Raw genomic sequence first — 115,343 nt, 5'->3', positions numbered from 1 at the left:
TGAAGATGCACAATTCTTCGCACAACCAGTACGCCTTGGTAAGAACGGTGTTGAAGAGCTTCTTTCTTACGGCGAGCTAAGCGCGTTTGAGCAAAAAGCAAAAGACGACATGCTGGCAACTCTGAACAAAGACATCCAAGAAGGTGTCGACTTCATGAATAAATAAGCTAACGCCTTTGGGCAGTTAGTCGCATCCCTTGCGTATTACTCGCGGATGCACAAGCCTCTACACATTTGCTGTAGGGGCTTTTTTTGTGCCTTGTAACATATAATTAACTGGTTTGACCATTTTTTACCGAGCGAAAATTACTTTCATTTTTGTCCATATCTTACATACTGAAGTGAATAAAAATGGCGGTGTATAGCAGCAATTTTGACAGCCTAAGGGGAATCTGATACCTTATCCGCACAATTTGGTATGACCAATTTACCCGAAGCTAAAGATAACCATGTCATTAAAAGTCAAAGCAGCGAAACTTTCGGATGTGATCCTGGCGCAACTTGAGAACATGATTCTTGAGGGCTCGTTAGCACCGGGTGAAAAATTACCGCCGGAGCGTGAGCTTGCCAAGCAGTTTGAAGTCTCTCGTCCGTCGCTGCGCGAAGCAATTCAAAAACTCGAAGCCAAAGGCTTAGTCACTCGTCGTCAAGGCGGTGGCACCTTTGTTAAAAACCAGTTGGAGGAAGGGTTAAGCGATCCGCTTTTTGAGCTGATCAGCAAGCACCCGGAATCACAATTTGATTTACTTGAGTTTCGTCATGCCCTTGAAGGAATTGCGGCGTATTATGCAGCCTTGCGTGGTACCCAGACTGATTTTGACAAGGTTAAAGAAAGCTTCGAAAAAATCGCTCAGGCAAGTGATGATCTGGCGGCGAAGGCCAAAGCCATTAATGCCTTTCATTTTTGCATCGCTGAAGCGTCTCACAATGTAGTTTTGCTGCATTTGGTGCGCGGCATGCAAGCCTTGCTAGAGCAAAATGTCCTGCAAAACCTGCAGGTACTGATGAAGAAAACCGAGGTGTCACAGCAACTAGCTAAGCACCGCCAAGTGTTAATGGGAGCCGTTATTGAAGGGCACCCAGAGCAGGCACGTCTAGCCAGTAATGCCCACTTAGCCTTTATCGAAGAAGCATTATTGGAAGCAACCAAAGAGCACTCACGTATCGAGCGCTCATTGCGACGTACCCGCACACAATAAAATTCGCTATTAAGCCCCCTGTGGAGCCTTGCTCGCACGGGGGCTTTTTAGCATTTTAAATTCGTATTTTAAACATAAGGAAAACTCCATATGTCTGAAGTCAATAAAGTTGACGTAGACGCATTAGAAACCCAAGAGTGGTTACAAGCCCTTGAGTCTGTAGTGCGTGAAGAGGGTGTTGAGCGAGCACAATTCATTCTTGAGCAAGTGCTAGAGCAAGCGCGTTTAGACGGTGTTGATATGCCAACCGGCACCACCACTAACTACGTTAATACCATCCCTGCAGACCAAGAGCCTGCATACCCGGGTGATGTAAATATCGAGCGCCGTATCCGCTCTATCATCCGTTGGAATGCAATCATGATTGTTCTACGTGCGTCTAAGAAGGAACTTGACTTAGGTGGACACATGGCGTCTTTCCAGTCGTCAGCAGCCTTCTACGAAGTGTGTTTTAACCATTTCTTCCGTGCCCCTAACGAGCAAGATGGTGGCGACCTGGTTTATTACCAAGGTCACATTTCACCGGGTATTTATGCCCGTGCCTTTGTTGAAGGTCGTTTGACTGCAGATCAGCTTGATAACTTCCGTCAGGAAGTGGATGGCCAGGGTCTTCCTTCATACCCACACCCGAAGTTAATGCCTGAGTTCTGGCAGTTCCCAACCGTATCCATGGGTCTGGGTCCAATTGCGTCAATCTATCAAGCGCGTTTCCTTAAGTACCTTGACGGTCGTGGTCTTAAAGACACATCTAACCAGCGCGTATACGCTTTCCTTGGCGACGGTGAGATGGATGAGCCGGAATCACGTGGTGCGATTTCATTCGCTGCTCGTGAAGGCCTAGACAACCTATGTTACCTGGTTAACTGTAACCTGCAGCGTCTGGACGGCCCAGTAATGGGTAACGGTAAGATCATCCAAGAGCTTGAAGGTCTATTCAAGGGTGCAGGCTGGAACGTAATCAAGGTTGTGTGGGGCAGTGGTTGGGACAAACTACTGGCTAAAGACACAACAGGTAAGCTGCTGCAACTGATGAATGAAACGGTTGACGGTGACTACCAAACTTATAAATCCAAAGACGGTGCCTATGTACGTGAGCACTTCTTCGGTCGCTACCCTGAAACAGCAGCCCTTGTTGCCGATATGACCGACGAAGAGATCTTCGCGCTGAAGCGTGGTGGTCATGAGCCGTCGAAGCTATTCGCAGCATTTAAAGCAGCACAAGAAACCAAAGGTCGTCCTACTGTAATTCTTGCGAAAACCGTTAAAGGTTATGGCATGGGTGAGGCGGCTGAAGGTAAGAACATCGCGCACCAGGTTAAGAAAATGGACATGACGCACGTAGCTCACCTACGCAGTCGTCTAGGTCTGGATGACTTGGTATCTGAAGATGATTTACCAAATCTTCCTTACCTGACGTTGGAAGAAGGTTCGAAAGAGTACGAATACCTGCACGCCCGTCGAAATGCACTGCACGGTTATACGCCACAGCGTCTTCCTAACTTCAGCGAAGAGTTGGCATTACCTCAGTTAGATGCGTTTAAGCCATTGCTTGAAGAGCAAAAGCGTGAAGTTTCAACCACTATGTCTTTCGTACGTACCTTAAACGTACTGCTTAAAGACAAGGGCATTGGTAAAAACATAGTGCCAATTATCGCCGATGAAGCTCGTACTTTCGGTATGGAAGGTCTGTTCCGTCAAATTGGTATTTATAACCCGCGTGGCCAGAACTATAACCCGGAAGACCGTGATATCGTTTCTTACTACAAAGAAGATCAGGGCGGTCAGGTACTGCAAGAAGGTATCAACGAGCTAGGTGCAATGTCATCTTGGGTTGCTGCGGCGACTTCATACAGCACCAATGATCTACCTATGATCCCATTCTATATCTACTACTCAATGTTTGGTTTCCAACGTGTAGGCGATATGGCGTGGATGGCCGGTGACCAACAAGCACGTGGTTTCCTACTAGGTGCTACGGCTGGTCGTACAACCCTTAACGGTGAAGGTCTGCAGCACGAAGATGGTCACAGCCATATTCTTGCAAACACGGTTCCTAACTGTATTTCTTACGACCCAACATTCGGTTACGAAGTAGCAGTGATCATCGAAGACGGTATCCGTCGCATGTACGGTGAGAACCAAGAGAACGTTTTCTACTACCTGACTCTGATGAATGAAAACTACCATCAGCCGGCCATGCCACAAGGCGCCGAAGAAGGTATTCGTAAGGGTATCTACAAGCTAGAAAGCCACAAAGGCAGCAAAGGCCAGGTACAGCTTCTAAGCTCAGGTACTATCATGAATGAAGTACGCAAAGCAGCGCAGATCCTTAGCGATGACTATGGCATTGCCTCTGACGTATTCTCGGTAACCTCATTCAATGAGATCACCCGTGATGCGCAAGACGCAGACCGTTACAACATGCTACACCCAGAAGCAGAGGAAAAAGTGCCTTATGTAACTTCTGTACTAGGTGATGCACCTGCGATTGCCGCGACCGACTACATGAAGAACTATGCCGAGCAAATTCGTGCCTTTATCCCGGCTGAGTCTTACCGCGTACTAGGTACCGACGGTTACGGTCGCTCGGATAGCCGTGAAAACCTACGTCGTCACTTCGAAGTGAACGCAGGTTACGTGGTAGTTGCCGCACTGACTGAGTTGGCTAAACGTGGTGATGTTGAGAAGTCTGTAATTGCCGAAGCAATTAAGAAATTCAACATCGACGCAGACAAGATTAACCCGCTGTACGCTTAAGAGGTTAGCAATGACTATTGAAATTAAAGTTCCAGATATCGGCGGTGATGAGGTTGAAGTTACTGAGATTCTTGTTGCCGTTGGCGACAAGGTTGAAGTTGAGCAATCGCTTATTACCGTAGAAGGCGACAAAGCCTCTATGGAAGTGCCTGCAAGCGAAGCGGGTGTGGTTAAAGAGATTAAAATTGCTGAAGGCGACACGGTTTCAACCGGCACCTTGATCATGATTTTCGAAGGTGAGTCGGCGATAGCCGAAGCAGCGCCAGCGCAAGAAAGTGCACCTGCCGCCCCAGCGGGTGCCAGCGAAAGCGTTGATATTAACGTACCTGATATCGGTGACGACGAAGTTGAAGTGACTGAAATCATGGTTAGCGTCGGTGACACGGTAGAAGAAGAGCAATCAATCCTTAGCGTTGAAGGCGACAAGGCTTCTATGGAAGTACCAGCACCACAAGCGGGTGTGGTTAAAGAAATTAAAGTCAACGTCGGCGATAAGGTGAAAACCGGCTCGCTAGTGTTTGTTTTTGAAACTGCCGGCTCAGCACTTGCTGCAGCGCCAGCCGCTCCAGCAGCAGCGCCAGAGCAAACAGGTGGCGTTGAAATTAAAGAAGTGGTTGTGCCAGATATCGGCGGTGACGAAGTTGAAGTGACCGAAGTTATGGTCAGCGCCGGTGACAGCGTATCAGAAGAGCAATCAATTCTGAGCGTTGAAGGCGACAAGGCCTCTATGGAAGTGCCTGCTCCTTTCGCCGGTAAGGTGAGAGAAGTAAAAGTGAATGTGGGCGACAAGGTGAGCACTGGCTCTCTTATCTTCACTTTCGAAGTGCAAGGCTCAGCACCAGCAGCTGCTCCAGCTCCAGCAAGTGCACCAGCCGCTGCGGCTGTGGCACCAGCTCCTGCTCAAAAAGCAGGTGGCCCAGCGCCAGCTAAGCGTGAAGACTTCGTTGAAAACAGTGACTATGCACACGCATCTCCTGTAGTTCGTCGCTTAGCGCGCGAGTTCGGCATCAACCTTGCGAAAGTAAAAGGTACTGGCCGTAAGAACCGCGTTGTGAAAGAAGACGTGCAGAACTATGTAAAAGAGCTAGTGAAGCAGGTTGAGTCTGGCAATGCCGGTAAAGGTGGTAATGGTACGGGTGTAGATCTGATCCCATGGCCAAAAGTGGACTTCAGCAAGTTTGGTGATGTGGAAGAGAAGAAACTTTCACGTATCCAGAAACTATCTGGCGCCAACCTACACCGTAACTGGGTTCATATCCCTCACGTAACTCAATACGATGAAGCGGATATTACCAGCCTGGAAGTTTTCCGTAAGGAGCAAAATGCCCTTGCCGAGAAGAAGAAGCTAGGCGTGAAGATCACTCCACTTGTGTTCGTAATGAAGGCAGCGGCGAAAGCGTTGGAAGAGTTCCCAACCTTTAACTCATCGCTATCAGAAGACGGTGAAAGCCTGATCCTGAAGAAATACGTGCACATAGGTATCGCTGTAGATACACCAAATGGTCTGGTTGTGCCGGTAGTGCGTGATGTAAACAAAAAAGGCATCATCGAACTATCACGTGAGCTGATGGAAATTTCTGCCAAGGCGCGCGATGGCAAGCTGACATCTGCAGATATGCAGGGCGGCTGTTTCACCATCTCAAGCCTAGGTGGCATCGGCGGTACGGCATTTACGCCAATCGTCAATGCGCCAGAAGTAGCTATCTTGGGTGTGTCTAAATCTGACTTCAAACCTAAGTGGAATGGTAAAGAGTTTGAGCCGCGCCTAATGGTGCCGCTAAGCTGCTCATACGACCACCGTGTAATTGACGGTGCCTTGGCAGCGCGCTTTACTGTGACCCTGGCAAATTACCTAAGCGATATTCGCAACCTGGTAATGTAAGCTAAATAGATAGAACTTTAATCCCAGTAAACGGTTTTTACTGGGATTTTTTTACTTTGCAATGATACAATCTTTGCACAATTTTTGTGAGTAATGGCGGGTAAATGATATTATTCGTCATTGCTTCCCGTTCGGACAAAATAAGGTAATAGCATGAGCAACGAAATCAAAACTCAAGTCGTTGTACTAGGCGGTGGTCCTGGTGGTTATTCTGCAGCTTTCCGTGCCGCAGACTTAGGTTTAGAAGTAACTCTAGTTGAGTCACGCAGCACCCTGGGTGGCGTGTGCTTGAACGTAGGTTGTATTCCATCTAAAGCACTACTTCACGTTGCTAAAGTTATTGATGACGCAAGCGAAATGGCGTCTCACGGTGTTTCTTTCGGCAAGCCTGAAATCGACCTGGACAAGATCCGTGATTGGAAAGACTCAGTAATCGGTCAGCTTACTGGTGGTCTAGACGGCATGGCGAAAATGCGTAAAGTGAAGGTAGTTAGCGGCTACGGTAAATTCACTGGCAGCAACACTCTTGACGTTGATGGCACTACTATCACTTTCGACAATGCTATTATCGCTGCGGGCTCTCAGCCTGTTAACCTACCTTTCATCCCAGAAGATGATCGCGTAATCGACTCAACCGGTGCCCTTGAGCTTAAAGACGTTCCTGAGAAACTACTTGTACTAGGTGGCGGTATCATTGGTCTTGAGATGGGTACTGTTTACCGCGCACTAGGTTCACAAATCGACGTTGTTGAATTTGCTGATCAACTAGTTCCTGCGGCTGATAAAGATATTATCAAGATTTACACGCGCTACGTAAAAGACAAGTTCAACGTAATGCTTTCTACTAAGGTAGTTGCTGTTGAAGCGAAAGACGATGGTCTTTACGTATCGTTCGAAGGTAAGAATGCACCGGCTGAGCCAGTACGTTACGACAAGGTACTAGTTGCTGTTGGTCGTACACCTAACGGTAAACTTCTTGATGCTGACAAAGCGGGCGTTAACGTAGACGAGCGCGGCTTTATCAATACCGACAAGCAAATGAAGACCAATGTTGATCACATCTATGCAATCGGTGACATTGTAGGTCAGCCTATGCTTGCGCACAAAGCGGTTCACGAAGGTCACGTTGCTGCCGAGGTTATTTCTGGTCAGAAGCACTTCTTCGATCCTAAGTGTATTCCTTCAATCGCTTACACAGATCCAGAAATCGCTTGGGTAGGTGTAACTGAGAAAGAAGCGAAAGAGCAAGGCCTTAACATTGAAACTGCGGTATTCCCGTGGGCAGCATCTGGTCGTGCTATCGCTTCTGCACGTACCGAAGGTCAAACTAAGCTTATCTTCGATAAAGACAATGGCCGCATCATTGGTGGTGCCATGGTTGGTATCAACGCTGGTGAAATGCTGGGCGAAATCGGCCTAGCGGTTGAGATGGGTGCAGATGGTGAAGACCTGGCGCTAACTATCCATGCTCACCCGACTCTTAACGAGTCTATCGGTCTAGCTGCAGAAATCTTTGAAGGTTCAATCACTGACCTACCAAACAAAAAAGCAGTTAAGAAGAAGTAAGCGCTTTTTCTAAGCTCTTTTGCTAAGTAATAAAAAAACCCGGCCTGAGCCGGGTTTTTTGTTTTTATGCTTCGCTATAATTGCGAATTAAATTGCTAGTTCACATGCTCGGCTCTGGCCAACTGCCTTTTTGGCAGAGATAAACCAGTTGCTGGCATGCTTGAACAAAATCACGGCCGTTACGCTCTGCAAGCATGGCATTCGTGAGTTGTTCACGCGAGAGTTTTGGCGTTACTTCTTGCAGCGCTTCAAAGGTGTCTAACACCCTTTCCGCTAGCCCTTTGCGGTATTGCTCAGTATTAGCGAGCCATACCGGCATATATTCGTGTCGTACCTTGGCACCATCTAGTGCGCCAATTGGTTGTTGCCCCTGACCTTCTACTAAGCTGCAGCTCAGTGCCATAAAGCTATTTATTTTATCCATCTGCTCACCATACCTGTGCAATACCAATTCACTTAAATAGCTAATCATTTATCCAGCGCTATCTCTGATCACATACTCAACAGAATTGGTATCAGCTCTCAAACTAGAGATTACAAAATATAGCCGTATTTTTGACAGCCTGACATTACATCTGATTACAAAATGAACTACTAGTGTTTTTTTACCTGGGTTAGAGTGGGGCTCAAAGCCGCAATTATTTGGCTATGGTTTTGATATTTTTCGGCTTTCGCTTAATGAAATAGCGCCGGATAAGGCTAAAAGAAAATGTGTATTTTTTCGTAACTATTTTTGTCAGTGGCACTTAACGTGCCGTCATTTCATAGTAGAGTACATCCCAGTCGCCCATGGGGTCGTGATGGGTATAGCTGCGAATATACTCCATACCCAGTTTTTTCATAATGGCTATCGAGCCTAGGTTATCTTGCTCGGCAATGGCGCAAAAGTGGCTTATATCATTTTGCTCGCGCAGCGCTTGTACCACGGCCGCCGCAGCTTCACTGGCATAACCCTTGCCCCAGCTAATTTGTTTAAAGCGCCAGCCAAGTTCCAGGTTATGCCATTGGGGCTGCTCGCTAAAAAACTGGTAGGGACGTACCAACACCCAGCCCAAAAAGCGCTGCTCGGCTTTTTCTGTGATCTGCCAAAGACCCCAGCCTTTTTCCGGGTTCAGATATTTGGCCAGGCGCGGCAGGGCGATGTTATCTATGTCTTCGCGGGTGCTGGGTTTGCCGCCATTTATGTATTTCATCACCGCCGGGTCTTGGTCGAGCTCGTAAAACAGATCGCCATCGTCAAGGGTCATAAGACGGTAGCTGAGACGTTCGCTGTCGGGGATGGTGATCATGTTATTTACTCCGTGTTTGCTCTACAATACGCGCCCGAATCAAACCAAGGCAACTCCAAGGCGGAACCAGGTGACCAATTCTGTATTAAAACTGCGGACCCAACAAATAGCAATGGCAAAGCGCGAGTTTAAGGCGCGTGGCAGCAAGTTGAGCCGCTGCGAGTCCTGCCTATTGGCCGAGCCTCTATGTATTTGTGCCGGGGTTGAGCCTGTGCCCTGTGGTGTTGCGGTTTGCATGTTGATGTACCATAACGAAAGCTTTAAGCCCTCCAATACCGGGCGCTTAATCGCCGATATAGTCCCGGACAACCATGCCTTTCGTTGGGACAGAACCGATCCGGATCCTGCCTTGTTGGCGCTTATCAAGGATCCCCAATATCAGGCTTATGTGGTGTTCCCGAGTGAAGGCATGGCTTTGGAGCGAGTTTGTACTCAGGTGCAGCACCAAGGGGATAAAAAACCCTTGTTTATCTTTTTGGATGGCACCTGGCGCGAGGCCAAAAAGATGGTGCGCAAGTCGCCTTATCTGGATGCTTTGCCCATTCTTTCCATCACCCCGGAAAAGTTATCAGACTATCGTTTGCGCGTTGCCCCCCATGCACACCAGCTTGGCACCGCCGAGGTGGCGATCATGGTGTTGCAACTGGCCGGTGAGGCTGAGGCCGCAGAGAAGTTAGAGCAGCATTTTATCGCCTTTCGTGGCGCCTACCTAAAGGGCAAACGCTCCAAGCTGGCTGAGTAGCCTTAAGGTCAGCCGAGCTGTGATTTTTAAGCTCGGCTTAAGTCTCTAAGCTGTTCATTTAATGGCTTGATTTTGCTAGACTCGGTGTTCCATTTTTAATCCAGTAGGGATGCTTCCCCAGCATGAATGCACGTTTATGTTTATTAGCCTGTGCGGTCGCTCAAAGCCTAAGTTTTAGCGCCTTTGCAGATGACAGTGAAATTGAACGAATTATTGTTACCGGCGACTTTAAAAGCGAGTCGATTCAAGAGCTAAGCGCCAGCGCCAGCCTATTTTCCGATGTTGAAATTGCCGCTCGTGACGCCAAGAATCTGGATGAGCTGCTAAACCAGGCGGCCAACGTTAACTTTACCGCTGGGGCATCGCGTGGTCGTTTTGTGCAAGTGCGTGGCATAGGCCTGCGCTCGCAATTTGTTGACCCCATTAACCCTTCCGTGGGTATGGTGATAGACGGTATTAACTATTCTGGCTTGGGCGGCGCGGCCATGCTGTTCGATATCGACCAGGTGGAAATCTACCGTGGCCCTCAGGGCACGCGCTTTGGCGCCGATGCCATGGCCGGGATGATACATATGGAAAGTGCCGATCCGACCCTGGCACCAAGCCTTAAGGTTAAGGTGGGAGCGGGTAACTATAACGCCTGGGATGCAGGTATCGCCGCGGCCACTGGCTTTGGTGAGAAAAGCAGTGTGCGCGCCAGCTTCTATCAAAATAAATCCGATGGCTATGTGAAAAATGCCTATTTGGGTCGTGATGATACCCAGAATATCGACGAGCAGGTCGGACGCATCAAGTTGCACTCGCAACTTACCGAGAATTGGCGTGCCGAGTTTGTCGCTCATTTTATGGACATAGATAACGGCTATGATGCCTTTACTCTGGATAACAGCCGTATCAGTGTGGCGGATCAGCCGGGTAAAGATACCCAGGAAAGTAACGCCTTTGGCCTGAGTAATATCTACACAGGTTTTGATTTTGCCGATATCGCCCTGAATCTGACCGCCTTAGATGCGGACATGCTTTATAGCTTTGATGAAGACTGGGTGTGTAATGATCCGCAAGAGCCAGCGCTGTGTAAAGCGGGCTTGCACCCATGGGGTTACAGCTCAATCGACAGCTACGAGCGTGAGCGTCAAGATCACAGTGCCGAGCTGCGCTTTACCTCTAAATCAGGTAACTGGGTAGGTGGCCTGTATTATCAGTCGCGCGAGGTTGACTTGCTGCGTTTGTATACCTGGAATGATGGCGATTTCACCTCCAACTATGATAGCGACAACCTGGCTATCTATGGTCAAGTTGAGACTCCAATCAGTGATAAAACCCGCTTAGTTACCGGCTTGCGCATTGAGCGCAACGAAGGCGACTATATGGATGTCCACGGCGTAAGCGAAACGGTAGACGATACCATGGTCGGCGCTAAGGTCGCCCTGGAATACCAAGTGGTGCCACGCACCATGATCTACACCAGTCTCAGCCGCGGCTATAAAGCCGGTGGTATCAATGCAGAGGCCATCGCCAAAGCCAATGATGAAGGCTTAAGCCAGGATGCGGAATTTTTCCTTAACCACCGTACCTTCGACCCGGAATACCTGTGGAATGCCGAGTTCGGTGTAAAGGGTAGCTCAGCCGATCAACGTTTGAATGTACGTATTACTGCGTTTTATATGCATCGCGATAATATTCAGCTTAAAGCCTGGAAAACCGAAGATCAACAATTTGCCGGTTACTTCGACAATGGTAACAGCGGCGAAAACTATGGCCTTGAAATTGAAGGCGAATACGCTTATTCACCGCGTCTAACCCTAAGCGGTAGCCTGGGCTTGCTGGAAAGCGAAATCGATGGTTTTGTGACCGCCGATGGCATAGATCAAACCGATAGGGATCAGGCGCAGGCGCCTAATTATCAATATGCCATCAACGCTCGCTTTAACATTACCGATGCCTTGTTTGTGAATGTGGGCATGGAAGGAAAGGACGAGTATTACTTCTCTAACAGCCATGACTCACAAGCACCTCATGTGAACCTGCTAAACGCCAGCATTGGCTATCAGGCGGATTACTGGGATTTAAATTTCTGGGTGCGTAATGCCCTGGATGAAGATACCTATACTCGCGGTTTTGAGTTTGGTAATAACCCAGTAAATGAATACGCAACGCAAACCTATGTGCAATATGGTGAGCCGCGTGTAGCGGGCGTGAGTTTTACGTACGAGCTGTAGCTGCTTTGTGGTTTGTAGGTCGGTGCTTTGCGCCGACAAGGTGAGATTGGCGCATAATTTGTCGGGATAAAATCCCGACCTACAGGGCAATATGCTCCTGCATTGCATTGGTCACTTGTAGGTCGGTGCTCTGCGCCGACAAGGTGAGATTGGCGCATAATTTGTCGGGATAAAATCCCGACCTACAACCATGGCGGCAAAATCCCGATCCTCACAGCAAAAGCTGGGTTACAAATAAACACCAATGTATCAGCCCAATCGCGACGTTTTAAACGCCTTAGAGAAACGTTAATTTTTTTATCAATGTCGTAACAATGAGTTGACATCCCCCCCGTTTACCTGAAAATGGAACGGTTGTTAAATAATTTACTATGGAATGGTAAATGCCGTTATTTAGAAAGGAAGCAGTCTCTCACCAAAGTGAGCGTTTAACCGGGGCGATCACCCTTGCTCAGCCCTTGTCTATTAAGCTAACAGTCGTAATCTTAGTTGCTATTGCCATCGCAATTATCGCTTTTTTATTTACTGCCGAATATTCTCGCAAAGAAACCGTTCGTGGCTTTTTAATGCCCAATAAAGGGGTTATCAAAAGTTTTGCCACTCAAGGTGGCACGATAGACAGCCTATTCGTAAAAGAAGGCGATGTTGTTAAAAAAGGTCAAGCCTTGGCGACTGTGATCATCCATCAAAATAGTGCCGATGGTTTAAGCTTAAGTAGCCAGTTACAAAAGCAACTAACCTCACAGCTAACGTTACTTGATGAAGAGATAAACCAATACCAGTCTATTCAAGCAAAAGAAAAGCAAAACTTAGAAAACAAAGCCTCAGCGTTAAAGAGTGAAAAAATAGCCCTAGAGAGCCAACTTACGCTTGCGAACGAAAAACTGAAATTATTATTGGCTCAACAAAAAGATGTTGAACTGTTAAATAGCAACGGCTTTATTTCAAAATTTGAGAAAGAAAGCCAGCAACAAGCGCTGTTAGAAGCACAGCAAGAAAAACAAAATATTGCGCGTTTGCTGCTGCAGCAAAACAACCAAATCAATCAAACTGCTTTTGATACAGCGAACTTACCTCAACAATATACACTGCGCATTAATAGCTTATTGCGTGAAAAAGCGGATATTGAAAACCAACTAGCGCAAGTTCAAAACAGCCATAGTTACAGGGTAACAGCCAGTCATGCTGGCACAGTGACTGGCATTCAAGTAGTTGAAGGTGAAACACTTTCCCCTTCAAAAGCACAATCAAAACCGTTATTACACATTTTGCCTGAGGGTTCTGAATTAGTTGCAGAGCTGCTGTTACCGACTCGCAGCGCCGGCTTTATCGCCAAAGGGCAAGTCTCTCGGCTACGTTTTGATGCCTTTCCTTATCAGCGTTTCGGGTTTATCGAGAGTGAAATTACCCGAATAGATCGAGCGCTTATCGCCCCAAATGAAGTGCAACTGCCAATTGCCTTACAAGAGCCCGTTTATCGCTTACGAGCCAAATTGACCAAACAGCAAATGCAAGCTTATGGTCAAGCATTTGAACTAAAAAGCGGCATGTTATTCGAGGCCGATATTATGCTTGAGCAACGTACGCTGATTGAGTGGTTATTAGAGCCAATTTACAGCCTAAAAGGGCGTGTGAGTTAGCGTTAGTCCAGTTAAAAAGAGTTTTGATTACGGGTGTTGTCACCCGTGAACAAAAAGGAGGCCAACGTTAGTCAACTTTAGCCGGAAAACTAACGTTAGCTAATTAACAGCTCACATGTTGTGAGCATATTAATCACCCATAAACTTTTAACAGAATATGGGCACAAGGAGTATAACAAAATGCGTGAACTAAACGTAAATGAAATTGAAGAAGTAAATGGCGGTAATCCCGCCGCTGTCGTTATTGCCGTCTGCGGGGCAATTTCTGCTGCCGAAATGGTTTTTGATTTTATGGCTGGTGTTGATGAAGGTCTGCGAGGAGACGCATAATGAGAGAATTAAGTTTACTAGAGATTAACTCTGTAGAGGGTGGAAGTATTGCCAGAGAAGCAGGGCAAGCCGTAGGTGGGGCAATTCGAGATCTTGGGGAAGCACTTGCTGATGCGGCGGAGAGTGTTATTGAATGGTGGCTACCAATAGCTCAGGAAATTAACGAACATACAAGGTAATAGTATATAGGTGGCGAAAGCCACCTATATGTTGGAGTTTTTATGGTTAAACTGGTTTTAGAAAGTTTGTTTGTCGTTTTTTTATCTTTCCTTGGTGTCTTTGTTGTTTATTTATTAAAACCAGGTGCTCACGATTATTTTTATTCATCCGCTATTTATTTTTCTATGTCTGTTTTTATATTTTTTAAAATGGGCCGAGTAAAAATTCTTGGGTGGGGTGAGTCCCCTTTTAATTTTGAAGGCTTCAAGTGGTTAGTAATTTGTTTATTTTCCTTGTTATTTATAGATTCATTTTATAACAAGTCTTGTTACTTTTTTGAATTGGCTTGCTCTATTAATGATAGTGGCGGTGAGGTTCTTGGTCTTATTTTTACACTAATTCTGGCCCCAGTAGTCGAAGAGCTACTTTTTAGGGGGGTTATTTTTAACCACTTTAAAAGCAGCGTTGGCATCGTTAAATCAGCAACTGTAAGCTCTCTTTCATTTTCAATCATTCACTTTGGGATGGGAGCATATGAATTGATGGTAATGTTCTTTAGTGGATTTGTTTTTTGTTATTTAGTGGGCAGGTTTAGAAATGGAATATATTACTCTATTACACTTCACTTTCTTATTAATTTTATAAGCTTATTTTAGTTCTTTGGGTTTATAAAAATTACAATGAGCAGAATGCGAGAAAATACATTGAATTTTGGTTTCAATTCAACAACTCCTTTAATCCTCCAATCCGAAATAGCTGAATGTGGCCTTGCTGCAATGGCGATGATCGCAAATTATCACGGCCATAAACTTGATATGCCCGCGATGCGCAAGCGCTTTTCAGCCAACCTTAAAGGCATGAACCTTCAGCAGCTTATTGAACTGGGTGATAGTTTAGGGTTAGCCAGCCGTGCTTTACAATGCCCGCTTGATGAAATACATAAACTAAAAACACCCTGTATTCTGCATTGGGATATGAATCACTTTGTTGTGTTGACAAAGGTTTCAGGTAAAGGCGCTAGGGCCAAGTTTGCAATCAATGATCCTGCCGTGGGAAAGCGTACATTAACGGCTGAAGAGTTTAGCAAGCACTTTACTGGCATTTGTTTAGAGCTTACGCCAACCAGCAAATTTGAAGTAAAAGAAGAAAAAGCCAAAATGAAGTTCACGCAATTGTGGTCTTCAATGTCGGGTTTAAAATCAGGCTTGGTGAAGCTCATCGTCTTGTCTTTGGTACTGCAACTATTTGCATTAATGACGCCTTACTATATGCAATGGGTGGTGGATGAAGTATTAATTAGTTTTGATGAGTCGCTACTTACAGTGTTAGCGATTGGCTTTGCCTTAATAGCCATTATTTCAGTTGTCACTAATGCAGTGCGAAGTTGGTTAATACTGCGCCTTTCAAGCTTGCTCAATATGCAAATGGGTGTAAATTTGCTCAGGCACTTACTACGTTTGCCCATGAATTATTTTGAGTCGCGGCATGTGGGCGATATTGTGTCCCGTTTTGGCTCACTTGCGCAAATACGTGAGCGCATTACCACTGGCTTTGTTGAAACTTTAGTAGATGGGGTGATGGCAATAACCGTGCTGGTGATGATGGCACTTTATTCTATCAATCTAACAGCAGTGGTTCTTGGCGCAATAGTGCTTTATACCTTAGTGCGACTAGCCTTGTATCGTCCGCTACATCAAGCGACCGAAGAAATGATTCAAGCCTCAGCTAAAGAGCAATCGAATTTTTTAGAAAATATTCGTGGTATGCAAACCATTAAGCTTTTTGGCAATGAGTCGCAAAGACAGGGAATATGGCAAAACCGTTATGCGGAAGTGATCAACAGCGAAATTCGTTTGGGGCGCTTAAAGATCAGTTTTGATTCATTTAATAAGTTACTGTTTGGCTTGGAAAATGTTTTGGTTATTTATCTTGCTGCCCAGTTAGTGATGAATAATAGCTTGTCTGTGGGTATGGTTTTAGCTTTTATCGCCTATAAAAATCAACTCACACAGCGTTTTGCCAATTTAATAGAGCAGATTATTCAATTTAAGATGATGCGGCTGCATCTTGACCGTATTGCCGATATTGCACTCACTGAACAAGAGGCGAATCGAGAAGGTGAGATGGCATATTCTTCAGGAATAGAAAACAAGAAGAAAGGCCAACTTACGCTTGAAAATATTAGCTTTAGTTACGGTGAAGAGCGGACGCCGATATTGACAGACATAAACCTTTCGCTTGATGCTGGTGATTCGATAGCGATCACCGGGCCATCAGGGGCGGGTAAAACCACCTTGATGAAAATTATGCTTGGGCTATTGCAACCTGACTCGGGAAAGGTGTTGTTAGATGGTAGGGATATTACCCAGCTGGGGCTAAAGAACTACCGTAAGCAAATCGCTGCTGTGATGCAAGACGATACCCTGCTTGCTGGTTCTATTGCTGACAACATCAGTTTTTTTGACCCGCAACCGAACTACTTAAAAATAGAGCAATGTGCGCATTTAGCGGCTATTCACGAAGATATCACTCGAATGACCATGGGCTATAACTCCTTGGTTGGGGATATGGGCTCAAACCTATCGGGTGGTCAAATCCAACGATTGCTGCTTGCTCGCGCCTTGTATCAATCACCTTGTGTGCTGTTTATGGATGAAGCAACAAGCCACTTAGATAAAGGTAACGAAGCTAAAATAAGTGAACAAATTCAGCACCTACCCATAACACGAATTATGATAGCTCACCGCCAAGAAACCATTAATATGGCTGACAAGGTGTTTGAGCTTAAAAATGGTGGATTAGTCGATATGCAAGTAGATAAAGAAAGTGCTTGAGCCAATTTACAGCTTAAAAGGCCGAGTAAGCTAATAATTTATCTGAATTAAAAGAATTTTTCTTGCAAGGTCAATATCGAAGGTCTTGCTTGGAAATAAAGCGGCTGACTTTAGTCAACTTTAGCGAGAACAACTAAAGCCAGCCTAATTAACTGCTCCTTCTCATGCTGAGATTGAGCGAACTAATCACCCGACACGCTTGACTAAAAAGAAAGGTCGGATAAATGGAGTATAACAGAATGCGTGAATTAAACGTAAATGAAATTGAAGAAGTAAATGGTGGTTGTGCAGAGCATTGCTGGGGGGATTTTTCATCAGAAGATCTTTCTTCAGCAATATCAGCAGGTAGTTTGTTAGGCGCTAGAGGGGCACTTATTGCAGGTGCTGTATATTTAGCAGCAGTAGTTTGGTTTGATCTGAAATAGTGAAATATAAAGTGTTTTTAATGCAAATTATTGTGACTTTTTTTATATGGTTTTCTCTTAACTGGCTATATGAAAATTTTATCAACTTTGCAGATGAATTATATGAATTTGTTTGTTATATGATCATAGCCTTAATTGTTCTTTGCTTTAATGTAAAGTTTAGAGCTCACTTTTTGAAAGATAAACAATAATAGTTTTAATATGATGACTTATAGGGACTTAAGCTCATCATATTTTTAATTAGTCTGGAATTAACACTTAGGATAAATATGTCTATTGGTTTTAATTTTGTAATGATGTTAAAGAAGAGGAAACAGACACGCTGCCAACGCTGTTGTTTATCATATGATAACTCATTGCCTAAATGCCCGCATTGTTTCCACTTGGAGGATAATCAACTATCGGAAAACAAGTCTAAAAATCAAAAAAAAATTCATAATATGGGTAAGATTTTCATTGTTTTCTCACTTTTATTATTTTTTTTCTTACTAATATCTTTTTGTTTTTAAGGATAAAAAATCAACATTAGCGCAATAAACACACCGGTGATGAGCAGCTGTAATAAACAAAAGCCTATAATGTCTTTGGCTTTTAACCCCAGGGCCCTCTTTAATTCTGATAGTTGAACAGGGTTATAAAGGGGTATAAATATGAATGATTTAATTTCAACGACTCTCTTCCTTGTAGGCTTTTCTTTAGTTTTTAATGTCTTTATCAACTTGGACTGGAGTGCAAAGTTGAACTCCGATTTTATAAGAGTCGCGGGTGCGAACTTGAATTCAGTGGATATTAGGCGAGGCTTATGGGGCCAATTTTTATTAATTTTTTCGTTAATTATAGGCGACCCAAGCTTGCTTTAATAGGCATGTAGGAATCACCCCTAGCACACGTCAGTGCTTTGACCGAAAGGGCAATTTGGTGGCTTCCACCATGCAAGAAGGGGTGATGCGTGAAAGGTAATGGCTCTTGTCGAGCCGCCGACTGTAGCGTTTTTGTAGATGCTTTACGCCGACAGGGTGAGAATGGCGCATATTTGTCGGGATAAAATCCCGACCTACAGGGCAGTGTGCTCCTGCATTGTTTTACCGCTATCCATGGCGGCAAATCACGACCTACAACGAGCGGCGAGGCCGATCCTCACAGTAAAAGCTGGGTTATAAATAAACACCGATGTATCAGCCCTTATCCCGTTTAGATTCGCGCTGTAGAAATCAGTTTTTGTTGTGGAGTGTGTTATTGAGAGCGAGGCAGGATGTCGAGCTAGGTTTATCAGGACAGGGATGTGCTGTTAAATTGCCTCAATAACTAAACGAAACGTTTAACAAAAACCTGAGTTCGTAAGCATGAGCGAATCACGGGCGCCTTGGGGTTCTTAGGGGTGGTTGGCGTAAACCACCCCTAAGGTGCCGTCGTCACCACGACAAAATCTTAATTTGAAGGCTGGAGTTGAGAAAGTCATTTGTAGGTCTCTGCGCCGACAGGGTGAGATTGATTGACATTGTGTCGGCCTAGAAGACCGACCTACAACCATGGTGGCAAAGGCCGACCTGCAAGGCAATGTGCTCCTGCATTGCTAATTGTCGGCCTAGAAGATCGACCTACAAGGCAAGGGCCGACCTACAGGGCAATGTGTTCCTGCATTGCATTGCATTGCATTGGTCATGTGGAGGTCGGTGCTGTGCGCCGACAAGGTGAGATTGATTGAGGGTTTTGTCGGGATAAAATCCCGACCTGCAAGGCAATATGCTCCTGCACTGCTAATTGTCGGCCTAGAAGGCCGACCTCACCCTCACTGCGAAAGCTGGATTGCAAATAAACGTCGGTGTATCAGCCCTTATCCCGTTTAGATTCGCGCTGTAGAAATCAGTTTTTGTTGTGGAGTGTGTTATTGAGAGCGAGGCAGGATGTCGAGCTAGGTTTATCAGGACAGGGATGTGCTGTTAAATTGCCTCAATAACTAAACGAAACGTTTAACAAAAACCTGAGTTCGTAAGCATGAGCGAATCACGGGCGCCTTGGGGTTCTTAGGGGTGGTTGGCGTAAACCACCCCTAAGGTGCCGTCGCCACCGCGACAAAATCTTAATTTGAAGGCTGGAGTTGAGAAAGTCATTTGTAGGTCTCTGCGCCGACAGGGTGAGATTGATTGACATTGTGTCGGCCTAGAAGACCGACCTACAACCATGGTGGCAAAAGCCGACCTGCAAGGCAATGTGCTCCTGCATTGCTAATTGTCGGTGCTTGGCACCGACAAAGCACATCATTATTTCAATAATGACTCTGTTAGTACCGGACGAATTTCTTTTACAAGGGCTTGGGCCAGCTTAGGTGCACCACATACTATGTTGCCGCTTTTATCAAAATTTGCACCACCGGCGAAGTCCATCACCAAACCACCTGCTTCTTTAACAAGTAGCTGGCCTGCGGCTGTATCCCAAGGTTTCAAACCGATTTCGAAGAAGCCATCAACACGACCGGCGGCTACGTAAGCCATATCCAGTGCTGCTGAGCCGGCGCGACGGATGTCGGATGTGTGTACGAATAATGCTTTAAAGGCTTCCATATAGGCATCCATATGGTGCTTTTGTTTGAACGGGAAACCCGTTGCCAGCACGGTACCAGACAAGTCTTTGGCGTTGCTTACGCGGATACGCTTGCTGTTTAGCTGGGCACCTTGGCCACGGCTGGCGGTGAATAGCTCACCACGGATAGGATCATAAATAACAGCCTGTTCGATGCGGCCTTTAACTTTAAGGGCAATCGATACGGCAAAATGAGGGATGTCCTTGATGAAGTTGGTGGTGCCATCAAGAGGGTCGACAACCCAAAGGTAATCTGCATCAGAACCGTCGTGTTGACCTAGTTCTTCACCCACAATGCTGTGGTTTGGATATGCTTTTAAGATGGTTTCGCGAATAACGGCTTCCGCTTCTTTGTCGACGCTAGTCACAAAGTCGTTGGTGCCTTTTTGAGTGGCTTCAACTTTTGATAAATCTTCACAGGCGCGCAAAATCACCTTACCTGCGTTTCGCGCAGCGCGAATCGCAATGTTTAACATTGGATGCATAGCATTACCTTTGGGTTGTAAAAGAACAATATTTTTGAGCCGGCGTATTCTAACGATTTTCCCGACAAAGTAAATAAAGTTTGAAAAAATAATCGGTGTTTTTTTGTACAACTTTGTTATTCACTGATTTTATATGAAGATATTTCACTGTGGCGCTGACCTTTGGTGAACAAAGCGTGTACGACAAAGATCACCACCGCTGCAATGCTTGTGCTAAAATATCCGCCAATTTGATTATTGATAGAGTAAACATTTTCTATGGCGTTAGAGAACATTCGCATCGTTCTGGTGAACACTTCCCATTCAGGAAATATTGGCTCAGCAGCTAGAGCCATGAAAACCATGGGCTTTAGCAGCCTTTATCTGGTTGATCCGGCATGTGAAATCGACAGTCATGCCAGTGCTTTGGCAGCTGGTGCCACGGATATTCTTGGCACAGCCACCACAGTCTCGACCTTAGAAGAAGCCCTTGAAGGCTGCACTCTAGCTATTGGCACCAGTGCGCGCTCACGCACCCTGAGCTGGCCCATGGTTGACCCGCGCGGTTGTGGTGAAAAACTGGTGAATGAATCTCAACAGGGCCCGGTGGCTTTAGTCTTTGGTCGTGAAAACAGCGGCCTCAGTAATGACGAGCTGCAACTGTGTAATTTCCATGTTTGTATTCCTGCTAACCCAGAGTACAGCTCATTGAACCTGGCCATGGCGGTGCAAACCCTGTGCTATGAAACCCGCATGCAGTTCCTTGATAGGCAAGAGCAGGTGGTTGAAGAAGATGAAGCCGAATACCCGAGCAACGAGCAGATGCAGCGCTTTTATGAGCATCTGGAGAAAACCTTTGGCGACACCGGCTTTATCATTAAGCAGCACCCGGGTCAGGTTATGACCAAGCTAAAACGCCTGTTTAACCGAGCCCGTCCGGAGCAGCAGGAGCTGAACATTTTGCGTGGCATGTTGACCTCGGTCGACAAGCAGATGAAAGACCCTAAATAAAGGGTCAAATCCATACTTTTCAAAGCGGATAAATACTTGACTAAATCACTCAGGTATTTACAATGTGAATGAATACCCGAGTATTTCACTCAAGTACTAGTAAATACTTGACTCTAATACTCAGGTAATTAAAATTCACACTCTTGATGAGTATGGGGGCGTTATGAAGTTAACATCTAAAGGCAGATATGCGGTTACCGCTATGCTCGATGTTGCGCTACACACATATGTTGGGCCCGTTCCCCTTGCCGACATTTCCGAGCGGCAAGAAATCTCTTTGTCTTATCTTGAGCAATTATTCGCGCGCTTGCGTAAGCAAGGTTTGGTGACCTCGGTACGAGGCCCAGGCGGCGGTTATTTGCTTGGCAAAGAGGCCAGTGCCATTTCCGTGGGTGATGTGATCAGCGCAGTAAATGAGTCGGTGGATGCCACTCGTTGTCATGGTGCTGAGGGCGGCTGCCAAAGTGGCATGCGTTGCCTTACCCACACCCTGTGGACTGAATTAAGTCAGCGCATTGAAGAATTTTTACATGGCATCACCTTAGCCGAGTTGGTCAATAAGTCCGACATTAAAGCAGTGGCCCAGCGCCAGGATAAAAGCCTAAGTGATGCCCTGAGCAAGTTAGAGAATATAGAAGTCAGCTGTCAATTGTGAGCAACCCCAGGGTTGCCGTGAGCGGAGAAAGTATGAAGTTACCAATTTATTTAGATTATGCAGCAACAACGCCAGTGGACTCGCGCGTTGCCGAAGAAATGATGCAATGCCTGACAATGGAAGGTAATTTTGGTAACCCAGCATCACGTTCGCACCGCTTTGGTTGGCAGGCCGAGGAGGCTATCGATCAGGCGCGTCATGATATCGCCGATCTGATCAATGCCGATCCACGCGAAATCGTATTTACTTCGGGTGCCACAGAGTCAAATAACTTGGCCATCAAAGGCGCCGCTAACTTCTACAAGAAGAAAGGCCAGCACATTATTACCGTGCGTACCGAGCATAAAGCAGTAATCGATACTTGTCGTGAGCTTGAGCGTCAAGGTTTTGAAGTAACCTATATGGACGTGGAAGCTAACGGTCTGCTTGATTTGAAAAAGCTTGAAGCCGCCATGCGCGATGACACCATCCTAGTAAGCGTAATGCACGTAAACAACGAGCTAGGTGTGATTCAAGACATAGCCACCATAGGTGAGATGTGCCGTGAGCGCAAGATCATGTTCCACGTTGACGCTGCACAAAGCGCCGGCAAGGTGAAAATTGACCTGCAAGAGCTGAAAGTTGATTTCATGTCTTTCTCTGGCCACAAGGTCTATGGTCCTAAGGGTATTGGTGCCCTTTATGTGCGTCGTAAGCCACGAGCTCGCCTAGAAGCACAAATGCACGGCGGCGGTCACGAGCGCGGTATGCGTTCGGGCACACTAGCGACGCACCAGATCGTCGGCATGGGTGCGGCTTTCCGCATCGCTAAACAAGATTTCGATAAAGATCACGCCCATATCAGTGCCTTACGCACTCGTCTAATCGACGGCATTATGCAGGATATGGACGAAGTATACTTCAACGGTGCCCCAGAGCACTCTGTGCCTGGCATAGTCAATATCAGCTTCAACTTTGTTGAAGGTGAGTCGCTGCTAATGGCAGTGAAAGACATTGCGGTTTCTTCAGGTTCAGCCTGTACATCGGCCAGCCTTGAGCCTTCATACGTATTGCGTGCCCTAGGTCGTAACGACGAGCTGGCGCACAGTTCAATCCGTTTCAGCATTGGTCGCTTTACTACCGAAGAAGAAATCGACTACACCGTTAAACTTATTAAAGAGTCTATTAGCCGACTTCGTGAGATGTCTCCACTTTGGGAGATGCATCAGGAAGGGATTGATTTAGAGTCGGTTGAGTGGGCACATCATTAAGCCTTGGTAGTAACAAGGTAGCGAGGTAAAAGTTATGGCATACAGTGATAAAGTAATAGATCACGTAGAGAATCCACGTAACGTTGGCTCTCTTGACAAAAATGATCCAAGCGTAGCGACGGGCATGGTTGGTGCACCGGCGTGTGGTGACGTAATGAAGCTACAAATCAAGGTTTCTGAGCAAGGCGTTATTGAAGACGCGAAGTTTAAAACTTACGGTTGTGGTAGTGCCATTGCATCATCATCATTGGTAACCGAGTGGGTTAAGGGCAAGACTCTTGACGAAGCTGCGGAAATCAAAAACACCGACATCAGCGCCGAGCTGGAGTTGCCACCGGTGAAAATCCACTGCTCAATTCTGGCAGAAGATGCGATCCAGGCAGCGATTAAAGATTACAAGAGTAAACACGGCAAATAAGGCAGTAGTATGGCAATCACCTTAACAGATGCAGCGGCGGAGCGCGTAAAATCCTTTCTAGAAAATCGTGGTAAAGGATTGGGTCTGCGTGTGGGCATTAAAACCACAGGCTGTTCAGGGCTTGCCTACGTGCTTGAGTTCGTTGATGAACTTAGCGAAGGTGATGAAACCTTCGAGTACAAGGGCGTAACGGTAGTTGTTGATGCTAAAAGCCTAGTATATATAGATGGTACCGAGCTGGACTTCACCAAAGAAGGTTTAAACGAAGGGTTTAAATTCAATAACCCGAACCAAAGTGGTGAATGTGGTTGCGGCGAGAGCTTTACCGTATAACTGCACTTATTTGGGCAAGGCGTTGCTCAAGATCAGGTATTGTATTCGCTTAAGCCCTACCTTATGTAGGGCTTTTCGTTATAAAGGTTTTTCATGCGTTATTTTGAATTGTTTTCGATCCCGGTAAATTATGACGTCGATCTGCAAGTGATCGGCGCCCGCTATTTAGATTTGCAGCGGGCGGCGCATCCGGACCGACACGGTGGCGGCAGTGAGCGAGAAAAACTGCTGGCGGTGCAAAAAACGGCGGAAATTAACGATGCCCTGCAAACCCTTAAGCACCCCCTTAAACGCGCCGAATATATGCTGGCCGAGCTAGGCCTGGAACTTCGTGGCGAGCAGCAAACCCTGCAAGATCCTATGTTCTTGATGCAGCAAATGGAACTGCGTGAAGAACTTGAAGAGGTTAAAACAAGCGGCAACCCAGATGCCGCGATTGCCAAGCTAGAGCAGCATATTAAAGAGTTAAACAGCGAATACAGCGACGAGCTGCAAAGCCTATTGGCCAGCCAGGATGAAAATGACTGGCATAAAGCGGCGGATAACGTGCGTAAACTCAAGTTTGTTTTTAAATTAAAAGATGAACTGGAGCGCATTGAAGATGAATTATTTGATGATTAAATCAAGTAGCAAGGTTTAATAACACACATGGCATTACTGCAAATTGCTGAGCCGGGGCAAAGCACGGCACCTCATGAACACAAACTCGCGGTAGGTATCGATCTGGGTACCACCAACTCCTTGGTGGCCACGGTGCAAAGTGGTGAGGCTAAAACCCTCACCGATGAGCTGGGTAACGCCATGCTCCCTTCTGTGGTGCGTTATCTGGAGCAAGGTCATGTGGTTGGCCAGGAAGCGGCAGCACAGGCTGCGCAAGACCCGCATAATACCCTGGTTTCCGTGAAGCGTTTCCTAGGTAAAAACCAGGCGGAAATCGAAGCTAGCTATGGTCAATTGCCATATGAATTCAGCGATGACAACGGTAGTTTGCATATTCGTACCCGCCAAGGCGATATCAGTCCGGTACAGGCATCGAGCGATATATTAAACGCTCTGCGTGAGCGTGCCGAGCAAAGCTTCGGTGGCGATACCATTACCGGCGCGGTGATCACGGTTCCTGCCTATTTTGATGATGCTCAGCGTCACAGTACCAAGGATGCGGCGCAACTGGCCGGCATCAAGGTGCTGCGCCTGTTGAACGAGCCAACCGCAGCGGCGGTAGCCTATGGCCTGGACTCGGGCCAGGAAGGGGTAATCGCCGTGTACGACCTCGGCGGCGGTACCTTTGATATTTCTATCCTGCGTCTCAATAAAGGGGTGTTTGAAGTGCTGGCTACCGGTGGTGACTCAGCCCTCGGCGGTGATGATTTTGATGCCCTCTTGGTAGAGCATTTTAAGCAGCAAACTGGTGCCCAAAACTTATCGGCCAATACCCTGCGTTTATTTATCAATAAAGCGAAAGCTTGTAAGGAAGCACTTACAAACTACGCCAAGGTTAATGTTGGTCTAGAGTTCGACGGTCAAGCACATACAGTTGAAGTAACCCGTGAATTTTTCGCCGAACTGGCCACGCCTTTGGTGAAGAAAACCCTGCGCAGCTGTCGTCGAGCCCTAAAAGATGCCGGTATTGGCACTGATGAGGTACTTGAGGTAGTGATGGTGGGTGGTTCGACCCGCATGCCTATAGTGCGTGAGCAAGTGGGTGAGTTCTTTGCTAAAGAGCCGTTAACCAGCATAGACCCGGATCGCGTAGTGGCCATTGGTGCCGCCATTCAGGCGGATATCCTGGTCGGTAACAAGCCGGAAGCGGATATGTTGCTGTTGGACGTATTACCCCTGTCTCTTGGTTTGGAAACCATGGGTGGCCTGGTCGAGAAGATTATTCCTCGCAATACCACCATTCCGGTAGCGCGTGCGCAGGAATTTACCACTTTTAAAGACGGGCAAACCGCCATGTCACTGCATGTACTGCAAGGCGAGCGTGAATTAGTTGACGATTGCCGCTCTTTGGCTAAATTCAGTCTTAAAGGCATTCCGCCGATGGCCGCCGGTGCGGCGCATATTCGCGTGACCTTTAATGTCGATGCCGATGGTCTGCTAAGCGTAACGGCGATGGAGAAATCCACCGGCGTACAGGCTGAAATTCAGGTGAAACCTTCGTTTGGCCTGTCTGACGATCAGGTAGCCGAGATGCTTAAGTCATCTATGAGCAACGCCAAAGAAGATATGCAGGCACGTATGCTTAAAGAGCAGCAGGTAGAAGTTTTACGCGTACATGAAGCTTTGGAGGCATCGCTTGCCACCGACAGCCACTTACTGGACGAGCAGGAACTGGCGACGTTACGTGAAGCCATGGCACAGATGCAGGCGATCAGTGCCAGCACCACAGAACCACAAAAGATTAAAGACGCCATCGAAAAGGTGGATGCGGCGAGTAGCGAATTTGCCGCCCGACGTATGGATGCATCAATTAAAAAGGCCTTGAAAGGCCAATCAGTAGATGAGGTATAAGCAATGCCACAAATTATCTTTTTACCCAATGAAGAGCTATGCCCAGAGGGTGCAGCCATCGAAGCCAAGGCCGGTGAGACGGTATTGGATGTGGCGCTTAAAAATGGCATCAGCATTCCTCATGCCTGCGAAAAGTCCTGTGCCTGTACTACTTGTCATGTGGTAATTCGTGAAGGCTTCGACTCTTTGGAAGAAAGCGATGAACTGGAAGATGACATGCTGGATAAAGCCTGGGGTCTTGAGCCTGAGTCGCGCCTGGGTTGTCAGGCGCGAATTGCTGACGAGGATTTGGTGGTTGAGATCCCCAAATACAACCTCAATATAGTGAATGAAGAGCATTAAGCTTTCACACATGTAAATTAGAAAAAGCCGCTGTATCATAGAATCAGCGGCTTTTTTATTAGGAGACTTATATGAGTACGGCCTTGTTATTTACCCAGTCCTTTATCGACGGCCAGTGGCTAAAGGGAGAGGGGGAGTTTGATGTAATTAATCCCGCCGACAACAGTGTTTTGACGAGTGTATCCCGGGTAACCGCGGCTCAAGTCGAACAAGCCATTGGTGCCGCCGAGCGAGCCTTTATCAGTTTAAAAAATACCAGTTGTGAGCATCGCGCCCAGGTGCTTGAGCGTTGGTATGACTTGGTGATGGCCAACCAGCAGGCACTGGCAGAGCTGATGACCAAGGAGCAGGGCAAGCCCTTGGCAGAAGCGCTTGGGGAGGTTAAATACGGGGCCGACTATATAAAATGGTATGCCGAGCAGGCCAGGCGCAGCTATGGCGAGCTTATCCCCGCCAGCAATGACAAGCATAGAATTTCGGTTATTAAGCAAGGCATCGGCGTGGTGGCCGGCATTACTCCGTGGAATTTTCCTATTGCCATGATCACCCGTAAGGTGGCGCCGGCTTATGCCGCCGGGTGCAGCTTTATTTTAAAACCCTCCGAGCATACGCCTTTGTCGGCCTTGGCTCTGGCGCACTTAGCCCATGAAGCCGGCTTTGAAGCGGGCGCTTTCAATGTGCTGCTGAGCGATCGCGCTAAGGAAGTGGGAGAGCAACTCTGTGCTTCAGAAGTAGTACGCAAATTTACCTTTACCGGCTCCACCGCCGTGGGCAGGCAGTTACTGGCCCAGTGTGCGCCAACGATAAAGCGCACCTCCATGGAGCTTGGCGGTAATGCTCCCCTGCTGGTGTTTGCCAGCGCCGATCTAGATAAAGCCGCCGATGGCATTATTGCCAGCAAGTTTCGCAATGCAGGGCAAACCTGTGTCTGTGTAAACCGAGTCTTGGTGGATGAGCGCGTCGCCGAAGCATTGACCGCCAAGCTGGCCGAACGAGTTCAGGCATTAAGGGTGGGCGATGGCTTTAGCGCCGGGGTGGATATTGGTCCCTTGATTTACCCTGGCGCCAAAGACAAGGTGTTGCAACTGGTTGAAGACGCGCTTGAACAAGGAGCCAAGCAGGTTAACCAGGCGGCTTCCTTGGATGGCAACTATGTGGCGCCGCTCTTGCTCACCAATGTAAATGCCGAGATGCGCATCAGTCAGGAAGAGATCTTTGGCCCTGTGCTTACCGTCGCCACCTTTAGTGATGAGGCTGAGGCGATTGCTCAGGCCAATGCCGTTCCTTATGGCTTGGCTGCCTATTTTTACAGTCAGGACATAAGCCAGATTTATCGTGTCGGCGAGGCGCTGGAATACGGCATGGTGGGAATTAACGAAGGGCTTATTTCCAACCCGGTTGCTCCCTTCGGCGGCGTAAAGCAGTCGGGTCTGGGGCGCGAAGGCGGCCATCAGGGACTGGACGAGTATCTGGAAGAAAAATACCTTTGTTTGAATATCGGCTAGTCTTGCGCTCAGGGTTACCTGGCCGCACTTTCTACCGCCCTTCCCGCCGCACTTGGTTGCAAGTGTTGGGGCGCGAGTCGTTACACTCTTATTTTGCAGTAATGGATAGTGTTTGTGAATCCTCATATTAGTTTGGTGGTGCTGGCGGGTGGGCTCGGCAGTCGTTTTGGCGGCGCCAAGCAAATTGTGCCCCTGCCCGGTGTTAACCGCACCATAATGGAGCTGAGCATTGAAGATGCTTATCACGCCGGTATTCGTCATTTGGTGCTGGTGATCAACGCTGCCGTGCGCGCTTATATCGAGCAAGAGATACTGCCTAAGCTGCCCGAGGATCTGGATGTCACCTTGGTCGAGCAGCGTCTTGAGGATGTTCCCGCTGAGTACGCGCAGCTAGCAGCCGCGCGGCAAAAGCCCTGGGGCACGGGTCATGCGCTGTTATGCGCAAAAGAAGCGGTTATCGATAAGGCTCTAGTGATCACCGCCGATGATTATTACGGCGGTGAGTCCTACCAACAGCTGGTGCAACACTTTAAGCACAGCGACAACTGGGCCTGTGTGGCCTATCCGCTGCAACAAACCTTGTCGGAGCAAGGCGGTGTGAATCGCGGCATTTGTGCCCTTAACGAACACCAGCAGCTCATGCGTGTGGATGAAGTGCTGAATATTCAATACCAGGAAGGTGGCTCTTTGCTTGGCTTCGACGATAAGGGGCAGGCGAGAGCCCTGGCTTCAGATACCCTGGCGTCCATGACCTGCTGGGGCATAGATAAGCGACTCTTTACGATTTTGGCAGAAAACTTTACTCACTTTCTTGGTCACCATGACAAGGGCAGCGCAAAGGAGTATTATCTTCCCGACCAAATCCAATACGGCATTGACCAGCGTCTAGCTGTGGTTGATGTCTACGCCGCCAAGCAAGCTTGGATGGGAATGACCTATAAAGATGAATTGCCCCTATTGGCTCGCAATATTGCCGCCCTCAAGGGATTAGACCATAAGTAATGGGGCTGCCAAGAATACACCTATGAATACAGACTATTATGTGCAGCTGTTAGCGCAGCAATTTGGCTTTATGCCACCACTGAGCTTAAAGGCCATAGGTAATGGCCATATCAATACCACCATGTTGTTAAGTCACCAAGGCGGCAGTGTGGTGGTGCAAAAGCTCAATACTCAAGTCTTTCCTGAGCCCGAACAACTAGTCGCCAATGCCCGTAAAATTGAGCAGCACCTAGCGCAAAAGCAGCAGGCAAGTCAGTATGACTTGGAAGTGATCAAGCATGTTCCCAGTCAAGATGACGCGTTTTTGGTAAGCATTGAGGGTGAGCATTGGCGCGCCTTGGAGTTTATTGGCAATAGCCGCAGTGAAGAAGTGGTGCGCTCGCCCTTGCAGGCTCAGGTTGCGGCCAGTGCCTTTGGTCGCTTTGCCGCCGCGCTGCAAGATTTCGATGCCGAGTCCCTGTATCCGGTGATCAAAGATTTTCACAATCTAGCCATGCGTATGGAGATGCTGGAGCAGGCTGTGCAAGCTGATAAGCTCGGCCGTGTTAAAGAAGTGCAGCAACTGCTGGATTTTTGTCGCGACCAAGCTTTCTTAATTGATGAGGTCGCCGCGGTTAGTGCACAAATTCCTCTGCGCCCTTGTCATAACGACACCAAAATTAACAATATGCTGTTTTGCGACAAGCAGGGTACATCAGAGCCAAGGGCTAAAGCCGTTATCGATCTCGACACCTGTATGCCCGGCTACTGGTTATTCGACTTTGGCGACATGGTGCGCACCTTCTGCTCGCCGGAAGAAGAAGACAGTATTAACCTAGCAAATGTGCGGGTGCGTGAAGAAATCTTTGCCGCTTTGGTTAAGGGTTACATTGAGCCGCTTAAGGCGCACATTACCGCCGAGGAAAAGGCCAGCTTCTGGCTTGGCGCTTGTGTGATGCCCTTTATGATAGGTGTGCGTTTTCTTACCGACTATATCGACGGCGACCATTATTTCAGCATTAAGCACGACCGCCATAATCTCGATAGAGCCAATAATCAGTTTGCCCTGTATCGCAGCATACTGGCGCAACAAGACAGACTTAAGCCTTTGATCGATAATGCTTAAACTACAGACCCAGCAAATAGCTGGGTTTTTTATCGCTGCCATTTGCCATTAATCTTGTCCCCTTTGCCTGCCCTTACTCTTTGCGCTAGCGTGCTAGACAAGGTATGACTAAGGAACAAGTAATGAAACAACTCAACAGACGCGATTTTTTAAAGGCGGCGGGCGCTGTGGCTGGTGCTGCCTGGTCGGTAATTTCGCCCTTGTCGGCGCAATCCGTGGCTAATCGCAGTGAGTCCATCACGATCCCTGATTTCACCCGCGGCGCCTGGCGCAGCGCCACCCCTCTAGGCATAGTAGGTTCGTAGGCCGGAGTTCAACCCGACAAATATGCAAAATTGCCACCTTGTCGGCACAGAGCACCAACCCACAAAATCATATTTCTAGATGGATGAGGATAAGCGTCCGGCATTGGACACAGAGGTGTCCATTCGCGGACGCTATTTGTGTGGTGAAAATAGAAGTATGTTTTCAGGCTGTTGAATTTTAAGGTTATTTTATTTTTGCTGGGTCGTTGATAGTAACTAAGAGACATTTACTTACTAGCTTGAACCAAGGATACCATTATGAAATACCTACATGCTGCCATAGTTTCCAGTCTACTGTTAATGAGTTCACTGACCCATGCCAATACCCTGGTGCAGGAAGTGGAGCAGGCCATTAAGCAGACCACCCAAGAGGCGTTAGCCCAGTTAGTAGCGGCGCAGAAAAAAGCCATACAAGACTCGCTCACCCAGGTGTTGTTGCAGCCAACGAAGGCGCTACCGAGTGACAAACAAGCCGATGCAAAGCCTGCTAAGGAATAATCCATGGCGGTAGTTAGCTGGGCTCGTCGCCCTGTGTCAGTAACACATATTTATCGGCGAGCTCAGCGAGTGTTTCCTTATGCTCGGGATCCGGCTTAATACAGTCGATGGGGCATACACTCACACAGGTGGGGTTATCGTAATGGCCGACGCATTCGGTGCATTTACTCGGCTCTATTTGATAAATCTCCGCACCCATATAAATGGCGTCATTCGGACACTCGGGTTCGCACATATCGCAGTTAATGCATTTTTCGTTGATCAGTAATGCCATATTTTTACCCCTCAAATTCAGGTGCGCGATGGTACATAAAATCCCCCTGTGACTCACTAGGGTCTGTTGACCTTTGTTGTTTGTTTCTGCAGCAGTTTGTAGTGAATTTATACAAGACGGCACATGTGTAGTGTAGTTATTCTACATAAACATGTAACAACACAGTAGAAATGCGCTACAAGCGCTGCCCTACGGGTTCATCTAAACGCATCCTGCTCTGTGTTGCTCGCTATGAACATAGAATGACTATGCATCATAACGAGCGTCGTGATCAGAATGCGTTTAGATTGAACATAAAGTAAACCGCAAAGATAAACAGACCCTAGCCAAGGTGGGGCTAATTCGCCTTATTTTGATCTAAAACAAAGAATACTTGATGTGCAACGCCGCTCCGGTGGGCTCATTATTGCACCAAGCTAGTGCCGAACTTCAAGGTGGAGTAAATAAGCCTCTGTTTTATAATGTACTTATATATTGGCCCAGGGTATGCACTGAGGCTAAGTAGGTAATCATTTAGGCAGAGGACAAAGGTGGATACAGCGGCATTTTTATCTCGTCATAAACTGACACCTCAGTATGGGGCACAGATCGTTGACTACTTTGCGCCCTTGGCGCAGCAAATTAGTGCTACCAAAAAGTCGGGGCGGGCACTGTTTGTGACTATCAACGGCGCCCAAGGCTCAGGTAAAAGCACTCTGGCGGATTATCTCGCCTGCCACCTGCGCGAAGAAGGCGGCCTAAATGTCTGCGCCTGTTCTTTGGATGATTTTTATTATTCCCAGACTCAGCGCAAGGAACTGGCGCAGCGGGTGCATCCCTTATTGGCGACCCGGGGCGTGCCCGGAACACATGATATCGCCCGCTTGCACAGGCTGGTGGATGAGGTGCGCCAGGGGCAAGCGCCACTGAGCGTGCCGCGCTTTAATAAGGCGATGGACGAGCCTAGTGATCCCGGTGAGTGGCAGCACTTCTCGCGCCCCATTGATGTGCTTATTATTGAAGGCTGGTGTGTGGGCACACCACCACAAAGCGAAGAGGCCTTGCAGGTGCCAATTAATGTCCTTGAGCAAGAGCTAGATGCGGATGGCCGCTGGCGGCGCTATGTGAATACTTGCCTGGCACAGGATTATCAGCCGGTATTTGCCGATGCCGATATCAGTATTATGCTGAAGGCGCCAAGTTTCGATGCGGTGCTGACCTGGCGCTGGCAGCAGGAGCAAAAACTAATTGCCCGCGTCGGTCATACGGCTCATACCATGAGTAAGGCGCAAGTCGCTGATTTTATAAGCTACTTTGAGCGCCTTACCCGTCATGCTCTGGCCCAGTTACCACACCGCACTCAGGTGGTGCTGGAGCTGGATTTAGAGCGCCGTATTACCGCCTATCACAATGCCCTCTAGTCTTAAGTAGGGAAGGGGTTGCGAGTGTCCTGACCCGGCGCTAAGTTGCGCAGCAGAATGGCCTTGTCCAGGTCGATATCCTCAGGTAATGGAATACGAACTATATGGCCCGAGCCCTTGGCGTCGTCTATGCTTTCGCCTTTTTTGTTTTCCATATGCTCAAGGTTAAAGTTGATATTGCCCTGTGGCGTCATCAGCTCTAACGAATGGCCGGTGCAGAACTTGTTTTTCACATCGATTTCCACCAGACCATTGTTGGTGCGTCCTAACACCTCACCGACAAACTGCTGCGAGTCGGAAACCGAATGGCCATAATCATAGTTTTGATAATCCTGGTGGGCATGGCGCTTTAAGAAGCCTTCGGTATAGCCACGGTGTGCCAGATGCTCCAGGCTCTTCATCAGCGTTGGGTCGAAGGGCTTGCCGGCTACCGCATCGTCGATGGCGCGGCGATAAACCTGAGCAGTGCGCGCCACGTAATAGAAGGACTTGGTGCGCCCTTCTATCTTCAAGCTGTGCACACCCATGCGGGTCAGCGCATCCACATATTGCACCGCGCGCAGGTCCTTGGAGTTCATTATGTAGGTGCCGTGCTCGTCTTCAAAGGCGGGCATGTATTCCCCCGGGCGACCTTGCTCTTCGAGCATAAAGACTTCCTTGGTTGGCTCACCCAGGCCCAGAGTAGGGTCAATCTTGTGCACCACATCACCGGTTTCGGTTTCTTCGCCGGGTTTGACATCATAGCTCCAGCGACAGGCGTTGGTGCAGGTGCCCTGGTTCGGGTCGCGCTTGTTGATATAACCGCTGAGCAGGCAACGCCCAGAATAGGCCATACACAGGGCGCCGTGCACAAACACTTCCAGTTCAGTATTGGGGCAAAGCTCGCGGATCTCACCAATTTCTTCCAATGATAATTCCCGGGATAAGATCACCCGCTCTATGCCTTGCTTAGCCCAGAACAGCACGCTGGCATAGTTCACCGCATTGGCCTGTACGCTCAAATGAATAGGCATATCCGGCCATTTTTCTTTTACCAGCATGATAAGCCCGGGATCGGACATGATCAGCGCATCCGGCTTCATGGCGATAACCGGCTCGATATCACGCAAATAGGTTTTTACCTTGGCATTGTGCGGCGCAATATTAGACACCACGTAAAGCTTCTTGTTTTGCGCGTGAGCTTCATTGATCCCTAGCTCCAAATTGGCCAGATTAAATTCGTTGTTGCGCACCCTTAGGCTGTATCTGGGTTGTCCGGCGTACACCGCATCGGCGCCATAGGCAAAGGCGTAGCGCATGTTTTTTAGGCTGCCCGCCGGGCTAAGTAATTCTGGGGTAAAGATAGACATGGTTAAATCCTTGGCTGAGTCCGAGTCAACTGGAGATTGAGTCTCTGGGATAAAAAATAGCGGCGGATTCTAGCGTGTGTGCACGGTGTTGGTTTTGATTTGGATCAGGGTTTGGTTGTACCGAAAGTTCACGCCTATGCGGGTCAAGGAGATGACTTAGCCAAAGTGTCACAAAATCATGTTAGCCTCGGGGCGGTCACAATGTAGTAGGATTTTCACGCTAAAGCGCGTATAATTCGCGCCCGGTAAAGTTTAACACTTAAATTTAACGTTATTTGGAGCAACACATGGCTTTAGAGCGCACTTTCTCTATCGTTAAGCCTGATGCGGTAGCTAAAAACCACATCGGTGCAATCTACAACCGTTTCGAGTCTGCTGGTCTTAAGATCGTAGCATCTAAAATGGTTCACCTTTCACAAGAGCAAGCTGAAGGCTTCTACGCTGAGCACAAAGAGCGTCCTTTCTTTGGTGCCCTTGTTTCTTTTATGACTTCTGGCCCAGTAATGGTTCAGGTTCTTGAAGGTGAAGATGCAGTACGTAAAAACCGCGAAATCATGGGTGCTACTAACCCAGCTGAAGCGGCTGCAGGTACTCTACGTGCTGACTACGCTGACAGCATCGACGAGAACGCGGTACACGGTTCAGACGCTCCTGAGTCTGCTGCTCGCGAAATCGCTTACTTCTTCGCTGAAGAAGAAATCTGCCCACGTACTCGTTAATTTCGAGTTTTAAGCAGAACCAGGGAAGGGCCTTCAGGCCCTTTTCTTGTCTCAATGCAATTCCTTAGTTTATTTGCTCTGCGCTGAGTGAACTAAGAAATTGCTATAATGGTTAAATTGTGTACAATTGCCGCCTTCATTTTATCCGTCACCTGATAGAGGTTTATTCATGGCCACGACTGAGAAAAAAATCAATTTACTCGATTTTAATCGCCAAGGTATGCGCGACTATTTTGCATCCATTGGTGAAAAGCCGTTTCGTGCCGATCAGGTGATGAAGTGGATCTATCATTTCGGCATAGATAACTTTGAAGAAATGAGCAATCTTAACAAGAAGCTAAAGGCTCGCCTGCAAGCCGAATGTGAAATTCGTGCGCCGGAGATCACGGTTAAACAACCTTCTAGCGACGGTACCATCAAGTATGCACTTATCCTTGATGGTGGTCAGGAAGTTGAAACCGTGTGGATCCCGGAAAAAGACCGCGCCACCTTGTGTGTGTCGTCTCAGGTTGGTTGTGCCCTTGAGTGTACCTTCTGCTCGACCGCGCAGCAGGGTTTTAACCGTAACCTTAAGGTGTCGGAGATCATCGGCCAGGTGTGGCGTGTGGCCAAAGATATCGGCCTGCATGGCGATAGTACCCGTCGTCCTATTACCAATGTGGTAATGATGGGCATGGGTGAGCCGCTGCTTAACCTTAAAAACGTGGTGCCAGCCATGGAGCTGATGATGGACGATTGGGCCTTTGGCCTGTCAAAACGCCGCGTTACCCTGAGCACTTCGGGTGTGGTACCAGCTTTGGATCTGCTTAAAGAGCAAATCGACGTGGCTCTGGCTATTTCCTTGCATGCACCGAACAACCCATTGCGTGATGAGTTGGTGCCTATCAATAAAAAGTATCCTATTGAAGAATTCCTGGCCGCGTGCCGTCGTTATATCGACGGTTCTAAAGCAAATAAGGAAGTCACGGTAGAGTACGTGATGCTGCAAGAAGTAAACGACAGCACTGATCACGCCCATGAGTTGGTGCAAACCCTAAAAGGCACGCCTTCTAAGGTGAACTTGATCCCATTCAACCCCTTCCCGGGCAATGATTATGGTCGTTCAAGTAACTCACGTATCGACCGCTTCTCTAAGGTACTGCAAGCCGCTGGGATCACCACTATAGTCAGACGTACCCGAGGCGATGATATCGATGCTGCCTGTGGTCAGCTGGTGGGTGATGTGGTTGATAGAACCAAGCGACTGGCCAAACGCCAGGAACGAGAAAAGAACGCTATCGCGGTCAACGTCTCTCAGTAATATAAAAATAAGCCCTTTTTTCAAAAAATAGATGAAACAAAAGGGCTTTTCGGTAATGATAGGTGCAATAACGGAACAAACGAGGCTCAGCCATGCGCAAGCTGTTAGCGACCAGTATTAGTCTACTCGCCCTGGGAGGGTGTGTAACTGAAAGCACTTATGTGGGCAGCGACAAGCCCGTTGTCGAGAAGAAAATCAATAACGTAGAAGCCGCCCGTACCCGAATTTCTCTAGCTTTAAACTACCTTTCTCAAGGCGATAGCACCCAAGCAAAATATAATCTAGAACGTGCCGCCAAATTCGCCCCGGAACTGCCAGAAGTACATTACTCCATTGCTTATTACTACCAGCAGGTTGGTGAGAAACAAAGAGCCAAAGATGCGTATGAAAAGGCACTCAGCATAGAGCCGAACGATCCTAACACCCTAAATAACTACGGGGTGTTTTTATGTGATATCGGTGAGTATGAGCTAGCCGTTGATAAGTTTATGGCTGCTATAGAGGTGCCTAGTTACCTGCGCGTAGCGGAAAGTTATGAAAACCTGGCGCTGTGTGCGTTGGAATTTAATAAGTTCGATGCCGCTGAGTCCTTCTTAGAAGACTCCCTGCAGCACAGCTCATTACGCCCATCAAGCCTGTTGAATCTGGCGGCGGTAAAATATGCTAAAAGTGACTTCCATAATGCCCAACAGGTGTTAAAGCGCTATGAGCGTACCGGTCGAGTTACGTCTCGCTCTTTACTGCTTGGTTATTTGATTCAAGATCGCATGGGTCATATTGAAGATGCCCGCAAGCTCTCTGAAACCATTACCGTGACTTATCCCTCATCAATCGAAGCACGCATTATTCGCGAGCAGCGTTACAGTGCCAGTGAGTTTGAACGCTTACGCGATCAATATCGCCGCTATAAGCTCAGCGAGCTGCAAGAGGGTATGGAAGACAATCATATTGTTGCCAAGCCTAAGATTAAGGTAGTGAAGAAAAAGGCCAGTGCTGAATCAGAAGCCAGTGACGTGGTTTTAACTGCGGCCGCACCCGCGGCGGAATTTGTTGAGACCCCAGTTGCCTCTGTAGCGGACGAGACAGCTGCTGAAGTGACTGCTGAAGTCGTAGATACAGTGGCAGAGCAAACTGATGTTAAGGCTGAAGCCGAGCCTTCAACCGAATCAGCAGAGCTTGAGGCGGTAGCTCAGGAAGCCGAGACAGCACTTGAAACCCTACCTGAAACTCTTGATGAGGTAGCAGAAGAAGCTGCGGCTGAATCTAGCGTCGTTGAAAATCAGGCCAGCGAACAAATGGCGGCTGTTGCAACGACAAGCGAGCAAACAACAGAAGCGGCTAATGAGTTGGTATCTGAGCCTGCGGCATCGGCGCAGAGTGCAGAGCAAGAGTTGGTGTCAGAAGTTAAGCCTTCGACCGAGCTGTCAGCGGAGCCTGCGAGCGAGAAGTCTGACGAATCGAGCCTAACTACACTTGCCGAGCAAAAGGATCAATTACAGTCCGAGTTGGCCCGTGAGTTTGCCTCAATACAGTTAGCTGAGAATGTTACCGCAGAAGATCAGCCGGAAGATAAGGATATGAGCGAACAGCTTGTTGCTAACAGTGCAGAGCTTGAAGAAGCCGCTGAATCGAATGAACAGGTCGAAGATATGAGTCCTGCAGCTGAGGAAGTGACATCAAAGGCCAAGGTGGTTGAGCAAATGGCCGTCGCCAATACCGCAAGCAAAAAAGAAATTCCTTACCATGTGATACAAAGAGGCGAAAACCTGTTCAGCATTTCGACCCGCTACAATATTCGTTTAAGCTCGCTGCGTAAGTGGAATAATCTCGCCAGTGCCGATCACGTGCAAGTTGGCCGTAAAATTTACTTACAGCAAGTGCACAATTATCATACCGTAGTCGGTGGTGACACCCTGTCTGAGATTTCCTTGAAATACAATGTGCGCATGGAAAAGCTGATGGAGTGGAACTTGCTTGAAGAAAACAGCAAATTGGTTCCCGGCGATAAAATTTATATAGCAGATCCTAAGAACTATAGATTATGAGTGACAGTGGTGAAGTAGCACAGCAAGGCGAAGAAGGATCAGCCGCTATTGCCATAGGCAAGCAGTTAGCAGGTGCTAGGGAACAACAAGGGTTAAGCCAGGAGCAACTGGCGCGCAAGCTCAATCTTACGGTGCGCAAGCTCGATGATTTAGAGCAAGGGCGTTTCGCTCGTCTGGGTGCCACTATTTTTGTGCGTGGCTATATCAAGGCCTACTGTAAGGTGCTGGCTTTGGACTCGGCTCCCTTGTTGGCCGCTATTGAGCCAGAACCTCAGGCGCAAGAGCAGGCAAGTATGCAAAGCTTCTCGCGCCGCACCGAAAAAGAAGCGCACGACAACCGTTTGATGCTTTTCAGTTATGCCATTCTCGCCATTATTCTAGGTTCATCCCTGTTCTGGTGGTGGCAAGACAGTGACGAGCCGGTTGTGGAAAGCACGCCCTTGGTCGCGGATATAGTAGCGGCCCCGGCCCCGGAGTCTGAGCAGCAAGATCTAGTTGATGAGAGCTTGGAGAGCTTGCAAAAGCAAGAGTCTGAGCAAGCCCAACAGCTAAATCCGCAACAAGGTATCACTGAGTCCTCTGATAAAGTCGATAACCCGCAGCTTAACCAGGATATTGCGCAAGTCGACCAGGTCGACACTGGCGAACAGATGCTCCCACAGGAGGCGCCCCTGGCCGCCGGTGAGCAAAGAGTTGTTATGCGCTTTAGCGGCGAATGCTGGGTTGAAGTGCAGGATGCCAAGGGAAAACGCTTGGCCTATGACATTAAACAAGCGGGGCAAGAGTTAGAGCTAGTTGGTTTGGCGCCCTTTGCGGTCACCCTGGGCAAGCATGATGTGGTTAGCATCAGCGTCAATGGGCAAGCCGTGGATATTTCGCATTTTCCACAAAACCGTTTAGCTAAATTTTCATTACCGTTAACAGAGTAAGTAGTATGTTTTCAGAGTCACCAATCAAACGCCGCAAGTCTACGCGTATTTATGTTGGCGATGTGCCGATTGGCGATGGCGCGCCCATTGCCGTGCAATCCATGACCAATACCGACACCATGGATGTTGATGCCACGGTGAAGCAAATTCAGGATATCGCCCAGGCCGGTGCTGATATTGTGCGTGTATCCGTGCCTACCATGGCGGCCGCTGAAGCATTTAAAAGCATTAAAGAGCAGGTCGACATTCCCCTGGTCACAGATATTCACTTCGACTACCGTATCGCCTTGAAAGTGGCGGAATACGGTGCCGATTGTTTGCGTATTAACCCGGGTAATATCGGCAGTGAAGACAGGATCCGTGCCGTGGTTGATGCCGCCGGCGCCCGTAATATTCCTATTCGTATCGGTGTAAATGGTGGCTCCTTAGAGCGTGACTTGCAGGAAAAATATGGCGAGCCTACGCCCGAGGCGCTGTTGGAGTCGGCCATGCGTCATGTTGAAATTCTCCAGCGCCTTAACTTCGACCAGTTCAAGGTATCGGTTAAGGCCTCCGACGTATTCCTTGCGGTAGGCGCTTATCGCCTGCTGGCTAAAGAGATAGATCAACCCCTGCATTTGGGTATTACCGAAGCCGGCGGTTTCCGCTCCGGTTCGGTTAAATCCGCGGTGGGCCTGGGCATGTTATTGGCTGAGGGCATTGGTGATACCTTACGCGTATCCCTTGCCGCCGATCCTGTGCAAGAGATCAAAGTGGGTTTCGATATCCTCAAATCCCTGCGTATTCGTTCGCGCGGCATTAACTTTATTGCCTGCCCGAGCTGCTCTCGCCAAGAGTTTGATGTGGTCAGCACCATGAATCAGCTGGAAGAGCGCCTGGAAGATGTGATCACGCCAATGACAGTATCTGTGATCGGTTGTGTTGTGAACGGCCCAGGCGAAGCCCTGGTCAGCGATATCGGTCTGGCCGGTGCCAACCGTCGTTCAGGCTTGTATATCAATGGTGAGCGTCAAAAGACCCGCATCGACAACGATCATATCGTTGAGCAGCTGGAGCAGCATGTGCGCGACTACCTTGCCAAGCAGGAACAACAGCAGCCAATCGACATTAAATTAGTTGATTAAGGCCGGCGCCAGTACTTGGTGGTAGCGGCGCAATCAGGCTATAATAGCGCGCTTTATCGACGCTTTTTCACGGGCTCAGCGCAGCCTACAACAGAATTTTGGGATTATCAGTGGCAAAACAAATTCAAGCAGTTCGCGGCATGAACGACACCCTTCCGGGCGACACTCAGGTATGGCAAAAAGTGGAAGACACTTTGCGTCAATGTGTGGCTTCATTTGGTTATCAAGAAATCCGTTTCCCCATTGTTGAGTCAACCGAGCTGTTTAAGCGTTCTATCGGTGAAGTAACCGATATCGTTGAAAAAGAAATGTATACCTTTGAGGATCGCAACGGCGACAGCCTGACATTGCGCCCAGAAGGTACGGCTGTGTGTGTACGTGCCGGTAACGAAAATGGCCTGCTGTACAACCAGGAACAGCGCCTTTGGTATATGGGCCCTATGTTCCGTCACGAGCGTCCGCAAAAAGGCCGTTACCGTCAGTTCCACCAGTTCGGTCTGGAAGTATTTGGTATTGCCAGTGCCGATATTGATGCCGAAGTGATCATGCTGACGGCGCAGCTATGGCAGCAATTCGGTATCAGTGAGCATGTGCGCCTGGAGCTGAACTCATTAGGTTCAAATGAAGCGCGCGCCGCCTACCGTGATGCCCTTGTGGCTTATCTTGAGCTGCATGAAGACAAGCTGGACGAAGACTCCAAGCGTCGTATGCACTCAAATCCACTGCGCGTTTTGGACAGCAAAAACCCGGACGTACAAGCCATCTTGGTTGATGCGCCTAAACTGTCTGAGCACCTGGATGAAGAATCACGCGCCCATTTCGCTAATTTGTGTGAACGATTAGACGCTGCGGGTATCGAATACCAGGTTAACGAAAAGTTGGTTCGTGGTCTGGATTATTATAACCGTACCGTGTTTGAATGGGTCACCGAGAGCCTGGGCGCTCAGGGTACCGTTTGTGCCGGTGGTCGTTACGATGGTCTGGTTGAGCAACTAGGCGGTAAGGCCACACCTGCGGTCGGTTTTGCCATGGGTATGGAGCGCTTAGTATTGCTACTTCAAGCACTTGAATGTGTTGGCGAAATACGCCGCAACGCCGATGTGTATGTAGCAGCCATGGGTGAGCAGGCCAGCATTCAAGCCCCGGTAATCGCCTCTAAGCTGCGCGCCGACGTACCTGGCCTGCGTGTCTTGGTACATGCCGGTGGCGGCAACTTTAAGAAACAATTAAAACGTGCTGATAAAAGCGGTGCCGAAGTGGCATTGATTTTAGGCGAAGATGAACTCAACCAAGGTGTGGTAACTGTGAAATACCTACGCGAAGAAAAACCGCAGTTAACACTGGCCTTGGATGAAATTACCCAGCTGTTGGCTGACATGATTTAGACCCAAGTCTAAGAGGTAATGATGGAAATTTATTCAACAGAAGAACAACAAGCAGAAGCGATTAAAGGCTTTTTTAAAGAACACGGCGTATCTATCGCCCTTGGTATTGTTATCGGCCTGGGCGGCTTATACGGCTGGAAAGCCTATAACCAGCACCAGATCGGCAGCGCCGAAGAAGCTTCGGATGCATTCAATCTGGTAGCACAAAGCACAGAAGTTGAAGGTGCCGATGTAATAGCTCAAAGCGAAACCCTGATGCAGCAGCATGAAGGTTCAAGCTATGCGGTATTGGCTGCTTTTGTTGCCGCCAAAGAAGCGGTAGATGCGCAGCAACTTGATGTAGCCGCAGAAAAGCTAACCTGGGCACAACAACATGCCTCGACGAAAGAGCTAAAAGCCATTGCCAGCACGCGTTTAGCGCGAGTGCAACTGGCACAGCAAAACTATGATGCAGCCTTAGCAACTCTGGGCAGTGAATTACCGACAAGCTATGAGGCCGCCGTGGCCGAGCTTAAGGGTGATATCTATCTTGCTCAAGGCGATAAAGAGCAGGCGCGTATTGCTTATCAAAGCGCTGCGGATAAAGGCGGCTTAGAAAGCAACCCGCTATTACAGGTTAAACTGGACGATTTGGCAGCACTAACGCCAGCTGCGTAGGGAGCGGGTAAATGAAAAAGGTTACTCTTGCAGGGATTGCCTTATGTATGGCGACCTTGGCGGGTTGTTCGTCAAACGACGAAGAAGAGTTGGTATTACCAGAAATTAATAACCAGTTCGAAACCCAGATAGTATGGCAAGAAACGGTAGGCGACGGCGTTGAGCATTATTTCTCACGTTTACAGCCCGCCTTTTATAAAGACAGAGTGTTTGTAGCCGCGCGTAACGGTGAGGTTGAAGCCTTATCCTTGGTAGATGGCGATACTCTGTGGCAAACGGATGTGCGTGAAGACTCAGGCTTCTGGCCTTGGTCAAACGAAGAAAGCGCTAAGCTTTCCGGTGGCATCTTACAGGCCTATGGCAAGATCTTTATCGGTTCTGAGCATGGTCAGGTAGTGGCGCTGGATCGCGAAACCGGTGAGCTGGTTTGGCGTAAAAGCGTACCCGGCGAGGCGCTATCGCGACCTGCAGCAGGTGATGGCTTAATCTATGTCAACCTGGGCTCAGGTCAACTACTGGCATTGCACCCGGATACAGGTGAAGAGCGCTGGCGCTATGAGCAAGAAGTGCCGCCGTTAACACTGCGCGGTTTAAGCTCGCCAACGGTTGCCAATGGTGGTGTGCTGGTAGGTGAAGAAACCGGTAAATTGACCGTGTTGATCGCCGACAGTGGCTTCGCCGCCTGGCAAGCCGAAGTTGCACAGCCTAAAGGTGCTTCCGAGTTTGAGCGTTTGGTTGATGTTGATACCGAGCCCAAGGTCAGTGGTGCCATGGTTTATACCCTGGCCTACAATGGTAACTTGGCGGCGGTGGATATCCGCTCCGGCAACGTCGTATGGAAGCGTGAATACAGCAGCTATCGCGAATTCAGCATAGTTGGCGACACCATTTATGTGGTCGACAGCGACGGTGTTATCTACGCTTTGGATAAGAACTCAGGTATTGAACGCTGGTCGCAAGCGGCTTTACGCGGTTGGTATATTACCGGTCCTGCGGTATTGGGCAACTACCTGGCGGTGGGTGACCAAGAAGGCAACCTGCACTGGCTTGACCGCAACAGCGGTGAGTTGGTAGCGCGTCATGAATTTGATGACTCGGGCTTTTATGTTGAGCCCATTCTTGCCAATGACCGTTTGATTGTTATCACTCGTGACGGTGAAGTCAGCGCCATTAAAGCGCAATAATTTAGTTAATTAGGCTATGTCCTAAGATAGGCTTCGCCTTAGGCCTGGTGGCTGCGGCGGAGCTTTTTTGTTATTTGAAGAGGTACATTATGCTTCCTGTGATCGCCTTAGTTGGGCGACCTAATGTCGGTAAATCGACATTGTTCAACCGCTTAACTCGCACCCGCGACGCACTTGTTGCGGACTTCCCGGGCCTTACTCGTGATCGAAAATATGGCCAGGCGAGCTATGACGGCTTTGACTTTATCGTTGTTGATACCGGCGGTATTGATGGCTCCGAAGAGGGTATCGAAACCGAAATGGCCGAGCAGTCCTTGCTGGCGATCGAAGAAGCGGATGTGGTGCTATTCCTTGTTGATGCCCGTGCCGGTATGACGGTGGCCGATCAGGCCATTGCCCAGCACCTGCGCAAGCAAGAGAAAAAGGTGTTTGTGGTTGCCAACAAAACTGATGGCATCGACGCAGACTCCAACTGTGCCGAGTTTTATCAACTGGCCATGGGTGAGGTATACCAGATAGCCGCCGCTCATGGCCGTGGTATCACAGGTCTACTAAACAGCGCTTTACAGCCGGTGATCGAAGATCTCGCTAAAGAGCGTCAACAGCTGATCGATGAAGACCCGTTTGCCGCTTATGACGACGAGCATCAAGCGCAGGGCGAAGGTGAAGAAGGTGAGCAGGAAGAGCTCGCCGATAAGGCCATTAAACTTGCCATTATCGGTCGTCCTAACGTGGGTAAATCGACCCTGACCAACCGTATTCTCGGTGAAGAGCGAGTGATAGTGTACGATATGCCGGGCACCACCCGGGACTCGATTTACATCCCTATGACCCGCAACGATCGCGAGTATGTGTTGATCGACACCGCCGGTGTTCGTAAGCGTAAAAAGGTCAGTGATGTGGTCGAGAAGTTCTCGGTGATCAAGACCCTAAAAGCCATTGAAGACGCCAACGTGGTGCTTTTGGTGATCGATGCTCGCACAGGTATTTCGGATCAGGATCTCAGTCTGCTTGGTTTTGCTCTAAATGCGGGCCGCTCTTTGGTATTGGCGGTAAACAAATGGGATGGTCTGGACAGCGATGTGAAGGACCGTATTAAGTCTGAGCTTGACCGTCGTTTAGGCTTTGTCGACTTTGCCCGTATTCACTTTATCTCCGCCTTGCATGGCACTGGGGTAGGTCATCTGTTCGAGTCGGTTGAAGAAGCCTATGACTCTGCTACCAAGCGTATCAGCACCGCCATGTTGCGTCGTATTATGGATATGGCTCAGGCCGATCACCAGCCGCCGCTGGTACGTGGTCGCCGCGTTAAGCTTAAATATGCTCACGCCGGTGGTTATAACCCGCCGCGTATCGTGATCCACGGTAACCAGGTACACGAATTGCCAGACAGCTATAAGCGTTACCTGATGAACTATTACCGTAAGGCGCTGGATATCATGGGTACGCCGATTAAGATCGAGTTCCGTGAAGGGGATAACCCTTATGCCGGTCGCAGTAATAAGATGACCCTGTCGCAGCGTCGTCGCATTAGAAAGATTGGTCAGGAGAGCAAGGACAAGTAAGTTCTTCTCCCTGTTAGTAAAAGGCGCTCATTGAGCGCCTTTTTTGTGCTGATGCTTGGGCTTATTCCAGACCCAACACCTTTTTACCCTGAGTAAAGTCTACATCGACCGGGATATTGGCCTGACTTAGTTTTTCCAGATCGGCGGCAAGCTCTGGTTTGATATCGCCCATAGAGGCAACCAGTTGATCTACCTTTTGATAATCACCGTTACCTTGTAGGGTTAGAATAAGGTTAGACAGCTTGGCCATGGCCGCGCCCATCTTATCCATATTCACGCGGTAAAGACCGTTGTCGTCTTTAGAGAAGGCGCCTTCTTGTTTAAAGAAGTTAAAGCGGATCATGTTCGCCTTACCATGGGCGCTTGAAGCACCGAAACGAACCGAGCGGAAAATGCCGGCCATAAAGGTGACATAGTAGTCTTCCAGCGTGCCTTCGGTGATCTCGCCTTTTTTCAGCAACTGCTCAACCATGTACAGACCAAGAATATCGGCTTTGCCTTCTTCGAGGGCGCTGGCATGCTCTTGCAATGACTGACGTACCGTACCCTTGTCGTTGATGGTGTTTTTAATGCCCAGGCCGTGCGCTACTTCGTGGAACATGGTGTTGGCAAAGAAGGCATCGAAAGTGATGTGCTTACGCTGATCTGGGACGATAAGATCGGCGGCGATCGGCATCAAGATCTTATCGAACTTGGCACGCATGGCGTTTTTAAGTTGTAGGCGACGAGTGCCTTTTTCCAGCTGTACCTGCTCATCGTTCGGCAGGTTGATGGCTATGGTTTTGCTTCCAGCATTCGAGTGGCCCGCGTAGTAGATCACATCGTAGGCGTTAAGGTCGGCATCCGAACCTGGTACTTCTTGCTTGTACTCGTCGGCAACCGGCAGGCCTTTTTGCAGCTCAGGTAGGAACTGGGCAAACTTAGCCAGGCGCTCACTCCAGGCCATGTCTTTTACCAGTACATAAGACTCGAACGCGGCGCGGTAGCCAAACAGTTGATCTTCATAGGTTTCAATGGGGCCAATCACCACGTCGATAGGGTTATTTTTCATATCCATCCAGGCGAAATCTGAAGCCTGGTAATCGTCGCTCAAGAGGGCGTCGGCACGCATGCTCAGGTAGTTGGCGAATTCTTTGTCTTCGGCAAGCTCACTGGCTTCGCGCAGCAACTTGGCGGCGGCCTGAAGTTCGGTTGCATATTCTTTTGAGTAGGCAACGCTGTATAGCTTGCCTTCGGCATCGCGTTTGATCACAGAGTAAAGGCCAGTTTTATCGGCAAGATCGCTATTTTCCAGCTCTTCTTTGCTCATATCCGCAGGGTAGAATTGAGCGCCGGCCGACTTAGCTTCGAAACCAGATAGGAACAGCTGATCGCCATTGAGACGATCCCAAGGGCCATAGTTGATATTGGCAAAGTGACGTACTTTTTCATCGCTTAAGCTGTTTAGGAACTCGGCTCGGTCAGCGCCGAAAGCCTGTTGCCAGAATAGCTCGTCCATAATTTTTGAGGCATCAATTAGCTTGGCCAGCATTTTCTTCTGATTGCCGCTTAGGTGCGTTAGATCTGTGCTTAGTTCGAAGTCGGTATAGATATTCAAACGGCTCGGAGCAATATTTATTAACTCTACGGCTGCATTGCTAGGTGCTTGTTCGGCGACGGTTTCGCTGCTGCTTTGCGGCTGTTTTGAACAACCACTAAGGGCAACTAAGCCACCGAGCAGCATGGCTTGAGAGATTTTCGACAGTTTACGCATAAGAGTCCTCGTTGAGTAATTATGAGTCTTGTGGTGCTCACAAAATTAGTGAATGCCGGGCTAAGAAGAGGTTCCGTACCAAGCATGCCTTATATTGGCGATGATACCTTCAAGGCGCTTTGTTGGCCGCCAGAGGCACTGATTTTAGTTGTCTTATTTAACCAATTCGTTGTTGTGCTGACAACGGTAAAAAACAGGATAAGGGCGACAAATTTCTAAAATTAATGGTTTTTTTCGCTATCACTTTTAAAACTTTCTCGGTAACTTATAAACAAACAAGAAGAGCGTTCGCGTTGCTGACAAAGGATACCGCGATAATGTCTACCGAAAATGCCTTACTCACCATCTTGGTTGATCACATCAAGCGCGATACCCTGGTACTACCGACCTTGCCCGAAGTGGCTTTACGAGTGCGTGCCTGTGCCGATGAGCCGGATATTACCTTGCACGCCATGGCCGGTGTGATTGCTACCGATCCGGCGCTGGCGGCGCGGATGATTAAGGTTGCTAACAGTGCTTTGATAAGCCGCTCGGTGAAGGTGACCACTATAAATCAGGCGGTGACCCGCATCGGCCTAAGGCAGATTAAGAATATCGCCACGGCCATGGTGATGGAGCAGTTGTTTGTGTCGCAAGACCCAGTGATCAATGGGTATATGAATAAGGCCTGGCAAAAGACTATCAAGGTCGCCTGTCATGCCATGGTGCTGGTGCAGCAGTTTCGTGAGCAGCAGCACCACGCCAGCATCAACACTGAAACTATTACCCTGGCGGCGCTCACCTATAACATAGGTATTTTGCCGATTTTAACCGAGGCGGAAAAACACCCAGAGATGTTTGCGAATCCCAGCTTTCTCGCTCATGCCATTCAAAAACTGGCCGGTCGCATCGGCGCCGCTATCTTAACCGCGTGGGATTTTTCTGAGGAGTTTGTTGAGGTTGCCAGGCTCTGGTCTGCTCCCAACTATCGCCCTGATGACATTGAATACGTCGACTTTGTACGCCTGGGAGCGATTCTTGAGGGTATTTTGCAGGTCTCAGATAAAACGGCGGCACTACAGGTTTATGTGGATAAGGGCATTATCCCTTCGGTGTCGCTTTTTGCCGAGGACGAGTATCAGGAATTAGTCAAAGATACTTATGAGGTGTTTTTGTAGCCCCGCCTTGCCGTTGTAGGTCAGCCTTTCAGGCCGACAAAAGAGCCTTGTAGGTCAGCCTTCAGGCTGACAACTAAGCAATGCAGGAGCACATTGCCGAAAAGGCCGACAAAAAAGCCATATGCTTAAATTTGTCGGCGCAAAGCACCGACTTGCAAGGCTAAAGCCTCGCCCACAACACCGAGCTACATTAATGCTTGTAGGTCGGCCTTTCAGGCCGACAAAAAAGCCTTGTAGGTCAGCCTTCAGGCTGACAACTAAGCAATGCAGGAGTACATTGTCGAAAGGCCGACAAAAGAGCCATATGCTTAAATTTGTCGGCGCAAAGCACCGACTTGCATTTGCCTTACAAATCTTCGGCGTCGCCGAGCTCTTTGGTTAAGGCTTCAAGCAATTCCTTGATTTCTTCCGATGCCAGAATAAAGTCGGCGTCCAGTTTTACTGCCATATCTTCCTTTGGAATATCGGCATTTTCTTCTTTTAACACCTCGGCATAGTTTACGCGTTTGATCGAACCGTCGTTTTGCAGCATAAACTTGATGCGCTCATGGTACTCAAGGGCCAGCTTGGTGACTTCCTTGCCATTATCCAAATGATTTTTAACCTCATCAGTGGCCAGATCATGACCCTTCAGTTTCACCTGGGCACCATTGTCATCCGGCTCTTGCAGCTCGGCGTCTAAGCCGATAGCAAAGCCTTCCGGAGCATTAAAGTCTTTTAACCAGGAAGTAAGGAATAAACCCAGGTCATAGTTGGCAAAGGCAGGTACCACGGGCAAGGTGCCCAATGATTTACGTAGCAGCGCCAGTAGCTCTTCGGCCTTGTTAAAGCTGCCGCTATTGACGACTACCCAGCCATTTTCCATATCAATAAAGGCATATTGCAGGCTCGACTTTTTAAAGGCCTGTGGCAGTAGGGTGTTAAGGATATTCTCTTTAAGCTCATCCTTTTCCTTTTTGTTTACTCGGCGGTTTTCCTGCACTTCCAGTTGCTCTACCTTTTCCTGCAGCATGTCGTTAACAACCGCCGCTGGCAGCACTTTTTCTTCGCGCTTGGCGCATACCAGAATCGAGTTTTTAGAAAAGTGGCTTAATGTTTGGCCATGTTTGCCCAGGGCCTTGGTCCAACCGAAGGTGTGCAGATCCTGACTGCCACAGGGGCGGAATAAATCCTGCTCTAAGGCCTTGTCAAAGTCTTCTTGCTGATAGCTGATCTCTTGCTTAAAACGATAGCAAATTAGGTTACTAAACCACATAAATATACTTCCATGGAGCGCCAAGAGCGCAAATTTACAGTGCCGCCATCATAACGGAGTGGCGCCGCTAATTAAACATTTGCATGGGTTTTGGCAGGTCTTTCGGAAGCGAGATAAAATACTGGAGCCCTTGATTAGGCTTGCTGCTGACCGATATCTCGCCGCCTAGAGTTTGTTTTACCAGGTTAAAGGTAATATGGGTGCCCAGGCCGCTGCCGCCCTGATCCCGCTTAGTGGTGAAGTAGGGGTTGAATAGCTGTTCCAGTTGCATCGCATTGACGCCGCAACCATCGTCTCTGTAGTCGATTAATACCCGCTCATCCTGTTCTCGGATAAGTATATCTATATGACCGTGCTTGATTTGTTCAAAACCATGGATCAGCGAGTTCATTATTAAATTGGTAAAAATTTGGCTAATGGCACCGGCGGGTAAATTAAGGATGAGATTATCCGGGCACTGAATATTGATCTTATGTTCGGTATTTTTCAGTTTTGGATGCAAAGAACGGATCACCTCGCCAAGGTATTCTTTTAAATTTATGGTGCGCACCGCATCGCTGGCCTGATCTACGGCGATTTGCTTAAAGCTGGCAATCAGCTCGCTGGCGCGGGCGAGATTATTGTTAAGCAGCTCGACACTTTGTTTTGCCTCGCCAATAAATTGCGCCAACTCGGTTGGCGTCAGAGTTTGCTTGTCGTGCGCCTGCTCCAGCTCATTAAGACGTTCTTGTAAAAACGAGGTGGCGGTAACCCCTATGCCTACGGGAGTATTGATATCGTGCGCAATGCCGGCAACCAGGCCGCCAAGTGCCGCCATTTTCTCCGAGCCAATTAAGCGCTCCTGCGTGCTGTTAAGCTCATCCATATAGCGCAGCATTTCTCTTTGCTTGGCGAGCAGTTCCTGTTCGGTTTGGCGCCTTAGCTCAATTTCTTCGGTAAGAGTAAGTTTTTGTTTTTCCAGCTCATACTTTTGTTGCTGCAGATCCATCATGGCTTGACTGAGGTTCGAGGTCTTACGGGCCACTTCGTGCTCGAGCTCAATATTCTGTTGGTCGAGCTTTTCGTTGCTTTTGAGCAATTCTTTTTGCGTGTGCTTTAGCTTATCGCGGTACTCGATCACCTTGGCTATCAGGTTATTAAAGGCCTGTGCCATAACGTTAAGCTCGTTTTGCTGATGAGTATCAAGCCTAACTCGGGTGTTATCTAGGGCATCTGGCTCAACGGCCTCGACTTGCTCCGTCAATTGCTGCAAAGGCAAGGTTAGGTGTTTTCTAAAGGCCAGTAAAAACAGCAAGATCAAAAAAGCGGTTTTGATCATGGCGTTACCCACGAGCAGGTAAATGGAAACAATAATGCGACTGACCACCACGTCGCGACTGGAAAATAAGGTGACATCGCCCACCTGGGTTTCACGGCCAGAAAATTCGAATACTAGTGGAAAGGTATAACCAAACAGGCCCGATGGCGTATCTTCAATAATATCGGTCTCTTGTGCCAAGGGCTTTGGCGTGCGTTCGTGAATATCCAAGGAGCGACCGAGCCGGGAGATCACCTCACCACTGTCGTCACGCACTATGATCCCCTCAACCATGGGAATAGCAATTAGGCCCTCAGCTATGGTGACGCTTTGATCTGTATTGAGCTCCCAAATGGCGCGAGTAAGACTGCCATCAAATGTTTGTTGCAATATTTGCAATTCATTGCGGATGTAGTTTTTGGTGTTGAAATATTCGGCATATATCTGTGCGCAGGTCACCACAAAGGTCAGTACAAAGTACACGGATAAAACACTGGTAAGGAGTTTTTTCGACAGACTGTTACGCAACATGTATGAACTTGGCCCTGTGCAACTAAAAAAAGGCGGTGACAAAACTCCGATGTTGAGTTTGTATTTTGTGCCGCTATATCCTTGCAGAAATAGCGCTAAGGATTTTAAAAAACATACAAAATAATAGCTTATTGACAGGCGTTTAACAAAAGCAAATATCTTCACGACGCCATTTTTACGCCTCGGGCAAAGTTGAACCGTGCATATAAGTTAACAGTGCTAGGTGGGGCTCTGGCGTTTTTGTGCTGCGTCCTCATGTACAGGTGTTTGAAGGCTTCGGCTGAAGATTTGCATAAGTATTTCTACGTATTGTTTTGGATATAAGAAAAAAGCATATTATTTGTTAAATATTGCTGTTGACAGAAATAGTCATTTTCGGGCAGTCTAATTACATGAAAACAAATTACGCAACACTGACCATCATTATTACCACCACCATCCGTAGCGGATAGTGGCATGGGTCGGTGCGCGAAGAAAAAAAGGCCTATGCTCTATTGCATGGGCCTTTTTTTTGAGTCCGAAAAGGGCGTCATCAGCAGAATAATTGCGGTCAAACGGGAATGAGGAAATTATGCAGGTATTGAAATTTGGCGGGTCATCACTGGCCGATGCGGATTGCTTAGCTCGGGTTAGCGCCATAGTGCGCGCTGAGCTCAAAGAGCAAATGTTACTAGTATTATCAGCACCAGGAGGCATGACAGATGCCCTGGTGACCTTAAGCGAACTGGCGCAGTCTGGGCAGGATTACAGTATTCCCTGGCAGGCCCTGTGCGCCCGTGCCGAGGGGCTAAAATCTGAGGTGACGGCTATTGCTCAGGCGCCCGATTCCTGGCCCGACTTTCAGGAGCTGAAGCGCCGCCTTGAGGGCATTGCGCTGTTGGGTGAATGCCCGGATGCGGTGCACAGTTATATCATCAGCTTTGGCGAACGCATCAGTGTGGCCTTGATGCAGGCCCTGCTGGCCGACCTAGGTGCTCACTATGTGCCTGCAGAGCAAGTAGTGCGCTCACAGGGGGGTTTTATGGATGCAGAAGTGGATCTTGATGTATCAAAACAGCTGATGCAGCAGTATTTGCATGCCAACCCGGCAAAAGTATACATAATGCCCGGCTTTACCGGCGCCGATGAGCAGGGACGATTAACAACATTGGGGCGCAATGGCTCGGATTATTCTGCGGCGGTGGCGGCGGCCTGTTTAGAGGCCGATGTTTGTCAAATTTGGACCGATGTAGATGGTGTTTACAGTGCTGATCCTCGTTATATCAAGGGTGCTACCAAGGTTGATCATCTCTCTTATAAAGAGGCCATGGAGCTCTCTTATTTCGGCGCCAAGGTATTACACCCCAAGACCATAATGCCCTGTGCCAAAGCAGGCGTGCCTTGTGAGATTAAAAATACTCATGCGCCTTCGCTTCCTGGCTCTTTGATAAGCGATGAGGCGCGCTCCTCTGAGCCGGTGAAAGCCATTTCCAGTTTGCAGGACCTGGCCATGTTGACCGTGTCTGGCCCAGGAATGAAGGGCAAGGTGGGTATGGCGGCCAAGGTGTTTAGCGCACTGGCGATGGACAATGTTTCCATAGTCCTTATCACCCAATCGAGCTGTGAGTTCAGCATAAGTTTTTGTGTGTACCAGCAAGATCTTGCCCTCGCACTAAGGGCCCTTGAACAGGCCTTTGAGCTTGAAGCCAAGGCCGGGCTGATTGAGCCGGTGCAGGTACAGCGCCACCTCGCCATTGTGACCCTTGTAGGTGACAATATGCGGGCCCATAAGGGCTTGGCAGCCAAGTTTTTTGCTTCTTTAGCACAGGCACAAGTGAATATAGTAGCCATTGCCCAGGACTCCACGGAAAGCTCGATCTCCGCGGTGATCGATGGCGAGCTGTGTAACGATGCGGTGAAGGTGTGCCATGAAAACTTCTTTACTCATATGCCGTCTATCGATGTTTTCCTTTTAGGTTGTGGTCTGGTGGGCAGCGAATTGTTGAGCCAGGTAGAGAAGCAGCAAGAGTGGCTGAAGGCGCGCAATATCAAGTTAAAGGTGCGCGGCATCGCCAACTCAAGGCAGATGTTGCTAAACGGCGAGGGGATAGATTTGCAGCAGTGGCCAACGCAATTGCAGCAAACGGCACAGGAATTTGACCTGAAATATCTGGAACAATTTGTAAAACAGCATCATCTGATCAATCCGGTGATCGTCGACTGCAGTTCAGCAGCGGCGCTGGCGGATCAATACGTTAATTTCTTAAATGCCGGTTTCCATGTGGTCGCCGCCAATAAAAAGGCCAATACCAGCTCACAAGCCTATTATTGGCAGTTAAAAGAAGCGGCGCAGCGCAATAACCGACGCTTCCTTTATGAAACCAATGTTGGTGCTGGTTTGCCCGTACTCGATAATCTTCAGTCTTTGTTTGGCGCTGGCGATCAGTTGTTGCACTTTAGCGGCATTCTCTCTGGCTCCTTGTCTTATATGTTTGGAGTGCTGAGCGATGGCTTAAGTCTGTCTGAGGCGACCATCAAGGCGAAAGAAAGTGGCTTTACCGAGCCGGATCCCCGTGATGATTTGTCTGGTACAGATGTTGCCCGCAAGTTGTTGATCATTGCCCGAGAAGCGGGTTTGGAACTCGAACTTGAAGATATAGAAGTTGAGTCTGTCTTGCCACCTGGCTTTGCCGATGGCCTTAATGTCGATGAGTTTATGGCTAAGCTGCCCGAGCTCGACAGCGATTTTGCCGACAAGGTGTCCTCCGCCAAGGCCGAAGGTAAGGTATTGCGTTACGTTGGCAGCATAGACAAGGGGCGCTGCAAGGTGGGCATAGAAGCGGTGGATAGCAAGCATGCCTTATTCGATATTCGCGATGGCGAAAACGCGCTGGCCATTTTAAGTCAGTATTATCAGCCAAGACCCTTTGTGATCCGCGGTTATGGGGCCGGTGCCGAAGTGACGGCGGCGGGGGTTTTTGCCGATATTCTTAAAACATTACCGCGATAAGGAAATCTGATGATTCAAGTATATGCTCCGGCTTCCATAGGTAATTTTGCCGTCGGCTTTGATGCCCTTGGCGCCGCCATTGCACCAATTGACGGCAGTTTGCTCGGCGATCTGGTTAAGGTCAGTGCCAGCACGACCACCGAGTTTGTCTGCTCCGGGCCTTATGCTCATAAGCTACCGGCGCAGGCAGAGCAAAACCTGGCCTATATGTGTTTGCAGCATTTTAAACAGGCGGTGGCTCCGGATATGCCTGCGGTGCGTTTAGAGCTGGTAAAAAACCTGCCCGTGGGTTCGGGATTGGGCTCCAGTGCCTGCTCCGTGGTGGCAACTATTGCTGCCTTGGATAAGTTTGCCGGCACCGAGCTCAGTGATGAGGCGCTGATTGAGCTGATGGCCGACTTTGAGGCCAAGGTCAGCGGTGGCCGTCATTACGACAATATCACCCCTTGTTATTTGGGAGGCCTGCAACTGACGGCGGAGCTTATTCCCGGTAAGTCCCTGGCCATTGCTACCCCGGATAACTGGTATCCGGTGGTGGCCTTTCCCGGGTTTACGCTTAACACCGCCAAGGCGCGAGCTGTGCTGCCAAAGCAGCTGGATATGCACCACAGTGTTGAATTTGCTCAGCGCCTCAGTGCTTTTTGTACCTTGATGCTGCAACAGCGCAGCGAAGAGGCGCTGTCTATCATGATAGATACTGTGGCCGAGCCCCATAGGGCGCAATTGATTGAAGGCTTTAGCGCGGCGCAACAGGCGCTGTTACAGCTAGGCGCCAAAGCGGTGAGTATTTCTGGCGCTGGGCCGACACTGTTTGCGCTATGCGACAATCTCGCCAGCGCCGAGCTGTGCCAACAATGGCTCAGCGATCACTATATTAATGAACAAGGTTTTAGCCATATTTGCCAACTCGATTGGGCCGGCACCAGAGAATTGAATGAGGAACTAGGGTAATGCAGTTATATAATTTGCAAGATAATGAGCAGGTGGTGTCTTTTGTTGAGGCGGTAAAAACTGGCCTGGGGCGCAATCAAGGGGTGTTTTTCCCTACCGAGCTAACGCCCTTGGCGGATGTTGATGCCTTACTGGAACTCGACTTTGTTACCCGCAGTGCCAAGGTATTACGTCATCTGTTAGGGGATGAATTGAGCGATGAAACCCTGGCACAAATGGTCGCGGGGGCTTTTACCTTTCCCGCGCCCTTGGTCAAGGTAGCCGATAACCTCCATTGTTTAGAGCTGTTTCACGGTCCGACTCTGGCCTTTAAAGACTTTGGCGGACGCTTTATGGCCCAATGTCTGGCGCAGTTTAGCCAGGGCGAGAAGGTGACTATTTTAACCGCTACCAGTGGCGATACCGGAGCCGCCGTGGCGCATGCCTTTTATGGTAAAGAGAATGTCGATGTGGTGATCCTCTATCCCGAGGGCAAGATCTCCGAGGCACAACAAAAGCTGTTTACCACCCTTGGCGGCAATGTGCATTGTTACAGCGTTAAAGGTTCGTTTGACGATTGTCAGGCCATGGTCAAGCAGGGCTTTTTGGATGAAGAGCTGAAATCGCGTCTCGGCCTTAACTCGGCTAACTCTATTAATATCAGCCGCCTGGTGGCGCAGGTCTGCTACTACTTTGAGGCAGTGGCGCAACTGCCGAAAGAGCAAAGGGCACAGGCACATATTTCCGTGCCCAGCGGTAACTTTGGTAACGTTTGTGCGGCCATGATAGCGGCGGTGATTGGCTTGCCTATCAGCAAGTTGTCGGCCACCACTAACCAAAACGATACCGTACCGCGCTACCTTGAGTCCAAGCAGTGGCAGCCCAATGAGACTTTGGAATCCCTGTCTAATGCCATGGATGTGAGTCGGCCAAATAACTGGCCGCGGGTGCAGGTGATGTTAGATAGCGGCCAATTTAGCTATAACGACTTTTTCTCTCATAGTGTGGATGAAGCAACCACAGCGGCAGCGATGCGCGAGTTACAGCAGCTGGGCTACATGGCCGAGCCGCATACAGCGATCGCCTATCAGGGATTAAAGGCGGATTTTGCCCCGGGTGAGCAGGGGATCTTTTTGGCCACAGCTCATCCGGCCAAGTTTAAAGACAGTGTGGAAGAGATCTTAGGTATCTCTTTGGAAATGCCCAAGGCCCTGGCCGATGCCCTGGCCAAGCCCTGCCTAGCGAAGCCTATGAGTGCCGACTATCAGCAGTTGCGTGAAGCTATGCTGGCGAAACTCGGTTAATTTGGTAAGCTAGCTTTAGCTTTAACAAGACGGCCTCGAGCCGTCTTTTTTATTCGAGAGCCTATATGACATCCTGGTCCGATTTATTGGCAGCGCAAAAGCAGCAGGCCTATTTTCAAGAGACATTAGATTATGTGCAGCAGCGTCGCGATGCGGGTGTTGCCGTGTATCCGCCCAAAGAGCAGGTTTTTGAGGCATTTCGCGCCACCGAGTTTGACCATGTAAAGGTGGTTATTCTGGGTCAGGACCCATACCATGGCCCCAATCAGGCTCATGGTCTGTGTTTTTCCGTATTGCCTGGGGTTAAGGCGCCGCCTTCGCTGGCTAATATGTATAAGGAGTTGGCACAGGATATTCCCGGTTTTGCCATTCCCAATCATGGTTATCTGCAGTCCTGGGCTGAGCAGGGGGTGTTATTGCTTAATACCGTGCTGACGGTGGAACAGGGTGAGGCTCATTCCCACAAGCATCTTGGTTGGGAGCATTTTACCGATCAGGTGATTGCCGCGCTAAATGAGCAAAGTGAGGGGATTGTCTTTTTACTCTGGGGCGCGCATGCGCAAAAGAAGGGCAAGCATATAGATACCACTAAGCACTTTGTGCTTAAGGCGCCGCATCCGTCCCCCTTGTCCGCACACCGAGGCTTTTTTGGTTGTGGCCACTTTTCTAAGACAAATAGCCTGCTCGCAGAGCAAGGAAAACAGCCCATAGACTGGCGCCTGCCCAGTTAAGCTAATGCCTTAAAAGGTCATAAAAAAAGGAGCAATAAATGCTCCTTTTTTAGCTAAGCTAGAAATCGAGTTCTTCTAAGGCGATGGCATCGCTGAATAGATCGAGTTCTTGTAGTTCTTTGCGTAAACGCTGCTTGTCTTTTATTGCTTCGATTTCGCGCCACTTTCGTTTTTTATTACGACCGGAATTCTTTCTCGCCTCTGGACCTTCTATTATTTGTAGTAGTTCATTAAGACTATCCATGACACTCTCCTGTATAACTAACGCAATCAATCTATACCATAGAAAGTCTAAAAATAAAACGAAATTGTTTATTTTGAGTTACAGGAAAGTGATGTTTTTATTACTGGGTGATTCTATAAAAACGCCAGCATGTCGCTGGCGTTTTATTTTGGTATTAAATCTAGAGGGCTGCGAAGCGGCGTTCAAGTTCCACTTGCGCCTCGGCGAAGGCACGTATGCCTTCAGAGAGCTTCTCGGTGGCCATGGCGTCCTGGTTATGCAACCAACGGAATTCGCTCTCGCTTAGGGCCGCAGGCTTAGGCGCTACACCGGCCGGTGATGTCAGCTGATATGCCGCATTCGCCGGTAATTGCTCCAACTCTTCAAGTAGCGCAGGGCTTATGGTTAGACGATCGCAGCCGGTTAAGGCGAGGATCTCACCGGTATTTCTAAAGCTGGCACCCATAACTATGGTTTCATAGCCATGGCCTTTGTAGAATTCATAGATGCTGCGTACCGATTGCACTCCAGGATCCGCCAGCGGATCGCTTGGCTTTTCCATGCCATTGGCCACATGCCAGTCAAGAATACGGCCAACAAAGGGAGAGATTAGGTACACATTGGCATCGGCACAGGCGCGGGCCTGAGCTTCACTGAACAGCAACGTCAGGTTACAACGAATGCCTTCCTTTTCCAGCTGTTCGGCGGCTTTAATGCCTTCCCAGGTCGATGCGATTTTAATTAAAATCTTGTCGCGGCTAACCCCTTCAAGGTCGTACAGGGCCAGCAGTTGCTTTGCTTTCGCTATGCTTGCTTGGGTATCGAATGACAGGCGTGCATCGACTTCGGTAGAAATATAACCGGGCACGATATCGGCGATTTCCTTGCCGATCAGTACGGCGAAGTAATCGCAAGCCAGTTCCAGTTGAGCACTGGTGTCATCACTTTGGCTACGCGCATATTGCCAGGCCTTATCAAGATAGGGCTGGTAGGCAGGGATTTCGCTGGCCTTAAGTAAAAGTGATGGGTTAGTGGTGGCATCCTGGGGTTGATGCTTGCGTATTGCTTCAATATCGCCGGTATCGGCAACAATGGTTGAATGCTGCTTCAACTCTTGTAGTGCTGTAGTCATGTGCTTTCCTCATTCCAAGCATAGAGCGTCTACTGGGTTTATCGTCTGTGCCTATAGCAAATAGATAAACACTTATAGGTTATGTAGTTAATGTTGCACCTAAGTGACAACCATGGGGAGGTCAATTGTCCGTGCCAGGGGATTGATGCCGTGTAAATAACATCAAAATGAACCGGTCGCCGCCGTTGTGGCGAGAGCGTATGGCACGCAGACCGAGAGAATAAAGCGTGATCTTTGCTTTATTTAATGTTGAAATTGACATTATTGTAGAGCCAAGTCAACAGCATTTATGATCACAGTTATTTCTCCAGCAAAAAACCTTGATTTTGAGACCGCCGCTCCGGTAGCAACTCACAGTCAAGCCGAATTACTCGCCTACAGTGAAGAATTGATTTCTGTATGCCGCGATTTAACGCCGCAGCAAATCGGCAGCCTGATGAAAATAAGCGATAAGCTCGCCGGTTTAAATGCCGCCCGCTTTAGCGAATGGTCGCTGCCTTTTAACAGCGATAATGCCAAACAAGCCATTTTTGCCTTTAACGGTGATGTGTATACCGGGCTTGAAGCGAGTACCCTAAGTGATGACGCACTGGATTATGCGCAAGGACATTTGCGTATTCTTTCTGGTTTATACGGAGTGCTTAAGCCGCTTGATCTAATGCAGGCCTATCGCTTGGAAATGGGTACTAAATTAGAAAACCCAAAAGGCGCTAATTTATATCAGTTCTGGGGCAGTATTATTGCCGAAAAGCTCAATGAAGTTTTAGCTCAAAACGGTGCTAAGAAACTGGTTAATCTTGCCTCGAATGAGTATTTTAAAGCGGTGGATAAGAAGGCATTGAAAGCCGACATTATTACGCCGGTATTTAAAGACTGCAAAAATGGTCAATATAAAGTGATCAGCTTCTACGCGAAGAAGGCGCGTGGCATGATGGCCCGTTATATTATGGAAAATAAGGTTGAGACCCTGGCGCAGCTTAAGGAGTTTTCAATTGCGGGTTATTACTTTAGCGACGAAGCCACGGTTAAGGAAAATGAGCCGGTATTTTTACGCCAAGAGCAGGGCTAATAAATACTAAGCAATAAAAAAGCGCCCAGGGCGCTTTTTTATTGCTCGTGGCATATGACGGCTAAGCGCCGCTACTGACGAGCGTAATTGGTAAACTCGCGTAACGAGAGTTTACCGTCTTTATCTTGATCATAGCTGCTAAAGCGCGACCACAAGGCCGGCTCTTGTGCCGCTTCCGACTTGCTAATAGCGCCGTCACGGTTTCGGTCTAATTCTTTAAAGCGCGACTCGATACTGCTGGCCTGCACCGAAGTGGTGGCAAAGGCGAGCATCAAGGTGCTTAAAACTAATGCTGCAATTTTATTCATGTAAAAATCCTAGCGTACAGGTTACGCATATTATGCTGTTAGCCTAACCAAATTTGTGACCCTGGCCAAATGGAATAAGATTAATCGCCTATTTGCTGAGATTAAGTTGGCCGCCTAGATCGTTATCTGCCGATTCAAAGTCATATTTACTGGTTTTATTAGGGGCCAGCTGCGAATTATGCCGCATTGTTTGTTGCTCATTTGCCAACTGCTTAATCGATGGCTTCGTTGACTGCACTGCTGCTGGCGGGTTCGTTGTGGAGTGAGACTCCGAGGGTTGTTTAGCGCTTACCAAGGTAACACACAAGATTAAGGCTACGACCAATACTACACGTCGCACGGTATTCTCCAATTCATAGTGGCTTAATTGAAACTCATTTATAAATGTAAGTGTAAGGTCTTTAGACCGCAGGGTGGCTCTTCTAACAAATTCAATGCCAGTTTTTAAAGTTTATATTTTTCAAATGGTTATGTGTTAGTGGTGCGGAATGAACGGGATTGCTTGTGGTTATTTTGCAACAGTTTATGGTTTCTATATTTTTTTCTACTAAATTTCAAATAGTTATCTTTTCGCTTTTTGGCAACAAGGAGTTGTGGTGATTTTTCGTATGCTGCACTGGCGCCCCAGCCTGTTTGCTCAATTCTTTATCGGCGTGGCCATTTTACTCGTGCCTTTGGCCTTAGTTGTGGTGGTATTTTTACAGGCCCTTGACCAGCATATGGTCAATACCCAGCAGATGGTCTTAAGCAGTTACCAGAAGAATGAACAATTCAATGAATTTAAGCAGCTGTTTCAATCCCTGGAGCGGGCAACTTTGCAAAACTGGGTATTAAAAAGCGAGCAACTTAGTAAGGCGGTGAATGAGCAATGGCATAAGGCCGATGCGCTTTTGACGCAGCAGTCCAAGGCGGCCACTTCAACTGGTGAGCTGGCGCGTTGGCAGCAATTACAGGCGGATTTTGTCGCCAGCAGAGAAAATATAGAGCAGCAGGAGCAGGCCAATGCCGAGTTGTTTTCACCGCTGCGCCAACAAATAAACAGTCATGGAAATTGGCTGCATACTCATACCAAGGAGCAGATAGACTTGGCGCAACAGGCGCTTACGGATCTACAGCAGAGCTTTATTAACTGGCTGGTAGCCCTGGTGCCCATAGTGTTATTGCTAGGTGGTGGCTATTTATGGCGCCTAAGCAGCAATCTCGGGTATTTGTCTCGGGTGATAAGTCAACTAGGGCGCGGTGATTGGGATGTGGATATTCAATTGACCGGCGCCAAAGAGCTGCGAGAGCTGGGACAAAAACTTAACTGGATGCAGCAGCAACTACAAAGCCTGGAGCAACAAAAAGACACCTTTTTGCGCCATGTGACCCATGAGTTAAAAACCCCCTTGGCCTCCATGGTGGAAGGCTGTGATTTATTGCAAGAGCAGCTGGTAGGCCCCATCAACGAGCAGCAGCAAGATGTACTGCAATTGATCAGCCAAAGCACAGAACGTCTTCATGGTATGATCACAAACCTGTTAAATTACAACGCCATTAAGGCACGAACCCTGAGCAATAAAGGCTGCCAACTTGATACCTTAAAGGCTCAGGTGCAGGAGCACTTTGCCGAGCGCCTGCGCTTGGGCCAGCAAACCTTGGTGTGGCGTTGCCCAGCGGAGCTAAAAGAATTGCCGCTTGATGGCGAATTATTGCAAATGATCTTGGTGCAATTGGTGTCCAATGCCATTAAGTTTTCACCCTGCGGGGCGCAAATAAAGATACAAATTGAGCGTTATAAGCAAGAGCTGGAGATAGCCGTAGTCGATCAGGGACCGGGTATAAAGGAGTCTGAGCGCGAGCGTTTATTCGATGCCTTTTATCAGGGGCAGGCAGCCAAGCGTAACGCCGTGGCCGGCAGTGGTTTGGGGTTATCTATAGTCAAGGAATGTGTTAATCAACTCAATGGTGAGGTGCAGATCCATTCAGGGTCACCTCAGGGCAGTTGTTTTAGGCTTAAATTTAGTTGCTAATGGAGTCAAGATGTTGAAATTTGCCAAGTGTGTTGCCCTGTTGCTGGTGCCTATCTTGAGTGCGGGCTGTCAGTTGCCGAGCCCTGGAACGGCGGGAGAAACTGGCCACTTAGGGGGGCTTGAAAAGCAGGCTCCTAATCCCAACCCGAATCCCAAACCCAGGCCCAAGCAAGAACCCATCTATCCCAGTGCCGAGCAGCTGGTGCAATGGCATGCACAGCAATGCGGCGGCTTTACCTCGGCCACTGAGTTACAGGAATATGTGGCGGCGCCGAGATTGAAGCAATTTTTTGCCCGCCTGTGCTTACGTGGCCAGACAAATCCGAATGAGCTGCTGAGCGACCTTGAGGTGATCAGCGGTCAATATTACTGGCCCGAGTCCAGCGCCCGTTACTTCTGGTTGCTTAAGCAGCAGCTGCAGGCCAATGCCGAGCAACAACAGCAACTTGCTAAGCTGCGCCAAGAGCAGCAGCAAATGCAGGAAAAAATGGAAAAGACCTTGTCGTCGCTGGCGGCCATAGAGCAGCAATTGCTGCAACGTGCGTCTCAGCAGGAGGATAATAATGAGTTCTAAAGCACGGGTTTTACTCGTTGATGATGATGTCAGTTTATTAAAACTACTGACCATAAGGCTGATGGCCAATAACTATGAAGTCACCACGGCCAATAGCGCTCTCCAGGCCTTGAGTGAGTTGCAGCAGCAAACCTTTGATGTGGTGCTGACCGACTTACGTATGGACGATATCGACGGCCTGCAACTGGCCGAACAAATTCAGCAGCTTTATCCTAGTTTACCCGTGGTTATGATGACGGCGCACGGCTCTATTCCCGATGCGGTACGTGCGACCAAGCAGGGGATTTTTGCGTTTTTGACCAAACCCATAGATAAGGATGAGTTGATCGATACCCTGGCCAAAGCGGTGCGTCTGCACGGTCAAGGGCAGAGCCAGGGACAGCAAGCAAGTCACTCTTACATTGTGACCCGCAGCGCCAGCATGTATCACCTGTTGGAGCAGGTGCGTATGGTGGGGGCTACGGATGTAAATGTATTGATTTCCGGCGCCAGCGGTACGGGTAAAGAGCTGCTGGCTAGAGCTGTGCATGAGAGCAGTGCTGTCAGTGGCGGTCCTTTTGTTGCCATTAACTGTGGTGCTGTGCCCGCCGAGCTTTTGGAATCCCAGCTGTTCGGCCATAAAAAGGGTTCCTTTACCGGTGCTACCACCGATCATGTGGGGCTCTTCTCAGAGGCTCAAAATGGCACCTTGTTTCTTGATGAAATAGGGGATATGCCATTGAACTTGCAGGTTAAGTTGCTACGCGTGCTGCAAGAGAAAAAAATCCGCCCGGTTGGTCATAGTGAGGAAATTCCGGTTAATGTCAGGGTGGTGTCGGCCACCCACAAGGATTTGCCTGCGGCAATCCGTGATAACAGTTTCCGCGAGGATCTCTACTATCGCTTAAATGTGGTGAACCTGCGTTTACCGGCTTTGAGTGAACGTCGCGAGGATATTTCCCTGTTGGCGCATCACTTTTGTGAGCAAATTGCCGCTCGTCAGCAGCAAGGGGTGAAACGTTTCAGCGATGATGCCATGGACTTGCTGTTGCGCCACGATTGGCCCGGTAATATTCGCCAGCTGCAAAACGTAGTGGAGCAGGTGGTGGCATTGAGCCCTGGAGTGCTGATCAGCGCTCAACAGGTTGCCATGGCTTTGCAGTGTGAGCTCGAAGCCAGCTCGCCCATTGCCTTAAACGAGGCCAAGCGCCAGTTTGAGCGTCAGTATTTGATCAATGTATTGAAAATGGTGGATGGTAATGTTGCCCAGGCGGCTAAATTGGCCAAGCGTAACCGCAGCGACTTTTATAAGCTGATCAAAAAGCATGATATTGATGTGGAACAATTCAGCCGTTAAATCGCTATAATCAAGATTGCAATTCAACAGGAGTGAAGAGATGCAATTGTTTATGGTTTATCTGGGTGGTCGCATTGAAGGCTGTCATATCGAGATGCACGATGTGCGCTTTGTCATTGGCGAGCGCATTGAAGATTGTTACGACAAGCTCAAAGCCCAGTGGGTGGGCAAGAAAAACAGCGTGCATATGGACAGTTATATGGCGGTACGTCATATCGACGGCTACGCGGTGAGCCTGGCTGATGCACCGCAACACTGTAGTGAACGCCTCTTTTTCGTTAATTTAGGGGCGTATCGCGCCGATCAAATAGCCGAGCAACATGCTTTTACCCTGACCGTGGCGACCAGCGTCGAGCAGGCCAAAGAGCAGGTGAAGCAAGCCTTGCTCACCGATATGAGTCATCAGCATAAAGACGATTTACATGAAGTGGATGACTGCTTTGCCCTGGACTTGATCGACGCCCAGTATCATATCCATCTTACTCCCAGCTACCAGTCGCAGGCCATGCACCCTGATTGGTTCGGCTATCACGTGCTTTAGGGCGTGACTTTGGAGCCTAGTCGTCGTTTTCTTCTTGCTTGATAGCGATGCGGATGGCGAGGATCACCAAGGCGAATAAGGCAAATGGCAGGGCCGCCAGGGCATATTCCACTAAATTACTATCTTGATAGTTAGGTTGTAAAACGAAATGCCCGCCGATGCACAAGGCAATGGCGATAAATAAAATGGGTAGCAGGGCGAGCTCTTTTTTGGCCTGATGTTTTTTCACAAGTGATTTCACGTGAGGATAAAGGCAGCTATTGTAATTAAGCCTCGTCCTGTGATTCAAGTTTTATCCTTGTTGCGCCGCTGTCATCTTGCTCGCGAAACAGCGCCATAATATATTCCAGCTCTTCCGGTAATAAAACTTGGCCTTGCATATGCACCTCGTGAGTAATGACTAACTTACCGCTAAGGCTACACCCCCTTTAGTTAATCGATTCTGAATCAGCACAAGGGAATCTCAACAAAGATGGTTACACCACGGCCATCTTCGCGGTTGCTGGCGCGTATCTGGCCATGATGAAAATCGACAATGAGACGAGCAATATACAGGCCCAAACCCAGATGCGGCTGTTGCTGCTTATCCTGAGCGCGCACCGACACCATGGAGTCGAAAATATGCTTGCCTATGTCCTTGGGCAGCGATGGCCCTAGATTGCTAATGCTGAGATGGGCTTGATTGTTATCCCGTGCTAGCGAAACTTCTATCTCGCTATCGGACTCGGCAAATTCCAGGGCATTGTTGATCAGCTTATCAAGCAACTGGGCGAAAAAGTCGGCGGCCCCTTGCACAGGAAGCGCCTCTTGGGTGATATCCAGGGCAAAGCGTGCCTGCGGATAAGCCAGCTGATAGCCCTGCATACAGCCTTGCAGCACCTGGGTGAGATCATAATGCTCCCGCGCCGAGGTACTAATACTTTGCTCCAACCGGGTGGCCTCGCTCATGGTAGTGATCAGCTTATTCAGGCGGGCGACCCCTTCCTGAGCCCGGGTCAGGTATTTTTGTTGCTGCGGTTCGTGGGCGATCAATTGCAGATTTTCCAGCGAGCTGCGTACCACGGCCACCGGCGTTCGCAATTCGTGAGAAAGGCGCGACGACATATTTTCCAGATAATGGGTATAGCCGCCAAGGCGATTAACTATATTAGCGAAGCTGCGCGAGAGGTCGCCTATTTCGTCGCTGTCGTTACTCACGCTCAGTTGCGCTCGTACCCGGCCCTGCTCATCAATGGCCTGCTCGGCACTGTCGCGTAAGCGGCGAATACGAGAGGAAATGCGCGAGGCAAAGAAAAACAATGAGATGGTGCCCACCAGCATCACCGCAATAATCACATTAAAGAGCTTTTCCAGCGCCTTGTTACGCAGAGTGCGCACGCCATTGGTGGTTTCTTCGGCGATAACTGCGCCCAGCACCTGCTCATTACTCCAAATAGGGTAGGCGGCGGAGAGGATCACCGCTTTGCTGTCTGGCGTCAGGCGCCAGTTCGAGGCCGGCTCACCGCGTAAGGCGCTGGCAATATGACTGCCTTGTAGCGCCGCTACATCATGCAAAATATCGAGAAAGTCACTGGGTGGCTTGGTCAGAATCTGGTAATAGAGGGGGTGCAAAAAGCGCTGCTCGAAACGCTGCCACATGCCTTCCTTATCCTGCTCTTGTAAGGAGCTGGCCCAGACTCCGTCCGCATGTTGAATGGTGCCCGATTGCGCCAGCACCCTGTGATGTTTATCCACCACCCAGATGCGGCTGCCGCTGTGGCCCATGCCCTTGATTATGCGTTTTATCTCAGGTGAGGGCAGCAGCACGGTGCCGAGCGTATTGGCATCGGCAATATTCGAGGTGGCCATTAAATGACGCTCTTGCTCGCCCGAGTCCCAGTCACTGATGGCAAAGCCGAGCTTGTTGCCAAGCATGGACAGGGGCATACGCAGTTCTATGTTATAGCCTTGCTCGGTCTGGCGAAAATAGCCCTGAATATCCTTATAGGGAGTCAGCTTGGGAAGACTAAAAGCATTCACCCAGCCGTCTTCGCGGGTGGCCACTATGTAATTTTTCAGCTCGCCATCGGGCGACTTAATGGCGATTTTTAAATGATCGTTACGCTCCAGGCTAAGGGCATTTTTGGGGCGTAGTCGAACCTGGTTATCTTGCACCGCAAACACCGCATACAGGTGCTGGCCATATTTGCCGACCATGTGTGTGAAGGACAGGTCGCTGTCATCATGATCCGGGTTTGGAGTTTGCAGATAGTTACCCTGGTATTGCCACATAAGACTTTGATAGGGGGCCCAGTCACCCAGCTCGCCATCGAGGCGAATGGCATTGTTGATCTGGTAGGCGTAAAGGTCGCGACCCTTTTCTACCTTGGCGGTAAACTCACTGGCATTTTCAAATAACGCGGGGCGCTCATGCAGGGCGGTGGCCAGCGCTCTTGTGGTACCGACTAGGGTTTTTTCCTGACCCTGGCGCAGATACTTTTCCATTTCCCATACATATTCGTAGCCAAGCCAGGGCAGTACAAGTAAAAAGCAGGACAGCAAGACAACCTTGCTGCGCAGCCCAAGGCCAAAGCGCGCCATCTATTTGCTTTCCCAGCGATAACCCATGCCATATACGGTGTCGATGCAATCGAACTGAGCATCGAGTGCCTGAAACTTGCGACGAATGCGTTTTACATGGGAGGTGATGGTGCTGTCGTCAACGTAAATTTTGGCATCGCTCATCAGCTCATCTCGGCTTTTTACATGCCCCGGACGCTTGGCCAGTGAATGCACCATCCAAAACTCGGTCACGGTCAAATCCACCGCCTCGCCCAGCCAACTGGCGCGCAAACGTTTTAAGTTCAGCTCCAGCTTGTCTTGCACCAGGGTGTCCTCTTGCTCACTGGGTAAGCCTTGCGCTTCAACGCGGCGAAACAGCGCAGCGATACGCGCCGCCAAATGAGCCATGCTGATGTCCTTGGTAAGATAATCATCGGCACCCATACGCAGACCACATACTGTATCTATTTCACTGTCGCGAGCGGTGAGAAAAATAATCGGCAGGGTTTGAGAGCGTGCCCGTAAGCTTTGGCACAGCATAAAACCGCCATCAATTTCATTGCCTAAACCAATATCAACGATAGCCAGATCCGGCAAACGTTCGCTCAGCGCCAGTTCGGCACTGGGCCTGTCGGCGAAACCTTGCACTTCATAGCCTTGCCCTTGCAACATTTCTACATAGTTATCGCGGATCGCGGCTTCGTCTTCAATAATGGCTATTCGTTTCATCTTAGGACTAACTTACGGCTAACAAGGTGATTTTGTTAACACTATACCCTGATTTGCTCGCCTTGTGATGAACGAAGCGGCAATTGCCATAATTGATCATATTTCGATTTTCATGCCTTTTGAGAGGAAGAGTTTGTTGTGTTTCAAGGAGCTGGGGTGATGCGCACTTAGCTAGTAGGCGCCTTAGCTATCTTCCGCTCCATTGCCTTGTCCGATTTTGAGCTATGCCAAGTATATTAAGTTGATAGCCGTTCAGGTTACAATAGCGGCATTCTTTATTCTTAGTATTAGTGATATGACCATGAAACTGACCGTTGAAATCAGTAAGTATCCGCTGCATCAAGACTATATTCCCTTTATTAAAGATTTTATTGACCGCCTTAACGAGCATAAAGAGCTTAAGGTGATCACCAATACGCTTTCGACTCAGGTGTTTGGCGATTATGATACCGTGATGGCGGTGTTGAGTGCCGAGATCAAGCGTTCCTATGAGCAATTTGGTAAGGCCATTTTTGTTTGTAAGTTTTTGTATGGCGATCTGTCGCCTCAAGACTAACTCTTAGGAATGCCTTATGGACGCCTTAAATAGCACCTTATCTGGCTTTGCTGCCATGTCCGGCTGGGAATATGCGGCGGTAGCGCTTTCCGTGGCCTATTTGTTGTTGGCTATGCGCGAAAGCCTGTGGTGCTGGCCCGCAGCCTTTTTCAGTACCCTGATCTACACCCTGATGTATTGGCAGGGCGCCTTGTTGATGGAATCCTTGCTGCATTTTTATTATATGGGTATGGCTATTTATGGCTGGTGGGCATGGCGCTATGGCAAAGAGCGCAGCGAGAGACAGGGCATTGTCAGCTATAGCCTGAGCACACATGCCAAGCTGATTGTTGCGACCGCGCTGATTGCCGCAGGCATAGGCTATTTCATGGATAATTACACCCGTGCCGATTATGCCTACCTTGACAGTTTAACCACCTGCTTTGCGGTGCTCACCACTTACTTTGTGGCGAAAAAAGTGTTGGAAAACTGGCTTTATTGGGTAGTGATCGACGCCGCCTCCATCTACTTGTATCTGGCCAAGGGCTATTATCCGACCGTGGTTTTATTTGTGTTTTATACCTTTATGGCGATTGCCGGCTACCTGCGTTGGCGCCAGCAATATCAACAGAAGGAAGAAGGAGCGCCGGCTTATGCCTGAGTCGGTGGGTCGCATCCATGCCTTGGTCACGGCATTTAAAGCCGATGCGGTGATTGAGCAAATTACCTTTTTGCCACAGGGGGTAAGCAACGAGAATTACCGCGTTGATACCGAGCAAGGCACCTGGCTGGTAAAGCTCTATGGCAGGCAGGTACCCGATGCCGCCATCGACGCCCAGCGTACTCTGGCACAGCTGGGCGTGTGTCCGGCCCCTGTTTATGTGGACAAGGGGCATCGCTGTGCCATTTTCGCTTATGCTCCAGGGCAGATGCCGAGTGATTTTGATGGTGAGCAAGCCCTGATACGTTTGACGCAAATTCACGCTTTGCCAAGCAGTGGCGCAGCACTGGATTTACATGATGAGCTGGCCGGTTATGCCAGCGAACCTTATTATCACCCTTATGCTCAGGCGTTGCAGGAAGTGGTAGCGCAGACGCAAACCACCTCAGAGGATTACTGTTTCTGCCATAACGACCTGATCAAAGAGAACATTATCAGCCACCGTGGACAATGGCAGTGCATAGATTTTGAATATGCCCAGCATGGTGACCGTTACTTCGATCTGGCCATGTTAACCCTGAGCTTTAAGCTCTCAGTGGAGCAGCAAGAGTGGCTGTTCAGCCAGTATTTTAGCGCCCTTGAATTGCAAGGAAATTGGCTGAAGTTCAAGGCCATGCAAAAGCTGGTGGCGGCCCTAAATTACTTTTGGTACGCACGTCATCAGGTACTGCACCGTATTGATGAGGCCAAGTCGAGCTTGGATGAGCTAATTACCTAATCCACATGTGCTTTTTCATCTCGTTTAAGTGTTTTACCCCTGAATAAATTATCGCCATCCGATTCGCGAGGGCTGGTATTTCCCAAGGGATGCCATTACTATAGGCGCAGTTGACACCATCCTCTGGTGGCGACGAAATCGCTCTCGTGGTGAAATGGATATCACGTGGCCCTCCGGAGGCCAAGTTGCAGGTTCGATCCCTGCCGAGAGCGCCATTATTGCTTGTCTTTATAGCTTCTGATTTTTTACCTTGTTTCCTCTGTATGTGTTTGCTCGGATATTTGCCTAGCGCTAACCCTGCTCTTGTCGCTATGACGACGCAAGATATTGAACTTTTCAGCGTATTAAAATTGCCCAAAGAACAAACCGAGCCTCATTTTTTTGCATGTTTATAGCGCCTTGTTAGCACTTTTTTTACTAATTAAACGGTGTGTTATTAAGTGCTTGTTTAGGTGAATAAGTTAGCTTATTTTGCTATTTGCTGTTACCGAAACGGCTACGTATGATTGCCCCCTATTTTACTAGCATATTCCAGTATTCGAGGGATTCTCATGACTTTTACAACCAATAAGCTGGCTTTAAGCCTGGCTATCGCATCGACGTTAAGCAGTGCGCCAAGCCTTGCCGCTACGGCGCAAAATGGTAATGCGGCCCAGCAGGATATGGAAGTGATTGCCGTGACTGGTACTCGTCGTAGCCTGCGTAGCCTTGGCGAGAGTACAGTGCCTGTGGATGTGATCACCAGTAATGATATGACCAGCACAGGTCAGTTGGAGATAAGCCAAGTCTTGGCCACTCAGGTGCCGAGTTTTAACTACCCCAGCGCCACCTTATCCGATGGTACGGATCATGCCCGCCCCGCTGTATTACGTGGTTTAGCACCGGATCATACCCTGGTACTGGTCAATGGTAAGCGTCGTCATGCCGGCGCCTTATTAAGCCTGGGCGGTGTTGTAGGTCGTGGCTCGACCGCGGTGGATTTGAACATGATCCCAGTTGCTGCCATTAAGCGTGTTGAAGTGCTGCGTGATGGCGCCGCCGCTCAATATGGCTCGGATGCCATAGCCGGGGTCATCAATATAGTGCTTAAGGACGCCGATGAAGGCGGCAGCATCAGCGCTACCTACGGCGAGTACGATACGCAAATGGCCGGTGTGCCGAAGCTTGAAAGTGCCTACGCCGATAATAACGGCAACCTGGCCTTTGTAACCGGCGACGACCGCCGCATTAACGATGGTGCCAACCGTACCTTTAGTGCCAACACAGGTTTGGCCTTAGGGGATGATGGCTTTGTCAATATCGCCTTAGAGTACCGTGACCATGAGTCGACCCTGCGCTCTGGTTTTGATCCCCGCGAGCAGTATGCTCGCCTTGAGGATGGCAGCCTGGACCCGCGTGAATTTACCATAGACAGATATAACCACCGCTTCGGCAAGGCGGCGCTTGAAGATGTCGCCTTGTTTATCAATAGCGGCTATGAGTTAGAGTCGGGCTACAGCTTATATGCCTTTGGCAGCTACTCAGAGCGTGAGGGTAACTCGGGCGGATTTTTTCGCCGCGCCAAGGATAACCGCAATGTAACTGAGCTTTACCCCGATGGTTTCTTGCCACAAATCGACACCCAGGTGAAAGACTATGCCCTGGCCCTTGGCCTGGAAGGGGAAAGCGGCGACTGGAGCTGGGATATCAGCAGCAACTATGGTCGCAACGACTTTGCCTTCGGCGTCAGCAATAGCTTGAATACCTCGCTGGGTATTAATAGCCCGCGTGAATTCGATAACGGCGCCCTGGTGTATGACCAATGGTTGGTTAACGCCGATGCCAGCACCGTGCTTGATTTGGGTCTAAATGATGATGTGTTTTTCACTATCGGTGCCGAGTACCGTCGTGAAGGCTATAAAATCGAGCAAGGCGAAGAGGCCTCTTACATTACCGCCGTTGACAGCAATGGTGCGCCGATCGGAGCCGGTGGTGCTCAGGTTCTGCCTGGTTTTAGCCCTGCCAGTGTGACCGATGAAAGTCGCTACAATATGGCCTTGTTTGTGGAGTTCGATACCTACCTAAGCGATGATTGGAATATGGTTTTGGCCGGTCGTTTGGAAGATTACAGTGACTTTGGCAGCACCTTTACAGCGAAACTGGCAAGCCGTTATAGCGTTAGCGACAATCTAAGCCTGCGCGGTGCCATCAGCAGCGGTTTCCGTGCGCCGTCTTTGGCACAAAGCTCATATCGCCAGATATCAACCGTGCTAGAGAATAACAAGCCGTTTGAAATAGGTTTGTTCCCTGCTGATACCGCTGCGGCACAAGCCTTGGGTGCTGAGCCTTTGGAAGCCGAAGAGTCGGTCAATATCACCGCTGGTTTTATCTATAACCGTGGTGCCTTTAGCCTGACCCTGGATGCCTACCGTATTGATATCGACGATCGCATTGTGCTCTCGGAAAACCTCGAAGGCGCTGAAGTGGCGGCCATTCTAGCGGCGGCCGGGGAGACCAATGTTGAGAGCGTGCGTTATTTTACCAATGCCATCGACTCGCGCACTCAGGGCGTGGATATCGTCGCTACTTATCAGCTTGATTTGGCAAACTGGGGCGATATGCGTTTAAGCGCGGCGGCTAACTTTAACGACACTGAAGTCACCGCCGTTAAAGACAACCCAGAAGAGCTGGACTCACTGGGCGAGAGCTATCAGCTGTTTGCCCGCCGTGAAATTGGCCGTTTTGAAGAGGGTACGCCGGACAGCAAGCTAAACTTGGCGGCGATTTGGAACCTGGGGCAGTGGCAAACCACGTTACGCCTCACTCGCTACGGTGAAGTAGCGGATATTTCCTCGCAGCCGGAGCGTGACGAATATCTGGATGCGAAATGGCTGACCGACCTGGAAGTGGCTTATCACCCTGATGCCAGTTGGAAGCTGGCTTTAGGCGCCAACAATCTGTTCGACCAATATCCGCAGGCCACTGTGGATAATGTTGGCCAGTCTGATTTTAATCAGATCTTCCCATACACGCCTTTTGCGCCATACAGCCTGGATGGGCGCTTTATCTACGGCAATATCACCTATCGTTTTTAATAAACGAAAGTTAGGGGCTCAATGAGCCCCTTTTTCTTGTCGCTATGCTATAAGAGAAGAGTGCATTTTTTTAAAGGAGCAGAAGTGGATGAGCTATACACCGATTTCCTGTGAGCAGCATGACCTGATTGAGATTTTTTGCATGCGTCATAATGAGGTGGCGGTAACTTTGCACAGTGGTGAGCAGTTTTGTGCCCAGGCCGAAGACGTAGGAATTATCAGCGGCCAGGGCGAGTGGCTGCACTTTAGCAACCACGAAAGTGTGCGTCTGGATCAGATCAAAGCCATTTCTTTAGCTTAAAATAAACGGCAATCAGCCCAGTCAGAGCCACCAGGGCGATAACGAAAATGGCAAAAGCCGCATCGGACTCTGTGCCCGGTATGCCGCCTATATTCACCCCCAGCAGGCCGGTTAAAAAGCCCAAGGGCAAAAACAGCGCCGCCACTACAGACATCACATACATGCGTTTATTGAGCTGATCAGAAACCTGACTGGAAACCTCTTGCTGAATAATTTGCGCGCGCTCTATATTCATATCCAGCTCTTCCAAATAGCGCACCAGATGGTTAATGGTTTCGCTGATGCGCGAGCTATCCTCATCTGCCAACCAGCTCGGCGGCTGCGTCAGCAAAGCGCGCAGGGCCTCTTTTTGCGGACGGATATAACGCTTTAAGCCTATGGTTTGTCTGCGTACCTGAGAGAGCGCATTATGATCATGGGGCTTGTTGCTGCCATCTACCTGCTCTTCAAACTGGTCGAGCTTATCTTCAAGTTCGTCGATAACATCTTGCATCCGTGAGGTGAGGTTTTCACTCAGTTGGCAAATAATTGACGATGCATTTATGGGGCCTTGGCCGGCACGCAGCGAGTCCGCCAGGGCGCTTACCGAAAGCAGGCGACGGTGACGGGTGGAGACAATCACCTGCTCGCTGACATAAAGGCGAATAGACACCATATCGTCCGGAGTTTGCGCCGGATTCAGGTTAACGCCGCGCAAAAACATCAGAGTGCCTTGGTCATCGGGCACAGTGCGCGGGCGGGTTTCATCGGCCAGTAATGATTGGTAGGCAAAATCACTTAAGTTAATGCAGTTAAGGTAGTCTTTGGCTTCATCAAAACAATAGTCGAGATGCAGCCACAGTAATCCGTCGGTACTTTGCCAGGCGCTGACTTGGTCTATATTGGTCAACTCTTTGCTAATGCCACCTTGGCCGTCGAGTACTAAAGCATGGATTAATGCACTCATGAGGAAATTCACTTTTTGTTGTCGTTATTTTCCTCTATCCTTGACTACAAGTGTAAATAGGTCAATTAATTATATTAATCGACTCGAGTAAATTAATTCACTGTTAATTGAACTGAATTACCGTATAAAGCGGATCTTTAACAACTTGCTCCTAGTTGGAGCACTGAACCGGTAGCCATTATGGAAAACAGAATTTTAGTAGGTTGGCGCGAGTGGGTTGCGTTGCCCGAGTTAGGGATCGAACAGATCAAAGCCAAAGTAGATACCGGTGCTCGCACCTCATGTATTCACGCCTTTAAGGTTGAACCTTTTATGCAGGATGGCGAAAAGTGGGTGCGTTTTTGGGTGCATCCTAATCAAGAGGATGTCGAAACCGAAATTCAGTGCCAAGCTAAAGTAAAAGATGAGCGCACCGTCACCGATTCTGGCGGCCATAGCGAAATGCGCTATGTGATTGAAACTTTATTGAGTATTGATGGCCAGCAATGGCCTATAGAAGCAACGCTGACTAACCGCGATACTATGAAGTTTCGTATGCTGCTAGGGCGCACCGCCATGGTGGGCCGCATTGTGGTTGACCCTGAGCTCTCACACCAAACAAGGTTATAAGGATAACTATGAAAATTGGTATTTTATCGCGCAACAAAAATCTCTACTCTACTCGCCGCCTGATTGAAGCGGCTGAAAAGCGTGGCCATGAGGTGCAGGTGTTGGATGCGCTGCGTTGTTATATGAATATCAACTCGCAGGAGCCGGAAATTCACTTCAAGGGTGAAAAACTTGAAGGTTTTAATGCCATTATTCCGCGTATCGGCGCCTCGGTAACCTTTTATGGTTGCTCGGTATTACGTCAGTTTGAAATGATGGGCGTGTATCCGGTTAATGAATCGGTCGCGATTACTCGCTCGCGCGATAAGCTGCGCTCTTTGCAATTGTTGTCGCGTAAAGGGGTCGGCATGCCGGTCACCGGGTTTGCATCAAAGCCCGATGACGTAAAAGACTTGTTGGAAATGGTTGGCGGTGCACCCGTGGTGATCAAGCTGCTTGAAGGCACCCAGGGTATTGGCGTGGTGCTTGCGGAAACGCGCAAGGCGGCGGAAAGCGTAATCGAGGCCTTTATGGGTCTTAAAGCCAACATCATGGTACAGGAATACATTAAAGAAGCGGGCGGCGCTGATATTCGTTGTTTCGTTATTGGCGATCGCGTTATTGCGGCGATGAAGCGTCAGGCGCAAGAGGGTGAATTCCGCTCTAACCTGCACCGCGGCGGCAGTGCCAGCCTGGTTCGCATTACTCCGGAAGAGCGTAAAACCGCAGTAGCGGCGGCCAAGGCCATGGGCTTGAATGTGGCCGGTGTTGACTTGCTACGTTCGGAGCGCGGTCCTTTGGTGATGGAAGTAAACTCTTCACCGGGCTTAGAAGGTATTGAAGTGGCGACAGGTAAAGACATTGCCACCATGATCATTCAATTTATTGAAAAGAACGCGAAAGAAAAAAGGACGAGAACCCGTGGCAAGGGCTAAGAAAAATCCGCCATTTACTTTATTAGGGGAGCAGGTTGCTCCCGGAGAGCGTCGTGTCTTTGAACTCGAAGCGGCCAAATTGTACACCCACTCACCCCTGACCATTAATTTAGAAGTGGTCAACGGTGTTGAGCCTGGGCCGACTCTGTTAATTTGTGCGGCCATTCATGGCGATGAGCTCAACGGCGTGGAAATAGTACGGCAAACTCTGGCCAAGGTGGATGTCGCCAAGCTGCGTGGCACCTTGATTGCGGTGCCCGTGGTTAATGTGTTCGGTTTTATTCATAAGTCTCGTTACTTGCCGGATAGACGCGATTTAAACCGCAGTTTCCCTGGTTCGATCCGTGGCTCTGTGGCCGGGCGCATGGCCAACACCTTTTTTAACGAGGTGGCGGTGCACTGCAGTCATATTATCGACTTGCACACAGGTGCGTTGCATCGCACCAATTTACCGCAAATTCGCGCCGACTTGAGCAATGATGAAACCGCTAAAATAGCCAATGCTTTTGGCACTCCGGCGGTGATCAACGCCTCCTTGCGCAACGGCTCACTGCGCTCTGAAGCGGCGGCCCGTGGTATTCCGGTGATCACTTATGAAGCCGGTGAGGCACTGCGCTTTGACCCTATTGCTATTGCCGCTGGCGTACAAGGAGTGGAAAACGTGATGCGTAAGCTGCGTATGTTGCGCGGCAAGCGGGTACGCAAACAGGCTGAACCTGTGATTGCTTCGGCCACCAGTTGGATCCGTGCCGAAACCGACGGCATTATTCGTGCTCAGGTATCGCTCGGTGAGCGGGTGCGTCAGGGTCAGGTTTTGGCCTATATCAATAGCCCGCTTGGCGATACCGAGTGTGCCGTGCTGGCACCGCGCAGTGGCATAGTGATTGGTCAGCAAACCTTGCCGTTGGTCAATGAAGGCGATGCGGTATTCCATCTGGCTTATTTTGCCCATGCTAACGCCATTGTTGAGCAGCAATTGGAAACCTTTATCGATGAGATCAGTGATATGGACGATGAGCTCAAAACAGCCGAGCTTAACAACTGATAAAAAATAAGCGCCTGATGGCGCTTATTTTTTTGGTCCGAGAATTTTGCGTATCGGCTTGGCTTTGACTGGAGCCTTGTTGAGCACCATAACCGGGCGGGTAACAAAGAGGTTATTGGGGTAGAGCACCTTATGGCCATCAACATGCTCAAGCACCACATTCATCAGCCCCATTTCAACAATACGCCCCTCGACAAAATTGGCGCCATCGATCACCTTGACCCAGTAGCCGATGCGGTAGTCGTTCTGTGCAAACATCAATAAGAATGAGGTCAGGTTGGAAAGCAGTGACCAGCCGGCAAACATGGCCACGCCAAGCATGGCAAACAGGCTTGAGCCCAGCACCAACAGACCACGCAGCTCTATACCCCAAAACACCAGCAGCATACAAATCAGCACTATGGCTAATAAGATCTTCAGCAGCAATTGCGCCCGCTGTTTGCGGTGTGGGTCGACGCGCCCCTGTATGGCTCTATCGAATATTTTTTGCTGTAAGCGCACCAACAAAGGGAAGAGCAGTAGCACCCCCAAGGTGACAATCCATTTATAGTTTTGGCTGACTAATTCCAGTAGCGACACCGACGTTTTCCTATTAATAAAGGAGGCAATAAAAGCAGCTATATAGCATGGAATATTGATGTAACAAAGTGTGTTAGAAGGTTTTTTTCACACTCACCAGCCACTGCAGCGGGTCGACATCATCACTGCGGTTGATGGGGCGGGCGACATCTAGGTGGATCACCGCACCGGCATTGGCACGACTCGGTGCCAGGCGTAAGCCGAAGCCAATATTATGGCGAAAATGGGCGTTGTCCTGATTGTCATGGAACCAGGCCTGACCGGCATCGTAAAAAAAGGCGCCACCCACGCTAAATAACTGCCACAGGTTATATTGCCAGTAATAGCGCTTTTCCACGCTAAACAGGGCGCGACGGTCGCCGAGATCATAATGATGCGGATAGCCGCGCAAGCCGCTGTCGCCACCTAATGGCAGCTGTTTATCTGCGGTGAGACCTTCGGCTGCATCCACCTGGGCCTTCACGTACCAGGACTGGGCATCATCACTGTTAAAGAGATATTCGGCCTGAGCGCCGAAGAAGAGGTTTTCGGCATCAAAGTCTTGCTCGCGTATGGTGCCATCTATGCCGAGCGACCAACGCCATAAGCTTTGCTGGCTGATATAGTGGCTGCGGGCGACATTAAGTTTAACCACGTAGCGGCTGGCGTCATCACTTAGGGAGCTTGGAGAATAGCCGAGCTGGGTGTGGATCTGCCAACCCAGGTTTAAGTCTTCGGTGCGGCTAATGGTATCTATATTATGCACCTTAACAAAGTCATCCTCGAACCAGCTAATATCGATATAGGGATACGACAGGGTGCGCTCCGTGGCGATGGGCGCGTAGGTTTCTGGCAGTTCGTAAAAACGCTCTTTATGGTAACGGTAGCCAAAACGTATGCGCTGAGTCCAATGCTCCGCTGGGCGTCGCGCGATGCCGAAAAACACCTCGCTGTTACTGGTGTCCTGAGAAAATTCACTGATCGTTTCGCCCTTATCATAGAGCTTTTCATCGCGTTTATTACTGCCGTAGGCAAAGCCGTAGCTATAAGGGGTGTCCAATGAATAAAAGGGGTAACTCAGGGACAGCCAATGGCGTTCGCCATCGCTGTTGTCGGCATATTCAAGGCGGCCCTGGTAACGGCTGCCGAAAATATTGGGGTCGGCATAGGTAAATTCGTAGCCGTTGCGTTCATCATCATTGGTGCGCACCAAAGACAGGCGTTTACCCCAGCCTAAAAAGTTACTGTCGCGAAAACCAAAGGTGGAGCGGTTTTCGCCGCCGCTGCGGCTAAAGCTGATCTCCGGCAGCAGAGTCCAAAGCTCGCGGGTGGTGATCACTACATCTACAGATTCTTCGCAGCGTTTGGTGGCGCTGATCTGGGCGTCATATAAATAGCCTTGCTGGCGCAGCAGGCGTTCGGATTCACGCAGCAGTTCGGGAGTGTAGAGGTCCCCTTCGCTAAACAGCAGGATGTTTTTCAATACCTGCGGCTCGGTCATAATGTGCATATTATTGGCAAGGTGAAACAGCCAATTGTCTTCGCTTGGCAGGTCGGTATCGAAAATATTGTTTTGGATAAAACGAATGCTGCCGATTTGGAGTTTGCCATCGGCATCGGGGAGTGGCTGTTTATCGGCGAGTTGTCGCGATAACAATTGCTCTGAATCGGGAGCCAAGGGTTCACTTTTACACTGCGCTAAGGCCTGCCCTTGCACTCCTACTAAGATCCCTAAAATCACCGCTAGCCGTTTCATCTAACTCACTATTTTTTTAGCTTCCGTTATTTCAGTCTACTGCACAAAGCGTTAATTTGCGCTCAAATAATCTGTTAAACTTTCAAGAAGTAACTCGGACTCGGTGCCACTGGCGGCGATCCACAGATTATCGCCATAATATTCAAAATGCAGCTCAAAAGGACAATTGCGGTAATGAAAGCGCAGCATATGGCGGTCGGCGCCTTGGGAAAACTCGCCTATGCTAATTTCATCCTGGTGCAGAAAAATCTGCCCCCAAAAATCGAATTCATCCGCTTCCGGCATGATATCCGGATTAATGATGATCACCTGATGATCTCGGTCTAGACTTAGAGTGGTCACTTTTTTACTCTCTCTCTATCTATATGAAATATAGTTACTTCATTTTGATTTTATTGCTGGCTTTTGAAGTGAGTGCCGAGCCCTTGGCGGCTCGCTGCCAGAGCTGTCATGGCCTCGATGGTATTGCTCGCAATGCCAACACACCACATTTAAAAGACCAGCATATTGCCTATTTGCGCCAGCAGTTACTTGATTACCGCACCCGTAAGCGCCGCCATGCGCTGATGTCGGCCATTGCCGCATCCTTAACCGAGCAGCAAATTGATAAACTGGCTAAGTTTTACGGTCAGCCCCATAGTCAGGGGGCACATACCAATTCACTTAAATAGCTAATCATTCTAGCGGGCTCAATATCGTGCTAACTGTGTTGGAATTTTTCGATGTAGAATACTACATAAGAAAAATTCCGCCTTGTTATCACATCATTTATCCAGCGCTATCTCTGATTACATACTTAACAGAATTGGTATCAACAAGCGGATTATTCCGCAGATAAGTAGTTGCGGATCAGAGTCATAAAGGCGCCACCATATTTAGTTAACTTGCTAAAGCCGACGCCGGAAACCTTTAAAAACTCGGTATCATTGGTGGGCATAGATTGTGCCATCTCCGCCAATGTCTTATCGGTAAAGACCACATAGGGCGGCACATCGTCTTCATCGGCGAGCTGTTTACGCAAGGCGCGCAGCTTAGCAAACAGTTTCTTGTCGTAGTTAAACTGCGCCAGCTTATCCTGAGATACGTGCTGGGCCTGTAGCCGTGGCTCGGCCAGTTGCAGTTGGTATTCACCTTTTAATACCGGACGCGCCGCCTCGGTCAGGCATAAGATTGAGCCCTGGCTGATATCCTGATGCAGCAAGCCCTGATGCACCAGCTGGCGCAAGATACTGAGCCAGTATTCGCCGCTGTGCTCCTTGCCTATGCCATAAGTGCTCAGGGTATGGTGGTTTAAATCGCGAATACGCTGAGTATTGGCGCCGCGCAGTAATTCGACGATATAACCTAAACCAAATCTCTGGCCGGCGCGATAGACACAAGAAAGCGCCTGTTGTGCCACTAAGGTGCCGTCAAAACGTTGCGGCGGATTAAGGCAAATATCGCAGTTGCCGCAGGCTTCGCGCTGATACTCACTAAAGTAGTTAAGCAGGATTTGCCGGCGACAGGTTTGCGCTTGGGCAAAGCTGGCCATGGCATTAAAACGCTGCTCTTCAACCCGACGTCTTTGCTCGTCTTCGATATCTTCAAAAAAGCGTCTTACCCTGGGCACATCGGCAGGGTCGAAATACATAATGGCCTCGGCGGCCAAGCCATCACGGCCAGCACGGCCGGTTTCCTGATAGTAAGACTCGATATTTTTGGGGATATCGTAATGCACCACAAAACGCACATTGAGTTTATTGATGCCCATGCCGAAGGCAACCGTGGCAACCACGATTTGAATATCATCCTTGGCAAAGGCGTTATGGACAAAATGGCGGGACTCATTGCTCATACCTGCGTGGTAGCCGGCGACGTTCAGTCCGGACTCACTGAGCTTTTGTGCCAGGTCATCGACTCGTTTGCGGCTGGTGCAATAGATGATGCCGCTTTGTCCGCTTTGGGTGCGCAGATAACGCAACAGCTGGGCAAAGGGCTTAAATTTTTCTTCCAGGGTGTAGCGAATATTGGGTCGGTCGAAACTGCCGATATGGATATAGGGGGAGGTAAGTCCCAGCTGATTGACTATATCCACGCGCGTGGCGCTGTCGGCGGTGGCCGTCAGTGCCATCATAGGCACTTGGGCAAAGCGCTGTTTTAACTCGCTTAAACGGAAGTAATGGGGGCGGAAATCGTGTCCCCAATGAGAAACGCAGTGCGCTTCATCAACGGCTATTAAACTTAAATGCAAATAACTCAGGCGCTCGAGGAACTCATATTGCAGCGCTTTTTCCGGGGCCACATATAAGAGCTTTAGCTCGCCATCATGGAGCTGCTGATAAACTAGCTGCTGTTCTTCACGACTGAGGGAGTTATTAATAAAGGCGGCCTTAACGCCCTGGGCATTAAGTTGAGTGACCTGATCCTGCATCAGTGAAATCAAGGGGGAGATCACCAGGGTGAGCCCTGGCAATATCATGGCTGGTACTTGATAACAAAGGGATTTACCACCGCCGGTCGGCATCAAAACGAGCGCGTCTTGAGCCGCCAGCACGGCGTTTATCACCTGCTGCTGACCGTCGCGAAACTGGTTATAACCAAAAACCTGTTGCAGAATTTGCTCTGGCGTTGGCTCGTTGAATAATGCGGATACTGTGCTCATGGCGAGCTATTTTAGAGCCTTTTATTGACCTTGTCTGTAGGTGCTGCATTAAAGGCGAGAACTTTGCTTAAAAACTAATCTCGCGCTAGGATGGACTCATCTTACCAGTATCATCAAATTAGAGAATGTCATGGAAAAATCCTTCGCCTATGAGCAGTTAGCCCTGCTTTTTGCGCAAATGCCCTTTAGTCAGCTGCTTGGCATAGAGATCACGCATCTTGATGGCGAGTCGGCGCGCATTCATATGCCCTGGCGGGATGATTTGATTGGCAACCCGCAGCAACGCATTTTACACGGCGGGGTGATCTCCTCTTTGTTAGATACGGTGGGTGGTATTTTGGCGGCGGCTTCGGTGGTGGATAAACTTGATGGTGAGCCCCTTACCAGTTTGAAAAGCAGGTTGGCTACCTTGAGCACCATAGACTTGCGCAGCGACTATTTACGCCCAGGTAAGGGCGAGCGTTTTAGCGCCAGTGCCGTGTTGATCCGCTCAGGCAATAAGGTGTGCGTGTGCCGGATGGAACTGCATAATGAATTGGGAGTGCAAATCGCTTATGGCACAGGTACTTATTTAGTCGGATAGTGCTAGCTCTGCGGCAGGTGCGCGCGTAAAATACGCTTTTTAGTTAGTGTGGTTCCCTTATGTCGTCCCATCCAGAGCAAAAAAAGGGTGTGCTCTTTGCCGCATCAGCCTTTGTTATGTGGGGTTTTGCCCCTGTTTACTTTAAACAACTGCTGCAGGTGCCAGCGCTGGAAATCCTGGCGCATCGCATTATTTGGTCTGTACTGTTTTTGGCAGTGATCGTTGCAGTAGTTAAGCAGTGGCATAAGGTGCAGGCGATCATAGCGAAGCCCAAGTACCTAATCATGCTAGTGCTCAGCGCGTCTTTATTGGGGTTCAACTGGTGGCTGTTTATCTGGGCGGTGAATAACGACCATATGCTCGATGCCAGTTTGGGCTACTACATTAATCCTCTACTAAACGTGTTACTTGGGGTGACCTTTTTAGGTGAGCGTTTGCGCCGTTGGCAATTGGCCGCCGTGGCCTTGGCGGTCACTGGGGTGATTATCCAGGTGTTAAGTTTTGGTTCCTTTCCCGTGGTGGCTTTTGCCTTAGCCGGCTCTTTTGCTATTTATGGTTTGATCCGTAAGAAAATGCCGGTGGAGTCCTTACCCGGTTTATTATTAGAAGCACTGATTTTATTGCCGGCGGCACTGGGCTACTGGTATTTTATGACCCCCACCGCCAGCTCGGATCTGACCAGCAACAGCTGGCAGCTTAACCTGCTGTTGATCAGCGCCGGTGTGGTGACCACCTTGCCTTTATTATGCTTTACCGCCGCCGCCAAGCGCCTGCAATACGCCACCATAGGCTTTTTCCAATATATAGGTCCGAGCCTGATGTTTATACTGGCGGTGCTGTTTTATGGCGAGGTATTCGATGCACAGCGGATGATCACCTTTGCCTGTATCTGGGGGGCGCTGGTGATATTCAGCTATGATTCCTGGCGCTTTAGCCGCCGTCGCCTGGCCGTATAAATGCAAGCAGTTTAGCGGGCTAAGCCCGCCTTAGCTGCAAATTCCGAGCAAAAAAAACCTGGAATTAATCCAGGTCATCTGCATCGGTTTCAACTTCCACTTCAGGCGCATCGTAGCTGCGCTTGCGACCAAACAAGGTAAAAAATCTGGCCTTGCTGGTGGTGAGTTTAAGGTATTTAATCCAGGCGCTTTCAATCGGGTTGATTGGGGTCGACAGCCCGGTTGTGGCCGCGACAAAGTGCGCTTGGGTGTCGTTGCTTGGTTCTACTGTTTTTTCTTGCAACGCCTTTAATAAACGACCATGCTGTTCGAGGATTTCTGACTCGAGCAGGGTGAAGTTACCACTGCGGCTAAAGCCACGAGGAAACTTTTCATCGTTATAAAATTTATGATCACATGGAAACGCTTTGCGTAACTCGACAAGTTGATTGGCCGTCATAGCAGACTCCTTTTTACAAGAGATTTCGGCTGGAGTATGGTACAGAAGCCTGGTTTTATTAAACAAAAAATTTTTATCGTGAGGATAAAAGCGAGTGGATATCGATTTACTTAAAACCTTTATCGAAGTAGCGCGCACCCGCCATTTTGGCCGGGCTGCGGAAAATCTCTACATTACTCAATCTGCGGTTAGTTTTCGTATCCGCCAGCTGGAGCAAAGCCTGGGGGTCAACCTGTTCTTGCGTCAGCGCAACAATATTCAGCTGACACCACCGGGGGAGCGCTTATTGCCGCACGCCAAGCTGATTGTCACCGGAGTGCAGCGGGCTAAGCTGGATGTGGCTTTGGCCGATAATATGCGTCGTCAGTTGGCGCTGTGTGGCACCGCTAATATCTGGGATGCGTTTTTGCAATTCGGTATCGCCCATGTAGTCTCGGCCATGCCGGGGATCTCCCTAGTTGCCGAGGTGAAAAACCAACAGGAAAGCACGCGACTACTACTGGAACGCACCTTGGACTTAGCTGTGCTGTTTGACCTGCCCAAGGTGGATGAATTGGTGGTGGAGCCCATCTGCACCCTAGATATTATTCCCTTATCAAGCTATCCGGACGCCACCGCCGAGTCCTTTTTCAATAACCAATATGTGTTTGTGGATTGGGGCACGGCCTTTTCTTTATGGCATGCCCGTAACTTTGCGAACTCGGCGCCGCCGTATTTTCGCACCAGTACAGGGCGTATTGCCCTGGAGTTGATCCTCCGTTGTGGCGGCAGTGCCTTTGTGCCCAGAGTCCAAGCGCAGCAATACCTGGACTCAGGTGAGCTGTTTTTAGTTGAAGGGGTGCCGCAAACCTCGCGGGATATATTTGTTGCCTTCCACAAGGATAATGAGCAAAAAGATCTGATTGAAAAGTTGCAGCAGCAACTACAATTGTTGGGCGAAAAAGTTACCTAAAAATATTAATTTAAGACAATAAAATGAAAGTTTAATTTCATATGGGTGACCTTTTGTTGAATATTAGATTGCAGCTGTCATATTTTTGTAATTTACTGCTGGCAGACTGCACGCATTGAAACTCTTGTTGCGATTTTTTTAAGGAAACAACTATGCGATTTGCTCCTTCTGCGCTAGTAGTAGCGGTACTATCAGGTCTATCATTCAACGCTCTTGCCGAGGTTGATATCTATGGTAAAGCCAATGTAACTATACAGTCTTCGGATGAAGGTGAAGGTTCTTTCACTGAAATCAAAAGTAATGCATCACGCCTGGGCTTTAAAGGTGCCGAGAACATAAGTGAAGGTTTGGACGTAGTTTATAAACTTGAATTTCAAGTAGACGTTTCCGATGCCGATTCTAAAGGCGACGACGATAACATTACCGCTCGTAACCAGTATGTTGGTCTTAAAGGAAGCTTCGGTCAAGTTGTAGTGGGTCGTAACGACACCGCGCTTAAGCAATCTCAAGGTAAAATTGACCAGTTCAACGACCTTGAAGGCGATATCAAAAACATCTTCAAAGGTGAAAACCGCCTAGGCAACTCAGTAACTTATACTTCTAACAGCTACAGCGATTTCCGTGTGATCGCCAGCTACATCGCCGAAGACGATGTTGATGCGGATGACGGTTACTCGGTAGCCGTGACCTATGGTGACCAGGGTCTTAAAGAAACTAACTGGTTTGCCTCTGTAGCGGCCGATAGCGAAGTTAAAGGTTATGACATCGTACGTGCAACGGTACAAACCAAGCTAGCCGGTTTTAAACTAGGTGCCATGTACCAGACTCAAGAACCTGTAGATGGTGGTGAAGACGCAGACGGCTTCCTAGTAAGCGCGGCTTACGCTATCGACAAAACTGTGCTTAAAGCCCAGTACCAAACCATGGACTTCGACGGTCTAGACCGCTCGGGCATCACCGCGGGTGTGGATTACAAGTTCAACAAAAACACTAAGTTATTCGGTTTCTACACTAAGTTTGACGACGATGCGGCGGAAAACGATGAAGACTACCTAGGCCTAGGTATTGAATACAAGTTCTAAGCCGGACTTAAAATTGATCAGCCCCGACAACTTTGGTTGCCGGGGCTTTTTTATGTCTCTGGAGTTATGCCTGGGCGTAGCTGGAACGCCCGGCAAGCCAACGCTGGCTCAATGCCATGGCGGCTTGCGGGTGCTCGTGCAGCAAGCGTTTGGCCAGAGGGCGTAATTGGCCAATCAGTGCCTTGTCGCGCTCCAGGTCGGCAATTTTAAAGTCGGTCATACCGGTTTGTTTGGTGCCGAGCACCTCGCCGGGGCCGCGAATTTCCAGGTCGCGTTCGGCAATGACAAAACCATCGTTGCTGTCGCGCAGCACTCCCAGGCGTTGTTGCGCCGTGTGTGACAGGGGCGCATGATACAGAAGCAAACAATGAGACGCGGCGGCGCCACGGCCGACTCGACCACGCAGCTGATGCAGCTGGGCTAGGCCTAAACGTTCTGGATTTTCGATAATGATCAGACTGGCGTTGGGCACATCAACACCCACTTCGATCACAGTAGTGGCCACTAACACATCCAGCTCACCTTTTTTAAAGCGAGTCATAATGTCTTGTTTTTCATCCGCCTTTAAACGCCCATGAACCAGGCCGATACGCAATTGCGGCAAGCGCTCGCTCAGTTCTTCGGCGCTCAGCTGAGCCGCCTGACATTGCAGCGCATCGGACTCTTCAATCAGGGTGCACACCCAGTACACCTGACGGCCGTGCTCCTGCACCGCATGGCGCACCCTGTCAATCACATCATCCCGGCGGCTGTCGGGCACAACTACTGTGGTGACCGGTGTGCGCCCCGGCGGCAGCTCGTCGATAATGGAGGTTTCCAAGTCGGCATAGGCGGTCATCGCCAGGGTGCGCGGGATAGGGGTGGCGGTCATCACCAGTTGGTGCGGGTAGCAGTCGCCAAACTTGCCTTTTTCTCGCAGCGCCAGGCGCTGATGTACGCCAAACCTGTGTTGTTCATCGATAATAATCAGCGCCAGGTTGTTAAACTGCACCTGCTCTTGAAACAGGGCATGGGTGCCGATAATCATTTGTGCCTGACCACTGGCCATATCCTCGAGGGTTTGCTCTCTGGCCTTGCCCTTGGTTTTGCCACCGAGCAGGGTAACCGTTAGGCCCAGCTCGCTAAACCAGCGCTCAAAATTGAGGGCATGTTGCTCGGCAAGGATCTCGGTCGGTGCCATAAGCGCCACCTGATAACCGGCGGCAATGGCGCATAAGGCCGAGAGCGCCGCTACTAGGGTTTTACCCGAACCAACATCGCCTTGTACTAGGCGCATCATGGGGTAGGGCTGCTGTAAATCGGTTTTTATCTCCGCTACCACCCTTTGCTGTGCTCCTGTGGGAGCAAAGCCCAGTGATGCTAAAAAGGCTGGCTCCAAGGCATGAGTCGGCGCCAGGGTGACGGCTTTGTGCGCCTGTGCTTTTTGCCTTAACGCCAATAGGCTCAGGTTATGGGCGAGCAGCTCTTCAAAGGCGAGGCGCTGCTGTGCCGGATGAGTGCCCAGCTCCAGCGCCTGCATATCTGCGTCTATGGGAGGCTCATGAAGATAACGCACGGCATCGTTCAATGCCCAACCGGCGGGGCGATATTGCTCTGGCAGTAATTCTTCAATGGGCGCGCGGGCCAAAACCTGTAAGGCTTGCTCCACCAGGTTGCGCAGGGATAACTGTTTAAGCCCTTCCGTAGTCGGGTAAATGGCACTGAGGTGAGTTTGAGTCGGCAAGGATTGGGCGCTGTCGCTAATGCTGTATTCCGGGTGGGCCATTTCCAGCCCTGCATTGCCACGGCGCACCTCGCCAAAACAACGCATCACCTTACCCGTTTGCATGGCATTTTTTTGTGCTGCGGAGAAGTTGAAAAAGCGCAGGGTAATGCGTCCGGTGCCATCGTTGAGCTGGCAGAGCAACATGCGCCGCCGGCCAAAGGTGATGCTGGCGTTTTCTATGGTCGCTTCAATACAGACATGGGTGTGCGGTAGCAGCTGATTGATGGCCACGACTCGAGTTCTGTCTTCATAGCGCAGCGGCAGATGCAGCAGCAAATCTTGCACGGTTTGGATGCCGAGCTTCTTGAGGCGCTCGGCCATTTTCGGGCCCACGCCTTTAAGTTCGGTGATCGGGTAAGTATTGAGGCTCGACAATGGGCACGTCCTTGAATCTGTAATGACTTAAGTGTACTGATCCAAGGGGTTGCCTTTCAAGTAGTTAACCGCCTCTAGTTAACCTTTGCGCTTGTAACGTAGAGTGTTCCAGAAGGTCTCATCGGCGATGATTTCGCCCTCGTCGTCCAGCGCCGGGTACGAAAGACCCTTTTCTTTACACTGCTGGGCTATGATGGGGTGGCAGCCTTCAAACAATAATCTGTGCTTAATGCCTGGGTCGAGCATATCGCGCTCATAGCAGTTTTTAGCCTCGCGCTGGCGCTGTGCTTCATACAAGATCAAGGCGGCGGCGACCGAGACATTCAGGGATTGCACCATGCCGCGCATGGGGATCACTATGTGTTTATCCGCATGGGCCAAGGCCTTATCTGAAATACCTTCGCGCTCCTGACCAACAATAAAAGCGGTGGGCTGAGTGTAATCGATATCGCGGTAGTCGACGGCATCATCACTTAGGTTGGTGGCCAGTAGCTGTACGCCTGGGATCTGCTCGCGGATTTTTGCCACCGCGGTGTCGATATCGTCGTGCATATGGGTTTCCACCCAGTTTTTACTGCCGCCCGAAGTGTTATTGGTGAGACGACGTTGCTCTTTTGGCCAGACCGCGTGGACATTATGACAACCCACGGCATCGGCGGTGCGCACTATGGCGGAAAGGTTATGGTGCTTATGTACCTCGTCTAAACATACTGTGAGGTCGGTTTGTCGTCTGTCTAATACCTGTTTTACTCGGTGGTAACGCTTGTTGGTCATGGCCCAATTCGACTGCAATAAAAAAGTGCCGGGATTATACGCTAATCAGGCAAGTGCAATCCAGCGGCGCACCCCTTAAGGGGCAACGTTGCGATTAATGGGGTTTTGTAAGGAGATCAGGGTTTCCGTGGATTGGATCGCCTCAATGGCCTGAACCTTGTTGATCAGCACGTCTTGCAGATGCTCGATGGAGCGGGTCATCACCTTAATAAAGATGCTGTAGTTGCCCGTGGTGTAATAGGCCTCCACCACTTCATCAAGCTCGCGCAGGCGCTCCAAAGTCTGTGGGTAATCGCGCGCGTTATTGAGATTTATGCCGATAAAGCAGCAGACATCATAGCCCAATCGTTTGGCATCAACTGTCACCTGAGTGCCGGTGATCACCCCGGCCTGACGCATTTTCTCAATGCGCACATGTATGGTGCCAGCGCTTACACCGCATTGTTTTGCCAATTCAGCATAAGGAGTGCGGGCATTGGTCATAAGGGCACCGAGTATGGATTTGTCGAGATTGTCGAATCGATAATTTGTCATGGTGAAATACGCCTTTAATTAAATTTTATCTAATATTTTTAAGTTAAATTGATTTTTGTTTTTAAGTAAAGCTATTTCTTTTAGATGGTGTTGAATGTTTATTTGATTGCGGTATTGTTTTTAATAACGAAGCAATCAGCAGCAATGGGAATGAGAGCCATGAGCCAAGAATTTATTCAACAACAACAAAGAATTAGTGCCGTAAAACAGGTTTTTTCACAGCAATTGGCCACGGCCTTAAACCTGGTTGAAGTGCAGGCGCCTATTTTGGCCCAGGTTGGCGATGGCATGCAGGATGAGCTAAGCGGCCATGAAAAAGCGGTATCTGTGCAGGTGAAAAGCCTGCCGCAGCAAAGCTATGAAGTAGTGCATTCTCTGGCTAAGTGGAAACGCAAAACCTTAGGTGACTATGGCTTTAGCGTTGGCACAGGTATCTATACCCATATGAAGGCGCTGCGTCCGGATGAGGAAAGGCTAAGCCCGATTCACTCCGTGTATGTGGATCAATGGGATTGGGAAAAGGTTATTTGCGAGCGCACCGAGCGCAGCCTGGCTTCACTAAAAGACACTGTAACCAGCATCTACGGTGCTCTTAAAGCCACCGAAGAATATGTTGCCCGCGAGTTTGGCATTGAACCGCAGTTACCAGAGCAGATCCACTTTGTGCATGCGGAAAAACTTCGTCAGGAATACCCTGATCTTAGCGCTAAAGAACGTGAGCGTGCCATTTGTAAGCGCTTGGGAGCTGTGTTCTTAATTGGTATCGGCGGTAAGTTGGCCGATGGTCTGCGCCATGACGTGCGAGCTCCGGATTATGACGATTGGTCAACCACGGCGGAGGAAGGGCTGCCTGGCTTAAACGGTGACATTCTAGTGTGGAACAAGGTGCTTGAAGATGCCTTTGAGATTTCTTCCATGGGTATTCGTGTTTGTCCCGAGTCCTTATTGACTCAGCTTGAGCTGAGCGGCCAAAGCCATAAAAGTGCGATGCCTTGGCATCAGGCGCTACTGGCGAAGGAGTTACCGCAAACCATAGGCGGTGGTATAGGCCAATCGCGACTGGTCATGTTGCTGTTACAAAAAAGTCATATCGGCCAGGTGCAGGTTGGCGTGTGGTCAGAAGAAGTGAAGCAACGCGAAGCTTTACTCTAACGCCAATCCGTTACGTAAAAAACCAAGGGTGCCAGCGCGGTGGGCACCCTTAACTGGTTTTAAACTCTAGCTCAATTTTACCTTTTTCCAGCTTAAGCACACAAGGCGGGTATTGCCGCGCCGTTTTCATTGCCTTATCTAAGATATGAATGGCGACACCCGGATTAAGCTTATGATGGGCGACCAGTTGGGCGTCGCTCACCAGTGTACTTAAGGTGTTATCTAGGCTAGCTAGCTTGGTTTCAAGCTCGTCGGCCTGTTGTACCAAGGCCAGCTGAGTTGCCCCTATTTTTTCAATTAACAGTTTCTTCTTGTCTTTATCTTTTAGGGCTTCGGCTTTTTCTAAGGTTTCTTGTAAGGCGCTGAGCTTGTTATCGTTTTCACTCAGTTGCTGCGTATAATTACCCTGTTCGGTGCTGATATCTATGCTGCGAGCGAGCAGATTAATGCGCATCTTGGCCCCAGATTCATTGCCGATTTCCCCAGCCTCTAAGCGACAGGCGTCCAGCACTTCACCACCAAACAGCTTGCCGTTGGGATTATCCTTGGCGCCGATAATAATATTGGTCATGGCCTTTAACTGGCAATGACTGGCCAGGCGTTCAATATGAATATCATTGCCTTCCACATAGGCATATTGGGCATGGCTGATATAAACCTCGTTGCCAGCACTGATTTTACAGGTCAGTTGATGCTCATCTTGTTGGTGATTAGGATGACCAAAGACCCCTTGTTTAATACAGATGTCGCCCCCGGCACTAAGCTCAGCTGACTCCACTGTACCTAGTACGGTAATGTCGCCTTTGGCTGTGACGCGCATACCTGGAGCAACCCCTTGGGTGACAAGTACCGAACCGTTAAAGTCGATATGGCCGCTTTTAACATTAACCTCGCCTATGGTGAAAATGTCATCAACGCGCATGCCCTGAGCGGTTTCTACCGGTACACCTCTGGTGGTGGCAATAAGCTCTAAAGGGTTATTGGGATTGAGTGCGGCTCCTTCGCCTGGGATCAGCTTGGATTGTTTGCCTGGCTTAGGGGCGATAATATCACCAGTGACCGTATAGCCTTCCTTGCCCAAAGTGGCGGGTTTTTGCGTCATTAGCAGGGCGCCGGGCTCAACACTTGCTAGTTTACCAAAGTCGCGCATATCAACGGTGCCATCCTCGCGGTGTTGCGGTTTGTTGATGCGGTCTTTAAGGGTGAGGGTTTCTTTAACCAGAGTACTGTTTTTACCATCAATGGGGAGGCGCCCCTTGGCTAGTGTGCCTTTGACGGTAACCCCGGCGCTCTGGCTTAGTTGTTGTTGCAGTAATCTTTCTAACAACAGTTGTTGATAGCCTCTGCGTACACCGGCTAGGACTATGGCGCGTTTGCCTTCGTCCAAAGTGAGCATTTTGCCGCCCCGCGGCGTAGTAAGGCGGCCGATGGCGGTCATTTTATCATCACTGATACTGACTTCGAGTTGGGCATCTACTTGCCTGGCTACTATAAGCTGACTGGCGTCTTGCTCACCGGCATAAAATTTATCTATTTCGGTATGAGCAATATCGCAATTACCAAAGGGCGAATTTGCCAAGGCTTCAAGCAGTAAGGCTTTCGATGGCGGCAACGCCCAATCCCCGTTGATTTTAATTATTATTTGGCCGTTGTCGGTTAATTCAAACACAAATACTTCCTTGCGAGCACCGTAATGAAAAGTGGCAAGAGCTTACTGTATGAAATTTATTAAGAGATTGGAAGATGCAAGAAGAGGGGAGCCATGAGTTTCCCCATGGCCGAAAGTACTTCTGATCACATACTTAACAGAATTGGTATTAGTTGGTAGACGGTAATTCCATAATGCCGTCAATTTCAACCTGTGAGCCCTTAGGTAGCTCTTTTACGCCGATGGCAGCGCGAGCCGGGTAAGGGGTTCTGAAGTATTGGCTCATAATCTCATTAACAACGGCAAAGTTGCTTAGGTCGGTCAAAAAGATATTTACCTTAACCATATCCTGTAGTTCACCACCGGCGGCTTCACATACGGCGATGAGGTTTTTAAATACCTGATGCGTTTGCTCGGCAAAGTCGTCTGAAACCATTTCCATAGTGCTGGGTACTAGTGGAATTTGGCCCGATAGATAAACGGCTGTTCCCACTTTTACGGCTTGGTTATAAGTACCGATAGCCGAAGGAGCGTTATCGGTAGAAATAATGATTTTGTTCATGATTTTCCTTTATTTTTTTCTATAAACCTTTTGCACATCCGGCATTACCCGAATGCGACGCATAATATTGGCAACGTGAATGCGGTCTTTCACCGTCACGCCGAGGTCTATTACGTAGAGGTTACTTTCTTTTTCATCGGTTTGCAGTTCGACAATATTCGCTCCGGTAGAGGCCACTAAGCTGGTGAGCTTAGCCAAGGCACCCTGGTGGTTGATAATTTCCACCCGTAGCGTAGCGATATATTCTTTTTCCGAATTGTCTTCCCACTTCACCACGAAATACTTTGATGATTCGTTGCGCCAGCCACGAATATTTTTACATTCCTGGCGGTGTACGGTCAGACCTTTACCCTGACTAACAAAAGCAACGATATCATCACCGGGTACCGGACGGCAGCATTTGGAATAGTTCACCAACATGCCTTCGGTACCTATGATAGCCGCCTTGGTCGAGGTGGCGAGTTTATCTAAATCTGCTTCCTCGTTTTGTAGCAGGCGTTTGGCAACCAGGACACTCATAATATTGCCGCAGCCAATTTCCACCATTAGCTCCAGCATGGAATTGACCTGATGCTCTTCGAGCACCCGGTTGATGGTTTCGCTGCTGATGCTGTCGAGTGAATACTCGCCAAGGGCCGAGTCCAGTAGTCGACGACCCAGTTGTAAGGCTTCTTCGTGACGCTGATTTTTCAGATAGTTGCGCACGCACAAACGTGCCTTGGCGGTGACGATAAAGTTCAACCAGGTGGCATTAGGGTGCGCCCCTGAGCTGGTGATCACTTCCACTGTTTGCCCGGTATCGAGCGCCTTGCTCAGCGGATGAGGCTTGCGGTTGACCCGCGCCCCGACACAGGTGTTACCTACATCCGTGTGTACCGCATAGGCGAAATCCACCGCCGTGGCGCCCATGGGCAGTTCGACGATGCGGCCATCCGGGGTGAATACGTAAATTTCTTCTGGGAAGAGATCGGTTTTAACGTTTTCCACAAATTCGAACGAGGAGCCGGCACTTTGTTGCAGCTCCAGCAGGCTTTGCATCCACTGGCGCGCCCGCTGCTGTGCGGTATGGCCAGAGTTTTCCCCAGTCTTCTTATACATCCAATGAGCCGCGACCCCTTTGTCGGCCATATGATCCATATCCAGGGTGCGGATTTGAATCTCTACAGGAATGCCGTGCGGACCGACCAACGAGGTGTGCAGGGATTGATAACCATTGGTTTTTGGCACCGCGATATAGTCTTTAAAGCGGGTTTCAATGGGCTTATACAGATTATGAGTGACGCCAAGTACCCGATAACAGGTATCCATGCTGTCGACCACGATGCGAAAGGCGTAGATATCCATGACTTCGTTGAACATCAATTCCTTGTTGAGCATTTTGCGGTAGATGCTGTAGAGGTGTTTTTCTCGCCCTGATACTTGGGCTTGAATACCCCATTCGCTGAGACGTGATTCTATCTCGCCCTGAATGTTGGAGATCACTTCCTTACGGTTGCCACGGGCCTTGGCTACTTCCGATTTTAGGGCGCGGTAGCGCATTGGATAAAGCGCCTGAAAGCCGAGATCTTCAAGTTCGTTTTTAATGTCGTGGATACCCAGACGGTTGGCGATAGGGGCAAAAATATCCAAGGTTTCGCGGGCGATACGACGGCGTTTGTCCGGGCGCAGAGAGCCTAGGGTGCGCATATTATGGGTACGATCCGCGAGCTTGATCAGGATAACGCGAATATCCTGGGTCATCGCCATAATCATTTTACGGTAGTTTTCCGCTTGGAGTTCTCTTTTGTCTTTAAAACCGAGTTTATCTAGCTTACTCACCCCTTCAACCAGATCGGCGACGGTTTCACCAAAGATTTCTGCAAGATCTTGTTGGGAAAAATCCGTGTCCTCGATGACATCGTGCATTAAAGCCGCCATCAGGGTTTCATGATCCAACTTCATGTTGGCAAGGATTTGCGTTACTTCAACCGGGTGGGTGATATAAGGTTCGCCGCTTGAGCGAAATTGCCCTTCGTGCGCTTCTCTGGCTACGACATAGGCTTTTTGTACTAGCGCCACATCTTCGGGGGCTAGGTATTCTGATATTTTTTTCTTGAGACCTTCAAAGAGATACATTCACACTCCGGAAACGGCGGGAGAAATAGTCTAAGAAGTCAATATACGATGAAAAGCGGGGAAAGCCAACGGCTGCAAGGAAAATGCAGCCGTTTAGAGAGCATAAAATGCGCTTATTGGTTACCACCAACGATAGCAGCAACGGCAGCCATTTCGGCAGCTTCTTGGTTTTGCTGCTCCTGGCGCTCGATTGCGTCTAGGGTATCTGGGGTAATGTGACCGTTTTCGATTTCACGTAAAGCGATAACCGTAGGTTTATCGTTTTCCGCATCTACCATAGGGTCTTTACCGCCTACCGCGATCTGGCGCGCACGACGCGCCGCGACAAGGATCAAGTCAAAACGGTTGCCAATTTTATCTACTGCATCTTCAACAGTTACGCGAGCCATGCTTCACTCCAAAAATTAAATCTGTAAACGCGTAGTTTACTGCAACACCCTCTCAAGGCCAATACTTGGGCGGGTTTTATTTTAATAGTTCATCGATTAGGGCACCGTGTTTACGCTTTTGTGTACTTAGGCGTAAACGGGTAGCGGCCACTATGGTGGCGATTTCTTCACGGGCGGTGTCGAAATCATCATTTACCACTACATAATCGTACTCGTCGTAATGGGATGTTTCCGATTGGGCTTTTTCCATGCGCGCAGCGATCACCTCGGCCGAGTCTTGACCGCGATTGGTAAGACGGCTTTGCAACTCATCTTTGGACGGCGGCAAAATAAAGATGGTGGTGACTTCGGGAGCCAGCTCACGTACTTGACGAGCGCCTTGCCAATCAATGTCTAAAAACACATCAATGCCCGCATCAAGTTGTTTTTCAATGGCGGCTTTTGAGGTGCCGTAGTAGTTGTCAAAAACCTGAGCCCATTCAAAAAAATCGTTGTTATTGATAAGTTGTTTAAATTCGTCTTGGCTCACAAAGTGGTAATGCACGGTATTTTCTTCACCCGGGCGGGGGTCGCGGGTTGTGTGTGACACTGACACTTGCATATTAGTGTGCTTTTCTAATAACGCTTTGATTAAGCTAGACTTACCAGCACCTGATGGGGCCGATAAAATAAACAAATTACCACGAACTTGGCTCATGATGACTCTCAAATACCAACTGGATGAAAAATGGCCGAGCAGTATAGCTTATTTAGTCTGAATTTTGGATAAGATATTTCTGTTGCAGGTAACAACGTTATGAAGAATGTGCCCCAGCATAAGAGGTGGCTAGGGCACAAGGTAAGCAGCGACTTAATGTTGCTGTTGGGCTATTTTTGCTTTTGAAAATAGCGGATACAGTGCGGGAAGCACAAACAAGGTGAGTAATGTGGCGCTCACAAGACCGCCCACAATCACACTGGCTAAGGGGCGTTGAATTTCAGCGCCCACCCCTTGCGATAAGAGCATAGGAATTAAACCTAACGCAGAGGTCAGTGCTGTCATCAGTACCGGGCGAAGGCGTGAGGTAGCCCCTTCAAATACGGCTTGGCGCACATCGTTAGTTTCACCTAAGGCTTGGTTAATACGCTCAACCATTACCACCCCGTTGAGCACGGCTACACCAAACAAGGTTATAAAGCCAACGGAGCTTGGCACCGATAGGTACTGATCAAACAAGTACAGTGAAAATACCCCACCTATGACCGCCAAGGGCACGTTAATTAAAATTAAGGCCGCTTGCGATAATGAGTTAAACGCAAAGTAAAGCAGTAAAGCAATGGCCAGTAAGCTTAGCGGAATAACCACACTTAAGCGCTTTTGTGCGCGCTGCTGGTTTTCAAACTGCCCGCCAATGCTAACAGAGTAACCGCCTTCTAATTCAATGTTGCTGTTTATTTGCTCGCGAATGTCGGCCACAACCGAGCCCATGTCACGGCCTTGCACGTTAGCTTGCACGACCACACGGCGTTGCACGTCATCACGGCGAATTTGCGGTGGCCCTGAGCTAATGCTGATGTCGGCTACATCGGCCAAACGCACCCACGCGCCACTGCTTGAACGTAAATACAGATTACCAATGTCGGCAGGGGTGCTGCGACGTGCTTGCTCGTAGCGTACGTATATGTCGTAGCGTTCATTGCCATTAATAATTTGTCCTGCGCTGCGCCCGCCAATGCCGTCGCGTACAATTTCCATCACATCGGCCACTTGCAAGCCATAGCGAGCAAGTGCTTGGCGTTTAGGGGCAATAACAAGCTGCGCTTCCCCTTCAATTTGCTCAAGTGCCACATCACTTGCACCGGGAACTTGTTTAACTAACTGCTCTATTTCTTGGCCTTTTTGTGCCAATACGTCTAAATCGGGGCCAAACAGCTTAATGGCGAGCTGGGCTTTTACCCCTGAGAGTAATTCGTCAACCCGTGTACTGATAGGTTGCGAAAAGTTAAACAAGAGACCGGGGTACACCGACAGCTCTTTTTCCATTAACGACTGCAATTCAAAGCGGTTACTGGCGCTTTGCCATTGATCTACCGGTTTAAGACCAATGTAAATTTCAATGTTGTTTACCGGCTCTGGATCGCCGCCAATTTCGGCGCGGCCAATGCGGCTAAGCGCATAGGTTACTTCTGGGAAGGTCAGTAGTTTTTGCTCAAGCACGGGCGCGACTTCCAGTGCGGTGTCTAAACTAGAAGACGGCGCTAAGGTAACCCGCAAGTTAATAGTGCCTTCTTCTAGCTCGGGCACAAACTCAGTGCCAATGCGAGGCAAGGTAAAGGCTGCAGCAATCACAAGCAGTGTGGCTGCACTTACAATCACGATGGGGTGTTTAAGTGCATGTTTAAGGGCAAAGCGATACGCGCTATCAATAGGCGCAAGTAGCGGGCTTTGTCTTGGTTTAACACCGTTTTTAAACAACACGCAGGCCAGAGCTGGCACAACAATGAGCGCCACTAAAATCGCACTCACAATGGCTAAAATAATGCTAATGGCCATGGGCTGAAACAGTTTGGCTTCCACTCCCTCAAAGCTAAAGAGCGGGGTGAACACCACTAAAATAATGCTGGCGGCAAAAAATACAGGGCGTGCCACTTCGTGACCTGCATGTTTTATTTGGTTTTCAATGCTAATGCCATCGGGGTTTTGGCTTAAACGCTTAAAGATGTTTTCAACCATTACCACCGAGCCATCAACCAGCATACCAATGGCAACGGCAATACCCCCTAATGACATTAAATTGGCCGATAATCCCCACCACGACATAACACACAAGGCAAGGGCAATTGAAATCGGAATAGAAATAAGCACCAAAAAGGTGGCGCGCACATTCATTAAAAACAGCGCCAGCACAATAATGATAAACACAAACGCGAGCACTAATGCATTAATAACGGTATTAAGCGCTTGTGTGATAAGCGTGCTTTGGTCATAAAAGGGTTCAAACCTAACCCCTTGAGGCAGGGCTTGGTTGATGCGCTCTACGCGCTCATTAATGCCGTCGATAGTAAGCTTTGTATTAGCGCCCATACGCTTTAGCACCACACCGGAGACCACTTCGCCTAGGGCTTGCGGTTCACCTTGTGCATTACGCTTGGTCATAGTGACGGCCCCTTGGCGAATTTCACTGCCCACGTTTACGTTGGCAATGTCGCCCAGTGTGACCACCGTGCCGTCGATACTTTTTATAGCAACGTGTTTAAGTTGCTCAATGCCTTGGTCGCCATGATTAAACCAGCCTGTGCCACGCACCACTAACTGTTCTTGGCCGCGTTGCATGTACCAGCCGCCCACATTGCTGTTGCTGTTTTCGAGTGCAGCAACGATGTCTTCTTGATTCAGCTCGTAAGCCAGTAACTTAGAGGGGTTTAAATTGACTTGATATTGACGCACTTGCCCACCAAATGAGAGCACATCGGTCACGCCATCAACAGGCATCACCAACAGTTTAACGACCCAATCATTGAGTGAGCGCAGACTCATGGCGTCAAACCCGGCGTCTTCATCGGCAATGAGCAGATATTGATAAACTTGCCCAAGGCCTGACGTATTAGGCCCCATTTCAGGCGTACCAACACCTTGTGGGATCAGTTCTTTGGCTGCTTGCAGGCGCTCGAACACTAATTGGCGAGCAAAATAAATGTCGGTGCCTTCTTTAAACACCACGGTGACCCCAGAGAGGCCTGTTTTTGAAATAGAGCGCACTTGCTCTACATCAGGCATAGCGTACATCACCGCCTCGATGGGGTAGGTAATGAGTTGCTCGACTTCTTGCGCGGCAAGCCCCGGTGCTTCGGTATTAATGGCCACTTGCACATTTGTTACATCGGGAAAGGCATCTAAATTTAAGCGTGGGATCATGACCACAGATAAGGCCATAACCAAAAGCAGTGCCAATATCACCATAAGTCGGTGGCTGACCGACCAGTTAATCAGTTTATTAAACATGATGCAGCCCCTTAGTGATTGTGTGGATCAAAGCCAGATTTGGCCTGCTCTGAGGCAATAAAAAAGGCGCCTTCAATGGCAATGCGCTGACCGGGCTGTAAACCATGCACGACTTGCATTGAGTCTAGCTGCTGACCAAGTTGCACTTCTTGCGCTAAAAACTCGCCTTGGTCTTGTTCAACAAACACTTGCCAGTCGCCATCGGGGCTGCGCATAAGGGCACTTTGTGGCACCGCCATTAATTGAGCGGTTGTTTTGCTGTGAAAATACACATTAACGAACATGCCTGCGTGCAAAGTGTCACTGCTGTTATTAACACTTAAACGAATAATTTGCGTGCGCGTTTGTGGGTCAATGGTGTGCGCTTCTTGAATAACTTTTGCAGGGTAGGTGCTGTCGTTAAACACAATGCTTGCAGGTGTATTAACCGTAATGTGTGTGCGATTGGGGGGCACTTTTGCCTCAACCCACAGTGCTTTTTCATCTGCAATGGTCATTATTTTTTCGCCAGCGGCCACGCGTTGGCCTTGGGTAAATTCATCGCTGATAACCATGCCCGAAATGTGAGCAACGAGAGAGTATTCACCAAATGACGTGATGCTATCTTGGCTAATGGCATCAATGGCTTTTGGAGTTAAACCAAGGGCAATCAGCTTACCAAACGCTGCTTTATACACAGACTGGGCTTCGAGTAACTCGCTGTCACTTAAGCTGAGTTGGTCGAGCTTTTTAACGCGTTGCCACTGCGTAGAGGCCACTAAGTAATCACTTTGTGCTTGTGCCATCGACTCGCTAAATAAGGTGACTAATGTTTGCCCTTTTTCTACGTGTTCTCCTAGCATGGCATGGCGAGACACCACCACCGAATCGGTGCGTGGCGACACAATGTAGCTAGTGTAGCCATTGGCTTTAATTTCGCCCGGTGCGTAGTAGGCGTTGTCTAAAAATTGCGGGGTAATGGCAGCTACTTTGATGTTAGCTAACGCTATGCTTTGCTCGGTTAAATGAATTGCTTGGCTGTGTTCGTCTTCATCGCCGTGCTCATCATTTGATTCATTGTGCTCATCTTCTTGAGCGTGTTCATCGTGCTTTTGTGTGTGCACATGCTCGGTGTTGGTGGCGTACACGTTTGTGCTTAATAAGGCACTACTTAACGCCATTGCACAGGCTATTGTGAGTGCAAAAAAAGAAGTGGGTTGCACGAGGGCTTTGCGTGATGCACGCTCACGACTCATCTCTTTTTGAGATAATAAAATTTCGCTCATAACATTCTCTATTCGTTTAAAAATTAAAAATGAACGCGCACGTTGCGATTTAATTCAACGGCACGAAAAAAGTAAATAATTAAACGATAGGAGGGCGGAAATTTGGCTCAATAAAACTGCGCTTGGCAAGTTTGGGGGTCGCAGGAAGCGTATGTGCTCCGTAGGGGGGCAATACCGACAAGTGTGCTGCCATAAACCAATTTACATGGCTGCCAGAGCAATGACCGCAGTGATGACAGTCTGAAATGTCGTGGGTGCTTTGTGTGTCGGTGTTAATGTTTAACGCATCATTGGTATGGGAATGCGATGCTTGTAAGTGTGTGCTGTCAATTTGGTGAGGCGGCGTGCTGGTGGCATTAGCAAACGCTGACTGCGTAGCAATCAGTAACATTAATGCAATGCAAAGTAGCCGAGAAATACTCACCGAATCTCCTTAATCAAGCATGTGCTTGGTTATGGTGTTTCACTTAAATTAATTAACAGGGCAGATTATTACGCGTTCCCTATTGATTTACAAGTCTGTATTACCTAATTTAGGTGAATAAAGTACCTGATTTTATTGGAATGTTATAATGCCACATAACCATAATCATTCGCACGATATTGCTTCTGAACGCATTGGTTGGGCCTTCTTTTTAAACCTGACATTTACCATTATTGAGTTTATAGGTGGCTGGCTTACCAACAGTACCGCCATTATGGCCGATGCCGTGCACGACTTAGGTGATAGCCTGTCAATTGGCAGTGCATGGGTATTAAATAAGCTCAGTAATAAACAGGCGAACGCCCATTATACTTATGGCTTTCGTCGTTTAAGTCTGCTTGGGGCGTTATTGAATTCTGTGGTACTTGTGGTTGGCTCGACCTGGGTCTTGGTGTTGTCGGTGCCGCGGCTTTTTGACCCGGTTATGCCCATGACCGAAGGCATGCTATTGCTTGCGGTGCTCGGCATAGCTGTTAATGGTTACGCAGCGCTCAAACTGAGTAAGGGGAAATCCCTAAATGAGAAAGTGCTGAACTGGCACCTGTTGGAAGATGTGCTCGGCTGGGTGGCCGTGTTGTTGGTGGCCATAGTGCTGATGTTCGTAGACTGGCCGATACTCGACCCCATTTTATCCATCATCTTTACCCTCTTTATTCTTGTGAATGTGGTGCGTAACTTGCGCCAAACACTGCGATTATTTTTGCAGGGAACGCCGGATCAGCAAACTCAACGCCAGTTGGCGGCGCTCTTAGTGGAGCCGCAAGAGATCAGCACAGCTCATCATGTGCATTATTGGTCTTTGGATGGTGAGCACCATGTGCTGACCGCCCATTTATGTTTGCGTGAGCACCTTGATGCTGCCGAGGTGATGGATTTAAAGCAGCGCTTAGCGCAGCTGCTTGGTGACTTCGAGCTGGCTCATACCACCTTGGAATTTGAATATCCCGAGGAGCAATGTCGGGATCATTAAGGCGAATAAAAGCTCAGGGCTCTTATTCGCTGGAGATGGCTTTTTCGCTGCGCAAACTGGCGAGCAGAATATAAATAGCGCTAAAGGCCAAAGTGATAAACAAATAGGTAAATAGGCCGTGTTGGTGGGCCATAAAGGGCTCGGCGAATAAGGGCCCAAGCACAGAGCCGACAGAGTAGCTCAGCAGCATAACCTGGGCGGCGCTTATCATATAGCGTTCTTCCAGTTGCTGACAGCCCAAGTCGATAGCTATGGGGTACAGGGCAAAGGTGGCCGCACCCAGTAATAAAACCGCTAGCGCCAGCACCTTTAAACTATCTGAGGTGAGAGACAGGGCCAGCGCCAGCACTCCAAGCAGTGTAAATGCCACCATTAACATGCTTCGAGTCATGTACTTATTAAACTGGGTGATCAGCGGCTGTACCGCCATACCACCTAAGATCACCAGCGCCATCAGAGTACCTATATCTTTTTCTGCTATGTCACGTGCCGCCAAGGCCAAAGGCATAAGGCCATAGATGGCACTTAGAGCCAAACCTGAGATCAGGCAGCCAAACAAGGCACTGTGATTGAGTTTTAATATTTGCTTTAGCTCCAGGCGGGCGCTGTGATGATGGTTTGGTGCGTGATTAGGCAACAAGACCATTACCAAAAATGCCGCCACCATCACCAGAGTAATGCTGATAAAAGGCGCTAATCCCGAGGTGCCGAATAGGTTTATTCCCAACTGACCAAAAGCCGTGCCGCCATACAAGGCCACCATATACAGGCTAAGACGTTTAGCCCTGGTACTTGGCTCGCCGGCCATTAACCAGGATTCCACGACCACAAAAATTCCTGCCACGGCAAAGCCTGCCAGCAATCGCAGCGCAAGCCAAAACCAGGCCTGAGGGTAAAGGGGTAGGGCAATTGCGGTCAGGGTAAAAAGGGCCAAACAAACCAGGTAAGTAGGGCGAAATCCCAGACGCTTAAGCACCGGCTCTATGCCTAAAGTGCCCGCCAGCAAACCAATATAAAAACTACTGGCAAGCCAGCTTGCTAGAGCATCGTCGAGCGCAAATTGAGCCAAAGAAAGTGGCAATAAACTCATTAAATAACCGGCTGCGATAGCGTATAAAGTCAGTGCCAAAATCGGCGCAAAGATACGAGGAGTGCCAGCTTGAGATTCGAGATGCACGGTACGGGAGTCCTAAAAGTAATGATATGTGGTCGATTAAGCGACCGGCGACTATGCGTAAGCTGTCCACAAATGTAAAACAAACATTTTTGTCCGTGTCGATAATGAAAATTGATGCTAGCTATGATACCAATTCACTTAAATAGCTAATCATTCTAGCGGGCTAAATATCATGCTAACTGCGTTGGAATTTTTATATGTACGCCTACACGGATGTAGGCGGTAGAGCGGCGCAGGAGCCAAAGCCGAGAATAACTACATAAGAAAAATTCCGCCTTGTTATCACATCATTTATCCGGTGCTATAACTGCTCACATACTTAACAGAATTGGTATGACCCGTATTTTTGCGGCCATATGAGGTTGTTTGGACTGTGCAGTATGTGGAAAAAATTGTCTTAATAAATCAAAAAAGCCTTGTTGTTCTACAAGGAAGGCTTTTTACTTTGTGAAAATTCGAAAAATTCAGGGGAGAAAATAATGAAACTCGGCCGCAACGATCCTTGCCACTGTGGCAGTGGCAAAAAGTATAAGCAGTGTTGTATGGATAAAGTATCCAAACAACAGGCACAAGTATTTGATGATGTTGAAGCTATGCTGGCTATGAATCCACATTTGACTCTAGATGAGATTAATGTGGCTTTGCAACACAAAGTACAAGAACGCAATAATCAACCGAATCCAGATTTTTGTGGTGTGACTCCGACACAAATGGCCAACTGGCTTTATGCACCTTTTGATGAATTACAATGGGTAACATTGAGCACGCCAGATGATCTTTTGGCTAGCCCTGTGATGCGTTATTTAACCCTGATACTCGAAGAGGTTATGGAGAATGGCGGGTCATTTAAAGCAACTAGCAAAGGCAATTTGCCAGCCAAGTTAGTGAAGCAGGCCAGCTCGCTACTGCCGGAATTCGCGATTGCTCAATATGAAAGTAATATTAGCATAAGTCAGTTTGCCGGCAGCAATGAAGACAGGTTCAATGCCTTGCACTACACGCGCGTGCTGGGCGAAATTGCCGGTATTATTTATCGCCGCAGTGGCCATTATCATATTAAAAAGTCAGCTCAAAAACTGTATCAGAGCCAAGGAATACACGCATTTTTCAAACCCATGCTAGAGGCAGCTGTAAGCCAATATAACTGGGGCTACTTCGATGGTTTTGAGCAAGATGTGGATTTACGCCCCTTTTGGTTGTTTATGTTATGGCGCATACAAAGCCATAAGAGTGTGGATAAGCTGATAGAAGAGGTGATAAGGGCTTTCCCCGATGTGTTACTGGCATTCCCAAAAGGCGGTTACTTCTCACCTGAAAGATATTTAAGTATGTTAATCCAATCACGATTTATTGAACGTTTTTTACAGTTTTGGGGCTTTATCATTATAGATCCAAGGCGCTATTTAGACGGTGAACCTATCCCCCGAATAGTACAGGTTCAGCCTTTGTTAAAGCACACTTTTCAATTCACTATTAACTAAAAACAAGGTCACCGTGAGCGAATATCAATACTATCGATTCAAGCGCCTGGACGGGCATTTAGACAACAAAGAGCGCCAGGCACTTAGAGATATTTCAAGCCGAGCCGACATCACAGCCACCTCTTTTCAAGTGTATTACCACTACAGTGGTTTAAAGGCAGAGCCGAGCGAAGTGATGCTAAAGTACTTCGACATAGGTTTTTATTATGCCGATTGGGGCTCAATCTATACTTACATTAAATTGCCAGCAGGGACGATACCCGATGCGATGCTCGGGTTTGCAATAGATGGGCTTTATGTGCATAAAACCGAGCAGTGGCAACTGCTCATCTTCTCCATTGATGAGTATGACGATTATTTTGATGATGAGCAGGCGGAAGATTTTTTTCAGTATTTAGCGGGTTTACGTACCGAGTTAATACTAGGTGATTGGCGTCTTTTGTACTTTATGTGGCTCAAAGAGTTTGATGTTAATGATGAGCTTGACGCTATACCTTTAATACAATTCGATTTTGCGCATTTTAGTGAAGGATTGCATGCTTTTGCGAGCCTTTATGATATTCCTTTAGCACAGGTTAAGGCACTCGCCATGGTGCTGAGTGCTAAACCAAGTCATCAAGCCAAACAAACCCAGTTTCAGTTTGATGCGTGGCTCCATAATCTCTCAGAAGCAGAGAAAGACACGTTATTACGCACGTTGTTTGAGCATGGCCAGCTTACCAGTCACCAAGCCTTAGCGCTGACGCGAAAAGAATCTGCCAACACAGACGAAACCTATCAGTATTGGTTAACCCCTGACGTAGTTACTCCTTTCATTGAGCAAGCGCAAAGCCAATTACAGCAAGAGCACGCGGCAGCACTCGCAAAAAAATTAGCCATCGAAAAAGCAGAAAAAGAAAAAGCATTGACGGATATTTACAACCAGCGTGCGCACTACTTCCAGCAAGCTCAGGAGCAAGCGAATCGAGCTTGCGCCAGTGGTTACAATCAAGCTTCAGATTATCTGCATCAGCTGTTTGAAGCTTATCAATTTAAAGGTGATATATCGGCGTTTGAGCAGCGTTTTAAGCGATTTGTTTCTGTAAATAACGGCCGAAAGGCGCTGTTAAATCGGCTGAGTGATCTGCTATCACTTATGAAGTGATGAGCTGAACGACCCAATTATCAACCGAGAAGCCATGCGTCAGTACATATTCGAATACATTGAAATTGATTACAACATGAAGAGAAGGCATAGCGCCTTTGGCTATCTAAGCCCCAGAAAAACTGAATGCAGCTTAATGGAGTGTCCAGTTTTTCTGGAGTAGAAAAAGTAAAAGTAGGATATTAATCCAATTGTAGCTAGAAAAGCGGGAACATAGTCCCGTATTTTTCTTGTTAGAGTTGCTTGAATTTCAGGGGTAGACTATATTCCCATTAATGTTCAAATAATGGGAATATAGTCCCTTTGGCTGGTGGTGTGGCTAAGCGTGATTTACACAATGTATTGTTTCCAAAGCAGCGTAAAATCCTGACTCATTTTGGTGAGGACTTGCTGCTGGCGATGAAACGACGTGGTTTTACAAAAAAACTGCTGTGTGAGCGCACTGGTTTTGATCATAAAACCGTGAACAAAGTGTTTGCAGGTGATCCGGGCGTTGCCATAGGCACTTACTTAAAAATCATGGCGGTACTTGGCATGGAGAACAACTTTGCAGAAATGGCCGCCCATGATGAAGTTGGTATCAAACTGCAAAATATAAAATTGCTGGAAGGTTCAAGATGAGCCGTGAAATCGTTGAAGTCTATGGCGACTGGCAGCCAATTGAAGCGCCACTGCTAATAGGGCGGCTTGCTTACAGTGACTCAAGCAGGGGGGGCGTGTTTAGTTTTGCTTATGATAAAGCGTTTTTAACCTCTGCGTATCGTTTGCAAATCGATCCTATGTTGACGCTCCACTCCGGTGAGCTTTACAACGGTGAAGCCGATAAGAACTTTCGTGCCTTTCTCGATTCATCCCCAGATCGATGGGGGCGTATTTTGATGCAGCGGCGTGCGGCCATTGAAGCGCGTAAGGGCATTCGGGCAACAAGTCGATTAAACGAGTTGGATTACCTGCTGGGCGTACACGACTCTTACCGAATGGGAGGTATTCGATTTAAGCGAGCAGGCTCAAATACTCTCTTGGATCCCCCTTTTTTGGATAACAATGCTGAATTTGCTGCACCACCCATGGCGTCACTACGTGAATTAGAGTACGCCGCCATGCAGATTGAAAAAGACGATAACATTGACAGTGACGAATATTACCGTTGGTTGAAAATGCTTATTGCTCCAGGCTCATCACTAGGTGGTGCGAGGCCCAAGGCTTGTGTGACAGATGAGCAAGGCCACTTGTGGATTGCCAAGTTTCCCAATTTAAATGATACCCACGATGTGGGGGCGTGGGAGATGCTCTGTTATGAATTGGCTTTGGCGGCAGGTGTTAACATGTTTCCAAGTGAAATTAGGCGGTTTTCGTCACAGCACCATACCTTTTTAACAAAGCGCTTTGATCGCCGCGGTGAGCAGCGGTTGCATTTTTCATCGGCCATGACACAGCTCCAATATTATGATGGTGAACAATCTCAAGGTGCTAGCTACTTAGATATTGCTGAGTTTCTTTCCACTCAGGGCGCACAAACAGAGGCAGATTTAGCCCAGTTATGGCGTCGTATCGTGTTTAATATTGCCGTGTCCAACACGGATGATCACCTGCGTAACCACGGGTTTTTATTAACAAAGAATGGTTGGAAGTTATCACCAGCTTATGACTTAAACCCGATAGTAGGTAAGCATGGCTTGCATCTGAACATTACAGATGTGGATAACGCTTTAGACGACCAGCTAGCCTTTGACACAAAAGACTTCTTCCGGCTTTCTCAAACTCAAGCCACGCAAATTTACGATGAAGTATTAAATGCGGTTAAGCAGTGGCAAGTCGTTGCTAAGCGGCTAGGGATCAGCCGAGCCGAGCAAGCAATGAAAGAACCTGCGTTTAACGTTTAATGGTTGATGAGTAAGTGAAACTATATTTTCATTTTTCTAAGAATAAAGAAGTTATAGTTTCCCTTTCATTCTTTGCCTCACGCTTCATTTGTTGTTACCGATACCCTCAGAAAGCTGCCAGATTTTGACATTTATTTGTCTACTGTATTCAATCGAGAAAATAACCTTGCTTGATGATCAGCAGTTGATAAGATATCCAGCCTATGTATAAGCGTACAGTCTTTTGATTGGTTAATCGCTGTTTGCTTACTCGCTGGTTTTTTGAAAGTAGAGAGTGCAAGTAAACGATTCGAGCATGCTATGCGAGTAAAAACATGAAAAACCTCAAACAATCGCGCTGCGTGATTGGCATTAAAGGGCAAATGCCCGACCCCGATTTCCCCGTTGATACTTGGTTCGACTCGCTTAAATCGGTGGCCAATGTGCTATCGAAAAAAACCAGCAATTGTTAAAAGTGATCGCCGAGCAAGAGCCGAAGTCGCTGAATGAGCTAGCCGCCCTTACAGGCCGAGCGGTCAGTAATGTGTCGCGAACATTGAAAACATTGGGCAAGCACAACTTGGTTGAAATGCAAAAATCACAAAATGGAGTCGCGGTAAAGCAACAATTTCAATCGATGTTGCTGCTAATTAAGCTATTAGAATAAAAGGGATAGCATGCAACAAGTCGGAATTTATGAGCAGTTAATCACGCAGCTTATCGCCAGCCGTATTGATCGAGAGCGATTCTATGTTGGTGAAAAAGAACTTGATAGTAGAGAAGCTGCTATTTGGTTATCGCGTTTTTTATCGCATATTTTGGAGTATGCCATTGAATCAGTCCCCGCCAGTGATGATCGTCTACAACAGCAGATTGCCCTATCTAACCAATTGTTACTTTGGCTAAAAGCGCAGATCCAAGACCAGGATTTTATCGAAGATAACCTGCTAAGTAGCCAAGGTAAAATTCTGACCGCGCTATATGAATTAGAAAACCCTGTTTCAGCTGATTTAAAAAACTACATTCACGAAATTTACCCTTTAACGGGCTTGAGCCAAAGTGAGCTGTTTTGTGGTAGTAATGCTGGGCTTTCACTTGAATCTGAATTGAAGCGAGAGATCTTATCAGCAGATAAAATTTACTGGCTTGTGTCCTTTATTAAATGGGCTGGGATCCGCATTTTTCGCAAAGAGCTAGAGGAGTTTACTGCGAGCGGTCGTGAGTTAAAAATTATCACCACGTCATATATGGGGGCGACGGACGCGAAAGCGGTGGAGTATTTGGCGAGTTTGCCTAATACCCAAATCAAGCTGAGTTACAACACCGATCGCGAGCGTTTACATGCCAAGAGTTATTTGTTTTTGCGCAATACAGGTTATCACACTGGTTATATAGGCTCTTCTAATCTTTCTTATTCGGCTCTAACCAATGGTTTAGAGTGGAATTTGAAGATCACTTCACAAGAAATTCCACATATTATCAATAAGTCGCTCAGCACCTTTGAAACTTACTGGGCATCTAATGATTTTGAGCACTTTAGTGGGGATCTAGATAGTAGCGAAAAGCTTAAAAAAGCCTTGAGTCAGCAGCGCGGTGATTATGAGGTTAGCCCAGCGCATTTTTTTGATATATCACCTTTTCCCCATCAAAGTGAAATACTGGAACAACTTGCCGTAGAGCGCAGTGTTCACCAGCGTTTTTGTAATTTAGTTGTTGCGGCAACCGGCACTGGAAAAACCTTAATTTCAGCTTTTGATTTTGCTCGCTTTGTTAAAACTAAACCAAACGCAACCTTCTTATTTGTGGCGCACCGCGAAGAAATATTAAAACAAGCGAGATCGGCTTATCGTGGTGTATTACGTAACGGCACTTTTGGTGAGCTGTGGGTAGGTGGGTATACACCAGAAAATTATCGTCAGTTGTTTGTATCCATTCAAACCTTAAATAATCAACTTAGCCAAATAAACCTGACGCCCGACTACTATGACTATATTGTCATTGATGAGGTTCATCATATCGCTGCAACTAGCTATCGCGCAGTGCTGGAGTATTTTTTACCTTCAATATTGTTAGGCCTGACAGCAACACCGGAGCGCCATGACGGTAGCGATATTTTAGCTGATTTTGGTGGTGTGATTGCTGCCGAGATCCGTTTACCCGAAGCGATTAATCGCCGTCATCTTTGTCCGTTCCAGTATTTTGCCATTGATGATGATACGGATCTGCGAACGATTCCTTGGAGTCGGGGACGCTACGATATTACTCAATTAACCAACCTGTACACCTACAACCAAGCGCGTTTTGATAAGATCTTGCTGAGCATGGGTGAAATCATCACTGACCTAGATAAAATGAAAGCCTTAGCCTTTTGCGTGAGCAAAGAGCATGCACAGTATATGGCGCAGCAACTTTTGCTAAAAGGTATCAAAGCTGATGTGCTAACCAGTGATAATAGTCGTGAGCGACAGCAAAAACAGCAAGCCATTCGCTCTGGAAGCATAAATGTGCTTTGTGTCGTAGATATTTTCAACGAAGGTGTCGATATTCCCGAAGTCGATACTGTTTTATTTTTGCGGCCTACTGAAAGTTTGACTATTTTCTTACAGCAACTTGGTCGTGGTTTGCGTTTAGCTGAGGGGAAAGAGTGTTGCACTGTATTGGATTTTGTCGGTAATTCACGTCCAGAGTATGATTTTGCCAATAAGTTTCGAGCTTTGATTGGCAAGAGCAATCGCGCGATTAGCGATGAAATTAAACAAGGGTTTCCCCACGCGCCCCTTGGCTGTCGTATTGAGTTGACCAAGCGCACTCAAGAAATGGTGTTAAGCAATATTCGCCAGGCGTCGCTGACGTTGAAACGCTTAGTCGCGATGATCAGGCAGTACCCTCAGCACTCTTCTCTGCCGTTAACGCTGGCTAATTTCTTAATTCAACATCCTTATATCAATTTGAATGAGCTTTATAAGCGGGGAAGTTGGGCGCAGCTCACCCAGCAAGCGCAAGATCAGGTCAGTGAGAATAGATTAGATGTTAATACATTAAAGATGCTCAGAAAGGCAATCCATAATCGCATTTTGACCTGTGATGACCATGCCTACTTAAGTTTCTTAAAACAACTTTGCCACGCCAATTTTGCGATATCTGATATTGCGCATCGTTATGCGTTGATGTGTCATTTTGATTTTTGGCAAAAAACGGGGCTAGAGTGCGGATTTGGCTCTATTGCACAGAGTCTAGCTAGACTGGGTTCTCTAGGTTTGAAAGCGGAATTGTTGGATGTACTCAATTGGCAGCTAGCACAAACCAAGCATGAGCAGCCGGCGATGGAAGGCTTACCTAATGTGCCGTTAAGATTGCATGCGCGTTATGCCCGAGAACAAATATTGGTATCGTTTGGTGCAACAACCTTTGAGCGGCAAGCGCCAGCCCGTGAAGGTGTGTTCGTTATACAAGAGCAAAATGTAGAATTGATGTTTGTGACATTAGATAAAAACGAAAAGCAGTTTTCGCCAACGACTATGTACCATGATTACGCTATCAATGAGTATCTCTTTCATTGGCAGTCGCAAAATAGTGCAAGACCAGATCGTGGTCGAGGTAAGGACTACATCCAGCATCAAAAAATAGGCAAGCGTTTATTCTTGTTTGTGCGTGAGCAAAACAAAGATGAATACGGACGCACTATGGGTTTTGTCAATTATGGTGAGGTGGAATATGTATCGCACACAGGTTCACAGCCTATGAGTATTAATTGGCGGCTTAAAACAGCAATGCCGCATTTTATGTGGCAGCAAGCTGCTAAGTTGGCGGTAGGGTAAGCTCAATGACCACTGCATTCTATGAGTAAGTTTACTCCCTCGATTATGAAGAAGGTTAGTTAAATGACGGATAATATTCCTCAAGCCCCTCAGGGAGAGTTTGTTCTTTTTACCAGTACTGATGGTCAAACCCGCGTAGAATGCCGTTTTGAGTCAGATACACTATGGCTTTCTCAGGCCATGATTGGAGAGTTGTACGGGAAAGCGAAAGCAACCATTAGTGAGCATATAAAAAATATATTTACAGAAGGTGAGTTGGATGAAAATTCAGTTGTTCGGTTATACCGAACAACTGCGGCGGATGGCAAATCATATAATGTTCAATACTTTAGCCTGCCATTAGTTTTAGCTGTTGGTTATCGCGTTCGTTCGCAACGTGGAACACAGTTCCGCCAATGGGCAACACAAACCCTGAAAGAATACCTGATCAAAGGCTTTGTTATGGATGACGAGCGCTTGAAAAATCCGCCAGTTGGTCGCTCTAGTGTTCCTGACTACTTTGATGAAATGCTTGAACGCATCCGTGATATTCGAGCTAGTGAACGACGAGTTTATCTGCGGGTGAAAGAAATTTTTACCATGGCAGCCGACTATGAACCGTCGAATCAAGATACAAACCGTTTCTTTCAAACCATCCAAAACAAGTTGCATTACGCTTGTACGCAGATGACAGCTGCTGAGCTGATTGCCAGTCGAGTGGATGCGAGTAAACCGGATATGGGTCTCACCAGTTACAAAGGCGATGAGATCCGCAAAACCGACGTCACCACAGCTAAAAATTACTTACATGAAGATGAAATCAAAGAGCTTAATCGCATAGTTAATATGTGGCTCGACTTTGCCGAAGATCAAGCCCTGCGTCGTAAGCAAGTATTTTTGCAAGACTGGGCTGAGAAGCTGGATCAGTTCTTGAGTTTTAATGATCGAAATGTGTTAAACGGGGCTGGGAAAATTTCCAAAAAGGCGGCTGATGATAAAGCCAAATTGGAATTTGACAACTTCGCTGAGAAACGCCGCCGTTTGAAAGAAGCTGAAGGTGAACAAGCTAATATTGCAGCTCTCAAAGCAATACTTAAAAAAGATAAATAGACACCTTAGGAACTATAAAAAACAAAACCCCGCTATAAAGCGAGGTTTTTCATCTGGTTATGAGTTCTTCATCAACGCTAGTGAGTTTTACTCGATATTCTGGATCTGCTCACGCATTTGCTCAATTAACACCTTAAGCTCTACGGCGGCGTTGGTGACTTCGGTATTAATCGACTTTGAAGCCAGGGTATTGGCCTCGCGGTTAAACTCTTGCATCATAAAATCCAGGCGTCGGCCACAGGCGCCGCCTTTTTTCAGGATTTTATGGGTTTCCTTTACATGCGATTTAAGGCGGTCGAGCTCTTCGGCGACATCTTGTTTTTGCGCCAGATAGATAAGTTCTTGCTCAAGACGTGTTTCATCGATCTCGGCTTGCAGCTCTTCAAGCTTTTGCGATAGCTTTTCACGCTGCCATTTGATCACTTCCGGCATATGCGCTTCAACTATGGCCACTTGCTCAAGAATGGCGTCAAGGCGAGTGCTGATCATTTGCTCAAGGTTTTCGCCTTCGCTGCCTCGGGCGGCTTTAAAGTCTTCAATGGCACCGTCTAAACCGGCAAGCAATTCGCTTTGCACAGTGTCCATATCCATTTCTTCGGCTTCCATCACGCCAGGCCAGCGTAGAATATCAACCGGGTTAATGTCGCCTTTACTTTGTGCTTGTACCCATTGAGCACTCTTTACCAGCTGTGAGGCCAGGGGTTCGTTGATGTTTAACTCACCTACATGAGCTGGGTTAGCGGCAAATTTTAGGAAAACTTCAACCTTACCCCTTTGTAAGTTCTTTCGCAGGCGTTCACGGATCACAGGCTCTAAACCACGAAATTGCTCAGGGGCGCGAATAAAAGTTTCCAAGTAACGTTGGTTTACGGAGCGTATTTCCCAAGTTCCGGTACCCCAGTCGCCTTTCACTTCTTGGCGAGCATACGCAGTCATGCTGTGGATCATGAATGATTTCCTAATTTTGAATAGCAGTATCGCTATGATTATACCTTAACAAAATGTGAGCTCTAGCAGAATTTTCCGGCAAAAATGGCCATTTTCATAAAAGTGCCGTGGCATAGCCGCGGGTGAACACATATAATGAACGAAATTTTTTATTGAAGGGGATAGTGAATGCGTCCTAGTGAAAGAACACCTAATCAAATTCGCCCAGTGACCTTTACTCGCCAATACACCATGCATGCCGAAGGCTCGGTGTTAGTTGAGTTTGGCAATACCAAGGTTTTATGTACGGCGAGTGTTGAAGCGGGTGTACCGCGCTTTATGAAGGGTCAGGGTAAAGGTTGGGTAACCGCAGAATACGGTATGTTGCCGCGTTCTACCCATACTCGTAATAACCGTGAAGCGGCGCGTGGTAAACAAGGTGGACGTACCATGGAAATTCAACGCCTGATCGCGCGTGCCTTACGTGCGGCGGTTGATTTAAAAGCCCTGGGTGAAAACACTATCACCATAGATTGCGATGTTATTCAAGCCGATGGCGGCACCCGTACAGCGTCAATCAGCGGTGCATGTGTTGCACTTGTCGATGCGCTTACCTATATGCGCAGCAAGGGCATGATCAATACCAATCCCCTTAAACACATGATCGCTGCTATTTCAGTGGGTATCTACAATGGTGAGCCGATCAGTGACTTGGAATATTTAGAAGATTCTGCGGCTGAAACCGATATGAACGTGATTTTGACCGAAACCGGTAAAATCATTGAAGTTCAGGGCACTGCCGAGGGTGAACCTTTCTCATTCGATGAGCTTGAGCAAATGCTAAGCCTGGCGAAGCACTCGATTCGTGAAATCATCGATATCCAAAAGCAAACCTTGGCCTAACCCTTAACAGCTTGACGAGTAGAGTAATGAAAGAATATCAAAAGCAGTTTATTGAATTCGCATTAGCCAAACAGGTACTTAAGTTTGGTGAGTTCACCTTGAAGTCTGGGCGCACGAGTCCTTACTTTTTCAACGCCGGCTTATTTAACACGGGTAAAGACCTGGCCAAACTAGGCCGTTTTTACGCCGCCGCTTTGGAAGATGCAGGCATAGAGTACGACTTATTATTCGGCCCGGCCTATAAAGGTATTCCAATTGCTACTACCACGGCGGTTGCTTTAGCGGATCACTACGATAAAGACGTACCTTATTGCTTTAATCGTAAAGAAAAGAAAGATCACGGTGAAGGCGGCAGTTTGGTAGGCTCAGAGCTTAAAGGCAAGGTCATGCTGGTGGACGATGTGATCACTGCAGGCACGGCGATTCGTGAGTCAATGGAAATCATTGCTGCCAACGGCGCGGATCTGTCAGGCGTACTTATCGCACTAGACCGTCAGGAAAAAGGCAAGGCTGAGTTATCGGCGATTCAAGAAGTAGAGCGCGACTTTAATACGCAGGTTGTTTCTATTGTGAAGTTGGCCGACCTTATTACCTATCTGGAACAGCAAGGTGATATGGATGAGCACCTGCAAGCGGTCAAAGCGTACCGCGATCAGTACGGTGTTGCCTAATATAGAGTAAAGAGCCCCTTCATAGGGGCTTTTTTATGGTTAAAGGAATGAGTAGTCGATGCAAGTAAATTCCAATAAACCCAATGGCCAAGGCATAGGGCGATTATTTAAAGCCTTACGTTGTACTTATCTTGGTTTAAGCGCGGCAATAAAAGAAGAAGCTGCTTTTCGTCAAGAGCTGGCCCTGGCGCTACTCTTATTGCCCCTGTCTTTTATTATTGCAACCGACATTATGCATTGGCTGGCTTTAGTGGTTGTGCTGTTACTGGTTCTTATTGTCGAGTTGATCAATTCGGCGATTGAAGCGCTGACCGATAGAGTTTCTACCGATATGCATGTGCTATCCGGGCGTGCCAAGGATATGGGTTCTGCCGCCGTGACCTTATCTCTATTAATAGCCGCCTTGGTGTGGGGCGTTAGTCTTTATCAATATATAACGGGTGTTTTATAAGCCCCGATACAATTAAAAACAGCGAAAAAGGCCATTGAAAGGATATTTAATGGCCTTTTTTAATGCCTTTTGTGTGTAATTTGCGCAAACGATCTGTTTTTCGCAATTTTCTTTAAAAAAGGGCTTGCGTCGAAATCGAATCTCCCTATAATGCGACCCCACTGAGACGGCAGGCAGCAACGCATAGCGAGGCGCTAGCAACTCAGGGAGTCAAGTAAAACTGGTTTTGAAAACGTTCCTTGAAAAAAGCAACTTTCTCAAAATTAAGTGTTGACAACAAATTAGGAAAGCGTAGAATGCGCAGCCCTAACGCGGTGAAAGCCGCAGCGACAACAAGTCGCAACGTTCTTTAAAAATATGAAGCAATCATCTGTGTGGGCACTCGTACAGATTGAGTTCTAACAGCTGATTCTAGTTCGCTAGATGACGCAAACAAATTTAGAGTCTCAAATGAAGTGAGTGACCAACAGCAACAAGTTTACTTGTTGCAGCACAGTCAATTCGATATCGAAAGATATCATCACAGTATTCATTGAGCACGAAACTTCGGTTTCAAAAAACTTTTAATTGAAGAGTTTGATCATGGCTCAGATTGAACGCTGGCGGCAGGC

105 protein-coding genes, 1 tRNA gene and 1 pseudogene (1 of these 107 running past the window's edge) are annotated in these 115,343 nt (G+C 48.5%); 75 read left to right on the top strand and 32 right to left on the bottom strand.

The window, feature by feature from the left end; all coding sequences use genetic code 11:
* The 5 genes from mdh to lpdA all read left to right on the top strand — a co-directional run.
* Nucleotides 1-166 carry the 3' end of a malate dehydrogenase gene (mdh, locus tag WCN91_RS09145; RefSeq protein ID WP_342678330.1) on the top strand. 770 nt of this gene lie to the left of the window's left edge, so 166 of the gene's 936 nt are visible here — the last part of the coding sequence; its start codon lies beyond the left edge, outside the window; the stop codon is at nt 164-166.
* A gap of 283 nt (nt 167-449) precedes the next feature.
* Complete coding sequence (pdhR, locus tag WCN91_RS09140) at nt 450-1,199, top strand: pyruvate dehydrogenase complex transcriptional repressor PdhR (RefSeq protein ID WP_342678328.1); 750 nt, start codon at nt 450-452, stop codon at nt 1,197-1,199.
* A gap of 90 nt (nt 1,200-1,289) precedes the next feature.
* Nucleotides 1,290-3,956, top strand: coding sequence for a pyruvate dehydrogenase (acetyl-transferring), homodimeric type (aceE, locus tag WCN91_RS09135; RefSeq protein ID WP_342678326.1), 2,667 nt, complete (start codon nt 1,290-1,292; stop codon nt 3,954-3,956).
* A 10-nt stretch (nt 3,957-3,966) separates the two neighbouring features.
* The gene (aceF, locus tag WCN91_RS09130) at nt 3,967-5,838 is read left to right on the top strand and encodes a pyruvate dehydrogenase complex dihydrolipoyllysine-residue acetyltransferase (RefSeq protein ID WP_342678324.1); all 1,872 of its coding nucleotides are present in this window, start codon (nt 3,967-3,969) and stop codon (nt 5,836-5,838) included.
* A gap of 153 nt (nt 5,839-5,991) precedes the next feature.
* Nucleotides 5,992-7,404, top strand: a complete 1,413-nt coding sequence (gene lpdA, locus WCN91_RS09125) for a dihydrolipoyl dehydrogenase (RefSeq protein ID WP_342678322.1) — start codon at nt 5,992-5,994, stop codon at nt 7,402-7,404.
* A 100-nt stretch (nt 7,405-7,504) separates the two neighbouring features.
* On the opposite strand, the gene WCN91_RS09120 is transcribed toward lpdA, so the two are convergent.
* Complete coding sequence (locus WCN91_RS09120) at nt 7,505-7,828, bottom strand: hypothetical protein (protein ID WP_342678320.1); 324 nt, start codon at nt 7,826-7,828, stop codon at nt 7,505-7,507.
* A 322-nt stretch (nt 7,829-8,150) separates the two neighbouring features.
* Complete coding sequence (locus WCN91_RS09115; protein WP_342678318.1) at nt 8,151-8,693, bottom strand: GNAT family N-acetyltransferase; 543 nt, start codon at nt 8,691-8,693, stop codon at nt 8,151-8,153.
* Between the two features lie 70 nt (nt 8,694-8,763).
* On the opposite strand from WCN91_RS09115, the gene WCN91_RS09110 reads away from it, so the two are divergent.
* The 8 genes from WCN91_RS09110 (at nt 8,764) to WCN91_RS09075 (ending at nt 17,042) form a co-directional block, all read left to right on the top strand.
* A complete protein-coding gene (locus tag WCN91_RS09110; protein WP_342678316.1) occupies nt 8,764-9,435 on the top strand; it encodes a tRNA-uridine aminocarboxypropyltransferase in 672 nt (223 codons plus the stop codon).
* A 122-nt stretch (nt 9,436-9,557) separates the two neighbouring features.
* Nucleotides 9,558-11,654, top strand: coding sequence for a TonB-dependent receptor (locus WCN91_RS09105; protein WP_342678314.1), 2,097 nt, complete (start codon nt 9,558-9,560; stop codon nt 11,652-11,654).
* 383 nt (nt 11,655-12,037) lie between these two features.
* Nucleotides 12,038-13,294, top strand: a complete 1,257-nt coding sequence (locus WCN91_RS09100) for a beta-barrel domain-containing protein (RefSeq protein WP_105200200.1) — start codon at nt 12,038-12,040, stop codon at nt 13,292-13,294.
* A gap of 180 nt (nt 13,295-13,474) precedes the next feature.
* A complete protein-coding gene (locus WCN91_RS09095; protein ID WP_105200201.1) occupies nt 13,475-13,624 on the top strand; it encodes a class IIb bacteriocin, lactobin A/cerein 7B family in 150 nt (49 codons plus the stop codon).
* Complete coding sequence (locus WCN91_RS09090; RefSeq protein WP_342678310.1) at nt 13,624-13,803, top strand: hypothetical protein; 180 nt, start codon at nt 13,624-13,626, stop codon at nt 13,801-13,803. The genes WCN91_RS09095 and WCN91_RS09090 overlap by 1 nt, the downstream gene beginning before the upstream one ends.
* A gap of 42 nt (nt 13,804-13,845) precedes the next feature.
* Complete coding sequence (locus WCN91_RS09085; RefSeq protein WP_342678307.1) at nt 13,846-14,439, top strand: CPBP family intramembrane glutamic endopeptidase; 594 nt, start codon at nt 13,846-13,848, stop codon at nt 14,437-14,439.
* Between the two features lie 33 nt (nt 14,440-14,472).
* Entirely contained in the window at nt 14,473-16,617 is a 2,145-nt protein-coding gene (locus WCN91_RS09080; RefSeq protein ID WP_342678305.1) for a peptidase domain-containing ABC transporter, read from the top strand.
* 239 nt (nt 16,618-16,856) lie between these two features.
* On the top strand, nt 16,857-17,042 hold the full coding sequence (locus WCN91_RS09075; RefSeq protein WP_342678303.1) for a hypothetical protein: 186 nt from the start codon (nt 16,857-16,859) through the stop codon (nt 17,040-17,042).
* 2,261 nt (nt 17,043-19,303) lie between these two features.
* On the opposite strand, the gene suhB is transcribed toward WCN91_RS09075, so the two are convergent.
* Complete coding sequence (suhB, locus tag WCN91_RS09070) at nt 19,304-20,107, bottom strand: inositol-1-monophosphatase (protein WP_342678301.1); 804 nt, start codon at nt 20,105-20,107, stop codon at nt 19,304-19,306.
* Between the two features lie 258 nt (nt 20,108-20,365).
* Between suhB and trmJ the strand changes: the two genes are divergently transcribed.
* The 13 genes from trmJ (at nt 20,366) to WCN91_RS09005 (ending at nt 31,021) form a co-directional block, all read left to right on the top strand.
* Nucleotides 20,366-21,097 (top strand): tRNA (cytosine(32)/uridine(32)-2'-O)-methyltransferase TrmJ, encoded by a 732-nt coding sequence (gene trmJ, locus WCN91_RS09065; RefSeq protein ID WP_342678299.1) that lies wholly within the window; start codon nt 20,366-20,368, stop codon nt 21,095-21,097.
* Between the two features lie 163 nt (nt 21,098-21,260).
* Nucleotides 21,261-21,752 (top strand): Fe-S cluster assembly transcriptional regulator IscR, encoded by a 492-nt coding sequence (iscR, locus tag WCN91_RS09060; protein ID WP_342678297.1) that lies wholly within the window; start codon nt 21,261-21,263, stop codon nt 21,750-21,752.
* 32 nt (nt 21,753-21,784) lie between these two features.
* Complete coding sequence (locus WCN91_RS09055; protein ID WP_342678295.1) at nt 21,785-23,002, top strand: IscS subfamily cysteine desulfurase; 1,218 nt, start codon at nt 21,785-21,787, stop codon at nt 23,000-23,002.
* A 34-nt stretch (nt 23,003-23,036) separates the two neighbouring features.
* Nucleotides 23,037-23,420, top strand: a complete 384-nt coding sequence (gene iscU / locus WCN91_RS09050) for a Fe-S cluster assembly scaffold IscU (protein WP_105200209.1) — start codon at nt 23,037-23,039, stop codon at nt 23,418-23,420.
* A gap of 9 nt (nt 23,421-23,429) precedes the next feature.
* Nucleotides 23,430-23,753 carry an iron-sulfur cluster assembly protein IscA gene (iscA, locus tag WCN91_RS09045; protein WP_342678292.1) on the top strand — a complete coding sequence of 108 codons (324 nt, stop codon included), beginning with the start codon at nt 23,430-23,432 and terminating at the stop codon, nt 23,751-23,753.
* A gap of 93 nt (nt 23,754-23,846) precedes the next feature.
* On the top strand, nt 23,847-24,374 hold the full coding sequence (gene hscB, locus WCN91_RS09040; RefSeq protein ID WP_342678290.1) for a co-chaperone HscB: 528 nt from the start codon (nt 23,847-23,849) through the stop codon (nt 24,372-24,374).
* Nucleotides 24,375-24,401: 27 nt separating this feature from the next.
* Nucleotides 24,402-26,264, top strand: coding sequence for a Fe-S protein assembly chaperone HscA (hscA, locus tag WCN91_RS09035; RefSeq protein ID WP_342678288.1), 1,863 nt, complete (start codon nt 24,402-24,404; stop codon nt 26,262-26,264).
* Between the two features lie 3 nt (nt 26,265-26,267).
* On the top strand, nt 26,268-26,606 hold the full coding sequence (gene fdx, locus WCN91_RS09030) for an ISC system 2Fe-2S type ferredoxin (protein WP_342678286.1): 339 nt from the start codon (nt 26,268-26,270) through the stop codon (nt 26,604-26,606).
* 71 nt (nt 26,607-26,677) lie between these two features.
* Entirely contained in the window at nt 26,678-28,111 is a 1,434-nt protein-coding gene (locus WCN91_RS09025) for an NAD-dependent succinate-semialdehyde dehydrogenase (RefSeq protein ID WP_342678284.1), read from the top strand.
* A gap of 114 nt (nt 28,112-28,225) precedes the next feature.
* Nucleotides 28,226-29,113 (top strand): NTP transferase domain-containing protein, encoded by an 888-nt coding sequence (locus WCN91_RS09020; protein ID WP_342678282.1) that lies wholly within the window; start codon nt 28,226-28,228, stop codon nt 29,111-29,113.
* A gap of 22 nt (nt 29,114-29,135) precedes the next feature.
* A complete protein-coding gene (locus tag WCN91_RS09015; RefSeq protein ID WP_342678280.1) occupies nt 29,136-30,218 on the top strand; it encodes a phosphotransferase enzyme family protein in 1,083 nt (360 codons plus the stop codon).
* A 104-nt stretch (nt 30,219-30,322) separates the two neighbouring features.
* A complete protein-coding gene (locus WCN91_RS09010; RefSeq protein WP_342678279.1) occupies nt 30,323-30,523 on the top strand; it encodes a twin-arginine translocation signal domain-containing protein in 201 nt (66 codons plus the stop codon).
* A gap of 258 nt (nt 30,524-30,781) precedes the next feature.
* Nucleotides 30,782-31,021: a hypothetical protein gene (locus WCN91_RS09005; RefSeq protein WP_342678277.1), complete on the top strand. Its 240-nt coding sequence runs from the start codon at nt 30,782-30,784 to the stop codon at nt 31,019-31,021.
* Between the two features lie 13 nt (nt 31,022-31,034).
* Here the strand turns inward: WCN91_RS09005 and WCN91_RS09000 are convergent, their stop codons facing one another.
* Entirely contained in the window at nt 31,035-31,295 is a 261-nt protein-coding gene (locus WCN91_RS09000) for a YfhL family 4Fe-4S dicluster ferredoxin (protein WP_342678276.1), read from the bottom strand.
* A gap of 530 nt (nt 31,296-31,825) precedes the next feature.
* Between WCN91_RS09000 and WCN91_RS08995 the strand changes: the two genes are divergently transcribed.
* On the top strand, nt 31,826-32,695 hold the full coding sequence (locus WCN91_RS08995; protein WP_342678275.1) for a kinase: 870 nt from the start codon (nt 31,826-31,828) through the stop codon (nt 32,693-32,695).
* 2 nt (nt 32,696-32,697) lie between these two features.
* Here WCN91_RS08995 and trhP read toward each other — a convergent pair whose 3' ends face one another.
* Nucleotides 32,698-34,044: a prephenate-dependent tRNA uridine(34) hydroxylase TrhP gene (gene trhP / locus WCN91_RS08990; protein WP_342678274.1), complete on the bottom strand. Its 1,347-nt coding sequence runs from the start codon at nt 34,042-34,044 to the stop codon at nt 32,698-32,700.
* Between the two features lie 287 nt (nt 34,045-34,331).
* Between trhP and ndk the strand changes: the two genes are divergently transcribed.
* The 9 genes from ndk to der all read left to right on the top strand — a co-directional run bounded on the left by ndk (nt 34,332) and on the right by der (nt 44,952).
* Nucleotides 34,332-34,763 (top strand): nucleoside-diphosphate kinase, encoded by a 432-nt coding sequence (gene ndk, locus WCN91_RS08985; RefSeq protein WP_105200219.1) that lies wholly within the window; start codon nt 34,332-34,334, stop codon nt 34,761-34,763.
* A gap of 169 nt (nt 34,764-34,932) precedes the next feature.
* Nucleotides 34,933-36,063: a dual-specificity RNA methyltransferase RlmN gene (gene rlmN, locus WCN91_RS08980; RefSeq protein ID WP_342678271.1), complete on the top strand. Its 1,131-nt coding sequence runs from the start codon at nt 34,933-34,935 to the stop codon at nt 36,061-36,063.
* Between the two features lie 92 nt (nt 36,064-36,155).
* Nucleotides 36,156-38,108 carry a type IV pilus biogenesis/stability protein PilW gene (gene pilW / locus WCN91_RS08975; RefSeq protein WP_342678269.1) on the top strand — a complete coding sequence of 651 codons (1,953 nt, stop codon included), beginning with the start codon at nt 36,156-36,158 and terminating at the stop codon, nt 38,106-38,108.
* Nucleotides 38,105-39,037 (top strand): RodZ domain-containing protein, encoded by a 933-nt coding sequence (locus WCN91_RS08970; protein WP_342678267.1) that lies wholly within the window; start codon nt 38,105-38,107, stop codon nt 39,035-39,037. The genes pilW and WCN91_RS08970 overlap by 4 nt, the downstream gene beginning before the upstream one ends.
* A 5-nt stretch (nt 39,038-39,042) precedes the next feature.
* On the top strand, nt 39,043-40,161 hold the full coding sequence (ispG, locus tag WCN91_RS08965; RefSeq protein WP_342678265.1) for a flavodoxin-dependent (E)-4-hydroxy-3-methylbut-2-enyl-diphosphate synthase: 1,119 nt from the start codon (nt 39,043-39,045) through the stop codon (nt 40,159-40,161).
* A gap of 110 nt (nt 40,162-40,271) precedes the next feature.
* Nucleotides 40,272-41,546 (top strand): histidine--tRNA ligase, encoded by a 1,275-nt coding sequence (hisS, locus tag WCN91_RS08960; RefSeq protein WP_342678263.1) that lies wholly within the window; start codon nt 40,272-40,274, stop codon nt 41,544-41,546.
* Between the two features lie 21 nt (nt 41,547-41,567).
* On the top strand, nt 41,568-42,203 hold the full coding sequence (locus WCN91_RS08955; protein ID WP_342678403.1) for a YfgM family protein: 636 nt from the start codon (nt 41,568-41,570) through the stop codon (nt 42,201-42,203).
* A gap of 11 nt (nt 42,204-42,214) precedes the next feature.
* A complete protein-coding gene (gene bamB / locus WCN91_RS08950) occupies nt 42,215-43,387 on the top strand; it encodes an outer membrane protein assembly factor BamB (protein WP_342678261.1) in 1,173 nt (390 codons plus the stop codon).
* A gap of 89 nt (nt 43,388-43,476) precedes the next feature.
* Nucleotides 43,477-44,952: a ribosome biogenesis GTPase Der gene (gene der, locus WCN91_RS08945; RefSeq protein ID WP_342678259.1), complete on the top strand. Its 1,476-nt coding sequence runs from the start codon at nt 43,477-43,479 to the stop codon at nt 44,950-44,952.
* 61 nt (nt 44,953-45,013) lie between these two features.
* On the opposite strand, the gene WCN91_RS08940 is transcribed toward der, so the two are convergent.
* The gene (locus WCN91_RS08940) at nt 45,014-46,705 is read right to left on the bottom strand and encodes a dipeptidyl-peptidase 3 family protein (protein ID WP_342678257.1); all 1,692 of its coding nucleotides are present in this window, start codon (nt 46,703-46,705) and stop codon (nt 45,014-45,016) included.
* A 21-nt stretch (nt 46,706-46,726) separates the two neighbouring features.
* On the opposite strand from WCN91_RS08940, the gene WCN91_RS08935 reads away from it, so the two are divergent.
* Together WCN91_RS08935 and WCN91_RS08930 are read left to right on the top strand one after the other, a co-directional pair.
* Nucleotides 46,727-46,924, top strand: coding sequence for a hypothetical protein (locus WCN91_RS08935; protein ID WP_342678255.1), 198 nt, complete (start codon nt 46,727-46,729; stop codon nt 46,922-46,924).
* A gap of 98 nt (nt 46,925-47,022) precedes the next feature.
* Nucleotides 47,023-47,862, top strand: coding sequence for an HDOD domain-containing protein (locus WCN91_RS08930; RefSeq protein WP_342678253.1), 840 nt, complete (start codon nt 47,023-47,025; stop codon nt 47,860-47,862).
* A 346-nt stretch (nt 47,863-48,208) separates the two neighbouring features.
* Here WCN91_RS08930 and rdgC read toward each other — a convergent pair whose 3' ends face one another.
* Nucleotides 48,209-49,117 carry a recombination-associated protein RdgC gene (gene rdgC / locus WCN91_RS08925; protein WP_342678251.1) on the bottom strand — a complete coding sequence of 303 codons (909 nt, stop codon included), beginning with the start codon at nt 49,115-49,117 and terminating at the stop codon, nt 48,209-48,211.
* Nucleotides 49,118-49,184: 67 nt separating this feature from the next.
* Entirely contained in the window at nt 49,185-50,945 is a 1,761-nt protein-coding gene (locus tag WCN91_RS08920; protein ID WP_342678249.1) for an ATP-binding protein, read from the bottom strand.
* Nucleotides 50,946-51,516: 571 nt separating this feature from the next.
* On the opposite strand from WCN91_RS08920, the gene thrA reads away from it, so the two are divergent.
* The 4 genes from thrA (at nt 51,517) to ung (ending at nt 56,899) form a co-directional block, all read left to right on the top strand.
* Nucleotides 51,517-53,934: a bifunctional aspartate kinase/homoserine dehydrogenase I gene (gene thrA / locus WCN91_RS08915; RefSeq protein ID WP_342678247.1), complete on the top strand. Its 2,418-nt coding sequence runs from the start codon at nt 51,517-51,519 to the stop codon at nt 53,932-53,934.
* 9 nt (nt 53,935-53,943) lie between these two features.
* The gene (gene thrB, locus WCN91_RS08910; protein WP_342678245.1) at nt 53,944-54,885 is read left to right on the top strand and encodes a homoserine kinase; all 942 of its coding nucleotides are present in this window, start codon (nt 53,944-53,946) and stop codon (nt 54,883-54,885) included.
* Entirely contained in the window at nt 54,885-56,168 is a 1,284-nt protein-coding gene (thrC, locus tag WCN91_RS08905) for a threonine synthase (RefSeq protein ID WP_342678243.1), read from the top strand. Before thrB ends, thrC begins: the two co-directional genes overlap by 1 nt.
* Nucleotides 56,169-56,233: 65 nt before the next feature.
* Complete coding sequence (gene ung, locus WCN91_RS08900; RefSeq protein ID WP_342678241.1) at nt 56,234-56,899, top strand: uracil-DNA glycosylase; 666 nt, start codon at nt 56,234-56,236, stop codon at nt 56,897-56,899.
* Nucleotides 56,900-56,957: 58 nt separating this feature from the next.
* Here ung and WCN91_RS08895 read toward each other — a convergent pair whose 3' ends face one another.
* Together WCN91_RS08895 and tal are read right to left on the bottom strand one after the other, a co-directional pair.
* Nucleotides 56,958-57,143 carry a DUF3545 family protein gene (locus WCN91_RS08895; RefSeq protein WP_342678239.1) on the bottom strand — a complete coding sequence of 62 codons (186 nt, stop codon included), beginning with the start codon at nt 57,141-57,143 and terminating at the stop codon, nt 56,958-56,960.
* Nucleotides 57,144-57,303: 160 nt separating this feature from the next.
* The gene (gene tal, locus WCN91_RS08890) at nt 57,304-58,254 is read right to left on the bottom strand and encodes a transaldolase (protein WP_342678237.1); all 951 of its coding nucleotides are present in this window, start codon (nt 58,252-58,254) and stop codon (nt 57,304-57,306) included.
* A gap of 289 nt (nt 58,255-58,543) precedes the next feature.
* Here tal and yaaA point away from each other — a divergent pair, with 289 nt between their 5' ends.
* Nucleotides 58,544-59,323: a peroxide stress protein YaaA gene (yaaA, locus tag WCN91_RS08885; protein WP_342678235.1), complete on the top strand. Its 780-nt coding sequence runs from the start codon at nt 58,544-58,546 to the stop codon at nt 59,321-59,323.
* A gap of 71 nt (nt 59,324-59,394) precedes the next feature.
* Here yaaA and WCN91_RS08880 read toward each other — a convergent pair whose 3' ends face one another.
* Nucleotides 59,395-59,631: an EF-hand domain-containing protein gene (locus WCN91_RS08880; protein ID WP_342678233.1), complete on the bottom strand. Its 237-nt coding sequence runs from the start codon at nt 59,629-59,631 to the stop codon at nt 59,395-59,397.
* A gap of 596 nt (nt 59,632-60,227) precedes the next feature.
* Here WCN91_RS08880 and WCN91_RS08875 point away from each other — a divergent pair.
* The 4 genes from WCN91_RS08875 to WCN91_RS08860 are packed head-to-tail and all read left to right on the top strand — an operon-like array spanning nt 60,228 to nt 64,094.
* Nucleotides 60,228-61,643, top strand: a complete 1,416-nt coding sequence (locus tag WCN91_RS08875; protein WP_342678231.1) for a sensor histidine kinase — start codon at nt 60,228-60,230, stop codon at nt 61,641-61,643.
* 10 nt (nt 61,644-61,653) lie between these two features.
* Nucleotides 61,654-62,217, top strand: coding sequence for a hypothetical protein (locus tag WCN91_RS08870; protein ID WP_342678229.1), 564 nt, complete (start codon nt 61,654-61,656; stop codon nt 62,215-62,217).
* Nucleotides 62,207-63,553 (top strand): sigma 54-interacting transcriptional regulator, encoded by a 1,347-nt coding sequence (locus WCN91_RS08865; RefSeq protein ID WP_342678227.1) that lies wholly within the window; start codon nt 62,207-62,209, stop codon nt 63,551-63,553. Before WCN91_RS08870 ends, WCN91_RS08865 begins: the two co-directional genes overlap by 11 nt.
* Before the next feature lie 40 nt (nt 63,554-63,593).
* Nucleotides 63,594-64,094: a DUF1543 domain-containing protein gene (locus WCN91_RS08860; protein WP_342678225.1), complete on the top strand. Its 501-nt coding sequence runs from the start codon at nt 63,594-63,596 to the stop codon at nt 64,092-64,094.
* A 16-nt stretch (nt 64,095-64,110) separates the two neighbouring features.
* Here the strand turns inward: WCN91_RS08860 and WCN91_RS08855 are convergent, their stop codons facing one another.
* From WCN91_RS08855 to pdsR, 3 genes are all read right to left on the bottom strand, one after another.
* Nucleotides 64,111-64,323: a hypothetical protein gene (locus WCN91_RS08855; protein WP_342678223.1), complete on the bottom strand. Its 213-nt coding sequence runs from the start codon at nt 64,321-64,323 to the stop codon at nt 64,111-64,113.
* Between the two features lie 218 nt (nt 64,324-64,541).
* On the bottom strand, nt 64,542-66,674 hold the full coding sequence (gene pdsS / locus WCN91_RS08850) for a proteobacterial dedicated sortase system histidine kinase (RefSeq protein ID WP_342678221.1): 2,133 nt from the start codon (nt 66,672-66,674) through the stop codon (nt 64,542-64,544).
* Entirely contained in the window at nt 66,675-67,307 is a 633-nt protein-coding gene (gene pdsR, locus WCN91_RS08845) for a proteobacterial dedicated sortase system response regulator (protein ID WP_425416028.1), read from the bottom strand.
* A 358-nt stretch (nt 67,308-67,665) separates the two neighbouring features.
* Here pdsR and WCN91_RS08840 point away from each other — a divergent pair, with 358 nt between their 5' ends.
* From WCN91_RS08840 to WCN91_RS08815, 6 genes are all read left to right on the top strand, one after another.
* On the top strand, nt 67,666-67,920 hold the full coding sequence (locus WCN91_RS08840; RefSeq protein WP_342678217.1) for a YkoF family thiamine/hydroxymethylpyrimidine-binding protein: 255 nt from the start codon (nt 67,666-67,668) through the stop codon (nt 67,918-67,920).
* 16 nt (nt 67,921-67,936) lie between these two features.
* Nucleotides 67,937-68,560 carry a nicotinamide riboside transporter PnuC gene (pnuC, locus tag WCN91_RS08835; RefSeq protein ID WP_342678215.1) on the top strand — a complete coding sequence of 208 codons (624 nt, stop codon included), beginning with the start codon at nt 67,937-67,939 and terminating at the stop codon, nt 68,558-68,560.
* Nucleotides 68,553-69,338, top strand: a complete 786-nt coding sequence (locus tag WCN91_RS08830; RefSeq protein WP_342678213.1) for a phosphotransferase — start codon at nt 68,553-68,555, stop codon at nt 69,336-69,338. Before pnuC ends, WCN91_RS08830 begins: the two co-directional genes overlap by 8 nt.
* 140 nt (nt 69,339-69,478) lie before the next feature.
* Nucleotides 69,479-69,553 (top strand) — tRNA-Arg (locus WCN91_RS08825).
* A 336-nt stretch (nt 69,554-69,889) separates the two neighbouring features.
* Nucleotides 69,890-72,412 carry a TonB-dependent receptor plug domain-containing protein gene (locus WCN91_RS08820; protein ID WP_342678211.1) on the top strand — a complete coding sequence of 841 codons (2,523 nt, stop codon included), beginning with the start codon at nt 69,890-69,892 and terminating at the stop codon, nt 72,410-72,412.
* Between the two features lie 88 nt (nt 72,413-72,500).
* Entirely contained in the window at nt 72,501-72,713 is a 213-nt protein-coding gene (locus WCN91_RS08815) for a Rho-binding antiterminator (protein WP_342678210.1), read from the top strand.
* Here the strand turns inward: WCN91_RS08815 and WCN91_RS08810 are convergent.
* A complete protein-coding gene (locus WCN91_RS08810) occupies nt 72,691-73,659 on the bottom strand; it encodes a zinc transporter ZntB (protein WP_342678208.1) in 969 nt (322 codons plus the stop codon). The two genes, WCN91_RS08815 and WCN91_RS08810, sit on opposite strands and share 23 nt — an antisense overlap.
* A 180-nt stretch (nt 73,660-73,839) precedes the next feature.
* On the opposite strand from WCN91_RS08810, the gene WCN91_RS08805 reads away from it, so the two are divergent.
* The 3 genes from WCN91_RS08805 to WCN91_RS08795 are packed head-to-tail and all read left to right on the top strand — an operon-like array spanning nt 73,840 to nt 76,227.
* Nucleotides 73,840-74,268 (top strand): ATP-dependent zinc protease family protein, encoded by a 429-nt coding sequence (locus tag WCN91_RS08805; protein ID WP_342678206.1) that lies wholly within the window; start codon nt 73,840-73,842, stop codon nt 74,266-74,268.
* 8 nt (nt 74,269-74,276) lie between these two features.
* Nucleotides 74,277-75,182: a 30S ribosomal protein S6--L-glutamate ligase gene (rimK, locus tag WCN91_RS08800; RefSeq protein WP_342678204.1), complete on the top strand. Its 906-nt coding sequence runs from the start codon at nt 74,277-74,279 to the stop codon at nt 75,180-75,182.
* Nucleotides 75,169-76,227: a succinylglutamate desuccinylase/aspartoacylase family protein gene (locus WCN91_RS08795; protein WP_342678202.1), complete on the top strand. Its 1,059-nt coding sequence runs from the start codon at nt 75,169-75,171 to the stop codon at nt 76,225-76,227. The genes rimK and WCN91_RS08795 overlap by 14 nt, the downstream gene beginning before the upstream one ends.
* Before the next feature lie 24 nt (nt 76,228-76,251).
* Here WCN91_RS08795 and WCN91_RS08790 read toward each other — a convergent pair whose 3' ends face one another.
* The 3 genes from WCN91_RS08790 to WCN91_RS08780 form a co-directional block, all read right to left on the bottom strand.
* The gene (locus WCN91_RS08790) at nt 76,252-76,806 is read right to left on the bottom strand and encodes a mechanosensitive ion channel domain-containing protein (protein WP_342678200.1); all 555 of its coding nucleotides are present in this window, start codon (nt 76,804-76,806) and stop codon (nt 76,252-76,254) included.
* A 73-nt stretch (nt 76,807-76,879) separates the two neighbouring features.
* Complete coding sequence (locus WCN91_RS08785) at nt 76,880-78,541, bottom strand: POTRA domain-containing protein (RefSeq protein WP_342678198.1); 1,662 nt, start codon at nt 78,539-78,541, stop codon at nt 76,880-76,882.
* Between the two features lie 51 nt (nt 78,542-78,592).
* On the bottom strand, nt 78,593-78,883 hold the full coding sequence (locus WCN91_RS08780; protein WP_342678196.1) for a DUF3630 family protein: 291 nt from the start codon (nt 78,881-78,883) through the stop codon (nt 78,593-78,595).
* 44 nt (nt 78,884-78,927) lie between these two features.
* Between WCN91_RS08780 and WCN91_RS08775 the strand changes: the two genes are divergently transcribed.
* The gene (locus WCN91_RS08775) at nt 78,928-79,212 is read left to right on the top strand and encodes a c-type cytochrome (protein ID WP_342678193.1); all 285 of its coding nucleotides are present in this window, start codon (nt 78,928-78,930) and stop codon (nt 79,210-79,212) included.
* 152 nt (nt 79,213-79,364) lie between these two features.
* On the opposite strand, the gene recQ is transcribed toward WCN91_RS08775, so the two are convergent.
* The gene (recQ, locus tag WCN91_RS08770) at nt 79,365-81,182 is read right to left on the bottom strand and encodes a DNA helicase RecQ (protein WP_342678191.1); all 1,818 of its coding nucleotides are present in this window, start codon (nt 81,180-81,182) and stop codon (nt 79,365-79,367) included.
* A 130-nt stretch (nt 81,183-81,312) separates the two neighbouring features.
* On the opposite strand from recQ, the gene WCN91_RS08765 reads away from it, so the two are divergent.
* Together WCN91_RS08765 and rarD are read left to right on the top strand one after the other, a co-directional pair.
* Nucleotides 81,313-81,765 (top strand): thioesterase family protein, encoded by a 453-nt coding sequence (locus tag WCN91_RS08765; protein WP_342678189.1) that lies wholly within the window; start codon nt 81,313-81,315, stop codon nt 81,763-81,765.
* A 59-nt stretch (nt 81,766-81,824) separates the two neighbouring features.
* A complete protein-coding gene (gene rarD, locus WCN91_RS08760; protein ID WP_342678187.1) occupies nt 81,825-82,721 on the top strand; it encodes an EamA family transporter RarD in 897 nt (298 codons plus the stop codon).
* 64 nt (nt 82,722-82,785) lie between these two features.
* Here the strand turns inward: rarD and maoP are convergent, their stop codons facing one another.
* The gene (maoP, locus tag WCN91_RS08755; RefSeq protein WP_342678185.1) at nt 82,786-83,160 is read right to left on the bottom strand and encodes a DUF413 domain-containing protein; all 375 of its coding nucleotides are present in this window, start codon (nt 83,158-83,160) and stop codon (nt 82,786-82,788) included.
* Between the two features lie 94 nt (nt 83,161-83,254).
* Here maoP and WCN91_RS08750 point away from each other — a divergent pair, with 94 nt between their 5' ends.
* Nucleotides 83,255-84,112: a LysR family transcriptional regulator gene (locus WCN91_RS08750; RefSeq protein ID WP_342678183.1), complete on the top strand. Its 858-nt coding sequence runs from the start codon at nt 83,255-83,257 to the stop codon at nt 84,110-84,112.
* A 152-nt stretch (nt 84,113-84,264) separates the two neighbouring features.
* Nucleotides 84,265-85,194: a porin gene (locus WCN91_RS08745; protein WP_342678181.1), complete on the top strand. Its 930-nt coding sequence runs from the start codon at nt 84,265-84,267 to the stop codon at nt 85,192-85,194.
* A gap of 64 nt (nt 85,195-85,258) precedes the next feature.
* Here WCN91_RS08745 and recG read toward each other — a convergent pair whose 3' ends face one another.
* From recG to asnC, 3 genes are all read right to left on the bottom strand, one after another.
* Nucleotides 85,259-87,334 (bottom strand): ATP-dependent DNA helicase RecG, encoded by a 2,076-nt coding sequence (gene recG, locus WCN91_RS08740; protein ID WP_342678179.1) that lies wholly within the window; start codon nt 87,332-87,334, stop codon nt 85,259-85,261.
* A 78-nt stretch (nt 87,335-87,412) separates the two neighbouring features.
* A complete protein-coding gene (gene trmH / locus WCN91_RS08735) occupies nt 87,413-88,108 on the bottom strand; it encodes a tRNA (guanosine(18)-2'-O)-methyltransferase TrmH (RefSeq protein WP_342678177.1) in 696 nt (231 codons plus the stop codon).
* A 75-nt stretch (nt 88,109-88,183) separates the two neighbouring features.
* Nucleotides 88,184-88,642 carry a transcriptional regulator AsnC gene (gene asnC / locus WCN91_RS08730; RefSeq protein ID WP_342678175.1) on the bottom strand — a complete coding sequence of 153 codons (459 nt, stop codon included), beginning with the start codon at nt 88,640-88,642 and terminating at the stop codon, nt 88,184-88,186.
* 159 nt (nt 88,643-88,801) lie between these two features.
* Between asnC and asnA the strand changes: the two genes are divergently transcribed.
* Nucleotides 88,802-89,794 (top strand): aspartate--ammonia ligase, encoded by a 993-nt coding sequence (asnA, locus tag WCN91_RS08725; RefSeq protein ID WP_342678173.1) that lies wholly within the window; start codon nt 88,802-88,804, stop codon nt 89,792-89,794.
* A 49-nt stretch (nt 89,795-89,843) separates the two neighbouring features.
* Here asnA and WCN91_RS08720 read toward each other — a convergent pair whose 3' ends face one another.
* The 7 genes from WCN91_RS08720 to WCN91_RS08690 form a co-directional block, all read right to left on the bottom strand.
* Complete coding sequence (locus tag WCN91_RS08720; RefSeq protein ID WP_342678171.1) at nt 89,844-91,463, bottom strand: flagellar assembly protein A; 1,620 nt, start codon at nt 91,461-91,463, stop codon at nt 89,844-89,846.
* 148 nt (nt 91,464-91,611) lie between these two features.
* On the bottom strand, nt 91,612-92,004 hold the full coding sequence (locus WCN91_RS08715; RefSeq protein WP_105214599.1) for a RidA family protein: 393 nt from the start codon (nt 92,002-92,004) through the stop codon (nt 91,612-91,614).
* Between the two features lie 9 nt (nt 92,005-92,013).
* Entirely contained in the window at nt 92,014-94,119 is a 2,106-nt protein-coding gene (spoT, locus tag WCN91_RS08710; protein ID WP_342678167.1) for a bifunctional GTP diphosphokinase/guanosine-3',5'-bis pyrophosphate 3'-pyrophosphohydrolase, read from the bottom strand.
* A 113-nt stretch (nt 94,120-94,232) separates the two neighbouring features.
* Nucleotides 94,233-94,508 (bottom strand): DNA-directed RNA polymerase subunit omega, encoded by a 276-nt coding sequence (gene rpoZ / locus WCN91_RS08705; protein WP_105187776.1) that lies wholly within the window; start codon nt 94,506-94,508, stop codon nt 94,233-94,235.
* A 76-nt stretch (nt 94,509-94,584) separates the two neighbouring features.
* Nucleotides 94,585-95,205, bottom strand: a complete 621-nt coding sequence (gmk, locus tag WCN91_RS08700; protein WP_342678166.1) for a guanylate kinase — start codon at nt 95,203-95,205, stop codon at nt 94,585-94,587.
* Between the two features lie 153 nt (nt 95,206-95,358).
* Nucleotides 95,359-98,490: an efflux RND transporter permease subunit gene (locus WCN91_RS08695; RefSeq protein ID WP_342678164.1), complete on the bottom strand. Its 3,132-nt coding sequence runs from the start codon at nt 98,488-98,490 to the stop codon at nt 95,359-95,361.
* An 11-nt stretch (nt 98,491-98,501) separates the two neighbouring features.
* Nucleotides 98,502-99,755: an efflux RND transporter periplasmic adaptor subunit gene (locus tag WCN91_RS08690; RefSeq protein WP_233999536.1), complete on the bottom strand. Its 1,254-nt coding sequence runs from the start codon at nt 99,753-99,755 to the stop codon at nt 98,502-98,504.
* 572 nt (nt 99,756-100,327) lie between these two features.
* Between WCN91_RS08690 and WCN91_RS08685 the strand changes: the two genes are divergently transcribed.
* On the top strand, nt 100,328-101,209 hold the full coding sequence (locus WCN91_RS08685; protein ID WP_342678161.1) for a cation diffusion facilitator family transporter: 882 nt from the start codon (nt 100,328-100,330) through the stop codon (nt 101,207-101,209).
* A gap of 22 nt (nt 101,210-101,231) precedes the next feature.
* Here WCN91_RS08685 and WCN91_RS08680 read toward each other — a convergent pair whose 3' ends face one another.
* Nucleotides 101,232-102,386 carry an MFS transporter gene (locus tag WCN91_RS08680; protein WP_342678159.1) on the bottom strand — a complete coding sequence of 385 codons (1,155 nt, stop codon included), beginning with the start codon at nt 102,384-102,386 and terminating at the stop codon, nt 101,232-101,234.
* Between the two features lie 479 nt (nt 102,387-102,865).
* On the opposite strand from WCN91_RS08680, the gene WCN91_RS08675 reads away from it, so the two are divergent.
* The 9 genes and pseudogenes from WCN91_RS08675 to WCN91_RS08635 all read left to right on the top strand — a co-directional run bounded on the left by WCN91_RS08675 (nt 102,866) and on the right by WCN91_RS08635 (nt 111,780).
* Nucleotides 102,866-103,867, top strand: a complete 1,002-nt coding sequence (locus WCN91_RS08675; RefSeq protein ID WP_342678157.1) for a YecA family protein — start codon at nt 102,866-102,868, stop codon at nt 103,865-103,867.
* Nucleotides 103,868-103,880: 13 nt separating this feature from the next.
* Nucleotides 103,881-105,011, top strand: coding sequence for a hypothetical protein (locus WCN91_RS08670; protein ID WP_342678155.1), 1,131 nt, complete (start codon nt 103,881-103,883; stop codon nt 105,009-105,011).
* A gap of 25 nt (nt 105,012-105,036) precedes the next feature.
* Nucleotides 105,037-105,174: pseudogene (locus tag WCN91_RS08665) on the top strand (IS3 family transposase); the annotation flags it as partial.
* A 152-nt stretch (nt 105,175-105,326) separates the two neighbouring features.
* Entirely contained in the window at nt 105,327-105,632 is a 306-nt protein-coding gene (locus tag WCN91_RS08660; protein ID WP_342678153.1) for a helix-turn-helix domain-containing protein, read from the top strand.
* Nucleotides 105,629-106,894 carry a type II toxin-antitoxin system HipA family toxin gene (locus WCN91_RS08655; RefSeq protein WP_342678150.1) on the top strand — a complete coding sequence of 422 codons (1,266 nt, stop codon included), beginning with the start codon at nt 105,629-105,631 and terminating at the stop codon, nt 106,892-106,894. Before WCN91_RS08660 ends, WCN91_RS08655 begins: the two co-directional genes overlap by 4 nt.
* 314 nt (nt 106,895-107,208) lie before the next feature.
* Nucleotides 107,209-107,346 (top strand): hypothetical protein, encoded by a 138-nt coding sequence (locus WCN91_RS08650; RefSeq protein ID WP_342678149.1) that lies wholly within the window; start codon nt 107,209-107,211, stop codon nt 107,344-107,346.
* A gap of 2 nt (nt 107,347-107,348) precedes the next feature.
* Nucleotides 107,349-107,540: an HVO_A0114 family putative DNA-binding protein gene (locus tag WCN91_RS08645; protein ID WP_342678147.1), complete on the top strand. Its 192-nt coding sequence runs from the start codon at nt 107,349-107,351 to the stop codon at nt 107,538-107,540.
* Between the two features lie 10 nt (nt 107,541-107,550).
* Nucleotides 107,551-110,691, top strand: coding sequence for a DEAD/DEAH box helicase (locus tag WCN91_RS08640; RefSeq protein WP_342678146.1), 3,141 nt, complete (start codon nt 107,551-107,553; stop codon nt 110,689-110,691).
* A gap of 63 nt (nt 110,692-110,754) precedes the next feature.
* Nucleotides 110,755-111,780, top strand: a complete 1,026-nt coding sequence (locus WCN91_RS08635; protein ID WP_342678144.1) for a virulence RhuM family protein — start codon at nt 110,755-110,757, stop codon at nt 111,778-111,780.
* Nucleotides 111,781-111,867: 87 nt separating this feature from the next.
* Here WCN91_RS08635 and WCN91_RS08630 read toward each other — a convergent pair whose 3' ends face one another.
* Nucleotides 111,868-112,728: a YicC/YloC family endoribonuclease gene (locus WCN91_RS08630; RefSeq protein WP_342678142.1), complete on the bottom strand. Its 861-nt coding sequence runs from the start codon at nt 112,726-112,728 to the stop codon at nt 111,868-111,870.
* A gap of 168 nt (nt 112,729-112,896) precedes the next feature.
* On the opposite strand from WCN91_RS08630, the gene rph reads away from it, so the two are divergent.
* The 3 genes from rph to WCN91_RS08615 are packed head-to-tail and all read left to right on the top strand — an operon-like array spanning nt 112,897 to nt 114,732.
* Complete coding sequence (gene rph / locus WCN91_RS08625; RefSeq protein ID WP_105187768.1) at nt 112,897-113,610, top strand: ribonuclease PH; 714 nt, start codon at nt 112,897-112,899, stop codon at nt 113,608-113,610.
* 26 nt (nt 113,611-113,636) lie between these two features.
* Nucleotides 113,637-114,281: an orotate phosphoribosyltransferase gene (gene pyrE, locus WCN91_RS08620; RefSeq protein ID WP_105187767.1), complete on the top strand. Its 645-nt coding sequence runs from the start codon at nt 113,637-113,639 to the stop codon at nt 114,279-114,281.
* A 58-nt stretch (nt 114,282-114,339) separates the two neighbouring features.
* Nucleotides 114,340-114,732 carry a diacylglycerol kinase gene (locus tag WCN91_RS08615; RefSeq protein WP_342678138.1) on the top strand — a complete coding sequence of 131 codons (393 nt, stop codon included), beginning with the start codon at nt 114,340-114,342 and terminating at the stop codon, nt 114,730-114,732.
* Nucleotides 114,733-115,343: the final 611 nt, after the last annotated feature.

Origin of the sequence: Pseudoalteromonas qingdaonensis (assembly GCF_038739665.1) — a bacterium.
Taxonomy (GTDB): Bacteria; Pseudomonadota; Gammaproteobacteria; order Enterobacterales; family Alteromonadaceae; genus Pseudoalteromonas; species Pseudoalteromonas qingdaonensis.
The sequence above is the reverse complement of the archived record's forward strand: the minus strand, read 5'-3'. Positions and strand labels throughout refer to the sequence as shown.

Bases quoted from the DNA above. Each gene is read 5' to 3' on its own strand.
- WCN91_RS08650 (WP_342678149.1), top strand. From the start codon at position 107,209: ATGAAAAACCTCAAACAATCGCGCTGCGTGATTGGCATTAAAGGGCAA.
- asnC (WP_342678175.1), bottom strand. From the start codon at position 88,642: ATGACAAATTATCGATTCGACAATCTCGACAAATCCATACTCGGTGCC.
- rph (WP_105187768.1), top strand. From the start codon at position 112,897: ATGCGTCCTAGTGAAAGAACACCTAATCAAATTCGCCCAGTGACCTTT.
- pnuC (WP_342678215.1), top strand. From the start codon at position 67,937: ATGGACGCCTTAAATAGCACCTTATCTGGCTTTGCTGCCATGTCCGGC.
- WCN91_RS09080 (WP_342678305.1), top strand. From the start codon at position 14,473: ATGCGAGAAAATACATTGAATTTTGGTTTCAATTCAACAACTCCTTTA.
- WCN91_RS08690 (WP_233999536.1), bottom strand. From the start codon at position 99,755: ATGAGCGAAATTTTATTATCTCAAAAAGAGATGAGTCGTGAGCGTGCA.
- pdsR (WP_425416028.1), bottom strand. From the start codon at position 67,307: ATGTTGCAAGGGCAAGGCTATGAAGTGCAAGGTTTCGCCGACAGGCCC.
- WCN91_RS08630 (WP_342678142.1), bottom strand. From the start codon at position 112,728: ATGATCCACAGCATGACTGCGTATGCTCGCCAAGAAGTGAAAGGCGAC.
- rarD (WP_342678187.1), top strand. From the start codon at position 81,825: ATGTCGTCCCATCCAGAGCAAAAAAAGGGTGTGCTCTTTGCCGCATCA.
- yaaA (WP_342678235.1), top strand. From the start codon at position 58,544: ATGATCACAGTTATTTCTCCAGCAAAAAACCTTGATTTTGAGACCGCC.
- WCN91_RS09015 (WP_342678280.1), top strand. From the start codon at position 29,136: ATGAATACAGACTATTATGTGCAGCTGTTAGCGCAGCAATTTGGCTTT.
- bamB (WP_342678261.1), top strand. From the start codon at position 42,215: ATGAAAAAGGTTACTCTTGCAGGGATTGCCTTATGTATGGCGACCTTG.
- aceE (WP_342678326.1), top strand. From the start codon at position 1,290: ATGTCTGAAGTCAATAAAGTTGACGTAGACGCATTAGAAACCCAAGAG.
- iscU (WP_105200209.1), top strand. From the start codon at position 23,037: ATGGCATACAGTGATAAAGTAATAGATCACGTAGAGAATCCACGTAAC.
- aceF (WP_342678324.1), top strand. From the start codon at position 3,967: ATGACTATTGAAATTAAAGTTCCAGATATCGGCGGTGATGAGGTTGAA.
- WCN91_RS09115 (WP_342678318.1), bottom strand. From the start codon at position 8,693: ATGATCACCATCCCCGACAGCGAACGTCTCAGCTACCGTCTTATGACC.
- WCN91_RS08655 (WP_342678150.1), top strand. From the start codon at position 105,629: ATGAGCCGTGAAATCGTTGAAGTCTATGGCGACTGGCAGCCAATTGAA.
- WCN91_RS08955 (WP_342678403.1), top strand. From the start codon at position 41,568: ATGGAAATTTATTCAACAGAAGAACAACAAGCAGAAGCGATTAAAGGC.
- pdhR (WP_342678328.1), top strand. From the start codon at position 450: ATGTCATTAAAAGTCAAAGCAGCGAAACTTTCGGATGTGATCCTGGCG.
- WCN91_RS09025 (WP_342678284.1), top strand. From the start codon at position 26,678: ATGAGTACGGCCTTGTTATTTACCCAGTCCTTTATCGACGGCCAGTGG.
- iscA (WP_342678292.1), top strand. From the start codon at position 23,430: ATGGCAATCACCTTAACAGATGCAGCGGCGGAGCGCGTAAAATCCTTT.
- WCN91_RS08805 (WP_342678206.1), top strand. From the start codon at position 73,840: ATGGAAAACAGAATTTTAGTAGGTTGGCGCGAGTGGGTTGCGTTGCCC.
- WCN91_RS09120 (WP_342678320.1), bottom strand. From the start codon at position 7,828: ATGGATAAAATAAATAGCTTTATGGCACTGAGCTGCAGCTTAGTAGAA.
- hscB (WP_342678290.1), top strand. From the start codon at position 23,847: ATGCGTTATTTTGAATTGTTTTCGATCCCGGTAAATTATGACGTCGAT.
- pilW (WP_342678269.1), top strand. From the start codon at position 36,156: ATGCGCAAGCTGTTAGCGACCAGTATTAGTCTACTCGCCCTGGGAGGG.
- tal (WP_342678237.1), bottom strand. From the start codon at position 58,254: ATGACTACAGCACTACAAGAGTTGAAGCAGCATTCAACCATTGTTGCC.
- pdsS (WP_342678221.1), bottom strand. From the start codon at position 66,674: ATGGCGCGCTTTGGCCTTGGGCTGCGCAGCAAGGTTGTCTTGCTGTCC.
- thrA (WP_342678247.1), top strand. From the start codon at position 51,517: ATGCAGGTATTGAAATTTGGCGGGTCATCACTGGCCGATGCGGATTGC.
- rpoZ (WP_105187776.1), bottom strand. From the start codon at position 94,508: ATGGCTCGCGTAACTGTTGAAGATGCAGTAGATAAAATTGGCAACCGT.
- ndk (WP_105200219.1), top strand. From the start codon at position 34,332: ATGGCTTTAGAGCGCACTTTCTCTATCGTTAAGCCTGATGCGGTAGCT.
- WCN91_RS08970 (WP_342678267.1), top strand. From the start codon at position 38,105: ATGAGTGACAGTGGTGAAGTAGCACAGCAAGGCGAAGAAGGATCAGCC.
- WCN91_RS08830 (WP_342678213.1), top strand. From the start codon at position 68,553: ATGCCTGAGTCGGTGGGTCGCATCCATGCCTTGGTCACGGCATTTAAA.
- suhB (WP_342678301.1), bottom strand. From the start codon at position 20,107: ATGCATCCAATGTTAAACATTGCGATTCGCGCTGCGCGAAACGCAGGT.
- WCN91_RS08935 (WP_342678255.1), top strand. From the start codon at position 46,727: ATGAGTCTTGTGGTGCTCACAAAATTAGTGAATGCCGGGCTAAGAAGA.
- WCN91_RS08685 (WP_342678161.1), top strand. From the start codon at position 100,328: ATGCCACATAACCATAATCATTCGCACGATATTGCTTCTGAACGCATT.
- WCN91_RS09010 (WP_342678279.1), top strand. From the start codon at position 30,323: ATGACTAAGGAACAAGTAATGAAACAACTCAACAGACGCGATTTTTTA.
- der (WP_342678259.1), top strand. From the start codon at position 43,477: ATGCTTCCTGTGATCGCCTTAGTTGGGCGACCTAATGTCGGTAAATCG.
- WCN91_RS08615 (WP_342678138.1), top strand. From the start codon at position 114,340: ATGCAAGTAAATTCCAATAAACCCAATGGCCAAGGCATAGGGCGATTA.
- recQ (WP_342678191.1), bottom strand. From the start codon at position 81,182: ATGAGCACAGTATCCGCATTATTCAACGAGCCAACGCCAGAGCAAATT.
- WCN91_RS08640 (WP_342678146.1), top strand. From the start codon at position 107,551: ATGCAACAAGTCGGAATTTATGAGCAGTTAATCACGCAGCTTATCGCC.
- spoT (WP_342678167.1), bottom strand. From the start codon at position 94,119: ATGTATCTCTTTGAAGGTCTCAAGAAAAAAATATCAGAATACCTAGCC.
- WCN91_RS08880 (WP_342678233.1), bottom strand. From the start codon at position 59,631: ATGAATAAAATTGCAGCATTAGTTTTAAGCACCTTGATGCTCGCCTTT.
- WCN91_RS08930 (WP_342678253.1), top strand. From the start codon at position 47,023: ATGTCTACCGAAAATGCCTTACTCACCATCTTGGTTGATCACATCAAG.
- WCN91_RS08765 (WP_342678189.1), top strand. From the start codon at position 81,313: ATGGAAAAATCCTTCGCCTATGAGCAGTTAGCCCTGCTTTTTGCGCAA.
- maoP (WP_342678185.1), bottom strand. From the start codon at position 83,160: ATGACGGCCAATCAACTTGTCGAGTTACGCAAAGCGTTTCCATGTGAT.
- hscA (WP_342678288.1), top strand. From the start codon at position 24,402: ATGGCATTACTGCAAATTGCTGAGCCGGGGCAAAGCACGGCACCTCAT.
- WCN91_RS08715 (WP_105214599.1), bottom strand. From the start codon at position 92,004: ATGAACAAAATCATTATTTCTACCGATAACGCTCCTTCGGCTATCGGT.
- thrC (WP_342678243.1), top strand. From the start codon at position 54,885: ATGCAGTTATATAATTTGCAAGATAATGAGCAGGTGGTGTCTTTTGTT.
- WCN91_RS09100 (WP_105200200.1), top strand. From the start codon at position 12,038: ATGCCGTTATTTAGAAAGGAAGCAGTCTCTCACCAAAGTGAGCGTTTA.
- WCN91_RS08695 (WP_342678164.1), bottom strand. From the start codon at position 98,490: ATGTTTAATAAACTGATTAACTGGTCGGTCAGCCACCGACTTATGGTG.
- WCN91_RS08810 (WP_342678208.1), bottom strand. From the start codon at position 73,659: ATGAGTGCATTAATCCATGCTTTAGTACTCGACGGCCAAGGTGGCATT.
- WCN91_RS08635 (WP_342678144.1), top strand. From the start codon at position 110,755: ATGACGGATAATATTCCTCAAGCCCCTCAGGGAGAGTTTGTTCTTTTT.
- rimK (WP_342678204.1), top strand. From the start codon at position 74,277: ATGAAAATTGGTATTTTATCGCGCAACAAAAATCTCTACTCTACTCGC.
- WCN91_RS09095 (WP_105200201.1), top strand. From the start codon at position 13,475: ATGCGTGAACTAAACGTAAATGAAATTGAAGAAGTAAATGGCGGTAAT.
- WCN91_RS08920 (WP_342678249.1), bottom strand. From the start codon at position 50,945: ATGTTGCGTAACAGTCTGTCGAAAAAACTCCTTACCAGTGTTTTATCC.
- asnA (WP_342678173.1), top strand. From the start codon at position 88,802: ATGAGCCAAGAATTTATTCAACAACAACAAAGAATTAGTGCCGTAAAA.
- rdgC (WP_342678251.1), bottom strand. From the start codon at position 49,117: ATGTGGTTTAGTAACCTAATTTGCTATCGTTTTAAGCAAGAGATCAGC.
- pyrE (WP_105187767.1), top strand. From the start codon at position 113,637: ATGAAAGAATATCAAAAGCAGTTTATTGAATTCGCATTAGCCAAACAG.
- WCN91_RS08785 (WP_342678198.1), bottom strand. From the start codon at position 78,541: ATGAAACGGCTAGCGGTGATTTTAGGGATCTTAGTAGGAGTGCAAGGG.
- WCN91_RS08860 (WP_342678225.1), top strand. From the start codon at position 63,594: ATGCAATTGTTTATGGTTTATCTGGGTGGTCGCATTGAAGGCTGTCAT.
- WCN91_RS09075 (WP_342678303.1), top strand. From the start codon at position 16,857: ATGCGTGAATTAAACGTAAATGAAATTGAAGAAGTAAATGGTGGTTGT.
- WCN91_RS08675 (WP_342678157.1), top strand. From the start codon at position 102,866: ATGAAACTCGGCCGCAACGATCCTTGCCACTGTGGCAGTGGCAAAAAG.
- trmH (WP_342678177.1), bottom strand. From the start codon at position 88,108: ATGACCAACAAGCGTTACCACCGAGTAAAACAGGTATTAGACAGACGA.
- WCN91_RS08865 (WP_342678227.1), top strand. From the start codon at position 62,207: ATGAGTTCTAAAGCACGGGTTTTACTCGTTGATGATGATGTCAGTTTA.
- WCN91_RS09005 (WP_342678277.1), top strand. From the start codon at position 30,782: ATGAAATACCTACATGCTGCCATAGTTTCCAGTCTACTGTTAATGAGT.
- WCN91_RS09000 (WP_342678276.1), bottom strand. From the start codon at position 31,295: ATGGCATTACTGATCAACGAAAAATGCATTAACTGCGATATGTGCGAA.
- trhP (WP_342678274.1), bottom strand. From the start codon at position 34,044: ATGTCTATCTTTACCCCAGAATTACTTAGCCCGGCGGGCAGCCTAAAA.
- gmk (WP_342678166.1), bottom strand. From the start codon at position 95,205: ATGAGCCAAGTTCGTGGTAATTTGTTTATTTTATCGGCCCCATCAGGT.
- ung (WP_342678241.1), top strand. From the start codon at position 56,234: ATGACATCCTGGTCCGATTTATTGGCAGCGCAAAAGCAGCAGGCCTAT.
- trmJ (WP_342678299.1), top strand. From the start codon at position 20,366: ATGGCGTTAGAGAACATTCGCATCGTTCTGGTGAACACTTCCCATTCA.
- rlmN (WP_342678271.1), top strand. From the start codon at position 34,933: ATGGCCACGACTGAGAAAAAAATCAATTTACTCGATTTTAATCGCCAA.
- WCN91_RS08840 (WP_342678217.1), top strand. From the start codon at position 67,666: ATGAAACTGACCGTTGAAATCAGTAAGTATCCGCTGCATCAAGACTAT.
- WCN91_RS09085 (WP_342678307.1), top strand. From the start codon at position 13,846: ATGGTTAAACTGGTTTTAGAAAGTTTGTTTGTCGTTTTTTTATCTTTC.
- WCN91_RS08815 (WP_342678210.1), top strand. From the start codon at position 72,501: ATGAGCTATACACCGATTTCCTGTGAGCAGCATGACCTGATTGAGATT.
- WCN91_RS08895 (WP_342678239.1), bottom strand. From the start codon at position 57,143: ATGGATAGTCTTAATGAACTACTACAAATAATAGAAGGTCCAGAGGCG.
- ispG (WP_342678265.1), top strand. From the start codon at position 39,043: ATGTTTTCAGAGTCACCAATCAAACGCCGCAAGTCTACGCGTATTTAT.
- thrB (WP_342678245.1), top strand. From the start codon at position 53,944: ATGATTCAAGTATATGCTCCGGCTTCCATAGGTAATTTTGCCGTCGGC.
- WCN91_RS09055 (WP_342678295.1), top strand. From the start codon at position 21,785: ATGAAGTTACCAATTTATTTAGATTATGCAGCAACAACGCCAGTGGAC.
- fdx (WP_342678286.1), top strand. From the start codon at position 26,268: ATGCCACAAATTATCTTTTTACCCAATGAAGAGCTATGCCCAGAGGGT.
- WCN91_RS08940 (WP_342678257.1), bottom strand. From the start codon at position 46,705: ATGCGTAAACTGTCGAAAATCTCTCAAGCCATGCTGCTCGGTGGCTTA.
- WCN91_RS08820 (WP_342678211.1), top strand. From the start codon at position 69,890: ATGACTTTTACAACCAATAAGCTGGCTTTAAGCCTGGCTATCGCATCG.
- WCN91_RS09105 (WP_342678314.1), top strand. From the start codon at position 9,558: ATGAATGCACGTTTATGTTTATTAGCCTGTGCGGTCGCTCAAAGCCTA.
- iscR (WP_342678297.1), top strand. From the start codon at position 21,261: ATGAAGTTAACATCTAAAGGCAGATATGCGGTTACCGCTATGCTCGAT.
- WCN91_RS09090 (WP_342678310.1), top strand. From the start codon at position 13,624: ATGAGAGAATTAAGTTTACTAGAGATTAACTCTGTAGAGGGTGGAAGT.
- WCN91_RS08870 (WP_342678229.1), top strand. From the start codon at position 61,654: ATGTTGAAATTTGCCAAGTGTGTTGCCCTGTTGCTGGTGCCTATCTTG.
- WCN91_RS08745 (WP_342678181.1), top strand. From the start codon at position 84,265: ATGCGATTTGCTCCTTCTGCGCTAGTAGTAGCGGTACTATCAGGTCTA.
- lpdA (WP_342678322.1), top strand. From the start codon at position 5,992: ATGAGCAACGAAATCAAAACTCAAGTCGTTGTACTAGGCGGTGGTCCT.